Genomic DNA, 115,343 nt, shown 5'->3' on the forward strand with positions numbered 1-115,343 from the left:
TACATGGCATTGGCAATAAGACACGGCCTGATTCCAACGGGCGGCTCCGACTACCACGGGATCCGGCAGGGCGAGGTGTTTCACGGAGAGCTGGGCAGCAAATATGTAACGGCTGATATTGTCCAAAACATACAGAAAAAAGCCGCTTCCCGTTCTTAAGGGGGAGGCGGCTGGAACTGCACGGCGACTAAGGAGACTATTTTATTTCTTAACAGTGCTTGGTAAGCTCTTGATCAACTGTTCATCCGGAGTGATGAACAAAGTACGCTGATGATCGTAAATAACAAATCCCGGCTTTGCGCCGCTTGGCTTGCGGACATAGCGGATCAGCGTGCAGTCGACAGGTACGCTGCTGGACGACTTGGCTTGGCTGAAATAAGCGGCCAGTTGGGCGGCCTCATTGAGCGTAGCGTCGCCAAAGGTCTGGCTGCGGATCAGCACATGAGAGCCCGGGATATCCTTGGTATGCAGCCAGGTATCGTTCGGACTGCCGAGCCGGTTCGTTACATACTCATTTTGCAGGTTGTTTTTGCCGACATAGATTTCAATTCCCTCAGACGAGGTGTATACATGCAGGGTAGGCTTATCCTGCTTCTTTTTCTTCTTTCCCTTCTTGCTCCGGTCCCGCAAGTATCCTTGCTGGATCAACTCCTCGCGAATCTCATCCACATCATTCATCGTCGCATAGGATAGCTGCTGCAGCAGCTCGTCCAGATATTGAATTTCCGAGCGGGTCTTGTTCATCTGCTCGCCGATCACGGCGAGGCTGTTTTTGAATTTATTGTACTTCTTGAAATAACGTTGGGCATTTTCCGATGGAGTCAGCAGCGGGTCCAGAGGAATGGTCTCCACCGCCTGGTTCTCATCATAATAGTTCACGAGCTCAACGGATGGATCGCCCTTCTGAATGCTATGCAGCGAGGATAGAAGCAGCTCGCCCCGAATCCGGTACTGCTCGGCATCCTCCGCTTCGGCCAGATCCTTTTCCAGATTGGAAATTTTCTTCACGTTTTTATTGCGTTCATTTTGCAGGAAGCGCAGCAGATCGCTGGTCTTCTGCTTAACGGTATCCCGGAGCGCTTTTTCCCCGAAATATTCCTCCATACAAGCGCTGATCGAGTCGAATTCCTTGCGGTTTTCCTGAATCAGACCAAGCCGGACAGCAGAAAATACACTTTTGCCCTTGGCATTCTCCCCGATCATTGGTGCATATTGATGCTCTCTTGCTTCTCCCGTCAATTCCGAAAAGGCGTTCCAGAGCTTATCTGCGTCCTCAGTCTGATTCGCTCCATCAGTTCCCTGCTTGTTGATGCCAAAGGCGCGCCAATAGATTTCCTCCGCGATGAGAGGACTGAATCCGCTGTAAGCAGCGACAAGCCATCCGGAATGGTCGGCATTTCCTTCTTCCGATGCATTTTTGTATGCATTAAGAAACTGTTCTTTGCTGCAATCCAGCGGATGGATCTTATCCTGCGCAGGGGGCTCTGTGTAGGTAAATCCCGGCATGACCACACGATAGCTGCTAATGGCCGGGGTGACATGATGGATACCGTCCAACTGAACCTGTGTTGCCGGGTCGAGCAAAATAATGTTGCTGTGCCGACCCATCAATTCAATGACAAGACGCTTCAGCGATACATCTCCCATCTCATCGCGTTGGCGAACTTCAATGTGAATAATCCGCTCTAATCCCGCTTGGGTTACCGACTCGATGGTGCCGCCCTCACAGTACTTCCGTAACAGCATACAGAACATCGGCGCCTCCTGCGGATTCGGAAAGCTCTCTTCGGTGAACTGGACCCGCGGATAGGTGGGATTGGCCGATAACAGCAAGCGGCGTCCGCTGCCGGCTCCCCGCAGCTGGATGACAATATCGCTCTGGGAAGGCTGATGTATTTTGTTGATGCGCCCGCCGACGATGCTTTGCAGCTCCCGGACGATAGCGCGGGTTACGATTCCGTCTAATGCCATGACATGAGTTCTCCTGTCTATCAATCTGTCTTACCCAATTATGATGCCATACTTCCTCCGGATATTCAAAAGGTACCTTCAACTTTTGACGCGGTGTCGTGCGAGAGCCAGCAATAAAAAGCTGGCTAGTGATGCTGCGTATGGGGGCAACGTGTGAAGTGTGCTTACGATCGCTGTTGCTCGCGGATTCCTTTGATTAAATAAAATCTGAAATTGTAGCAATCCACTCGCAAAGGCGAACACTCCGTTTCTTCAGCACACTTCACACGTTGCCTCTCTGACGCGCCTTCTTTTGTTTAGCTACACTCCCCTGCTTACACGCCGCTGACTGACAATCTGCCCCAAACTTAAGTGTACGGGCTGTGATATTTTTGGACTGGCTGGAATACAGTTTACCAGTAGGTGGAAAAGCCTTAGCACTGTTTACCGCAAAATACGGGAGGGGAATCGGGAGGATGGAGCAAAAAAACTGGCACCAGTGGAGTGGAGAAGAAGTGTTGGCCCAGCTCGGGGTTGAGCGTAATCTAGGTCTGACTCCGAGCGAAGCCGAGAAGCGGAGAGAGCAGTACGGCTGGAATGAACTGTCGGAGGGAGAGCGTATCTCCCCGCTTCTGTTGTTCTTGAACCAGTTCAAGGATTTTATGATGCTGGTACTGATGGGAGCCACATTGATCTCGGGTATTCTGGGTGAATATCTCGACGCCATTACGATAATAGCGATCGTTGTTTTGAACAGTGTGCTCGGGTTTGTACAAGAATTTCGTGCAGAGCGCTCCCTCCGCGCTCTGAAGCAATTGTCTGCGCCCCATGCCAATGTTCTCCGGGAGGGAGTAGTCCGGAACATTCCGGCCAAAGAGCTGGTTCCTGGCGATATTATCGCTGTAGAGAGCGGAGACCGTATTCCGGCTGATATCCGCTGGTTGTCTGCGCATAGTCTGGATGTAGAGGAGTCGGCACTTACTGGTGAGTCCCATCCGGTAGCCAAGCATGCAGGCAGATTGCTCGAGGCGGAGGTGCCGCTTGGAGACCAGAAGAACCTTGGTTTTATGGGGACGATGGTCACCCGCGGCAGTGGAAGAGGGGTTGTCATCCGCAGCGGCATGGATACCGAAATGGGTAAGATTGCTGATCTGATCCAAAGCACAGATACGCAAGAGACCCCGCTTCAACGGCGGCTTGAGCAGCTTGGCAAAATTCTGATTTATCTGGCCCTGGGGCTCACCGTGCTTGTGGTCCTTGTCGGTATTCTGCATGGACAGCCTGCCGGAGCCATGTTCTTTGCGGGCGTAAGTTTGGCGGTAGCTGCGATTCCGGAGGGCTTGCCCGCCATTGTTACGATTGCCCTGGCGCTTGGCGTACAGCGAATGATCAAGCGCAAGGCGATTGTGCGCAAGCTGCCTTCTGTAGAGACGCTGGGCTGTGCCTCTGTCATCTGCTCCGACAAGACGGGGACATTAACGCAGAATAAGATGACGGTTACTCGTTTGTGGCTGGAAGGACGTACCCTGGAAGTGACGGGGGAAGGATATGAGCCGGTCGGCCATATTTTGGAGAACGGCAAGCCGGTTGACCTCAAGAAGGATCAGAGCCTGCGCAGGCTGCTTCAGGCAAGCGCGCTTTGCTCCAATGCGGAGATCTATGAGGGAGAATCGAGCCTGCGAGGAAAAAAGAAAACGAGGGAAGAGTCGGCCGAGCTGCAATGGAAGCTGAAGGGTGATCCAACCGAAGGAGCATTAGTAGTCTTATCCGCTAAGCTGGGATTGACTTCACATGCGCTGAGCACTGTCTATAAGCGGGAGCAGGAGTTTCCGTTTGATTCCCAACGGAAGATGATGTCCGTGGTCGTGGCCCATCAAGGTGGACATATGGCGCTTGTCAAGGGGGCGCCGGATATGCTGCTCGATAAGTGCTCCTATATATTGTGGGATGGGAAGGTCGTTCCTTTTACCGGGACGCTTCGCCACCGGGTGCAATGCGAGAATGAAGAGCTTGCCCGGGGGGCGCTTCGTGTGCTTGGCCTGGCCTATCGTGATGTTAAGCCGAATGAAAATATGGAGAATCAGGATATTGTGGAATCTCATCTGGTCTTTGTAGGCCTGGCCGGTATGATCGATCCTCCGCGTAAGGAAGCTAAGGAGGCAATCTCGGTGTGCCGGCGTGCCGGGATCAAGACGATTATGATCACCGGCGATCACAAGCTGACGGCGGAGGCCATTGCAGCGGAGCTGGGGATTTTGCAGCGGGGGGGTTCCTCCTTGACCGGGCATCAATTGGCTGGGATGAGCGATGAGGAGCTGGAACGCCAAGTGGATCTGGTCTGTGTGTATTCCCGGGTGGCGCCGGAACACAAGCTTCGCATCGTCAAGGCGCTGCAGCGGAAGGGTCATGTCGTAGCCATGACAGGGGACGGGGTAAATGATGCTCCGGCCATCAAGGCAGCGGACATTGGGATTGCCATGGGAATAACCGGCACGGACGTATCGAAGGAAGCTTCCTCTCTTATCCTTAGTGATGATAATTTCACCTCGATCGTAGCAGCGATTGAAGAAGGGCGGAATATTTACGAGAATATCCGCAAGTTTATCCGTTATTTGCTGGCATCCAATGTCGGTGAAATTCTGACCATGTTCTTCGCAATGCTTGCGGGTTTGCCGCTGCCGCTTCTCCCGATCCAGATCCTCTGGGTTAACCTGGTGACGGATGGTCTGCCGGCAATGGCGCTTGGCGTCGATCAGCCGGAGAAGGACCTGATGGAGCATAAGCCGCGGGGAGCGAACGAGAATATATTTGCCAGAAGGCTCGGCTGGAAGATTCTCAGCCGGGGATTGCTGATCGGCTTATGTACACTGGCAGCATTCTGGATTACGTACAGTGTGGACCCTAGCAGTGCACAGCAGCTTGCTACCGCGCAGTCTGTGGCATTCGCAACGCTGGTCATGGCTCAGCTCATTCACGTGTTTGACTGCCGCAGTTCCAGATCCATTTTCCATCGCAACATTCTGCAGAATAAATACTTGGTGGTTGCTGTCTTATCCTCCATCCTGTTGCTGCTCGGTGTTATGTATATTGAAGCGCTTCAGCCGATCTTCAAGACGGTGCCGCTCGGAACCCGGGAATGGGCAATCACGCTGGTGGCAGCAGGCATTCCGACCTTCTTGCTCGGTGCTGGCAGTGTATGGTCCGGCCGGCGCCGCCGGAAGTATACCGGTCCAGGGCCGATGATGACCGCGAAAAGTACAAACATTCGTGCATAGAATCAATACCAATCTACCCCTGCAAATTATAGACTTACCCCATAAAGAGGAAGTTCAGAAAGTCATCTTTTGATCACGAAGTAATTCAGGAGGATCATCCGGCATCGAATCTTGCGTTCACCCTAGAAGTCTAGCCGATGCTTACGAGGTATGCTTCCTTTATAAGCATTTCGCTAATGTAGGGTCTGCCTGCATTTCGATCCTCCTTCTTCGCGTTCTCGCAACCTTTTCGGTGCTGAAAAGCGGACTTTTTGAACTCGCACTTAAAGGGGGGACATCCGATGGAATTTACGAAAATGCACGGACTTGGCAACGACTTTCTTGTATTTTATGGCTTGAATGAGCTCCCGGCCAATGTGTCAGAGTTGGCTATCCAGTGGTGCAACCGGTTCTTTGGCGTTGGAGGGGACGGCCTGGTGTTTATTTTGCCCTCCGAACGGGCTGATTTTAAGATGAGAATAATTAATTCGGACGGATCCGAGGCAGAGCAGTGCGGGAACGCCATTCGCTGCGTATCGAAATACGTTTACGATAATGGATATACCGATCAGTCACAGATTACGATAGAAACATTGGGTGCGGGCGTGCAGCGGGTTACGCTTCACGTCGTGGAGGGTAAGGTCAGTACGGTTACGGTTGACATGGGTGAGCCGATCCTGGATGGCCATGCCGTGCCGACAACCTTGTCCGGCAGACCTGTGCTGGACCAACCGATCGAAGCGGCTGGACGCGAATTCAGGTTTACTGCGGTATCTATGGGAAATCCGCACTGTGTAATTTATGTGGATGATGCTCCGGGCTTTGAGCTGCTTGAATGGGGGCCACGCCTGGAGAATCATCCTTATTTCCCGCGTAAAGTCAATGTGGAATTTGCTAGTGTAACTGCACGCGACCGGGTAGAAATGCGGGTATGGGAACGCGGGGCAGGACCGACTCTAGCTTGCGGCACGGGTGCATGCGCCACACTTGTATCCTCGGTGCTGAACGGGCACACGGATCGTGCCGCCTGGATCGGACTTAAGGGCGGAGACCTGTATATTGAATGGAATGAACAGGATAATCATGTTTATATGACCGGGCCGGCAGAGGTTGTGTTCCAGGGACGCATCGGTTAAGTAAGCAGACAAAAAGGTTTGCCTGAAGGCGGCAATGTATATTAGTTGAACATAAGAAACTGCGTAGAAATGGCATAAGTGTGAAGTGTTTTGAAGTAAAAGCTTTCTGAAAGAAAGCTACTTCGGGAGCATACGCTTGTTAGCGCTCGCCTTTGTGAGCGGATTTCCTCATTAAAAGATGGCTAGTTCAGTCAGAGAAATCCGGGAACAACAGCGACCGTAAGAACACTTCACACGTTGCCTCCGCGTACAATCATGGGTTCAACTCATATAACATCTATGTTCAGGCAACCTTTTTTTTGTGCCGATAATTCTTATCATTCAGGTAGTTTTATGTTACATTAGAATGAAATTATCGACGGAGGTACTGCTATGAGACCGGACTTGCGCACAGCATGGGAGACAGGCGTGGTAATAGGTGATGGTGCAATGGGCACCTATTTATATAAATTCGGATTTCCCGTCGGGATATCCTTCGAGGAGCTTAATCTCCTGCAGCCTGAGGTGATCGGCAGTGTTCACCGCGAATATATTGCGGCTGGGGCAGGGCTTATCGAGACGAACAGCTTCTCTGCCAATTACTACAAGCTGTCCAAGCTCGGCCTGGAGTCCCAGGTGGAAGAGATTAACCGTGCGGCGGTTCGCATTGCGCGTGAAGCGGCGGGGGAGCAGGTATACGTGGCCGGAGCTGTCGGTTCGATCTTGGGCGGAAAGCGGTTGAATGTGACCGATGAGGAACTGGCAAGGTATTATGAGCAGCAGATGTCGGCTCTACTCACCGAGGGAACGGATGCTTTGCTGCTGGAGACCTTCTATGAGCTGGAGGAAATGCGGCTTGCTCTGCGGCTTGCCCGCAAGCTTACGGAGCGTCCTGTCATTTGCCAGTTTGGTGTAGATCAGCTTGGACGCACATTGGACGGATATACCATTGAGGAAGCGTTCCATATTCTGAATCAAGAGGGCGCGGATGTACTGGGATTCAATTGCCATTCCGGGCCTAACGGCATTATGTCGGTTATGTCACGGCTGGACGGCCCGCTGACGATCCCGCTCTCGGTGTTTCCGAATGCGGGTTTGGCTGACTATGTCGATGGAGAGTATATATATGGGGCATCTCCCGATTATTTCGGGGATTGCGCAGTTTCCTTTGCGGACTTGGGCGCCAGACTGATTGGCGGATGCTGCGGTACAACGCCGGAGCACATCGCGGCAACGGCTCGATCCCTGCGGGGCTATCAGGCAACGCCGCTGACAGAGGGTAAGCCTCTTCCAAAGGTGAAGGAGCGCCTGGAAATAAGAGAACGCGCGGTTTCCAGCCGTGTTCAAAGCGCAAATGCTGCCCCTGCATGCGGCTGCGGCGAAGAGCATGTGGAACGCGGCATTATCGAGCTGGTCCGCGAGCGGCATACCGTGATTGTAGAGCTGGACCCGCCTCGGGACCTGGACATCAGCAAGTTCATGGAGGGAGCAGCCGCCCTTAAAGAAGCGGGGGTAGACGCACTTACCTTGGCGGATAATTCACTTGCGGTAACCCGGATGAGCAATATGGCGCTTGGACATTTGATCAAAACCCAGATCGGACTGCGGCCGTTGATTCATATTGCCTGCCGCGACCGGAACCTGATCGGCACGCAATCCCATATGATGGGCTTCGACGCACTCGGCATCGACCATGTCCTGGCCGTTACGGGAGATCCGGCAAGATTCGGCGATTTGCCTGGCGCAAGCTCGGTTTACGATATTACCTCCTTTGAGATTATACGTATGATCAAGCAATTAAATGAAGGGATTGCCTTCTCCGGCAAGCCGCTGAAGCAGAAGGCCCGCTTCGTGGTCGGCGCGGCGTTCAATCCGAATGTGAAGCATCTTCATAAGGCCGTCGAGCGGCTGGAGAAGAAGATTGCCTCCGGTGCGGATTATATTATGACCCAGCCGGTCTATGACCGCGAATTGATCGTTCGGATCAAGGAGGCGACGGCTCATCTGGATATCCCGATCTTTATCGGTATTATGCCGCTCGCCAGTGGCAAGAATGCCGAGTATTTACACAATGAAGTGCCAGGCATTCAATTGTCCGAGGAAGTGCTGGACCGGATGAGCGGGCTTCAAGGCGAAGAAGGCCGGGGGATGGGAGTGGAGATTGCCAAGGAGCTGCTAGATACGGCCATGGACCATTTTAATGGTATCTATCTGATGACGCCGTTCATGTTCTATGAGATGAATGTAGCATTAACGAAATATGTGCACGAGCGCTCGAAAGAGACGCCTTCCCACTTGTCTCGTCTGTAATTATCAATTACAATAGGGTAACGGATGTGATGCCTATGTCGCACAGTATGACAGGATACGGCAATTCCGCCAGACGCTGCGGGGGGTATCTGATTCAGATCGAAGCCAAATCCGTGAACCACCGCTATTGCGAAGTGGTAGTGCGCATGCCCAGAGAATGGACATGCTACGAGGATGGTCTGAAACGCCTGGTGCAGCGTTATATTAAGCGAGGGCGGATAGATGTATATATTAACAAGGAGCAGGAGCAAGCCGGCACCCTGCCCTTTGTTCTGAATACCGGACTGGTAGAGTCGTACTTGCGGGCTGCTGAGGAGCTTCGGGAACGGTATGGTCTGGAGGGATCTCTAAGCGCGGGCGAGTTGTTGTCTTTGCCGGACATGTTGATCGCTCCGGACTGGTCAAGCCAGGAGGCAAGGAACGAAGAGCCTTGGGAGGCGACGCTTCTGGATGGCCTGGAAGAGGCCATGATCAATCTGGTTACGATGCGCAAGCAGGAAGGGGAACACCTGCGGAAGGATTTGGAGGAACGGTTTAACCGTCTGGAGGAATTGCAGGCGGAGTTGACGGTTCTGGCTCCGGAGGTTGTCTTGGAATATCGCGCCAAGCTTCGCGGACGGTTGAACGAGCTGTTGGATGGCGCGGTGGATGAGCATCGCTTCGCCATGGAGGTCGCAGTCTTTGCGGACCGGTCCAACATTGATGAGGAACTGATCCGGCTCGCCAGCCATTTTTCCCAGTGCCGTGAATTATTGGGCTCCACAGAGCCTATCGGAAGAAAGCTGGATTTCTTGATTCAGGAAATGAACCGGGAGACGAATACGATTGGATCGAAAGCCAACCATCTGGCTCTGGTCAACCGTGTCGTAGAAATGAAAGCGGAACTGGAGAAAATCCGCGAGCAAGCGGCAAATCTCGAATAACGTTACATTGGACACAGTAGAGTCAATAAAATAGGGGGAACACCTTCATATGGCGATTAAACTTATTAACATTGGCTTTGGAAATATCGTTTCCGCCAATCGGATCATTTCGATTGTGAGCCCGGAGTCTGCACCGATCAAGCGAATCATCCAGGAGGCGAGAGATCGCCACATGCTGATTGATGCTACATACGGACGCCGTACCCGTGCAGTAATTATTACGGATAGCGACCATGTCATCTTGTCGGCCGTGCAGCCGGAGACGGTTGCTCACCGCCTGTCAGCCAAAGATGATGACAACGACGAATAAAATGGAGAGAAATATGGGTAAAGGATTACTTATCGTACTATCAGGTCCTTCGGGAGTCGGAAAAGGAACGGTCTGCAACGAGCTTCGCAGACGTCTGCCCGATCTTGTCTACTCCGTTTCGGCCACTACGCGGAATCCCCGCCTTGGTGAAGAAAATGGAGTCAACTATTTTTTTAAGAGCCGGGAGCAATTTGAAGAGATGATCGCCAACGATCAGCTTCTGGAATATGCCGAATATGTCGGCAACTATTACGGAACCCCCCGCGATTTCGTGGAAGCAACGCTCCAGAGCGGCAAGGATATTATTCTGGAGATTGAGGTTCAGGGGGCGCTGAAGGTTAAGAGTAAATTTCCGGAGGGTATCTTTGTATTCCTGCTGCCGCCGTCGCTCGATGAGTTGAAGGGCCGGATTGTAGGACGGGGAACGGAGAATCAGGCGACGATTGATCACCGGATGTCCGTTGCTGCTGATGAGATTGGACTGATGGAAAATTACGATTATGCAGTCGTTAACGACGAGATCGATCATGCTTGTCATAGAATCCAGTCGATTATCGTAGCCGAACACTGCAAAATCAGGCCTAAGTGCGAAGAGGTTGCTGCCCGGTAATTATAGAGTCTAAAAGAAGAGGTGCTAAGTTCATGCTGTATCCATCGATTGATAAGATGCTGGAGAAGGTTGGAAGTAAATATTCGCTGGTGGTGGCTGCTTCCCGTAGAGCCAGACAACTGCGCGAAGGCGAGAAGACCGAGCTGCAAACGCCTAAGTCCCACAAACAGGTCGGCGTTGCGCTTGAAGAAATCTATGGTGATCTCGTGGTGCTGAAGCAAGGCTCCCAGGTTGAGCCTGACGAAAATAAATAATTACAATTCGGACCTCGTGGTCGCAAGATATCTTCAACAACCTCTCTATGACAGCCGCGAGGTTGTTATTTTTTTCTGTAGCGAGTATTCAGGCTTGTTCTGATAGAAAGCGGGGGATTCATGTTGCTTAACGGGAAGAAAATTGTGCTGGGCGTAACGGGCGGTATCGCCGCCTTCAAAGCGGCTGCGTTATGCAGCAAGCTGGTTCAACAGGGAGCGGAGGTACGGGTCATCATGACCGAATCGGCTACCAAATTGATCACCGAGCTGACGATGCAGGCACTGTCCAAAAACCCGGTATATACCGATACCTTTGATGAGAAGCATCCGGCCGAGATATCTCATATCCAGTTGGCCGACTGGGCCGACTTGGTGTTAATTGCTCCTGCAACGGCGAATATTATCGGCAAAATGGCCGCGGGGATCGCAGATGACATGTTGTCGACGACGCTCCTTGCTACGCAGGCGCCGATTATGGTTGCTCCGGCCATGAATGTCCATATGTATTCTCATCCGGCGGTGCAGCGGAATATGAATGAACTGGCTTCCCGGGGTGTTTTGTTCGTGGAGCCAGGTGAAGGGCTGCTTGCATGCGGCTATGTCGGAAAAGGAAGGCTGGAGGAGCCGGAACAAATCGTGCGCGTGATACAGGATTTCTTTGACCGCCACAGTGCTCAGGCACAAGCTCCTTTGTGCGGACGCAAGGTAGTGATTACTGCCGGAGGTACGCTGGAGCGGATTGATCCGGTACGTTATATTTCCAATGATTCTACCGGGAAAATGGGCTTTGCCCTCGCAAAAGCCGCTCAGCAATTGGGAGCAGAGGTAGTGCTGATCGCAGCCAATACGGTCTTGCCTTCCCCGGCCGGGATCCAGATGATCCGGCTGGAATCGGCACAGGAAATGTACGAGGCGGTTCAGGCGCACTGGAGCGATACCAGCATTCTGATTATGGCTGCAGCCGTGGCGGATTATCGGCCGAAGACGGCCGCTGATCGGAAGATTAAGAAATCCGGGGATACGCTGACATTGGAGCTGGTTAAGAATATCGACATTCTGGAGACGATGGGGCAACAGAAATCGTCCCAGTTTATGATCGGCTTTGCGGCTGAGACGAACGATCTGGAGCAGTATGCGATGGATAAGTTGAAGCGCAAAAATTGCGATCTTCTTATCGCCAACGATGTAACCCGTGAGGGTGCCGGCTTCGGCACAGACACGAATATCGTGCATATTTATGACCAGAGCGGGCTTGTTGAGGCAATGCCGATGATGTCCAAGGATCAGCTTGGATTGTACATTCTTGAGCTGGCCGCCAAGCGCCTGGAGGAGTATAAGCCATGATCTATACCGTGGCTAAAGTAATTGTTGACGTGCCGAGCCGGGAGACCGATCGGCCTTTTGATTATTTGATTCCGGAAAGCATGAGCCACTGGATCGAGGTAGGAAGCAGAGTTGGCGTTCCATTTGGGCGGAGGACGGTGCAAGGGTTTGTCGTCTCCCTTCACACGGAATCGGAAATGGATCTGAAGCGGATGAAAGCGATTCAGGAACTGCTGGATCTGACGCCTCCTCTGCCGCAGGATCTGGTGGAGCTTGCCCACTGGATGAGCGGAAAATATGCGTGCAGCAAGATCGCGGTGCTTCAAGCGATGATCCCTACAGCATTAAAGGGCCGGGCAGAACGAATGGTATCGGTAGCAGAATCCGTTGCTTCCGAAGCGGAGACTGTTGTTGAAGCGGAGTCCGGCGGAAACGCCAGACAGGCGCTGCTATCTCTGTTAAGCGGCGAAGAGCGGGAGATCATGGATTACATTGCTGCGGCAGGACAGACAACGCTGGAGCACCTTAGCAAACGCTATCCTGAGCGGGCTGCCGAGATCAAAGGCTTGATCGGACGCGGTCTGCTTACCGAAAGCCAGATGATTAAAGACAAGGTCCGGAAGAAGACCGTGAAGACCGTAACAGCAGCTGTGACCAGGGACGCGGCAACTGCTGCCTTGGCTTCCTTTAGCGCACAGGCCCGCAGGCAAAAGGAAGTGCTGCAGTTCCTGGTGGAAGCAGGGGTTACCTTATCCTTGCAGGAGGTCCTGGCCGAGCTGCGCGTTACCGCGGGAACTGTAAACAAGCTTGCTGAGAAAGGCTATGTCGTTATTGAGGAGAGGGAGGTATTCCGCGACCCTTATGCAGGCCGTAGATTCAAGGGGACGGAAGCGCTGGAACGAACGCCCGAGCAAGAACAGGTGTACCATAAGGTGAGCGGGGCGCTGGATGCCAGGGAGCATGGTGTATTCCTGTTGCACGGGGTAACCGGAAGCGGCAAGACCGAGGTGTACCTGCAGACGATTGAACGATGTATTGCTCAAGATAGGCAAGCCATCGTGCTTGTTCCGGAAATATCGCTCACACCGCAAATGGTAGAGCGCTTTAAGGGACGCTTTGGCGGCAAGGTGGCTGTAATGCACAGCCGCTTGTCCACAGGTGAACGCTATGACGAATGGCGCAAAATCAGGGAAGGGAGAGTACAGGTTGCGATCGGAGCACGGTCCGCGATCTTTGCTCCTTTTTCCGAGCTCGGATTGATTGTCATTGATGAGGAGCATGAGACCTCCTATAAACAGGAGGAGACGCCGAAGTATCACGCCCGTGATGTGGCGGTTCGCCGTGCCAGACAGCATGGAGCAGTCGTTATTCTTGGCTCCGCAACGCCGTCGCTTGAGAGCTATTATGCGGCGCGTTCGCAATCCGACGATCAGTTCGCCCCATTGCTGCTAGAGATGAAGCAGCGGCCATCCGGAAGCAGATTGCCGGAGGTTCGGGTTGTCGATATGCGTGAGGAATTGAAGGATGGCAATCGCTCCATGTTCAGCCGGGCACTGCATGCAGGGATTGCTTCCAGGCTTGAACGGGGCGAGCAGACCGTACTGTTTCTGAACCGGAGAGGGCATTCTACCTTTGTGATGTGCCGTACCTGCGGCTATGTCGCCGGGTGTCCGGAATGCGATATTTCGCTGACCTATCATCAGAAGTCGAACAATTTACGTTGTCATTATTGCGGTTACGCGGCACCTGCACCAGCTGTATGTCCGGAGTGCGGAAGCGAGCATATCCGGTATTTCGGAACGGGAACCCAACGGGTAGAGGCGGAGCTAGCCAAGCTCTTCCCCGGGATACGGGTGATCCGAATGGATGTGGATACGACAACCGAGAAGGGCTCGCATGAACGTCTGCTTCAGACGTTTCGCGAGAAAAAGGGAGATGTGCTGCTCGGCACGCAAATGGTTGCAAAAGGGCTTGATTTTCCCGATGTGACTCTCGTAGGTGTAATCGCAGCGGATACGGCCCTTAATTTTCCCGATTTCCGCTCGGCGGAAAAGACTTTCCAGCTGCTGACCCAAGTAGCCGGCCGTGCCGGCCGCCACCAGCTTCCAGGCGAAGTATTCATCCAGACCTATATGCCGGAGCATTATTCGATTGTCCATGCAAGCGGGCATGATTATGCTTCTTATGTGCGCGAGGAGCTGAAGCACCGCAGAACTCTGCATTATCCGCCGTACAGCCGGCTTATACTGGTGACGATGTCTCATGAGAAGCTGCCGCTGCTGCTGCGAATGGCGGAGAATTTCGCCGGGGATTTGCGTTTGAAGGCGCAGAGGCTCGGCTGGTTCGGCAGCCTGGACCGTCTCTCTGCGGAGGCGCTGGATATTCTGGGCCCGGTTGCTTCACCGATTCCGCGCATCAAGAACCGCTACCGTTTCCAGTGCATGGTGAAATACCGCGGTGACCTGGATGCAGTCGCACTGGTGAAGGAGATGGCTGAGACGATGCTGGGCCAGCTGAAGGATGCTTCACTGCAAATCAGTATCGATGTAGATCCGCAAATGCTGATGTAATCATAAATATATATAACATGAGCGATTTATATAAGTTGAACTAATTAAAACGTATTAGGGCATAAGTGTGAAGTGTACTGAAAGAAGCAGAGCGTTCGCCTTTGTGAGTGGAATTCTACCCTGAAATGGTTTGATTCATTCAAGAAATCCGCGAACAACAGCGATCGTAAGTACACTTCACACGTTGCCCCAGCACGTATAACCATTATTCAACTTATAACTTATCGAGAAAGATGGTGACCTTAATGGCAGTCAGAAAAATAGTGCTGGAGCCGAATGAAGTGCTGCACCAGGTGGCGGAAAAGGTAGACCGGATTACACCGAGAGTGAAGAAGCTGCTTACCGATATGGCAGATACCATGTATGAGGCGGAAGGAGTGGGGCTGGCCGCTCCGCAAATCGGCGTATTGAAACGGATGATTGTGGTTGATGTGGGAGATGATCACGGCCTGATCGAATTGATTAATCCGGAAGTAGTCTCTGCAGAGGGCGAACAATTCGGACCGGAGGGCTGTCTCAGTATCCCGGGTTTTCGCGGCGATGTCCGTCGTGCACAGACGGTAACCGTCAAGGGCCTGGACCGCAATGGCAAAAGAGTGACCTATACGGGTACGGATCTGCTTGCCAGAGCATTTTTACACGAGATTGACCATTTGAACGGGGTATTATATACATCGCTGGCTGAACGTGTCTATGAAATTACGGATCAGGAAGACGAGAATGAAGAGGAGGCGGAAGCGTGAGCCAAACATCTTCTTCGATAAATGTTTTATTTATGGGAACTCCTGCCTTCGCAGTGCCATCCCTGGAGGCGCTCATCTCCGCCGGTTACAACATCGTTGGAGTAGTCACCCAGCCTGACCGTCCGCAAGGGCGGAAGAAGGTCCTCACACCGACTCCGGTCAAGGAAGCGGCTCTACGCCATGGTCTTCCGGTATTGCAGCCGCAGCGGCTCCGCGCTCCTGAGACCGTAGCGGAGGTGGCTGCTCTGGCGCCCGATTTGATCGTGACGGCCGCTTATGGTCAAATTTTGCCCAAGTCGGTGCTGGATCTGCCGCGATTCGGCTGTCTGAACGTACACGGCTCGCTGCTGCCGAAATATCGCGGAGGCGCGCCGATTCAGCGTGCCATTATCAACGGAGAGAAGGAGACCGGAATCACGCTGATGTATATGGCAGAGGGCTTGGATACGGGCGATATGATTGCCAGAGCCGTTGTCCCGATCGAAGACGAGGATACCTCGGGCACGCTGTTTGAGAAGCTGAGCGAAGCCGGGGCCAAGCTGCTGATGGAGCAGTTGCCATTTATTTTGGCAGGAACGTCGGACCGTATTCCGCAAAATGACGAGGAATCCACCTATGCGTCCAACTTGACGCGCGAGGATGAGCGAATTGACTGGTCAGCCGGTTCGCGCGCCATTTACGATCGCGTACGGGGGCTGGTTCCCTTTGCCGGTGGATTTACGACCTGGAACGGCGAGGTGTTCAAGATCTGGGCGGTTGCCAAGCCTGATGCAGAACGCAGGAACGCGGAAGGGGCGGCTGCCGTTAATGGCGGCGGGCAAGCCCCGGGCACCGTGCTAAGCCTCTCAGCGCAAGGAATTGAAGTGAAAACCGGGGACGGCTCGGTATGGCTGACACGGGTTCAGCCTGCCGGCAAGAAGGCGATGGAAGCGGAAGAGTTCATCCGCGGCGGCATTATGAAGCCAGGGACGGTACTATCATGAGCAGCGGCGGGCGCAGTCCGGCCAAATCCACGTCCCGAAGTGTAGCGCTGCAAGTGCTGACCGCCGTGGAACAGGAGAGCGCGTACAGCAACTTGCTGCTCAATGGGGCGCTGCAGAAATCCGGTCTTTCCGGGCCCGATGCGGGGCTGGCTACCGAACTGGTATATGGAACGATCCAGCGGCTTAACACGATTGATTTCTTGCTGGAGCCGTTTGTGACCAAGGGGATGGGGAAGTTGGCCCCATGGGTCCGCAATTTGCTGCGGATGAGCTTCTATCAGCTTTATTATCTTGATCGGATTCCCCCGCACGCCGTAGTCAATGAGGCGGTGAATCTGGCGAAGAAGCGAGGCCATCAAGGTATCTCGGGAATGGTTAACGGGGTGCTCCGCAATGTACTCCGTCGTAAGGAGGAGTTGAAGCTGCCGGAGGGGCTTAGCCCTGTTCAGCGCATCGCCCTGGAGCATTCTCACCCGGAATGGCTGGTAGCACGCTTACTGGAGCAGTATGGCGAACAAACGGCGGAGTCGATTTGCCGTGCCAATAACGAGCCGCCTTCGATCAGTATTCGCGTGAACCGGGCCAAGACAAGCCGGGAAGACATGCTGAAATTGCTAAAGGAACAAGGGTTGTCGGCCGCTCCATCCAAGCTTTCCCGAGACGGAATCGTAGTGGAGGGCGGGGGCAACATGGCCCTTACTCCCTGGTATCGGGAGGGGTTGATTTCTGTGCAGGATGAGAGCTCGATGCTGGTAGCGGAAGCGCTAGATCCGGAACCAGGCATGTCCGTGCTGGATTGCTGCGCAGCTCCTGGAGGGAAAACCTGTCATATCGCGGAAATGATGCAGGGCAGCGGCCTGGTGCTGGCTAACGACATTCATCCGCATAAGGCAAAGTTAGTCGAGGATCAAGCGAATCGTCTGGGTCTGACCAATATCGATATTTCAACCGGAGACGCTTCGAAGCTGGGCGAGCGCTTGGAGCGGAATTCCTTTGACCGCATCTTATTGGATGCCCCTTGCTCCGGGCTGGGTGTGATTCGCCGCAAGCCGGACTTGAAATGGGCCAAGACGGCTGGCGATATTGCGGAAATTGCCGGCATTCAACGTACGTTGCTCGATACGGCCGGAGCTTTGCTTAAGCCGGGTGGCCTGCTGGTCTACAGCACCTGTACGATTGAGCCTCGTGAAAATGTGGAGATGGTAAGCAGCTTTTTGAGCCGCCATCCAGAGTTCGAGTTGGCTGAAGACAAGCCGTCAGCCTGGGAGACTGAGCCGCTGGCTGAGGCATCGGCGCGTGGGAGCCTTGGCTTGCAAATACTGCCTCAGGATGCCCATTCCGACGGTTTCTATATCGCACGGTTACGCAAGAAGTATGAGCAAGCGTGATGGTAACAGTGCAGCGAAATAAGCTGCCACAATTCTAAAGCAAGGAAAACAGGGCCAGGTCTCTGCCGTTTTCGGGGGGCCTGGCTTTTTCTTGTGCGGCCGGTATTCGATGAAAATAGTGAGGCTGCGCTACCCTGAATTTCCCGTCACTAACTTGCATTGCAAAGTAGTGTATGATACACTTCACTTATCGTCTAACTTGTAATGCAATATAGTGTGTTTTTGCGCCAAGGTATCTTGCATTGCAATATAGAGAAGGGGGAATCGGAAGTTGGATAGTCAGAGCCAGATGCTGAAAGGGCTGCTTGAGGGCTGCATGCTTGCGATTATTTCAGAAAAGGAAGTATACGGGTATGAATTAAGTGAGAAGCTGCATGAAGCAGGCTTGACCATGGTCAAGGAAGGCAGTATTTATCCGTTGCTGCTGCGTATGCAGAAAAATGGGCTGATCGAGGGAACCATGAAGCCTTCGGCAAGTGGACCAGACCGCAAGTACTATCATCTTACTAAGCAAGGAGAACAGGCCTTGCAACTGTTTGACGACAGCTGGGCCCAGTTGTCCCAGGCCATCACTTATTTAAGGAGGAGACGCGATGAACACAACTGAAATGATTAAACGCAACAATGAACGACGTGAACTTCTGAATAAAGAAAACCTGAAGGTGTATGAAGACGCCATGATATACATTCGATTAAATGCCCGCTCTGAGTATGCAACGGAAAGCCTCTTGCTGGAGCTACTGGAGCATCTGATCGAAGCTCAGCAGCACGGAAAATCAGCACAGGATGTTTTCGGCGACGATCTGCATGGCTATTGCGATGCCTTAATTGCCGATATTCCCCGGCAAAGCAAGCAGTCCTGGCTACTGGATATATTGAGATACACAACCCTTTTGTTATCAACCCTTTTTGCGGTCTATACCGTTGTTCAACTGCTCTCTTATTTCATCCCTTCTCTCAAAACGGAAAGCATTAGCTTGTTGCCCTTTGTGGTCATTATTGGCCTATCAGGGATTACCATTCTTGTTGTTCTATACGCCCTTAAAGCCTCCATATTTGGCACCAAAACCTGGTTTATTCTTGGCATAGGGGTCTATCTCATAGCAATTGGCGGGTATGTCTATTCAACCATTTTGTTTAAGGGCATCTGGGCTGTTCCAATTAATTTCTGGTCCTGTCTTGCCGTAACGATTGTTATGGTCCTTCTGCACCAGTGGTTCAAGAGCCTCTCCAAAAAAGCCGATTTGAAGCTCTCCCGTAATTGACATCTGTTGATTGTGGATAGGGATAATATAATTATGCTGCTTTGTAAAATAGGGCGAGCCAGAAAGTCGGTTCTTACAGACTTCTAGCTCGCTCTATTTTCATTAGTGCCCACCCGGCATATCCAGCCTTCTACTCCATGACAATTCCCCTTAATTGAACCCGCCGTTGACTCTCAAGGTTTGCCCCGTGATCCAGCGGGCCTTGTCGCTGACAAGCAGTTCGATGACGCCGGCGATATCTTCGGGTTCACCCAGTCGGCCAAAGGCATTCATGTGCGTAAAAGCTTCGATTTGCTCCGGAGATTTTCCGGTCAGGAACAGCTCCGTAGCTACTTGACCAGGAGCGATACAGTTTATTGTGATATTCCGTGGTCCAAATTCCTTCGCCAATTGCCGCGTCATTTGCTCGACGGCTCCTTTGGTGGCGGCGTAGACGCTGAAGGTTGGCATCATCGCTCCGGATACAGAGGTGGAGAAGTTCACGATCGCTCCGCCCGTTGCCATAAACTTCATGGCTTGCTGGCAAGCAAAATAGGTTCCTTTCACATTAATGGAGAAATGACGGTCAAAAATCTCTTCCGTCACCGCCTCAAGCGGGTAGTTGTTCATGATCCCGCCATTATTAACCAGAATATCCACGCGGCCGAATCGGCTTATCGTCTCTGCAAATAACGCCTCCACCTGATTAACTTGGCTGAGGTCGGCCTGAACGGCCAGGGCTTCGCCGCCACTCTGTTCAATTCGGGTTACCACTTCTTCCGCATTCTCGCGACTAGATGAATAATTAACCACGACCTTTGCTCCTGTCTGAGCCAGTTGAATTGCCGTTTGTCTCCCGATGCCGCGTGAAGCTCCGGTGACAATAGCTACTTTTCCATGCATACTTATCCTCCTCCACTTTGATAACTGGGGCCAAGCGGTATGCCTTCCCGGCCCTTGTGAGACTATTATAAACAGGGAGGGGGGCTTTCCTGTTAGCCTGTTCCTCTTCTGTTCTTGCCTAATCCTCTTTTGCGCTTCTATAATAAAAAAACAAATAAATTCAGTAGAAAAGGAGCCGGCAGATGAATCGGATCACGGATGAATCACAAGCCAGAAAGGAAGCCTTACAGCAGTTAACACATCTGTTGTACCGTCATGCCCCGGCTGCGGGAACCTATCAGACGGCGATTCCTTCCCTATCGCTGATGCATGCAGTCCAGCCGTCGGCTCCCTTCGAGTCGGTTTACAAGCCCTCGGTTTGTATTGTGGCCCAAGGGGCCAAGCTATCCGTGCTCGCGGGTGAATCCTACCGGTATGACCCCTCGGCTTACTTCATTACCTCCGTACAGCTGCCCGTTGCAAGCAGTATTGTCGAAGCTTCACCCTCTGTTCCATATTTGGGGTTGAAGCTGTGCTTTGAAGCCGAGATGATTGTGGAGATTGTAGAGCAAGCCGCTTCATTGCGTGCCGTTCGTGAGAATGCTTCCCGTGCGGAGAGCCATCGCGGTCTCTCGCTGCAACAAACCTCGTCGGTATTGCTGGATGCTGTTGTCCGGCTGGTAAAACTGCTGGACACACCTGATGATATCCCCATGCTGGAGCCGCTGCTTGTACGCGAGATTCTGTATCGCCTCGTCCAGGATCAGCCCTCAGGCAGCCTTGAACAGTTTGGCATTAGCGGCAGTCATGCTTATCATATCGCACAAGCGATCCGAGTCATAAATCGTCAGTATGACCGCATGCTGACCGTGAAGCAGTTAGCGAAGTCGGTAAATATGAGCGTATCTGCGTTTCATAAGCATTTTAAGGAGGTCACCACATTTAGTCCGCTGCAGTACCAAAAATCGGTTCGTTTGCATGAAGCCAGGCGCCTGATGCTGGCGGAGGGAGCTCAGGTTACGGATGCCGCCTTCCGGGTGGGCTATGAGAGTCCGTCGCAATTCAGCCGTGAGTACGCTCGCATGTTCGGGAAGCCGCCTATGCTGGACGTCCAGCAATTGAGAGAGTCGCTGCAGGCTGCGAACGGATCAGCTTCAACATCCGCAAGCAGGGGGAAACGGGTGTTAGAGCTGCCTTGACCCAGACATGCTTTAGTAGTATAGCTATTTATGTTAAAATAGAAAGAATGAGTGGCTATTTGTAGTAGTAGAACTCAATTTTTATGAAATGGTGCGTGAATAAATGAAACCTTTTATATATGACTACAGCCTGGAGGAACTTCAGGAATGGGCCGTAGAGCAAGGGGAGCCGGCCTTCCGCGGAGGGCAGATTTTTGACTGGCTGTATGTGAAGCGGGTGAACTCGTTCGAAGAGATGACGAACCTGTCCAAGCAGCTGCGCGAGAAGCTGGACGAGCAATTCGCCTTCGTCACGCTGAATGAGATCACAAAATATGAATCAAAGGACGGTACGGTCAAATTCTTGTTCGGCCTGCATGATGATCATGCGATCGAGACCGTTATTATGAAGCATAATTACGGCAATAGCATCTGTGTGACGACCCAGGTCGGCTGCAAAGTCGGCTGTACGTTCTGTGCCTCGACACTTGGAGGACTCAAACGGAATTTGACTGCGGGAGAGATTGTTGCCCAAGTGGTTCAGGCACAGAAAATATTGGATCCCCGTGGAGAGCGGGTCAGCAGTATCGTAATCATGGGAACCGGCGAGCCGTTTGAAAATTACGAAGAGACTATGAAATTTTTGCGGATAATGATCCATGAAAAGGGCTTGAATATCGGACAACGGCATATTACTGTATCAACGAGCGGGATTGTCCCGAACATTTACAAATTTGCCGACGAGGACACTCAGATCAATCTCGCCATTTCGATTCATGCGCCTAACGATACGCTGCGTTCCAAGCTGATGCCGGTCAACCGGAGATTTCCCTTTGACGATGTAATGGAATCTCTCCGCTACTATATTGCCAAGACCGGACGCAGAGTGTCCTTCGAGTATGCTTTGATTGGCGGTGTTAACGATCGTCCTGAGCATGCGGAGGAACTGGCGCAGGTTCTGAAGAACATGCTCTGCCATGTCAATCTGATTCCGGTTAACCATGTTCCTGAACGCAAGTACGTCAGAACATCCAGAAATGACATATTTCAGTTCCAGCGGATATTGGCGGAGAAAGGAATTAATGTTACGATCCGCCGTGAGCAAGGCCATGATATTGCGGCAGCCTGCGGTCAATTGCGGGCGAAGCACATGGAGTCTGGTGCGAGGTGATCAAGTGTGATTAGAACTGTGTATGTAAGCGATGTGGGACATGTCCGTTCGGTCAACGAGGACAGTTCCTGGGTATCCTCTCTGGAGCAGGGTTACACTCTGGCCATCGTTGCAGATGGAATGGGAGGACATCAGGCTGGCGATCTGGCCAGCAAGCTGACGGTGGAGACCATTGTGAATCAATTGCAGCCGCTCCCTCCAGGGCTGGAGGTCGAGGAGCTGGCCGAACAGTTGAAGCAAGCCATTCTGCATGCGAATGATGTGGTGTATCAGAAGGCATCGGAGAGCGACGAGTATCATAACATGGGAACGACGGTTGTGGCGGTGCTGCTGAACGAGAAGGACGGCATCATCGGACATATCGGGGACAGCCGGGTATACAAGTACCGCAGCGGCAAAATGGTACAGCTGACCGAGGATCATTCGTTGGTCAATGAGCTGCTCAAGACGAAGCAGATCAGCGAGGAGCAGGCCAGCGTCCATCCGCACCGCAATGTGGTGACCCGGGCGGTCGGAACAGATCCCAAGGTGGAGGCCGATCTGCATTTTGTTTCCCTGGAGCAAGGGGAAATGCTGCTGCTCTGCAGTGACGGGCTCAGCAATTATGTAACGCTTGACCAGATGATTCTTACGCTGCAGGCTGACGATCTCAGCCTGGATGAGCGGGCAGGCAGACTATTGCAGTTTGCTTTGGATGCCGGGGGAGATGACAACATTACCGTTGCGCTTCTGGAGCAATGTGCCGAGGAATTGTCAAGCGGAGAGGAGTGGAATTCATGATCGGACACGAGTTGGGCGGTCGCTACCAAATTATCGAACGCATCGGCGGAGGCGGAATGGCACTGGTCTATAGGGCACAGGACATTCTGCTGAACCGCTACGTTGCTATAAAAGTATTGCGTCAGCAATTTGTGAATGACGAAGAGTTCATCCGCCGCTTCCGCCGCGAAGCGCAGTCAGCTGCATCATTGTCTCATCCGAACATTGTCAGTGTCTACGATGTAGGCCAGGAGGAAGATGTCCACTACATCGTGATGGAATATGTAGAAGGCCAGAATCTTAATGAAATTATAAAAGAACGTGCGCCGCTGCAGGTAGAAGAGTCCGTACGGATTGCTTCCCAAATTGCCGATGCGCTGGATCATGCCCATCATAACCAGATTATTCACCGCGACATTAAGCCGCATAATATTCTGATCGGCCGCAATGGCCGGGTGAAGGTGACCGACTTCGGCATTGCCAGAGCGGTGACCTCTGCCACGATTACACAGACAGGCTCTGTGGTCGGATCAGTCCATTATTTCTCCCCGGAGCATGCCAAGGGCGTAGCTACCGGTGAAAAGTCCGACCTGTATTCGCTTGGCATTGTGCTCTATCAAATGCTGACCGGACAGCTGCCTTTTCTTGGGGAAAGCCCGATTAGTGTAGCCTTGAAGCACCTGCAGGAGCAGTTCGAGGATCCGAGGCTCATCAATCCGATGATCCCGCAGAGCGTGGAGAATATCATTTTGAAATCCATGCGAAAAAATCCGGCCGAGCGGTACCAATCCGCCAAGGAAATGCTTCGTGACCTGGAGACCAGTCTCTTGCCGGAGCGCCGGACGGAATCCAAGCTGCTCTTCTCCGATGAAGAGGATGCCGACAGCACCCGGATTATTCCCGCTATCAAGCCTACTAGCAAGGCTATGGGCGGAGCCTCCAAGCTGTCGAGGGATTCCCAGTCGGCGGATGAGTACAGATCTCTCAAGAAATCCTCGAGCAAAGGCAAGGCTGCGCTGTGGATCAGCTTGACAGTCGTTGTGCTCCTCGCCATGCTCGGCGTGGCGTTCTATGTCAATAAAATGGTGACCGTACCCGAGGTGCCGGTACCTAACGTGGTCAACCTCAGTGAACAGGAAGCTACGTTGAAGCTGTCGGAGGCCGGCATTGAGATCGGCACGATTGACAGAGTGTATAAAGAGGGTGTCGAGGAAGGTATCGTATTCGAGCAGAGCAAGCCGGAGGGCATCAAGGTGAAAAAGGGCTCATTGATCGACCTGAAGGTGAGCACGGCCAAGCCCCTGGAGCAAATGGAGTCTGTTCTCGGACTGACTTACGATGATGCAGTGGAGATGCTCGCCCTCAAGGGGATTGACGAATCCCGGATTAAAAAGAAGGAGGACTTCTCCGATACCGCAGAGGCAGGAAAGGTATTTATACAATTCCCTGAGGTTGGCGAGGACTACGATCTGACGACCGTAGAGGTAGAGCTTACCGTCAGCAAGGGGAAAGAGAGCACGAAAATGCCTGACCTGGTGGGTAAGACGCTTAAGGAAGCTGAGGCTCTTCTGAAGGAGCTTGGCATACCGATTGCGAAGGATGGCATCAAGGAGAAGCCTAGCTTTGAGATGGATGCCGGAAAGATTGTAGAGCAATGGCCGTATGAGCCAAATGATGATGTGCCTGCCGACTATGAAGGGGTTACATTGTTCGTGAGCACCGGTTATCCTCCCGAAGCGGTGGAATATACCTTTGAAGTGCCGGTAGCGCCAGCCGCAGAAGGCCAAATGAGTAAAATCCGTATCGTATACACGGATGCACGCGGAGAAAACCAGGAATGGGGCACCCAGACGGTAGGCAAGCCGCAGTATTTGACCGTTAATTTGGTTCTGGCTCCGAACAAGGATGCTGCCGTATCCGTTCATCGTGACGGATCGTTCCTGGAGACGTATCCGATATCTTATATCGATGCGAAGCAAGGAACCGTACCGACCCTGCCGCTTCCTGGAGAACAGGCGGACGATACGATGGGGGACGGAGAGGAAGAGATTCCGGATACGGGAATGGTTGTGAACCCTTAAAGTGCGTGTTCAAAAAGTCAGGTTTTTAGCACCGAGAAGGTTGCAAGAACCCGAAGAGGGAGGAACGGAGTGTAGGCAGAACCTACATGAGTACCGGACTTCTAGAGTGAATGCAAGATTCGATGTCGAATCAACTCCTTGGGATACTTCGTGATCAAAAGATGACTTTTTGAACAACCTCTAAAATTGAGTGAAAGCGAGGCCGATTATGCCTGAGGGCTTGATTGTAAAAGCACTAAGCGGATATTACTATGTTAAGCCGGAAGGTTCCGCTCCCGGGGAAGTCATTCAATGCCGGGGGCGGGGCATTTTCAAGAAGAGGGGACTGACTCCGCTCGTTGGCGACCAGGTTATCTATATGCCTACGGAGAATGGGGAAGGCACAGTAGATGAAATTCTGCCGCGCACGACGGAGCTGGTCCGTCCTCCCATTGCCAATGCCCGGCTTGCAGTGCTGCTCTTCTCTTTGAAGGAGCCGGATTTGAACTTGTCGCTGCTGGACAAGTTCCTGGTACATATTGAACACGCCGGGCTGAGAGCGCTCATCTGCTTGACCAAAGAGGACTTGCTTGAGGAAGCGGATGAGACGGAGGAAGCCGATACAACCGAACAGGTGAAGAAGCTCTATGAAGAGATTGGCTACGAAGTGATCATTACCAGCTCGGTAAGCGGGCTCGGCACCGATGAGGTCCGATCCCGATTGGCCGGTGAGATCAGTGTATTCTCCGGGCAGTCCGGAGTAGGCAAATCCACGCTGCTGAATGCCATGCTGCCGGGCTTATCGCTCGAAACCAGCGAGATTAGCCTGAAGCTGGGCCGGGGAAGGCACACCACCCGTCATGTGGAGCTGATTGAATTGGATAACGGGGGATATGTGGCCGATACGCCGGGATTCAGCCAACTGGACTTTCTGGAGCTTGGGGTAGAGGAGCTCTCCTCATGCTTCCGGGAGTTCCGGGAGCTTGCGGACGAATGCAAATTCCGGGGCTGCAGCCATTTGCACGAACCGGGCTGCCGGGTCAGAGAAGCGCTGGAGAGCGGTGAGGTGGCTTCAAGCCGTTATGAGCATTACGTGCAATTTCAGCAAGAGATGAAAGACAAGAAGAGGAGGTACTAGCTGATGTCGCAAGTGTTTATTGCACCTTCTATTTTATCTGCCGATTTTTCGAAGCTGGGACAAGAAGTGGCCGATGTGGAGTCCAGTGGTGCGGACTGGCTGCATGTGGACGTCATGGACGGACATTTCGTGCCGAACCTGACCTTCGGGCCGCTGGTGATGGGAGCTATCGCGCCATTGACCCGGCTGCCGCTGGATGTTCACCTGATGATCGAACGGCCGGAGCAATATATTCCGGCGTTTGTAGCGGCAGGCGCACACGTGATTACGGTCCATGCCGAGGCTTGCGTGCATTTGCACCGGGTCTTGCATTTGATCAAGGAACAGGGTGCAAAGGCGGGAGTAGCCATTAACCCGGCAACGCCTGTATCCGCGATCCGCGAGGTGCTGGAAAATGTAGATCTGGTGCTTGTCATGACGGTGAATCCAGGATTCGGGGGACAAGCCTTTATTCCGGCAACCCTGCGGAAAATCCGCGAGCTGGATGAACTGAGAGTGCAGCATGGGTATAACTACCGGATCGAGGTTGATGGGGGAATTGCCGCTCCTACCGCTCCGCTGGTCGTAGAGGCCGGTGCGGATGTGCTCGTAGCAGGCAATGCGGTATTCGGCCGCAGTGACCGCCGTGCAGCGATGGAGGAGATCAGAGCCAGTCTTGGCCGGGCGTAGTAGTCCCGATTCAAATACATTCAGCTGAATCCATGGCATAGGCCAAAGAAGCGGTGCATACAATGGGTTACATGAGCAGGGTTCTCATGTAGCCTTTTTTTTGCGGTGAGAATACACTGGATGAAGGGTCGAATCATACAATAAGGTAAGGGCATGAGAATGATGGGGAGGGTGAACGATGAGATTTTACACATTCAAGCTGCCTAAATTTCTTGGAGGCTTCGTTAAGGCCGTATTGAACACATTCCACAAAAATTAATACTCGCTATACTTCTGCGGCAGGCCTTCATAGAACACGAAAAAAGCACCTCTAATCAGAAAAGGTGCTTTTTGTCTATATGCTTATTCGAACCCTTACACGCGGGTCACTTTACCGGATTTCAAAGCCCGGGTACTAACGTATACGCGCTTAGGCTTACCGTCAACCAGGATGCGAACTTTTTGCACGTTTACGCCCCAGCTGCGACGATTGCGGTTGTTAGCATGGGATACATGGTTACCGCTGCTTGGTTTCTTGCCAGTTACATAACATTTGCGAGACATTCCTTACACCTCCTGTTCCAATACACCATTCTTGAAAATAACGGCTCTAAAGCGTACTCACGGTTATTGTTCAAGCCGGCCTGAAAGTGCCGGTCGATTCCTGATGATTCTTGCCCTGAGCGGGATGAAGCCATAAGAAACCGCATAAAACAATACTTTTATATAATATCACAGTGAAAAAAGCGGCGTCAACAGATCAAGGAACTTTATTTCATAGTCCGACTGTATCTTTTATTTATTTCTCTGTATTCTTATAGTACAATATTGTTTAGTCCATAATAATTTCAAGGGAGGAGTGAGTGCAGGCGTGGCTATACAATTGGATACCGAATATGGACACATCGATATCTCGGATGAAACGATAGCGGTTATCGCCGGATCGGCCGCCATGGAGTGTTATGGACTGGTAGGAATGGCAAGCCGAAAGCAATTTAAGGACGGCATCGCCGAGTTGATTGGTCGTGAGAATCTGACCAGGGGTGTGGAAGTGAGCCTTGAGAATAACCGATTGGCAATTCATCTTTATATTATAGTCAGTTATGGGACAAAAATTTCCGAGGTCGCACACAACATACAGCAAAAAGTAAAGTACGTATTGAATGAAATCGTTGGACTCGATGTAGCTGAGGTCGGCATCGTAGTACAAGGCGTACGTGTATCAAGCTAGGAAGGGGAATTCTCTTGAGTAAGCGTTCTTTAAATGGAACAGATTTTACCGCCATGGTACTTGCCGGGGCGCAGCGTCTCTCACAGTACGCCGAGCATGTCAATTCACTTAATGTCTTTCCGGTTCCCGACGGGGATACGGGGACGAATATGAACCTGACGATGACAGCCGGTGTAAATGAATTGAAAAGTAACGGAACAGGCGGCCTTGGTAGCCGTGCAGGAGTTCTGTCCAAGGGATTGCTGATGGGCGCCCGCGGCAACTCCGGCGTGATCCTCTCGCAATTGTTCCGTGGCTTCGGACGGTACGCAGCTTCCTATGAAGAGCTGAATACGGTTCAATTCGCGGCGGCTCTGCAGAGCGGGGTAGATACCGCTTACAAAGCCGTGGTCAAACCGGTAGAGGGCACAATCCTTACGGTTGCCAAAGAAGCGGCAAAGCATGCCGTGTTTTATGCCAGACGGACAACGGACGTCACCGAGCTTATGACAGAGGTGCTCGCCAAGGCGAAGGAAGCGCTCGCCAACACGCCTGAGCTGCTGCCCGTATTGAAGCAGGTAGGGGTAGTTGATTCTGGCGGTCAAGGTCTTGTCTATATTTATGAAGGATTCCTGGCGCAGCTTACAGGACAGGTACAGCCTGATCCAGTCGTACAGGGACAAGCCGTGCAATCTGCACCGGCCAGGCCGGTTAAATTGGCAGCGGATCATGTGCACGCTTCCTCCGCGCAGGCCAAGCTGGAAACAGAAGACATCGAATTTTTGTATGACATGGAATTTTTTATCAATCGTAAATTAGGCGCCGATCCCGGATCCCTGTTCGACGAGGATCAATTCCGGAAAGCGCTGTCACAAAATGGAGATTCCATCATTGTGATTGCGGACGATGAAATCATTAAGGTACATGTTCATTCTAAAGCTCCTGGCGAAGTGCTCAATCTTGCTTTGCTCTACGGAGAAATTACGCAGATTCATATCCTGAATATGCGTGAGCAGCATCGAGATTTGCTTACAGCAGGAATGGATGCGGCTCCGATGCCGGAGCTGTTCGCCGATATTCCTGCGGAGCCGGTACGTTCGGCCGACCCGGCCAAGCTGCCTGCTGACGAGCTCGCTCCTTACGGATTTATTGCTGTGGCTTCGGGCCAGGGCATTACCGATATTTTCACAAGTCTGGGCGTAGACGTGGTTCTGTCCGGAGGACAGACGATGAATCCGAGCACGGAGGATTTCGTGAAGGCGATCCACTCGATTTCTGCCCAGCATGTATTTGTGCTTCCGAACAACTCGAATATTGTTCTGGCAGCCCAGCAAGCGCGCGATTTGCTTGAAGGAGAGCGCAGCGTAACCGTGATCACAAGCAAGAGCATTCCTCAAGGAATTGCGGCCGCTTTCGCCTTCCAGGAAGATGACAGCGTAGAGAACAACACGGAGAACATGATGAACGCGGTTGCCCATGTGAAGACAGGGCAAGTGACTTATGCGGTCCGTGATACTGTTTTTGACGAGCTTGAGATTACAGCAGGGCACTATATCGGCATCGCCGACTCCAAGATTGTCAGTACGGAAGCAGGGCTGCTTGAGACTAGCCAAGCGCTGCTTGCCAAGATGATTGTGAGCGGGGATGAAATTGTGACCATGCTTGTCGGCGAAGAGGCGGATGAGGCCATTACGGAACAGCTTCAAGCCTGGATTGAGAGCACGTATCCTGACGCCGAAGTGGAGATTCACAGCGGCGGCCAGCCGATCTACTATTATTTGTTCTCGGTTGAATCCTGAGCTGAGCCATGAAAGGGTGGGGATATCTTTGAAGCAGGTTATTATCGTTGCAGACAGTACCGCAGACGTGCCAAAGGCGATGGTCGAGGAGTATGGGATTCATATCGTGCCTATGCGCCTTGCCTTTGGAGATGAGACCTTTGTAGAAGGAATTGACATCACTGTAGAAGAATTTTATGACAGGCTGTCAAAATCGCGGGACCTGCCAACAACTTCACAAACCTCTCCATCCCAGTACGTTGAAGTGTACCGGAATTTGATGCAGCAGTACCCTGGCTCACCGATTGTATCGATTCATATCTCTTCCGGCATGAGCGGGACATTCCAGTCCGCGCTGCTTGCCAAGAGTATGATTGAGGAAGAGCATGAAGAGAACGCCGATATTACGGTTATCGATTCTTTGTGTGCGACTTACGGCTTTGGCCTGCAGGTCGTTCTTGCTGCAAGAATGGCTAAGGCGGGGGCTTCTGTTGAGGAGATCAAGGCTGAAGTAGATCGTGTCGGCAAGGCACGCCAGCTTTATTTTCTGGTTGATGTGCTGGAATATCTGCAAAAGGGCGGCCGGATCGGTAAAGCTGCTGCCATTTTGGGAACATTGCTCAATATCAAGCCGATTCTGTCCGTCGATGATGAAGGAGTCATCTATGCGGTGGATAAGGTGCGGGGACATAAGAAAGCTGTATCCCGGGTAATTGAGTTGTTCAAGAACGATTACAAGGACCAGAAGGACATTAATATTGCAGTCTGCGATTGTGTGAATCCGGAGGGCGCTGAGGAAATCCTCAGACTGATGGGCGAGCACTTCACGATCCATGAGGTCGTGCGGACCAGCATCGGCGCAGTTGTCGGCACTCATGTCGGGCCGGGAACGGTGGCTACGTTTATCTGGCCAGCAGAATAAGATAGGAGAGTCTTATGGAATTGCAAGAGATTCCGGTAAGGCAGGTCAGCGGCGTGAGCGCTCTTAAGGAAGGAGAGCTTCACGCCTTTGGCGTCTTTACGGTAAATGATCTAATTGAATATTATCCGTACCGGTATGAGGATTATCGTCTCCGCTCGCTGACCGAGGCGAAGGATGGCAATAAAATAACGGTTCAGGCTAAAATTATCGGGGTTCCGGTTCTGCAGCGGTACGGCAAAAAGTCGAGATTGACCTGCAAGATGGTGGCGGAGGATTGGATGTTTACGGCGACCTGGTTTAACCGTCACTTTTTACGGGAAGAGCTTACGGCGGGACGGGATATTATATTAACCGGGAAATGGGATCTGCGCCGCAGTCAGCTTACGGTGTCCGAATCGGAGTTCCCGGATAAAGGAACGGTGAGGAGCGGAAGCCTGCAGCCGGTGTATTCGGTTGGCGGAAAGATTACGCAGGCCTGGATCCGCAAGACGATCGGACAGGCACTCCGCCAGTATGGGGAGATGATTCCGGAGAATTTGCCGGGCGAGCTGCTGAAGAAATATGATCTGATGCCGCGCCGCCGGGCCATTCAGTGCATCCATCAACCTACGGACAGCGAGGAGGGCGGGCGGGCCCGGCGCCGGATGGTGTATGAAGAGCTGTTCCTGTTTCAGCTTAAGCTGCAGGCTTACCGTGCCATGAATCACGAGCGGCAGGACGGCGTAAGCCATGGAGCGACCAACTCGGAGATTCGGGAATTTGTGCGCAGCCTTCCCTTTGAGCTGACCGATGCCCAGAAGCGGGTGGAGCTGGAAATCCTCAAGGATATGCGCTCTCCTTACTGTATGAACCGGCTGTTGCAAGGCGATGTCGGCTCAGGCAAGACGGTTATTGCAGCTATCGCCTTGTTCGCGGCGGTCAAGTCCGGACATCAAGGAGCCTTCATGGTGCCGACTGAAATTCTGGCAGAGCAGCATGTCCGTTCGCTGACTCGGATGTTCGAGCCATTCGGTATTCAGGTCGGCCTGTTGACGGGAAGTGTAACCGGGCGCAAGCGCAAGGACCTGCTGGCTTCGCTTCAGATGGGACTGATTGATATTGTCGTCGGAACCCATGCGCTTATCCAGGAGGATGTGTTCTTCCGCTCGCTTAGCCTGGTGGTAACGGATGAGCAGCACCGCTTTGGCGTGAATCAGCGCAGCATTCTGCGCCGCAAGGGCTTTAGCCCGGATGTGCTGACGATGACAGCGACGCCGATCCCGCGCACGCTGGCGATTACGGCCTTCGGGGATATGGATGTATCGACCTTGTCGGAGCGGCCTAAGGGGCGGAAGCCGATTACGACATATTGGGTCAAGCATTCGATGATGGATCGGGTGCTCGGCTTTATCTCCGGCGAGATTTCGCAGGGGCGGCAAGCCTATCTGATCTGTCCGCTGATTGAAGAGTCGGACAAGCTGGACGTGCAGAATGCGATTGACCTGTATGTGGCGATGCAGCAGGCATTTCCTGATTATAAGATCGGCCTGCTGCACGGAAGGATGACCTCGGCGGAGAAGGACGAGGTCATGCGGGCATTTTACGATGGCGAGGTACAACTGCTCGTCTCGACCACGGTGGTGGAAGTCGGGGTCGATGTGCCGAACGCGACGTTGATGATTGTAATGGATGCCGACCGGTTCGGTCTTTCGCAGCTGCACCAGCTGCGGGGCCGGGTCGGCCGGGGCGAGCACGCCTCGTATTGCGTGCTCATCGCGGATCCGAAGTCGGAGGTCGGTCAGGAGCGGATGAAGGTCATGACCGATACGGACGACGGCTTCGAGGTGGCAAGGCGGGACCTGGAGCTGCGCGGTCCCGGGGATTTCTTCGGCACCAAGCAGAGCGGGGTGCCGGAGTTCCGAATCGCGGACATGGTCAGCGATTTCGCGGTGCTGGAGGCGGCGCGGGACGACGCTGCCCGGCTGGTCGGCGAGCGAGTCTTCTGGACGACGCCGGAGTATGGACCGCTGCGGAGCTATTTGCAGCGGGAGCAGATTTTGCAGGGCGAGATCATCGACTAAGTCAGACGGTTGTTGTCACATTGTACAGCCCTCCCTTCATACACTAGAGAGAAGGCCCATTGAACGGGAGGTGTCGCTGCCTTTGAGTTATCAGCAATTCGGAATCAGTCCCCAGCTTGTTGAACGGATTAAGCTCAAAATGAAGAATCCGACGACCAAGGAGCGGGTGAAGAAGCTTGTCGAAGGTTTGACCAAGGCCGATCTTCAAGACAGAGTGAAGGTAAGACGGCTGGTGAAGCAGTCTGCCGCACTGATGGGAGAGAAGCTGACCAGCGTTCAGGAAGAGCAGATTGTCCAGTTCGTGTTGTATCAAAAGATCGATCCCCAGAGCACGCTTCATCTTATTCGTCTGTGGAGTATGTTCCGTTAGGATATAACGGAGCAGGCTAGGCGATGATGAGGTGCGGGACGGGAGAGCCGTCAGCCGGAAGTCCTCCGGCTGATTTTTTTACGGCCTAAGCCAGTTGAGTACGCGAAGCGTGCTCAACAAAAAACCACTCAGCAGCTTCTGATGCCGCACTGACCTTTGAGGATGAGGATGTCCCGCGAACGGCTTGGTATGCGCCTGAGCTTTCAGTAGCCGTACTAAACGGTGTTGCTAAACCATTATTTTTTTGAAAACGGTTTATTGACAAGTCGAATTTTGTCACTTATACTAGGCACATACCTGCAGGGATTTATTTTTTTGAGCATTACTGAAACGTTTCAGTTTGTTCAGAATATTTTTTTGGACTTTTACTGTAACGTTTCAGTAAACGGATTTTAGTACATGATAAAGTTACTGGGGTGACGCAAATGAGTAACAAAGAGACGGCAACAAGCATCATTAAATTTGTGGGAGGGAGCCAAAATATTTCGAGCCTGGTTCATTGCGCGACAAGATTGCGCTTTGAACTGCATGATAGTTCCAAGGCCGATCGCGAGGCACTTAAAACACTGCCGAAGGTGCTGGGGGTGATGGATGCCCAAGGGCAAACCATGGTCATCATCGGTCCTACAGTCAATGAGATGCACGCTGAAATCATGCAGCAATTGGAGAATGGCACGGCGGTGGAAGGAGCCTCGGTCAACTCGGCCAGCTCGGGTGCAGATACCAAGGGCAGTAAGAAGTCCTGGTTCGATAAGCTGTTGGCGACGATTTCCGCCATCTTTACGCCATATATTCCTATCCTGGCGACATCGGGAATTATCAAAGGGCTCATCGATATTCTGGCCCAGTCAGGTATCCTTCCGGCTACCAGCAATACCTATTTAATTTTGGCTGGTGCGGGTAATGCCCTCATCTATTTCTTCCCGATCTTGCTTGCCTTCACAGCGGCTCAGAAGTTCGGGGCTAACCCTTACATCGGGGCAGCGATTGGCGCAGCATTGATGGAACCGAACATTACGGGCATCACGACGACGGGGAATGTGATCGACTTCCTGGGTATTCAGTTTACGGCGATGAACTTTTCCAGTACGGTTATCCCGATTATTTTGGCTATCTGGGCCTATTCCCATCTGGATAAGCTGCTAAGAAGATTTCTGCCCAAGATGCTGCAATTCATCTTCGTACCGCTCTTGTCTATGCTGATTATGGTTCCCTTGACCTTGATGGTATTTGGCCCTGTCGGCGGATTGCTGGCGAATCTGGTGGCTGATGGGTACGAGTTCTTCCTGAACTCCAACGTTATTATTTTTAACGCCATATTTGGCGCTCTGTTCATTTACGTCATCATGCTGGGCATTCACTGGGTTGTGCTGCCTCTGCAACTGTCCTATCTGGCTGAACACGGCATGGAATACAGCCTGGGTTCAGGCGGGATGGGGAACTACGCGCTGCTTGGAGTGTGTCTCGCCGTGATGGTCATCTCCAAGAGCAAGGAGGAAAAGACGATTGCCAGTTCCTCCGCCTTCGTCAACTTCTTGTCGGGTGTGACTGAACCGGGATTGTACGGGGTTGTCATGAAGAACAAGAAATATTTCATCTCGCTTACACTGGGAGGTTTAGTCGGCGGTATCATCTGCGGTGTGACTAAGTCCTATATTACGAACTTTGCGTTCACAGGACTGTTCGGCCTGCCGGCCTTCCTGTCTTCGCCAACGGCAACGACTTATTTCATCGCGGTGGGTGCGACCTTGGCCGTCTCATTCTTTGCTACGATTCTATTAAGCAAGCAGAACATTCAATTCAAAAAGCAGAAGTCGTAGGCTCCCATTTGTTCACCGCGCTTTTAGCTAAGCAGAAGCCATAGAGCAACCGAAACTGCAAATCCCTTGAGCGTACTCTATAATATAAAGAAAAACGGAACAATAGCGTGAGGTGTGAGACAACATGGCAACGATTAAGGATATTGCAAAATTGCTCGGTATTTCAGTTTCGGCGGTCTCCATGGCTTTGAACGACAGTCCGGAAATTGGGGAGAAGACCAAGACCAAAGTAAGAGAAGCTGCCAAGCAGCTTAACTATATCAAGAACGGCTCGGCGATTGATTTGCAGCGGCAGAAGACCAATATCGTGCTGCTGATTACGGATAACCCGACCCGTTCCTATTTTACCGATTCTTTGCAGGTCATTCAGCAGGAGTTGATTGCAAGGCATATCGACTTGGTCATTATTACGGCCAATGACAAGCATAAAGGAACGGCTGAGCGGTTTATTTCCGAGAATCGGGCGGATGCAGTCATCTGTATGTCCAAATTTATCTCTGAGGAATTTATTAATCTTTATGCTAATAAGAATATGCCGGTCTTTGTGCTGGGCCGGGCAGCCCAACTGATTACAAACGAACATGTGATCAACGTCCCCCTCGATTATAAGCGTGTCGGGGAGGATATCACCGAGTATCTCATTGCTAAGGGACATCGCAAGATTGCTTTCGTGAGGGGAAGCAGGACATCCATTGGCTCGAATTATCGGTATAAAGGGTACTTGAGAACGTTGAAGAAATATCAATTGGAGCTGGATAAGGAGCTTGTATTTGAAGCGCGCGGCAGCGATTATGACCACGGCTACGGCATTACGGAGAGCATGGTGGAACACATTGCATCGGGTCGGGTTGACGGAATATTTTATGCTACGGATGATCTGGCTGTCGGAGGTTTGCAGAAGCTGCTGGAGAGAGGGATCTCTGTGCCGGATGACGTATCCATCGTAGGCTATAACAACTATCCGATCTCCAGAATGGTCACCCCGCCGATTACGACGGTGGATCTGCATCAGCAGCAAATTATGCGAAGAGTGGCTAAATCCCTAATCGCTATGATGGAGGGGAATAAAGCTAAAGCCGACCTGGTCCAGAAGCTGCAGCAGAGCGCTATTTTCCATTCGGAAATTATAGAAAGAAGCTCGGTGAAAAGTAGAGAGTAAGGAGAGGAACCGTATGTCAACTGAGAAGTTGCCTGATGATTTCTTATGGGGAGGGGCTGTATCGGCTAACCAATCCGAAGGAGCATGGAATGTAGGAGGCAAAGGGATTAGCACCGCAGATGTCGCTGCTGCCGGTAAGCACGGGCAGAAGAGAGTATATACGGACGGCATCCTGGAAGACGTATATTATCCAAATCACGAAGCTATTGATTTTTATCATCGTTATCCGGAGGATATTGCCTTGTTTGCCGAAATGGGCTTCAAGTGCTTCCGGACCAGCATTCATTGGACGAGAATCTTCCCGCAAGGGGACGAGACGGAGCCGAACGAGGAAGGACTGGCCTTCTATGACCGCCTGTTTGATGAATGCTTGAAATATGGTATTGAGCCGATCGTTACGATTTCTCATTATGAAACCCCGCTTTATTTGGTCGAGAAATACGGCTCCTGGACAGACCGCAGCATGATCGATTTTTATGTTCGCTTGTGCGAGGTGCTGTTCCGGAGATATCGTACGAAGGTGAAATACTGGATGACCTTTAACGAGATTAATGTAATTACCTTAAATCCCGTCATTGCTGCGGGGATTCACATCGAGCAGGCGGAGAATCCCGAGCAAATGATGTATCAAGCTGCACATTATCAGATGGTTGCCAGTGCAAGAGCTGTCCAGTTGGGGCGCCAGATTAATCCTGACTTCAAGATCGGCATGATGATGCTATATCCGTTATCCTATGCGGAGACTTGCTCCCCGGAAGACAACCTGGAAAACATGCATAATATGGACCTTCATTATTATTTCTCCGATATCCAAGTCCGGGGGTATTATACCCCGAAAGCCATCAAATTTCTGGAACGGCGTCAAATCTCGCTGGATATTACGCCAGAGGATAAGCAGGACTTATTGCAAGGGACCGTTGATTATATAGGCATCAGCTATTATATGTCCCTGGTTACCAGCGCCAACCCCGACCGGAAAATTCGGGTCAAGGGCAACATGCTGGACGGCATTGCCAATCCGTATCTGGAGAAGAGTGCTTGGGATTGGCAGATCGATGGCCTGGGGCTGCGAATCGCTTTGAATTATTTGTATGACCGTTATCAGTTGCCGATTTTTGTTGTTGAGAACGGCCTGGGGGCAGTCGATGAGAAGCGCGAAGGCGAAATGGTCCAGGATGATTATCGAATCGATTACTTGAGAAAGCATATTGCTCACATGATAGACGCGGTTGTGTTGGATGGAGTAGATGTCATGGGCTACACCGTCTGGGGCTGCATCGATTTGGTCAGCGCCTCGACCGGAGAAATGAAGAAACGCTACGGCTTGATTTACGTGGATCGTGACGATCAAGGACAGGGTACGCTGAACCGGGAGCGCAAGAAATCATTTTACTGGTACAAAAAAGTGATTGCATCAAACGGCGCGATGTTGGATGAACCTCAAGAAGAGCAGACAGAGGAGTGATAAGGATGAAATTTCCAAATCTATTCAAGCCGATCCGCATAAAAAATACAGTATTCAATAACCGGATTATTGCCACGCCTGCAGGACCTTATCATGATAAAGCTATTGGCGGAGCCGGGGTCATTATTACGGGCAGCGTTAACGTCAGCCGTAAGAGAGCAAGCTATTCCCGGCCGGACGAGCCCTATGCCTTCGATAAATATCAAATTGAAGCAACGAGAAATCGCGTAATTATCGCCCATCAGGCGGGAGCAAAGGCCTCGCTTGAACTGATTCATTCGGGCCAATATGCCCGTGTAGATGATTATGCCATTGGTCCTGTTGATCTTGTTCGGGCAGACGGCACCATCGTCAAAGCGATGGACGAGCAAATGATGGACGAGGTCGCGAACGACTGGGCTGAGACTGCAAAGCGGGCCAAGGAGACCGGATTTGATCTGGTTATGCTGCATTTCGCCCATGGCTGGCTACCTGCCGAATTCCTGTCACCGCTGTTTAACAAGCGGACGGACGAATACGGAGGTTCCTTTGAGAACCGGATTAAATTCCCGAAAATGATTATTGACCGGGTGCGCGAAGCGGTTGGTCATGATTTTATCGTGGACATGAGAATCAGCGCCTCCGAAATCGTGGACGGCTCGATTGAGTTTGAAGACGTGCTGGAGTTTATCAAAATCGTTGAGGACAAGCTGGATATGGTGCATATTTCGGCGGGGCTGGATATCAACTATGAGGGCAATGTGCATATGGCTCCAACGATCTTTAAAGAGCATATGCCTAACGTTGAGTGGGCTGCCGAGGTCAAGCGCAACGTTAAGATCCCCGTATCTGTGGTGGGCGCTATCATGAGTCCGGCGGAAGCCGAATCGATTATTGCAGAAGGCAAGGCGGATTTTGTTGCCCTGGGGCGCCCATTGATTGCCGACCCGTTCTGGCCGCAGAAGGCCAAGGAAGGCCGGGATGAGGATATCGTCCCTTGCCTGCGCTGCCAATACTGTTACCATATTTCCACGGAGCGCAAAAATGTCGGCTGTTCGGTCAATCCGCGTTATACCCGCTATGATATGGTTCCTTTGGAGTTGCCAAAGGCGAAGCAAAGCAAAAAGATTGTTATCGTCGGGGGCGGCCCGGCAGGGATGAAGGCTGCTTTAGTTGCCGATGAGCGGGGCCACGACGTTATTTTGCTGGAGAAGCACGAATCGCTCGGTGGGGCCTTGCGTTACTCGGCTTATGAAGAGCTAAAGATTGATTTGTACAATTATATGAACTACTTGATTACCCAGATCGGCAAATCAGGAGTTACGGTGAAGCTGGGCGTAGAAGCAACGCCGGAGCAGATGAAGCAGTTCTCCCCGGATGCCATTATTGTGGCTACGGGCGCAGTTCCGTTTACACCTCCGATTAAAGGCGTGGAGCAAAGCCATGTGCTGGGTGCGTTAGACGTCTACACCCGTATGGATGAAGTGGGGAACGAGGTTGTGCTGGTTGGCGGGGGCTCCACGGGATGCGAGCTTGGTATCGAACTGGCACGGCATGGGAAGCAGGTTACCATCATGGAAGCGGGGGATCTGCTAGCCAAGAACGGGAACATCCTGTATCGTGTTGGTTTAAGGCAGGCCATGGACAAGCAAGAAACGCTGCACACCAAGTTAAATGTAAAGATTGTAGAGATTAGCGCAGAAGGGGTTATTTATGAGGAAGCTGGCGAGCGGAAGCAAATTTCGGCAGATACTGTAATTCTCTCCACGGGGATGAGAACCACACCAGCGCTTATCGACTCGTTCTATGGCATCGTTCCGGACACCTTTGTCATCGGTGATGCTAACAAACCAAGAAATGTGATGGATGCCACACGAGAAGGTTACTTCATCGCCAAAAATCTGTAGAAATCAGTGTAGGGGGAAACAATTGTGTTTGGTTGGAAGAAGAAACAAGCCGTTCCCGTGGTGGTTGAGATTCCGTCTCCAGTACCCGGAACGTTGGTAGCCTTGGAGCAAGTGCCTGATGATGCTTTTGCCGCTAAAATGATGGGGGAAGGCATCGCCATTCAGCCAACGGAGGGCAAAGTCATCGCTCCGTTTGACGGCAAGGTCGTCCACTTGATGGAGAAGAGCAAGCATGCGGTCATGCTAGAGCATGAATCGGGTGCGCAAATCCTGATTCATGTCGGGATGAACACCGTATCTCTGAAGGGTGAGGGGTTTACGGCACATGTCAAAACGGGGGATGTTATAACCCGGGGACAACTGCTGCTGGAATTTGATATCGCCTTGATTGAGCAAGCGGGTTATCCTGTGATTACGCCTGTAATTGTACCGAATGGTCAGGTGTGTGTGAAGCAGGTGGAGGTAGCTGCAAGTCAGAGCGATCCTGCCCAAGCTGTCATAATCATTCAATGCTGAAAATCCGGTTTTGAATATGTACTATATGTAGTAAACATAAACGGCTGCTTTCCGAAGTTACTTTGGGAAGCAGCCGTTTTGTCACGGCTTAAGCCAGTTGAGTACGCGAAAGCGTAGGAAACAAAGGAGGGCCCCTTCAGGCCCGGCCTGAGCAATATTAGACTTGAACAATTATAGACATGACACATATAGATTCGAACACTTAATATTGAGGCACAAAGGGATTTGAGGGATTTGTACGATTCTTCATATAAAAGACCATTATTACCCTGAAAAGGACGTGCTTTGTATAAAAAGTCGTACAAAAAAGGACCTTTTCTCCTTGTGTATTCCAGCCGATATCCTCATGGTGCGAGCTCTGTTTTGGTTGGTGAGCCTTTTTTTTGAAGCCCTGGTATTGTTACTTCTTTACAGAATCTGTTATACTTTTTTATATCGACATGACAGTATGTCAAAAAAAGCTTGTGGGAAGAGTGAGGTGCCTGATCTATGACACCGCGAACGAAAGAACAAAATGAAGAGATTCGGCTGCGTCGTATCCGTGAGATTTTACGGGCTGCGGCGGAGGTGTATCTGGATAAGGGAATTGTGCTGGAGATCCGCGATGTGGCGGCTGCGGCAGGACTGGGGTATGGTACGGTATACCATTATTACAATAACAAAAACGATCTCGTATCGGATATGCTGTATCAGGGGCTGGAGAGAGCCGAGGCCTTGTGGGCTGGCGAGCTATCCCCGGCGGGGGGAGCAGGTTCTGGCAACGAGAAAACGGCTTCTGCTGGCGAGGATAGGAATTCATATAGCAAGGAAAGGGATTCTTTGCATGTTAGGGAGCGGCTGAGAGAGGCGTGTGCAGTGCTGCTCCGCGCTTGGGAAAGAGACCGGGCTCTTTTTTTGGCTTGTTATCTGGGGACGGATCAGTACCGGATGCTCCAGCCGGAGACAGCGGCGCTATTGTCTCCGGTTTACCGTTCCAACGTGCTGCTGCCGGTGGCTTCCCGGGTGAAGACCATTCTGGTGCAAGAAGCATCGCATAGCAGTAATGCACGGCAAGGAGCTGAGGCGGAGCGTCAGGCGGAATGGCTGCTTGCCGCGCTTGCCGCCTGTGCATTGCCTTCGGTCCGGCGGGGCACCTTGAAGGGTGAGATGGAAGGACTTATCCGCTTTGCGGCGGGAAGAGGATTTGTATGAAATAAGCGGATTGATTAAGAATGAAGCAGAATCAGAAGCAGAGTGGAGAGATGAAACAATATGATCACATTGAAATCCATGCGGGAGATTGAAGAAATGAAGCGGGCCGGCGAGGTCGTGGCGGCTTGCCACCGGGAGATTGCCAAGTGGGTCGTTCCGGGAAGAACTACACTGGAACTGAATGACATGATCGCCCGGCATATCGAGGAGCTTGGCGGGAAGCAATTTACGAAAGGATACAACGGCTTTCCGGCGGAAACCTGTATGTCTGTCAATGATGTGATTGCGCACGGTTTTCCTTCTTCCCGTCCGTTGGAGGACGGGGATTTGCTCAAAATCGATATTGTAGCCGAATATGAAGGCTGGTTCGGTGATTCATGCTGGTGTTATACGGTGGGCACACCTTCCCCGGCGGCGGAGAAGCTGCTGCAGGTAACCTATGAATGTCTGGAGCTGGGGATTGCCCAAGCTTTTCCCGGCAACCGGCTTGGCGATGTGACATCGGCTATTCAGCGGCATGCCGAATCCCACGGCTATGGGGTGGTAAGAGATCTGCTCGGGCATGGCATTGGCAGACAGCTGCATGAAGAGCCCGAATATGAGCATGTTGGAGCACCCGGCAAAGGCATTCGTTTGAAGGAGGGAATGGTGTTCACCATCGAACCGATGATTAATGAAGGTACCTTCCGGATCCGGATTGATGAGGATGGATGGACAGCCAGAACGGCTGACGGCAAGCTGTCGGCACAATTTGAGCATACGATTGCAATTACTAGCGAAGGGCCGTTGATTCTGACAGCTCAATAGAAAAGACGATCGAGGACCGTCCCGAGGCAGCGCAATGCTGCTGGCGTGGCGGCCTTTTTTTGTAAATCGGATGTATCCAGTATTAACCTGTTGACGGATGAGAATATTTGTTCGTATTATGAATATAATAAGAACAAGTGTTCCTTAATTTATATAAATCAAGGATGGGCTTCTATGGGAGATGAAGATCGTGGGAAAGCAAATTTTTTTGATCGATGGGCAGTCATTTTACGCCTCAATCGAGAAGGCGGCCCATCCGGAATATAGTGACAGGCCGATCGCCGTGGGAGATCCTTCGAGAATGAACGGAATTGTGCTTGCCGCATGTCCGCTTGCCAAATCTCAAGGGGTTACCACCGCTTCACGGGTCGGAGAAGCTTTAGCAATATGTCCGGAGCTGGTGGTGGTCCGTCCGCGTATGCACACCTACATTCAAATTTCACTGCTCATCTCTGAAATATTTGAATCGTATACAGATCTGGTAGAACCGTTCAGCATCGATGAACAATTTCTGGATGTAACCGCCTCGCAGTCTTACTATGGCCCACCGTTTGAAATTGCCCGCAGAATCCAGGAGCATGTGCTTATGTCCACCGGTGTGTGGACCCGGGTTGGCATAGGACCGACCAAGGTGCTGGCAAAAATGGCGATGGATAATTTCGCCAAAAAGACTGCGGAGGGCGTTTTTGAGCTCTCCTTCGACAGGCTGGATTCGACGCTCTGGCAGTTGCCGGTAAAAAGCATGTTTATGGTTGGCTCTGCCATGAACAGACACTTTGCCCGCATGGGGATTCGGCAAATTGGAGATATCGCAAGCATGGAGCTATCCGAATTCAAGCGAAGAATGCGGTGGGAAATGGGGAAACAAAGCGATATTCAGGCGGAGTATTACTGGCAAACAGCGCGCGGTATCGATCCTAGTCCGGTAATGCGCGAGATCAGGCAGCCGTTGAAATCGGTCGGTCATGGAAAGGCGCTCCGCTGGACGCTTTATGGTCGATTATGCGACATTGAGACCGTGTTGCTGGAATTGGTCATTGAAGTATGCCAGCGAACAAGACGTCATCGGTATATGGGCTCTGCGGTGTGCGTATCCGCATCCGAGACCGATGGCACGCGCACGCGCTCCTTCAGCCGCCAGATGAAGCTGCAGCATCCGACGGCGCTGACTCATGAGGTGGCTGCAGCTGCCCATCAGCTATTTATCAAATACTGGAACGGGCGACCGCTTAGTCATCTAAGTGTCACATTGTCCGATTTGACCGATGACGATGTTCTGCAGCTGACGTTGTTTGATAACCGTTCGCGCGCATATGACAGAGAACGGGCGATCGACTTGATTAAGGGAAGGTATGGGAGCACGGCCATTATGCGTGCTTCCTCCTTGCTGGAGGGCGCAATAGCACACGAAAGATCCGAGCAGATAGGGGGACATTATAAATGAGTAAGCTGGATGGAAATGAACGCTGGAAATCAAAGCTGCTGCTGACAGAGCATGCAGATCAATATGAGCAGCAAAATGGAACTCCCCGGAACAATCTGATTACCTCGGAGGAACGACTCATGCTTCGGGATTATATTTTGCTGCCCCACATGGAGACCATGGTTCAGAAAAGCCTCTCTGAGGTGGAATATTCGGTTAATATTCTCAAGCGCTCTTATCTGATGGCCGGACAATATATTATGGAGAAGGTGATTCAGGACCAGCATCGTTTGCGCCGGGAAATGAAACAGCGCAACATCAGGATTCTTCACGAGGAGCAGTCCGAATTGGTAGTATATTACCGTTATTACTGCCGGGGCTATGAAGAGCGTTTTGGAATAACCCGTGATGTCATGCGCTCTGAGATCAGTCTGCGGCTGACCCGATACATTGCAGAATTAGGTGTATTATTGAAAGAGCGTGTACGAGAATCAGCGGCGCCACACAAGTGAAAGAAGCTTTTAAGAACGATTTTAGCTCCAGTCTTTTTGCTGTAGTCTATATGGCTGCAGTTTCTTTGTAATCCTATGCCCTCAGGAAGTGATTTTTGTTATAATAGGGGTAGTTCAACAAGTCATCTTTTGATCACGAAGTGTTCCAAGGAGTTGATTCGGCGTCGAATCTTGCGTTCACCCTAGAAGTGTGGTACTCATGTAGGTTCTGCCTACACTCCGTTCCTCCTTCTTCGGGTTCTCGGAACCTTCTCGGTGTTGAAAAGCTGACTTTTTGAACTCGCACTAAAGGGTCAGAGTACGCAGAGAAATGGAGAGATAGCATGATATTACATAAAGGAGACATCTTGTTCCGGCAGGGAGATGAGGGGAATTATCTATATCACATCAAAAGCGGATTGTTCAAGGTGACCCGACTTCATGAGAACGGAAATATCGTGCTGTTTAATATCCTGTATCCCGGGGAGACGGTTCCCCATCATTCTCTGATCTCGCCGCAGGATGCGCATGGTACGGCTATCGCCTTAATCAAGAGCGAGGTAGAGATGATCCCGGCCCAGAAATGGTACAAGGAGCTAGAGGAGGATCCCGAGAAAACGATGGACGTTGCCCGTCTGCTCCAGGAAAAGGTCCGGTTCATGCAGGAACGGCTGGATCATTTGACGATCGGTACCCCTGCCGAGCGACTGGAGCTGTTATCGGACTGGCTTGGCCAGCATGCGAACGGAGCGCCGCTTACGGAATATTTGACACAGGAAGAAATCGGACAATTTATCGGCGTGCGGCGGGAGACCGTTAATCGGTTATTGCGCCATCATAATTGAAAAAAAGATGGAAGCCGCTAAGCTGTTTAGTCATTAATATTTTTGTGTTATAATAAGATAAGACAAAAACAGAAAGGATCAGGATACCATGTGTTCCCGAAGGACAAATTCCCCAAGGACGATTTGGAAACGTTATGATCTCTCTTACACTTAGCTTGTTTCGTGGAGCGTCGGTTTATGGCCAACAATCCTACGAAAGAAGCGTGTGATAATGCGAAGGATGAAGTCCTCAAGAGCCTTCTTACACGTAGGGTTTGACCATAAAGTCAACCAATCTGCGATAAGAGGGATATCGAATGAGGAACATAACAGAATGGAAAATTAACAGTAGACAGTTACTCATCATGTTGTTAGGCTCGTTTTTATTGGCATTTTCTTACTATCATATCAATTTTCAGAATGGGCTGTCGGAAGGCGGATTTGTTGGCCTTGCGCTACTCGGCAAATATTTGTTTGATTTGCCGCCTGCGCTGACAATGCTTGTGCTGGATATTCCGATCTTTATATTAGCTGTATGGCTGAAGGGCCGGAAATTTATTGCGCATACGCTTGTTGCTTCGATGTCGTTTTCGTTATTTTATGAATTGTGTGACAGCTTCTCGCCGCTGCGGATGGACTTTGGTTCCAATCTGCTCATGGCAGCGCTGCTCTCGGGATTGCTGACCGGCTTCGGTGCGGGTCTGGTTATCCGTGCAGGTGGTGCAACAGGCGGGGACGACATTTTATCGCTCATGATAAGTCAGTGGTCCGGCTTGAAGATCGGCACCGTGTTCATGACGATGGATGCCATCGTGCTGGTTGTCTCATTGTTATATCTGCCATTGAAAGAAACGATGTTTACGATATTGGCGGTCATGATCGCCGGACAGATGATTACATGGACCGTACAGTTTGGACACAGAGCGCCTGCTCCGCGGCGTCCAGTTACTTACGGCATGAAGAAGAAAACGGCTTAAGCCCATTGGGCTTGAGCCGTTTTTTTTGTGACTGCAGAGAGGATCATAGAACAGAACCTAGACCACGGCAACGATAAACAGCACCCATCCGGCGAGAAAGCAGAGCCCGCCAAGCGGCGTAACCGCACCCAGCTTCCGGATTCCTGTCAGACTAAGCACATACAGACTCCCGGAGAACAGCACGATTCCGGCAGTCAGCAGCCAGCCGGACACAGTGATCTGAGAAATATTTACCGTATCTCCCTGCACAGTACCGAGCAGAAGCAGGCCGAGTCCATGTGCGATCTGGTATTGGATTCCTGTCTGGTAATTTTTCATACGATCCGGAGTCAACTTGTCTTTCAGGGCATGGGCCCCGAAGGCTCCAAGCGCTACGGCAAGGAACATCATGATTCCGCCGAGCACGAGCAATGTTTGCATCGATCATCACCTCATTGCTATCTTACTTTCCCGGAGGGACGAGAGCAAGAAGGCTATTTCTTATCCTTTGGATGATTTTCGTCCCATTCCTCCGCCTTGGCTGTGGCGATAGCAATGGCGCGTCCTTCCTCATAGCCGTCTTCAAGCAGGGCGTTGGCGATTTCTATCGCCTTGTTTCGTACGCGGGAATCCAAATTTTTCATGGATGTCGGGTAATCTCCTTTACTCCAAGGCATTTCGCTTCATCCTTTCCTGGTGTAATAAGAACAGCTACCCGTCATTACCCGGTTAACGAAGAGGCCAAACGCTCAGGCCTCCGTATGCCATGATCCCTGCTGCCTGCGGATCAATACGATTTGTCCCGCATGGTAAGCGTCATGCAGCATCCAGCGGGCAAGTTCCTCGCCGAAGAGGACTTGAGCGTTAGCCGGTGAATACGGGGCTTCCAGATCGCTATCCGTCAGGCCGCCCAGAGCCTGTCCAAGCTCGGTGGCAATGCGTCCGGCCTCCTCAAGCAGAGCGTTCCAGCCAGCGCTATCCTTCGGATGCTCGCCTGAAGTGAAGGTGGCCTCATTCGTCGGAAGTCCGGACCCGGAAGGCGTATTTTTCAGGCGGTTCAAAAGTCGTTGGTTATAGTAGTTGAGGTGGGTAAGCGTCTCACGGATCGTATTCCCGCCGCCCGGCGGCTGCCAATCGGCCTGCTCGGCGTTTAACCCGCGCAGTGCGGCAGATAAGGGAATGATCCACTCCTGTGTATCCCAGGTGTTTTCCTTTTGCAGTTGAAGTACGTTTAGGGCGGTCAATTTCATGATAATCCTCTCCTTATTTTCAGTGTAACTGGCTAGAAGGATGTTAAAGGGTTACAATGAGAGCATAACATATGTTGATTATTTTTGTAACTACCTAAACTATAAATTAATAGTTACGTAGTAACTGATATACATGACATCGGAGGCATTGAATTGGAGACGTTATGGAGTGATTTTCTAAATAGCCGCGCTGGAGATTGGCGGGGGGGCAGCGGTCTGCAGGAACGGATGGGCAAGGAGAAGTGGCAGCGTTATTTCCTGGAGCGATGGAGTCTGTCCGCTCCTGCGCCAGCAAGCGGCGAGACGGTGAAGGAGCTTCAAGCATTCAGGGAGCAACTGAGGGCACTGGTTCAACATTATATTGCAGGAGGGCTGGTGTCGGAAAAAGATTTAGAGATGCTAAATCCGGTGCTTGCAAAAGGACCCGTAATTCGGTGTGCCATCATCCAAGGCGGAGTGATCTCTATGGAGGGAGTTCCTCTGCGGAACGACTGGGAGCAGATTATGGCGGAGGTTGCGGCATCCTTCTTGCATACGCTAACCGCAGGGGAGCCGTCAAGAATCCGCATTTGCGACAATCCGGACTGCGGCTGGATATTTTATGATGATACGAGAAACCGGACAAAGAAATATTGCGAGGACAAAACCTGCGGCAATCTGATGAAGGTGCGGCGCTTCCGGGCGAAGAAGAAGGAGCAGGAGCTGGGAAAAGACACGACCACTACCAGCGGGGAGTGACACGGAGATAAAAAAGTCCAGGGTTTAAGTTAAATTAATCGTCATAGCAGTCACAATTGACAGATTAACTACTATGTGCTACTTTATAGTGGTAGTAAGTAATACTGCATACCAGTCATACGGAATAGTGGGAGGGATTATGTTGGAAAACCTGACGGAAATGCTCAAAGGCGTGCTTGAAGGCTGTGTCCTAGAAATTATAAGCCGTAAAGAAACCTATGGATACGAGATCACACGGCGGCTGAACGCTCTTGGCTTCACAGATGTTGTGGAGGGAACGGTATATACAATCCTGATCCGGCTTGAAAAAAACAAGTTGGTGGAGACCGCCAAGAAGCCCTCCGACATGGGACCTCCGAGGAAGTTTTTCGCAATCAACGATGCGGGGCGTGAGGAGTTGCAGAGATTCTGGGAGAAATGGGCGTTCGTATCCTCAAAAATTAGGGAGTTAAAGGAGGGGGAATCATAATGAACTTTTGGGAAAAAATCACCGGCAGCGACATGACTAAAGAGATGAAAGCTTTTGAATCGCGGGTCAAAGAGCTGCCAGTTGATTATCAAGATGCATGGAATAAAATTAATGTTCATCTCTGGTCGTACTCGGATTTTACTGGCCGCAACCTCATGCCTATTCTCGATGGAGTACTTGGCTTGCTCGAAGAAACAGCGGAGGAAGGACAGCAGGTCCATGAGGTTCTGGGTGACGATATCAAGGGCTTTTGTTCCGCATTGGTCGGTGAAGAAGGGGCAAAGTCTTATCGCGATAAGTGGCGCGAGCAGCTCAATAATAATATCGCAAAAAAATTAGGCAAATAGGAGGGCGAAAATGAGAATACAGGATATAATGCAAGGCAAAAGAGAATGGCGGGCACATGTGGCACGTGTCAAGAGGCTCCCGCAAGACTATCAGATTGTATATAAAGAAATTCAGAAATATTACTATAAGGTCGGCCCTGTCGAGCTAAGCGATGGAATAGAGCTGCTAACGGGAATTATCGACCTCTTTGAAGAGGGGGCGGCCTCGGGGAAAGGCGTGCTCGAAGTGACAGGAAGGGATGTAGCGGCTTTTTGCGACGATCTGATCAAAGATTCCAAAACATATGCTGATCTCTATCAAGAATCCGTTGATAAAGGCGGAACAAGGGGATAGCGGGTGAGTCTTTTGCTGCAGCACCTTAAAAATCCGCGTCATGCCGCGGAAGATTTATTGGGTCTAATCAAACAGCGGCAGTCCGGGACTTTAATATCTCGTCCAAGGCTGCCGCTGTCTTTATCATTACGCAGTTAAACTAAGCTTGTTACTTGTTCTCGAATAAATACAGGTATTCGCCGTAGCCTTCCGCATTCATCTTCTCTTTCGGTACGAAGCGAAGAGCGGCGGAATTAATACAGTAGCGAAGTCCGGTTGGTTCGGGACCGTCCTCGAATACATGCCCCAGGTGGGAATCCCCTTCCCTGCTGCGCACTTCCGTACGGATCATGAAATGGCTGGTATCTGTCTTTTCCTTGATGCTGTACGAACGCAAGGGGCGGGTAAAGCTGGGCCATCCGCATCCGGCATCATATTTGTCGAGCGAGCTGAACAGCGGCTCCCCGGATACGATATCCACATAGATCCCTTCATCCGTGTTATTCCAGTACTCGCCGGTAAAGGGGCGCTCGGTAGCATTCTTCTGCGTAACCTCGTATTGGATGGGGGTCAGGCGAGTTCTCAGCTCCTCCGGATTGGCGGGACCCGCCCAATGACGGTCAATGAAGTCCTCCCGGCCGGAGCCTTTGCGATAGCGTTTATAGTGCCCGGGATTTTTTCGATGGTAGTCTTGATGATAGTCCTCAGCGGCATAGAATGGAGCAGCCGGCAAAATCTCCGTTACGATCGGCTTGTCAAAGCGGCCGCTGGCGGCCAGCTCTGCCTTGGAATGCTCCGCTTCCTCCCGTTGTTGCTCACTATGGTAGAAAATAGCTGTCCGGTACGATTCTCCCCGATCATGGAATTGCCCGCCTTCATCCGTCGGGTCAATCTGCTGCCAGAATAGCTCCAGGAGCTTTCTGTAAGGAAAGACGGCCGGATCGAATGTAATCTGTACGGCTTCATAGTGGCCCGTATCCCCGGCGCAAACTTCCTCATACGTCGGATTGGCGGTTCGGCCGCCGGTATAACCGGATACGATCCCGTGAATTCCGGGAAGCTCTTCAAAAGGCGAAACCATGCACCAGAAGCAGCCTCCTGCAAAGGTGGCCAGCTCACGGCCGGAAGATTGCGGTATATTCATGCTGATCCCTCCATTTTCATTTGGCATCATTAATAACAGGCTGGAACTTGATCCGGCTTCCAGTATAACGTTTTTTGTCCCAAAACTGAAAGCTGTCCAGGGTCTTTTTTTAATATATACCCAAAATACAGTTGCCAGCAGAAGTACCAGCATATATCCGAGAGCTGCCTTTAATGCCATTTTCGGTTCCTCCCATAAAGATGCGCCCAGAAAGGCGTAGAAGAACACGCTTGGCAGCTTGCCGACAACAGAGCCGGCCAGATAGGTGAAGAAGGGAATGTTATAAGCTCCCGAATAGATGTTGATTGCCGTTTGGGGGAATACCGGCGTTAATTTACATAAGACGATTGTGGCAAAAGGACGCTGTTCGATGACCTTGCTGATCCGCTCCAGCGGTTTGAGTCTTTCCGTCCAGCGTGAGGCCACATCCCGGAACCCGTAGGCCGCACCGGCGTATACGAGTGCTCCGGCTAGCGTAGAACTGATCAGGGTGATCATTCCCCCGAACAGTCCTCCCAGCATATATCCGGCAGCGGCGATAACGACGCGGTAGGGCAAGATTGGAACAAAGGCGAGCAAGGTCGATAAAGCCAACAGGCTCCAGAGCGGAGGATTGCCCGTGATCCATCCATTAAGCTCCTCCTTGAACAGATAAGCCAAGGCAAAAGCAAGGGCATACACTGTGAGTGCGATCCATTTTCTCATAACGGCTCCTTTCCGCCCATCCATGATACAAAGTCTTCCCTTAATTAAATCTAGCGTATTCTTCATGTCCATGCTATAATTACTAAGAATTTTATATGCATGGTTCCCAAAGGGGAGTAGCTTACTACAATAAAGTCGTCATGACGGGTTCACGCCCCGGCTTTATTGGCAACCTAACGTTGTTAGCGAGACCTTTGCCTGATGCGAGTATTGGGTGAAGGTCTTTTTATTTTGTATAAAATAAAAATGCACCTGTGCCCGGTTTAACGAGCAAAGGTGCATTTTTTCATACCAGAGGCTGGAACCGGATCGTAGGAGAGGAGAGAGAATATGGAGTTATTGACGTTGGAGTTCTGGACAGCCTTGCTATCCATCGTTCTGATCGATCTTGTGCTTGCAGGCGACAATGCGATTGTAATCGGGCTTGCCGCGCGCAATGTTCGAAAGGAGGACCAGAAGAAGGTTATTATCTGGGGAACTATAGGGGCAATCGTGGTTCGTGTCATCATGACCTTGCTTGTACTGGAGCTGCTGAAGCTACCGGGGTTGCGGCTGGCCGGCGGACTGGCTCTGATCTGGATTGCCTATAAGCTTTTGGTCGACGATAAGAGCCACGATATTAAAGGCGGAGACCGCATGTGGGCCGCTATCGGCACCATTATTATTGCCGATACCATGATGGGCCTGGATAATGTGCTTGCGGTGGCGGGCGCTGCGAATGAGGACTTTCTGCTCGTAGTATTTGGCCTGGCTATTTCCATACCGATTATGGTGCTGGGAAGTACGATGATTCTGAAGCTGACAGAGCGCTTCCCGGTCGTCATTACGATCGGAGCGGCTGTGCTGGCATGGACGGCATCCAAGATGCTGGTTGCTGAGCCGCTGATTCTTGACTGGTTCGCAAGCGGTTGGATCAAGTACGGGTTCGAAATGGTTATTATTGCTCTTGTTGTAGGCTTGGGACATTTAATGAAGAAAAAGCTTGAGCGCGAGCGTGAAATTCAGCAAATGCTGAATCAAGGCAACCTCCCGCTGTAGTTATAGGTGTACAGGGAAGAACCTTTCTCCATTCCGGGGAAAGGTTCTTCTTATTTTTTGAATATAGACTTCGCGGACAAAGTCAGGATTCGACCGGCGTGCGGGCATGCTGGCGGAATTGTTTGGGAGACATCCCGAACCGCTTCCTAAATACCCGGTGAAAATAATTGTAGTTTGGAAAGCCGGAGCTTTCGGCCACATGCTCCAGACTAAGCGGGCTGAAAATGATTCTTTCCCGCGCCATATTCAGGCGAACCTCAAGGGTGTATTGAATAATGCTGGTGTCGAATGTCTCTTTAAACAGATGCACCGCCCGCGAGACGCTAATGCCGGCATAGGCCGCCGCATCCTCCAGGCGAATCGGTCCAGCCGCATTCTCTTCAATATAATTCTTAATCCGGTGGGCAAGATAAGTGGGATAGGTCCGGGTTGGCTGCTGGAGCAAATTGCGGTCAATATCCGTACACAGAATCTTTAAGTAATACTCTGCGATTTCAGGAGAAGGATTGGAGATTCGTTGCCGCTCCAGCATAATTTGCCGGAAAGCCCCGACAACCCCCTCTGACAGCGGAAGCCGGATAATGCGGGGACGGGGCTGTTTCTGCCACCACTCCTCGATCCATTCCCCTGAAGGGAAGATATGATAGTCGCCGCTGTTAATCAACGGAGGTCCCTGTGCCTGAACGCCGATGGAAGGCTCGGCTTCAATCCGCAGCTCGTAGGGCTGTCCGGGGGCGACAAGCAGCAGGTCACCGGGCTCCAGCCGCTCCAGCTTCCCTTCAATACGGGTGCGGCAGCGGCCTGTAGTCTGCAGCCGTATTAGATGATTCTCCAGCCCTTCCGGTTGGAAAATATGAAACGGCTTGCTGTGAAGGGAATAGCCAGCGGTCAGAATTTGCAGGTTTTTATTGTTCAAAAATGCCACTCTCCCAAGTACCAAAAAAAATAATGACCAGATTGTTCATGTTTCAATCATATTATTCATTTTACTGTAAAGCAATTTGGAATACCATGTAGAAGAGTTGATCAATTCGTTTAATTAAAGGTTGAGGTGATTATTTTGACACAAGTAGGTCTCCAGCTTTATACAGTTCGCGATGCTATGGAACAGGATTTTGAAGGAACCCTGCACAAGGTTGCAGCACTGGGATATCAAGGGGTGGAATTTGCGGGATACTTCGGCCGGACAGCCGAGCAGGTCAAGGCCATTCTGGATGAAACCGGTTTGATTGCTTTGGGAGCGCATACACCTTATGTGAGATTGCGCGATGCGCTTGATGAGGAAATCGCGTTTAATAAAGCGATCGGCAACACTACATTGATCATGCCTTTCTTGGAAGAGGAAGATCGTCATCGCTGGCATGAAATTTTTGCAGATATGGACAAGATCGGTCAACGCTGTGCGGATGCGGGGGTTATTTTCTGCTATCATAATCATGAATTCGAGCTTACACAGCATCTGGATGGCCAGCCTGTATTGGACGTTATGTTCTCGAAGCTGCCTGCAGAACGTCTGCAAATGGAGCTTGATACCTGCTGGGTTCACTATGCAGGGCTTGATCCGGTTGCTTATATAAACAAGTATGCGGACCGTTTGCCGCTGGTTCACTGGAAGGATATGGCGAAGCGCGAGGATGGTTCGGCCGAGACGGTAGAGCTGGGGCATGGAGAAGTCGATATTAAGGCGATTGCAGATGCCGCAATTCAAGCAGGGGCAGCCTGGCTGGTGGTTGAGCAGGATTACTGTGCCGGCAATCCGCTCGATTGTATTGGAGAGAGTATGAAATGGATACGCAGTTATGCGAATAACGGGGGGAATATTCATGTCTAAGAAGCTGAAGGTAGCGATTGTAGGCTGCGGAGGGATTGCAAATAACAAGCATTTGCCGGCTTTGGTGAAGCTTGAGGAGGTAGAATTGGTTGCGTTCTGCGATATCGTTGAAGAACGTGCGGAGAAAGCCGCAAAGGAATTCGGGACAGCAGACGCTAAAGTATATACGGACTTCCGCAAATTGCTTAGTGAGACGGATGTCGAGGTTGTCCATGTCTGCACTCCGAATGATTCCCATGCGGAAATTACGGTAGCATCCCTGGAATCCGGCAGACATGTTATGTGTGAGAAGCCGATGGCCAAGACCGCCGAGCAGGCAAGACAAATGCTGGATGCGGCGAAGCGTACCGGCAAAAAGCTCAGCATCGCTTACCAGAACCGTTTCCGCAGCGACAGCTTGTATCTGAAGCAGTTGTGCGAGCAAGGAGAGCTCGGAGACATTTACTACGGAAAGGCGCTGGCGCTCAGACGTCGTGCAGTACCTACCTGGGGCGTATTCCTTGATGAAGAGAAGCAAGGCGGAGGCCCGTTGATTGATATTGGCACCCATGCCCTTGACCTGACACTTTGGCTCATGGACAATTATGAACCAAAGAGTGTTACCGGTTCAGTCTTCCACAAGCTGGGCAACCGTGAAAATGCAGCCAATGCTTTCGGTCCTTGGAATCCGGAGGAATTCAAGGTTGAGGATTCCGCTTTCGGCTTCATTACAATGAAGAATGGAGCGACTATTGCGCTCGAATCCAGCTGGGCGCTGAATGTAATTGATTTCGGAGAAGCAAGAACACTGCTGTGCGGAACCGAGGGCGGAGCGGACATGAATGACGGCCTTCGTCTGAATGGCGAAAGAATGAGCCGCCTGTATGAGACGAAGGTAGACCTTGGCAGCGGAGGCGTGGCCTTCTTCAGCGGCGAGCAGGAGACCGATTCCTTGCGGGAAGCCAGATCCTGGGTCCAAGCCATTCTGGAAGACAAAGAGCCGCTCGTGAAGCCGGAGCAAGCATTGGTCGTTACTGAAATTCTAGAAGCGATCTATGAATCGGCCAGAACGGGCAAGACCGTATATTTTGATTAATTCGGCGGACACGCAAATGACAGGAGGCTATTGAAATGAAATTAGGCGTATTTCTGGTTCTATTCGGAGGACGGCCGCTGGAAGAAGCGCTGGACCTGGTTGCATCCAAGGGAGTTAAGGCTGTTGAGATCGGAACCGGAGCATATCCAGGGGATGCACATTGCAAGCCGGATGAGCTGCTAGAGAGCAAGGCTGCGCGTGAAAACTTCAAGAAGGCCGTTGAATCCCGCGGTTTGACGATTAGTGCACTGAGCTGCCACGGGAACCCGCTCCATCCTCAGCAGCATATCGCCCAAGGCTTTCATGATACCTTTGTAAAGACAGTACAACTGGCCGAGCTGCTGGAGGTTCCGGTGGTGAACACGTTCTCGGGTTGCCCGGGAGATCATGAGGATGCTAAATATCCGAACTGGCCTGTGGCGCCATGGCCGAATGATTATCAAGAAATCCTGGACTGGCAATGGACGAACAAAGTGATCCCTTACTGGACAGAATGGGGGAAATATGCGGCTGACCACCACGTTAAGATTGGTCTGGAGCTGCATGGAGGCTTCTCGGTACATACGCCGGGAACACTGCTTCGCCTGCGCGAAGCGGCAGGTGAAGCCATCGGAGCGAACCTGGATCCAAGCCATATGTGGTGGCAAGGCATCGACCCGGTTCAGGCGATCTCTATCTTGGGCAGGGCAGGCGCGATTCACCATTTCCATGCCAAGGATACGACGATTGATCCGGTCAATGTACATCGTCACGGAATCACGGACATGCAGTCCTATACCTTGATGCAGGACCGCGCATGGCAGTTCCGCACGGTAGGCTATGGTCACGATCTGAAGACCTGGGCGGACATTATCAGTGCGCTTCGTCTTTATGGATATGACTATGTCGTGAGCATTGAGCATGAAGACGGACTGATGTCGATTGAGGAAGGCTTCTCGAAGGCTGTTAAGAATCTGCAGCAGATTATGATTGAAGACTCCGCTGCAGAAATGTGGTGGGTCTAAATCCTTCGTTCTATTTCTTCTCGTGAATCTTGGCGGCTGCCTTTCGCAGCCGCTTTTTCATGTGTAGATGAATCGGGTATAATAACAAATACTGGAGCGATTAAAAAGGGATTCACCTGTATCCATCCCGCATAAAGTGTGGTACTATGAAATATACTAACGATTCGTAAGTTATTAACCGGTTATGTAGAAAGTATGAGGTGAGATTAACATGGAAGAGCATCATACGGCGATGTGTCCCCGGTTTGAATCCGCTTTCGTAATTTTGGGTAAACGCTGGAATGGCCTGATTATCCGCACCTTGCTTAGCGGCCCGAAGCGGTTTAAGGACATCTCTAACGGAATTCCAGCGATGAGTGACAAGATGTTGTCCGAGCGTATGAAAGATTTGGAGACCGAAGGAATTGTTATTAGGCATGTTTATCCGGAAACTCCCGTAAGAATTGAGTATGAGCTGACAGAAAAGGGAAGAGCGCTGAATCCAGTCATGGAGCAAGTACAGTGCTGGGCAGAGCAGTGGATTGAGTAGGCTGTGACGTGCCGTTTTCGTGTGGCGGAGCGGCACGAAATATGATGAAAGTAGGTGTACTTGTGGCTGAGGTAATCGTAATCGGAGCGGGACCTGCAGGTTCAAGCGCGGCATTGTTTTTGGCCAAGGCGGGCAAAGAAACCTTGGTGCTCGACGGCAATGCCAGCATGACGAAGCGGGCCTGGATTGAGAACCACTATGGAGCCAAGGATATCAGCGGCCCGGATTTGCTGAAGATCGGCCGGGAGCAGGCTCAGAAGGCGGGGGCAAAGTTCATTGAAGAGAAAGTGACCGTTGTCGATACGAACGGAGGCTCCAAGGTGACCGTGAAGACGGAATCCGGAAGAAGCTATGAGGCCTCGCATGTCATCCTGGCTACGGGTGCATTGACAGAGTTGGCGGCATCGATCGGTCTGGAACTGAAAGAGGGCCGCGAGCCGCGCATTAAAGCGGTGGTAGAGACCGATGGTTACGGCAGAACGAGCAACCCTCGGATCTGGGTTGCAGGCACGCTTGCCGGCGTAAGCGTTCACACGATTATTACAGCCGGAGACGGAGCCAGGGTGGCGATCGAGCTGTTGAGTGAATTGAATGGCGAACGCTACGTAGATCACGATGTACTGAAATCATAAGAGTACCTTCAAGACTTTCCGTAAGCTTCAGCTTGCGGAGAGCCTTTTTTATTTTTTGACATATTTATTGTGACTCCACGCACAAACGTTATTTTTCCCATCCCGCAAACTAAGGATAGAGATTGTGAAATTATACACTTAAAAAAGTGAAAAATATCACAATTAATTCAAAATTTCAATTGTGTAATTTGTAGGTTGAAGGAGCGGAGCTCCAATAGAGAACAACGATGTTGAGGAGGTAGTTCTACGATGAACGCAGCAAAAGAGAAACTGGTGGTAATAGGCAACGGGATGGCCGGAATCAGCACCGTGGAGCAAATTTTAAAGTTGACTACGAAATTCGATATCACGGTCTTCGGGAGCGAGCCTCACCCGAACTATAACCGGATCATGCTGTCCTATGTGCTTGAAGGAAGCAAGACCATCGATGATATCGTCCTAAATGATCTGCATTGGTATGAAGATAACGGCATTAAGCTCCATATGGGTACGGCTGTATCCAGAATCGATGAGCAGAGTAAGGAAGTCGTGACCGAGCAGGGCATGAGAGTTCCTTATGACAAGGTGTTAATCGCGACAGGCTCGAATTCATTTATTCTGCCGATTCCAGGCAGTGACAAAGAGGGCGTTGTCGGCTTCCGGGATATCGCAGATTGCAATCAGATGCTGGAAGCGGCAAAATCCTACCGTAAGGCAGCCGTTATCGGCGGGGGCTTGCTTGGGCTGGAGGCAGCAAAGGGTCTTGTTCAATTGGGGATGGACGTCACAGTGGTTCACCTGATGGAAGACTTAATGGAGCGTCAGCTTGATCATCAGGCTGCATCCATGTTGAAGGCAGAGCTGGAGCGTCAAGGCATTAAGTTTAAGATGGGTGCGCAAACGTCCGAGCTTTTGGGTGATGCCCGGGTCAGCGGATTGCGATTTGCCGACGATACGGTACTGGAAGCGGAGTTCGTTGTGATGGCAGTCGGAATAAAGCCGAATGTAGCTGTAGCCCGTGAAAGCGGGATTACCGTCAATCGGGGAATCGTAGTGAACGACTATATGCAAACTTCTATGGAAGGTGTCTATTCCGTAGGTGAATGCACCGAGCACCGGGGAACCTGTTACGGCCTGGTGGCGCCTCTATTTGAACAAGGCTCTATTCTTGCTAAGCATATCTGTGGAGTGGATACCGCCCCTTATGAGGGATCCGTCATGTCCACGAAGTTGAAAATATCAGGTGTTGATGTGTTCTCGACCGGCGCATTTATCGATGGACCGGAGCATACGGTTATTTCCAATAAAGATGACTGGAAACGCACCTACAAGAAAATCTTGCTGCAGGACGGTATCATCGTAGGCGCAGTGTTATTCGGTGATATTGATGATGCAAATGAGCTTCAGAAGCTGGTGAAGAACAAAGCAGAGATGACCGACGAGCTGTATGCTTCTCTGATGGGTACAGGCTGCTGCGGCGGAGGAAAGAAGACAGCTGCTGTTGAGACCATGCCGGATGAAGAGATCGTCTGCGGCTGTAATGGGGTAACCAAAGGAACGATTGTAGATGTCATTACCAATCAAGGCTTGACTACTGTCGACGAAATTAAGGCTTGTACCGGGGCAACCCGTTCCTGCGGAGGCTGTAAGCCAGTCGTAGAGCAGATTTTACAATATGTGCTTGGCGACGGCTTTACTGCGGCTACCAAGCAGGGTATTTGCGGCTGTACGACCTTAAGCCGGGATGAAATCGTGGCAGAGATTCAGGAGAAGGGCCTGCAGACGACGAAGGAAGTCATGAATGTACTGGGCTGGAGCCAACCGGAGGGATGCTCGAAATGCCGTCCGGCACTGAACTACTACCTTGGAATGCTGTATCCTGACACCCATGAGGACGAGAAGCCATCCCGCTTCGTTAACGAGCGGATGGCGGCCAATATCCAGAAGGACGGGACATATACAGTCGTGCCGCGGATGTATGGCGGAGTTACAACGCCAGAAGAACTCAAGCGCATTGCAGATGTATCGTTGAAGTATGATGTGAAGGTTGTCAAGGTAACCGGAGGTCAGCGCCTTGACCTGATCGGCGTGAAGAAGGAAGACCTGCCTAAGGTATGGGAAGAGCTGGATATGCCTTCCGGTTATGCCTATGCCAAGTCGCTCCGTACCGTAAAAACCTGCGTAGGCTCACAGTTCTGCCGCTTTGGAACCCAGGATTCCATGGGGATGGGCGCGATTCTGGAGCGCAAGTTCGAACGGCTTGATTTCCCGGCCAAATTCAAGATGGCAGTTAACGGCTGTCCGCGGAACTGCGCGGAATCGTGCACGAAGGATATCGGAATCGTCGGAAATGATGGCGGATGGGAAATCTTTGTCGGCGGGAACGGGGGGATCAAGGCACGTCTTGCAGATCCGCTCTGCAAGGTGAAGACGGATGATGAGCTGATCGAAATCGTTGGCGCAATTATGCAGTATTATCGTGAGAGCGGCAATTATTTAGAGAGAACCTCGGAGTGGGTGGAACGAATCGGATTAGATGCGATTAAAGCGAATGTCGTTGATGATCACGAGAACCGGAAGGCATTGATGGAACGAATCGAGTTCGCGCTTCAGCAGGTAGAAGACCCTTGGAAGAAGATGCTGAATGATACGGAGCATCGGGAGAAGCTGTACAATCGCCTGGAAATGAGCAATCAGCTGTAAATTGTGAGATGGAGAGGAGAAATGAAATATGAACATGGAGAAAGAGAACAGTCTTCAATTCTATGCTGCGGGGTCAGTCGATGAGTTTCTATTGCAGATTGGACGGGTCGTGGAAATCAACGGACAGGAAATTGCCGTCTTTCCGCTTTCCGATGGACGGATCTTTGCCGCTTTGAACCAGAGCCCGCATCCGAAGGGCGGACCGCTTGCGGAAGGGATCTTGTCCGGACATTACTTATATGATCCGCTGTACGACTGGAAGATTGACTTGACTACCGGATTGGTGCAGGCTCCCGATACGGGCCAAGCTAGCATGTGCCGGGTGAAGGTGGAGAACGGTCAAGTATGGATCGCATTCGAACAGCAGCTCCAAATGACATAGACGGAGGGGATCTCCATGTTTACACAAAATGTTGAAGCCATCGTAGAAGCCGCGGTCAAAAAAAGAGATCTGATGAACGAGAGTCTGTCAAGATATATGGTGGCAGCCATGCTCGCCGGCGCTTATGTCGGACTCGGAATTATTCTGATCTTTTCGGTAGGCGCACCATTTGCAGCAGTCAAGTCACCGTTTCAGCCCATGGTGATGGGCATGTCCTTCGGGATTGCCCTGACCCTGGTTATCTTCGCAGGCTCCGAGTTGTTTACCGGCAATAACATGTTCTTTACGGCAAGCACCTTAGCGGGAAGAACGACAATCGGGGATACCGCGAAGAACTGGACGCTGGTATTCCTCGGAAATCTTGCAGGGGCTGTTGTTCTCAGCCTCTTGATCGTAGGAACCGGACTATTCAAGGCTGCGGGGCCGGAGCATCTGATCTTTGCCGCATCCGCGAAGAAGATGGGAGCCCCGGTCATGGAATTGTTCTTCCGCGGCATTTTGTGTAACTGGCTCGTCTGTCTCGCGATCTGGATGAGCAATCGGGCCAAGGATGATATCAGCAAGCTGATTCTGATCTGGTGGTGTCTCTATGCCTTTATCGCAAGCGGCTATGAGCACAGCGTAGCGAATATGACGCTGCTCAGCCTTTCCTTGCTGCTGCCTAATCACCCGGATACCGTTACGCTGGCCGGCTGGCTGCATAATATGATTCCGGTGACACTCGGCAATATCGTTGGGGGCGCTATCTTCGTCGGCATGGCTTACTGGTTCATCTCACCGGTTCGCAAGAAGGAGAAAGCACGTAAAGCGGCTTAAGTGATCTGTGCACTGGGAACGTGTGAAGTGTGCTTATGATCGCGAGAGCGCAGTGAATGTGAGGTAGGCTGACGTTTCTCCGTACTGGGGGTAACATGTGAAGGTCGCCTTCAATCGCTGTTGTTCGCGGATTCTTTGATTGAATACAATCAGAATTTGCAGGAATCCGCTTACAAAGGCGAACGCTTCGCTTCTGCAGCAACCTTCACACTTATACCCTTATTACGCAGACTCTTGAGCTCGGCTTTACATGTGCCGCGATGCAATATAGTACTGATATAGCCGCCATACGGCTGCTATATGGCAGAAGACACTCTATGCATCACTGCATCAGTCGCGCTGCTTCCTGCTTCACATGCCGAAATAGCTTGGAGTGTTGGTCAGGCGAAGTTCGGCGCAAGGCAGGAGCATCGTGGGATTGGAGCGCAATGTTAATTGCGGCGAGCTGTATCCTGCTTGCGTGATGCCCCAAGCAACAAGCTTATTGCAGTGCAGCGTAAGGCGCAGCTATATGCAAACTGCATTGTAGTTAAACTGCAAGGGCGAAGTAGCCGGGGCATAAGTGTGAAGGTAAAAGCTTTCTGTAAGAAAGCTGCTTCGGAAGCATAGAGCGTCATAATGAAAGAAATCCGCGAACAACAGCGATCGTAGCAACTCTTCACACGTTGCCCCCTTAACTCGCCCTCTAATGTTTAACCGCTCTCCGTGTATTGATTGCGCACTAACAGAAAAAAGGCCTCCCGCTGTTGGGAAGGCCCTTTTTAAAGTAGCACGTTAAGTTAAGTCCGGCAGCATTGAAGAGATTAGATCCGGCAGATTTCATTCGGACAGAGCTCGCAGTGGCAAATATCCTGCAGCATTACCAGATCCTTGATAACAATCATGCCGTTATCATACTCCAGCGCATCTTTTTTACGAAGATCACTCAGCATCCGGTTGACGCTTTCACGGGTTGCGCCAATCATATTGGACAAATCCGTATGGGTGATTTTCTTATTGATCAGAATGTTCTCACCATGCTGTTCACCGTAAGTATTGCTTAGACGAATCAGGGTAGAGCAAAGCGCGCCCGGCTTCCCGTACATCATCAGATCGCGGAATTTCGTCTGTGTCAATCGGTGATGGATGCCCATCCATTTCATGAAATCAATCGCAAAATCGCAGTGCTGGCAGATCATGATCTCCAGATCCTTCTGCTCGATAACGCCAACCTCACTGTCCTCAATGACTTCGGCAGTGAAGCTGTGCTTGGTGCTAAAGAAAGGATCCGCCTGACCCACCATATCTCCGCGGCCGTACATGTAGAGGATCAGTTCTTTGCCTTCATCGGTAGACTTGGTCAGCTTGACACGCCCGCGTTTAACATAAAATAGTTTATCGGAAAAGTCGCCTTCCCAGAAAAGATGCGTTCCCTCAGGGTACGCTTTTTCTTTCATCGTGACAAGGAGACGGTTGAAGTTTTGCTCGGTAAAACAGCTCGTATTGCCGCGGGGCAGAGTGACGCTCATCATTTCGCTCATTATGGATTTCCCCTTTGTGTTCCAAATTTTTCTGAAAATTTTAAATTAATTATATAACTTTTTTAGAGTTTTGAGACGCATAGAAGTCCTTAAAAAGTGTCGAAATTTCAACATTGTGACTAATTTCACTTTAATGGTGAAATGATATTTCTCACAATACAAGAAAAAGAATAAGGAGTCAAAGACAAAAATTGTAAATTACAACTGAAAATTCGAACATTCTATTGAAAGTTTTCATTTATTTTATAGTACGTGAAAAAATTCACTATACAAACTAAAAAAGCTGTGATATGCTTTAACCATAAAGAGAAGCGCAAAGCTTCATTAGGACACACTCCTAAGTGAAAAAAATCACTAACATAAGGAGTTGTCCATTCCACCTTAGGAGGATGAGAGAAATGGCCGTTAAAAACGAAGTGAAAGCAAACACGGAGCCTACCGCACAAGACTACATCCAGACATTGATCGACAAGGGGAAGAAAGCATCCGAAGCGTTCATGAGCATGACTCAGGAGCAAATCGACCAGATCGTACAGGCTATGGCACTGGCAGGACTCGACAAGCATATGTACCTTGCTAAGATGGCGGTTGAAGAAACCGGACGCGGCGTATACGAAGACAAAATTATCAAGAACATGTTTGCAACGGAGTATATCCACAACAGCATCAAATACAACAAGACCGTCGGCGTGATTGAAGATAATCCTTATGAAAGCTTCCAGAAGATCGCTGAGCCTGTCGGCATTATCATGGGGATTACGCCGGTAACCAACCCGACATCCACTACCATCTTTAAAGCGATGATCGCGATCAAGACACGCAACCCGATTATCTTTGGGTTCCATCCATCTGCACAACGCTGCAGTACGGAAGCTGCCAAGATTCTGCTCGAAGCCGCTGTGAAGCATGGCGCGCCTGCAGATTGTATTCAATGGATCGAGAATCCTTCCATGGACCGCACCAATGCGCTGATGAATCATCCTGACGTAGCCTGCATCCTGGCAACCGGCGGATCCGCGATGGTTAAAGCGGCTTACAGCTGCGGCAAACCGGCGCTCGGCGTAGGTCCTGGTAACGTGCCTTGCTTCATTGAGAAGACTGCCGACCTGGATCAAGCGGTAAACGATTTGATTCTCTCGAAGACGTTTGACAATGGCATGATCTGTGCCTCGGAGCAAGCGGTTATTATTGAAGAACCTATTTTCGACCAAGTGAAGAAGAAAATGATCGCAAACGGCTGCTACTTCGTTAATAAGGAAGAGGCTGCAAAATTGACTGCCGGAGCTATCATTGCTGATAAATGTGCAGTAAATCCAAGCATCGTAGGCCAACCTGCTGTGAAAATCGCTGAAATGTGCGGTATCGACGTACCTGCAGGAACGAAGATTCTTGTCGCTGAAATCGAAGGCGTAGGACCTAAATTCCCGCTGTCGGCTGAGAAGCTGAGCCCGGTATTGGCCTGCTACAAAGTGAAAACAGCTGAACAAGGCATCGCACGTGCGCTGGAAGTGGTTCAATTCGGAGGCATGGGGCATTCGTCGGTTATTCATTCTAATAATGAAGAGATTATTCAGAAGTTCTCGGACAGCATGCCTACCTGCCGGATTTTGGTGAACCAGCCTTCGTCGCAAGGCGGTATCGGTGATATCTACAATACGAACCTGCCGTCCCTGACGCTCGGCTGCGGATCTTATGGACGCAACTCGACATCGTCGAACGTAACGGCTATCAATCTGATCAACGTGAAAAGGGTGAATCGTCGTACCGTGAATATGCAATGGTTCAAAGTGCCGGATAAAATCTATTTCGAGAAAAATTCGACCCAATATCTTGCTAAAATGCCGGATATCAGCCGCGTATTGATTGTAACGGACCCAATGATGGTTAAACTGGGTTATGTAGAAAGAGTGGAGCACTATCTCCGTCAACGTCAAACGCCGGTAGCGATTGAAGTATTTTCGGATGTAGAGCCGGATCCGTCGACAACTACGGTTGAACGCGGTACTGAACTGATGGCTAAATTCCAACCGGATTGCATCATCGCTCTCGGCGGCGGATCGCCAATGGATGCGGCCAAGGGTATGTGGCTGTTCTATGAATACCCGGATACAGATTTCCACAACCTGAAGCAAAAATTCATGGATATCCGCAAACGGACTTACAAATACCCTCGTCTGGGCCAAAAAGCAAAATTCGTAGCCATTCCTACGACTTCGGGTACAGGCTCGGAAGTAACGCCGTTCGCAGTTATTACCGATAAGATCAATGGCAACACCAAATATCCATTGGCAGACTATGAGCTGACTCCGGACGTGGCGATCATCGATCCTGAATTTGTATATAGCTTGCCTAAAGTAGCGGTTGCTGATACAGGGATGGACGTATTGACACATGCGATTGAAGCGTATGTATCGGTAATGGCTAATGACTATACGGACGGACTTGCAATTAAGGCCATCCAACTGGTGTTCCAATACCTGGAGAAATCGGCGCTGACTGGCGACAAGCTGGCTCGCGAAAAAATGCATAACGCTTCGACGCTCGCAGGGATGGCATTCGCGAATGCATTCCTCGGCATCAACCATAGCCTTGCGCACAAATGGGGCGGGCAGTACCATACCGCTCATGGACGTACCAATGCCATCCTGATGCCGCATGTCATTCGCTACAATGCGAAAAAGCCTACCAAGTTCGCCGCATGGCCTAAATATACTAACTTTATAGCAGACGAACGTTATGCAGAAATCGCCCGGATTCTTGGATTGCCTGCCCGTACAACAGAAGAAGGCGTGAAGAGTCTGATCAACGCCATCCGTGATCTGAACAAGAAGCTTGGTATTCCTGCAAGCTTCCAGGAGCTTGGATTTGACCCAAGCGACTTCGAATCGCGGGTAGATTATCTGGCAGACCGCGCCTTTGAAGATCAATGTACAACAGCCAATCCTAAGCTGCCATTGGTTACGGAGCTGGCGGAAGTTTACCGTGATGCCTTCTACGGAAGATTTGAAGAATAAGTGAACAAATAAGATGAAAAAAGTGACAAATATCACCTCGAAAGTGATATTTGTCACAATCTTTATATGGGGATTATTATAATATAAAGCTATAAATGATCCCTAATAGAAAAGGTAAGTACGGTGGATATAAAATTTATTCGCTGAGGCTTACCAGTGTCAGAAATGTGAAAAGTATCACAAATTTTAGGGATCACAAGGCGCGGATATATAACCTTCAACCCGCGTACTTTAAACTATAAATGGAGGGAATAAAGATGTCGGTGATTGAAAAAGAAGTTCAAAAAACACAAGAAGTACAATCGGCGTGGAGAAGCTTCAAAAAAGGTAAATGGATGAGAGAAGTGAACACCCGCGATTTCATCGAGAACAACATCAGCGCATATGAAGGTAACGAATCCTTCTTGGAAGGCGCAACGGACAATACTAAATCACTGTGGGATATCATCTCCGATCTCACGAAGAAAGAAAGAGAAGCGGGCGGCGTGCTGGATGTAGATGTTCACAAGCCATCCATGATTACATCCCACAAGCCTGGATACCTTGACAAAGCTAAGGAACAAATCGTCGGTGTTCAAGGGGATGAGCCGTTCCAACGTACTATTCATCCTTTCGGCGGCATAAATATGGTTCTCAATTCCTGTAAGGCATACGGCTTTGATTTGCCGGAAGAAATTGTTGAACTGTTTACACATATCCGTAAAACCCACAACCAAGGCGTTTTTGATGCATATACCTCCGAGATGAGAGCCGTTCGTAAGGCCGGTATCATCACAGGTCTTCCGGATGCTTACGGCCGCGGCCGGATCATCGGCGACTATCGCCGTGTAGCTCTGTACGGTGTAGACTTCCTGATCAAACAAAAGAAAAACGAACTGAACAGCCTTGAGGTTGACGTTATTGATGAAGCTGTCATTCGTCTTCGCGAAGAGCTCTCCGAACAAATCCGCGCGCTGGACGAACTGAAGCAGCTTGGACAAATGTACGGTTTTGATATTTCCAGACCTGCTGAAAATGCGAAGGAAGCTTTCCAATGGGTATACTTCGGCTACCTGGCTGCAGTTAAAGAGCAAGACGGCGCTGCAATGTCCCTGGGCCGTGTATCTTCCTTCCTGGATGCTTACATCGAACGCGATCTGGCTGAAGGAACATTGTCTGAAGAAGCAGCTCAAGAACTGGTTGACCATTTCGTTATGAAGCTTCGTATCGTTAAGTTCCTGCGTACTCCTGAATATAATGATCTGTTCAGCGGCGACCCTACTTGGGTTACAGAATCGATCGGCGGTATGGCTGTAGACGGATCGACATTGGTAACGAAGAACAGCTTCCGCTTCCTGCATACCCTGTACAACCTGGGCCCTGCTCCAGAACCGAACCTGACTGTTCTCTGGTCCGAGCAATTGCCTGAAGCGTTCAAAAAATACTGTGCGAAGGTTTCGATCGAAACCAGCTCGATCCAATATGAAAATGACGACCTGATGCGTCCGATCTACGGTGACGACTACGGTATCGCTTGCTGCGTATCCGCAATGAAGATCGGTAAGCAAATGCAGTTCTTCGGAGCGCGGGCGAACCTGGCTAAAGCCTTGCTGTATGCGATCAACGGCGGTAAGGATGAAAAATCCGGCGCGCAAGTCGGTCCTGAATACCCTGCAATTACTTCCGAATACCTTGAGTATGATGAAGTGATGAAACGCTTCAAGCCGATGATGGAATGGCTGGCTAAGACCTATGTAAACACATTGAATGTCATTCACTATATGCATGATAAGTATTGCTACGAACGGATTGAAATGGCGCTGCATGACCGTGACATTCTCCGTACGATGGCTTGCGGTATTGCGGGTCTGTCGGTTGCAGCCGACTCCTTGAGCGCGATCAAACATGCCAAGGTTAAGGTTATCCGTAATGAACAGGGCATTGCTGTCGACTTCGAAACAGAAGGCGAATTCCCTTGCTACGGTAACAACGATGACCGTGTTGACCAAATTGCCGTTAGCCTGGTTGAATCCTTCATGGAAATGATCCGCAAGCATAAGACTTACCGTGATGCCCTGCCTACACAATCCGTATTGACCATTACTTCCAATGTAGTGTACGGTAAGAAGACAGGTACTACCCCGGATGGACGTAAAGCAGGCGAGCCGTTCGCTCCTGGTGCGAACCCAATGCACGGCCGCGATAAGAAGGGTGCATTGGCATCGCTTAGCTCGGTAGCGAAGCTGCCTTACGAGCACAGCCTTGACGGTATCTCGAATACCTTCTCGATCGTGCCTAAGGCGCTCGGTAAAGAAGAGGAAATCCGCAAATCCAACCTTGTATCGATGATGGATGGATATTTCGGCAGCAATGCGCATCACCTGAACGTCAACGTGTTTGACCGTGAGCAACTGATGGACGCTATGGAGCATCCTGAGAACTACCCTCAGTTGACCATCCGCGTATCCGGATATGCTGTTAACTTCATCAAATTGACTCGTGAGCAACAGCTCGACGTGATCAACCGTACCTTCCACGGTTCGATGTAAGGAACTTCGGGTAGAGTCGTAATAAATGCTGTTCAATAGTATGAATTGAGGCAGCCTAACTGGAAAGGGTGACGAAAGATGCTTAAAGGTCGCATACATTCATTGGAAACTTTCGGAACGGTAGATGGACCAGGTATTCGTTTCGTTCTCTTCATGCAGGGCTGCCTGCTGAAATGCCAATATTGCCATAACCCGGATACATGGAGCTTGACGGATGGCAAGGAGATGACCGTAGATGAGGTGTTGGCGGAAATTGAGCCATACCTCACCTACTACCGCTCCTCCGGCGGCGGCTTGACGGTATCGGGAGGAGAAGCAACCTTGCAGGCTCCTTTTGTTACCGAGCTGTTCCGTCAAGTCAAGAAGCGCTGGAACTTGCATACCACGCTGGATACGAATGGTTATAACGAAGGCGACAAGATCAAGGATCTTCTTGATGTAACGGATCTGGTTCTTCTTGATTTGAAGCACATCGATAATGAGAAGCACATCAAATTGACTAGTAAGCCCAATGACCGGATGCTGAGAATGGCTGAATGGCTGTCTAGTCATCATCGGAACATGTGGATCCGTTATGTGCTTGTACCCGGCATTAATGATGAGGAAGAGGATTTGGTCCGCTTAGGCCGATTCATCGGCGGTCTTCAAGGTGTAGAGAAGCTGGAGATTCTCCCTTATCATCAAATGGGTGTATACAAATGGCAGGAGCTTGGCTGGGCTTACCCGTTGGAAGGCGTGCCTTCCCCGACAGCGGAACAAGTGGATTGGGCATATGCCACGATCGAGAAGGGTCGTCAGCAGGCAGAAGTGATTATGAATTAGCCTTCATCAGCGTCAGTTATAATCACATATAATATTGAGAAGTGTAGCGATAGCGGTTAAGCTTGACTGTAGATGTCAGGTTTAACCGCTTTCTTGTTGTTGATAAGAAGAAATTATCCCTGATATAGAAAAATAACCTCCTGACGGATTTGAAATCGTTTTCTATAATAAGGGGTAGTAACTCTAAATTCAGGAGGGGTCATAGAAAGATGAAGAAAGGCATACTTCCGCTTCTCCTGCTGCTTATCGTCTCTTTTTCTACCTTGCTTGCGGGCTGCAATGATTCTCGTGACCCAGCATCGGAAAGCGAAGATCAAGGTCCGGTTGCCAATAACGAAGCTTTGAGTAGCGATGAGCCGTTCGAGATTACGATCCGCCACACCCAGGTCGGGGATTCCAAGAAGTTCCGGCTTGCACTGCTTGAGGAGGTCGTTGCCAAGACGGAGGCGGAGGTGCCCGGACTGACAATCAGATTGGATGCAGTCGACTCCGAGGTGAACCGTAAGGAGAAGCTGAGGGGAGAGATGGCTGCAGGCAAACCGCCGGATGTATTTGATGTGTTCGGCAGCCCGGAGGCTCAGCTCTATGCCCGAGAGGGCCTGATGCTTGATCTTTCAGAAATTTTGAATGAGCTGGGATTGAAGGACAAATTTACAACCCTGGCTTCATTTACACTGGATGGTAAAATATACGGTCTGCCGATCGGCGGATCCATTGAAGGTTATTTCTATAATAAAGGATACTTTGAGCAAAAAGGGCTATCGATCCCCCAAACGCTGGATGAGCTTGACAAGCTGGCCGAAGAGATCCAGGCTGATGGCAAAATTCCGTTTGCCCAGGCCTCCAAGGATGCCTGGATCCCTCTGATGACAACGAATAATCTATGGTCATACTATGCCGGCCCGGAAATTACCTATGGCTTTATGACCGGCGAGAGCCAGTGGAATGATGAAAAGATGGTGAAGGCGATTGCGAAGCATAAGGAATGGGTGGAGAAGGGCTACTTCAAAAAAGGGGAGCTGGGCCTTGAGTATGCGGATATGAGGAACCAGATCATTACGGGAGAAGCGATCATGATGATGGACGGCTCCTGGGCGAACTCGGTATTCAGAGATCCGACTCAGGCTGGAGCAATGGCGGGTAAAATCGGATTTTTCAATATGCCCCCATTGAAGAAAGGGGATCCCGTTGTGGTCATGCGGGATGCGAATAATGGCTATGGTTTCTCCAGTGCGGTTGCTGACGATCCCCGGAAGCTGGCTGCCGTAAAGAGCTTTATCAAGAATATGTGGACCGAGGAGATGCAGCTTCGCGGGCTGAAGGAAGACGGCGTGCTGCCGGCTATCAAGATGGATCTGGAGCAGATGAAGACAACATCTAACGATGCGCTGATGCAGGATATTTTCACGGCGGTAAGTGAAATTGAATTGTCCTTTCCGGCATATGATGCGCTTGTACAAGCCGAGGTGAATACGGCGCTGAGCATAGGCATACAGCAGATCATCGGCGGCGAGATTGAACCGGCTAAGATGCTGGAGCACATTCAAGCCGTTCAGAATACGGCTAATGCGCTCGAATAGAGCAAAGCAAGCGTACTACGAATTCGGGAGATAAACGCTATGAACCTGCGAATCAAACTGTTTACCGCCTTCCTTGGGCTTGTCATCATTCCGCTGTTCGTGCTCGGCATTATTACCTTTCTGGTTACATTCAATTCAATTGAGACCAAGTATAGCCAGCAGGCGGAGTATTCGCTCAAGGCCATTGGCTACAGCATCAAGAATATATTTCAGGAGATGGATAATGTCACGGACAACGGCATCGCCACAGGGGTCTTCCAGGAAGCGCTCAGCTCCCAGGATCCTGATTCCCAGGATTTAACGGCCGCAAGCCAGTTGGAACTGAATGCAAATCAGCGCAACTTCCGTTCTTTACTGTATAGCCACCCCGCAATTGACTATGCTTTTTTGTACAATGTGCATGGAACCGGGGATTCTAATGTCATTTCTATCTTTAATAAAGAAAACTTCGAGACCTTGCCCTATGAGCAATTCAAGGAACATCCCCTCTATCAGGAAGTGATGTCCCTAAATGGGGTTCCCAAATGGATAGCGCCTCACGAGTATCCCGAATTAACCGGATCGGAGGATGTGTTCACCCAGATTCGCCTGATTAAGGACCTGGGTACGTTTCGCAAGGTGGGCGTGTTAGTGGTTCAGATTAAAAATTGGGAGTTTGAAAGTATTTACCGTAACTTGACGATCGGGAGCAGGATGCAGGATACCCGTTTCTTTTTGGTCAATGACAATGGTCAGGTGCTTTACGACTTCCAGTCTGAGCTAAGCGGCGAGACGCTGGATTCCAATATTCAGTCCAGGCTCTCGGCAATCACAGAGTATTCCAGCTTTAAGGGGAAATTCGAGAATGAGGAAAGCGTCATTTCCATCTATCATTTGAAGGAATATAACTGGAAGCTGGTGTCTGTAACGTCATGGCACTATTTGTCCCAAGAGGTTACGACGTTTTCCAAGTGGTTTGTAGCTATTATTCTCATATGTGTTGTTACCGCTATGCTCTTTAATATTTTCTTTATGAACCGGATTACAGGGACCATTGGGGTTATAGTCCGCTTTATGAGAAAGGTTGAGAGCGGCGATCTGAATGCCAGGGTAGATGAGAAGGGCGATGATGAGCTTCTGCTACTGCAGAAAGGCTTTAACAGCCAAATGGAGAAGATTAATGAACTGTTCCATCAAGTCAAACAGGAGCAGCTCCAGAAGGCCAATGCAGAGCTAAGAGTGCTGCAGGCGCAGATCAAGCCTCACTTTCTGTTCAATACGCTAGAGTCGATTAATGTGCTGGCCGTGCAGAATGAGGGGCGAAAGGTCAGCGAGATGGTGGTGCGGCTGGCCAGCATTCTTCGGATCAGTATTCAGGACAAGGAAGAGATTCGCCTTGGGCTTGAAGTAGAGCATCTCCGGAGCTATCTTGAGATTCAAAAATTCCGTTTTGAAGAGCTGTTCGATTATGAGATTGATATTCCGGCAAGCATGATGAGCTGCAAGGTGATGAAGCTGACGCTTCAGCCATTGGTAGAGAATAGCATCCAGCATGGCTTTGAGGGCATCAATTACAGGGGACGGATTAAAGTGACAGGCATGCTGCGGAATAATAGCATGGTGCTCCAGGTCGAGGATAATGGGATCGGCATGACAGGCAAACAGCTGTCCTCCATTCAGTATGCCGACCCTGACTTAGATCTTCATTCCGTCTCTGTGTATCCCAATCATGAGCGGAGGGGGCTTGGGCTGAGAAGTGTGCATGACCGGTTAAGGCTGCAATATGGAAGCCGTTATGGTCTGTTTATCTGCTCGCAGCCCGGAGAAGGTACGATAATCCAGTGTGTGATTCCAATAACAGAATCGGGTGATCAGGGATGAATCTGAAGGCACTGTTGGTGGATGATGAAGTTCATATTTTAAACAATCTGTCGAAGGTATTGCCCTGGGAGGACATGGGCTTCGAGATTGTGGGATTGGCCAGAAACGGAGTGGAGGCGCTGGAAGCCGCCGTCTTGCATGCGCCGGACTTAATCCTATGCGATATCCGAATGCCGGTGATGGATGGGATGGAATTCATCGAGAAGGCCAGGGAGTGCAAGCTGAACAGTGAGATTATTTTGCTGACAGGCTATCAGGAGTTTGAGTATGCCCGGGTAGGCATCAAGTACGGGGTGAAAGACTATATCTGCAAGCCGATCAATTACTTTGAGCTGGAGGATGTGGTAAGGAGCATCGCTGCCCATATCCGTGAAGCCAGAAGGAAGCAGAACAAGGAGGAGTGGCTGGAACAGGCGGCAATGATGTTTAACGAAAATTATATGCTGCATGCCTTACTAGGCCAAATGACAGACGAGAGGATACAATGGCTGCCAGAGGATGAGCGAGGCGAACAGCCTTCGGTTGACGGAATGCTGCTGTTGGATCTGGAAGACTATGCTCGTTGCTCGCTGTCCTGGACTTCACATGAACGAAAAACCTGGAATGTACATATTAAGCGGGTGTTGACCGAGCTTTTCAGGGGGCTTGTACCCAATTGCATGGTGCTGCAAGTGAGAGAGGGCGAATGGTGTCTGGTATTGCATTCTGCAGAATGGCAGAGCGTGACCCGCGAACAGCTCGCAGAAATGCATACCATGCTGATGAACGAGGTCCGGGAGACGCAGCCCGAGCTAAGCCTGCGGATGTGTGTCAAGCAGGAGTCTGTTCCCCTGCGTGAGCTGCCTGCTCTTTATCAGAGGATGCAGAAGCTGTTTATCCTGCATTCCCCTGATGAATGGATTGTGGATGCGAATAGCTTGCTGTCTGAGCGGAATGAGATACAGGAAAATGATAGTGAAGACAACGGGATGCAAGGATGGCGATTCACGGAATTAATGACGAATGGCCTAAGAAACGGCAATTCGGATATGTTGCTTCGCGTATCCTCCGAGCTTAAGCATTATATCGCCCACTCCGTTGAAAGCTCGGGCGGTCACGCAGAGAAGCTCCTCCATTATCTGCTTATTCATCTGCTTCGAGAGATGCGTGAATTGCAAATGCTGGCTGCGGACCAAGAGAAGAAGGTTTGGGCGCTGCTTCAGGGATCGCTCAGCCTTAAGGAACTGCTCGCGGTTATTCTGGCAATGCTTGATCAGTCCAGAGATTCGCTGGCGGCCAAGAAGTCCTCGGAGACCCTCATGATGACAGCACAGAACTACATTTTGCAGCATCTCGGCAAAGACTTTGGGATCGAGGATATTTCCGATTATTTAGGAATTAGCTGCAGTTACTTCTGTCTGTTGTTCAAAAATCACTTCGGAGAGACGTTTGTTGAATATTTGACACGGCAGCGAATCGAAACAGCCAAGACCTTGCTCCAAAGCAGCAGTAAATCAATTACCAGCATCGGAGCTATTGTCGGGTATCAGGAACGAAGATACTTTACGAAGGTTTTTCAGAAATATACCGGAATGACGCCCTCGGAATACCGTTCCAGGGAATCATCCGTATCCTAAATTATAAGAGGTGAGAGGCTTGAAATTGAATGAATCGGCCTGGTCGTTAGAGGAAAAAATAGGTCAATTGTTTATTTGTGGTTTCCATAGTCTTGAGACGGATGAACAAATTTTGACCTTGGTCAAGGATTACCATGTCGGGGGGACGGTGTATTTCCGGCGCAATATTGAGTCTGTACCGCAACTCGCCGCGCTTTCCTCCGCTCTGCAGCGTCTTCCGCGGAACCATGCGGATGTTCCTTTGTTCATTGCCATTGACCAGGAGGGCGGGATGGTTGCTCGTCTGGATCATGAGGGCATGAGCCGGATTCCGGGAAACATGTCTCTTGGCGCAGCCGATGATCTGTCGTTAACCGAAGCTACAGCACGGCTTGCAGCCAAGGAAATGCTGGATCTCGGCATTAATTTCAACTTCGCGCCGTGCATCGATGTGAATAATAACCCGGCGAACCCCGTCATCGGAGTACGCTCGTTCGGGGAGAACCCGCTAAAGGTAGCTGAGCATGGTGTGGCCGCAATTACAGGTTATCAGCAGCAGGGAGTGATTGCTACGGCCAAGCATTTTCCCGGACATGGGGATACGGCAGTCGACTCACATCGAGGCCTTGCCTCGGTGCCTCACGATAAGGAGCGTCTGAATGCCGTTGAATTATTGCCTTTCCGTCACGCAATCACGGCCGGGGTTGATGCGATAATGACTGCACATGTTATCTTCCCGGCATTCGAGCCGGATGGTATTCCGGCTACGTTATCCCGGAAGGTACTGACGGACTTGCTAAGAACCGAGCTGGGCTATCAGGGGGTTATCGTCACGGACTGTCTGGAGATGCATGCGATTTCCAAGGAGAGCGGAATTGCCGAAGGGGCTGTCCAATCGATTGAAGCCGGAGCGGACCTCGTGCTCGTGAGCCATACGCTGAGGGATCAGATTGCAGCTATTGAGGCCGTAAAGACAGCAGTTAAAGAGGGCAGAATTACCGAGGAGCGGATTAATCAATCGGTAGAACGAGTTCTTCGGCTGAAGGAGCAAAGACTAGGGACGCCGACCTTTGACTCAGGGAAGGAAGTCCTTGCAGATCCTGTTCAGATGCCCTTGACTCCGGAAGGGGAACGAGTTCCCCTCCTCACGCAAATTGCCGAGAAAAGCGTGACTCTGGTGAAGAAGGGCTTGAACTTCCCGCTGGATGCAGCAAAGCCGGTGCTTGTTGTCTGGCCGGAGCTTCGGCATCGGACCGAGGTCGATGAACCGGCAGTTCATCGCTACACCCTTGCTGATGCATTGGAAAAATGCGGAGTTCAAGTGGAACTGGCGGTCATCGGCACGTATCCGGAGGATGAAGAGCTGGAACAGGTGTTGAAGGCAAGCCTGGCCTTTGATCAGATTGCAGTTGTAACCTATACCGCAGAAGGAGCACTGCCCGAAGGTCAAAAGCAGCTAGTTCAAGAGCTGTGCCGGATTCATGACGACCGGGTTGTTGCAGTATCGACACGGAATCCTTATGACATTAATGAATTCCCTGAGGCAGAAACCTATCTGTGTCTCTATGAAAATCGTTCCTACGCTCTGGATGCATTGGCTAAAATGATTACAGGTCGTTTGAAGCCGACCGGCGTTCTGCCTGTTGGTCTGAACAGCAGCTACCCTGCAGGCTATAGTCACCCTCTTAATTAATAATTTCAGGCAATACTTGCAAAGCCAAAACCGGCAGAATCGCGCGCTATAACGCGGTTTGTGCCGGCTTTTGCGTGAATACGGAACTTATTGTCCGATGCTTGTGCTTACATGCTATGATATTTGTAGAAACTTTTTCCGGGAATATGCGTTTAAAGTATATGAGTCTACAGAAGAAGGTTCCAAAATGGGGGAGAGAGGGAGTATTGCCAGCATGAATTTCAAAAAAATGCTTATAACTACGATTTTGGCTGCTTCGCAGGTAGCTGCTTTGGCTTTGCCTGCAAGTGCAGAGGAGAATGTACCGGTCTCCAATTCGGCAAATGAGACGACGATTACCGAAGCGACATATGAGCAGCAGTCTCAGGTCGATTCCGGTGAGGAGGCTTCCTCAACAGATCCAGTGACTGATCCGGATACTGAGGGTGCCGGGACAGTTGAAGGTGAAGCGGGAGAGCCCGCAACAGGGGGAGCGTCCAATGAAGGAGCCGTCATTTCCGGGGTTACTTCTTCAAGCGGCGGTGAATTGATCCTTTTGATGAACAGCAAGAAAATGTATCTTAATGGTGTAGAATACCTCGCTAATTATCCCATGGAAGTAAAGGATGGAGTATCCTACGTCTCGATCCGGGCGATTGTCGAGCGGGCCGGATTTCAAATCTCCTACGATAGCAAGACCAAGGAAACCATTATTGTCCGCGGCAGCGATGAGCTACGCTTCAAGCTGAATACGACAAGCTATAAAGTAAACGGCGTTACCTCCACCATGCGCGGCAAATCCTATTCGGTTCAGAATAATTTCATGGTGCCATTGACTGCGATTACTCAAGCCCTGGACATTCCGTATACTTGGGACCAAAAGGGTAAACGCGTTATTATGAATCTATCTACTAAACCGGTAGCTAGCTTTACAATTGGGAATAAAGAGGTTATTTCCGGAGAGACGGTAGTTCAATACTTGCCTCAGTCATCTTCTCCTACAGGCCAGCAGATTGTCAGCGAAGAGTGGCAGGGCCGCCAGGAAATGTTCATGACGCCGGGCAACTACGTGGTAACCTACCGGGTCCAGGATGCAAGCGGACAATGGAGTGATCCGTTCTCCCTGACGATTACCGTTGTGAAGCCGCATACTCCTCCAGTAGCTAATTTTACAACGGATAAAGATACTTACAAGATGGGTGAACTGATCACTTATATCGATAATAGTACGGATGAGGTAGGGATCAAGGACCGCAATTGGACGAACAAGCAGCTTGCCTTCTTCAATCCGGGTCAGGTGACGATTCAACTGACCGTAGTGAACGTATTTGGTCTTACATCGACGATCGAGAAGACAATTACGATTACGAATGAAACCCTCTATACGCGGGATGAATTCAACCAAATCTATACTCCGGTCGGAGAAAAATATGTATTCGACGGAAAAGCGGTTCCGAGCTGGGACAAGGTTATTTATTCGTATACTTCCAATGTAACTACGCTCATCCGGAGCAATAGCCCGGAGACGGTTTATTCCGAGGGTGTACTGTATCGGGAGACAGCTTTTGGCACTACCCGGTTTATGATTCACCATGCGAATGCTACCGGCAAAAATGTGAAGATGTACGTAATTGCTACTAACCATAACGATGTTAGCGCCCGTCTGACCCAGAATAACCTGGGCTTTGCCGGACCGAATCAATATGCAACCGGAGTGGGCAAGGCATCCGTTCAGCGCTATTATGATTCCATGCAGACCGGAAACCAGTACAAGGATATCTGGATTGCTCCGGGAGAGAGCAAGATCATCCTGAACGAGCTGAGCGCATCTACCATGAAAAATGGGGATGTCATCTCGTTGCTTGCAGATTTGTACAGCGACTCTACGCTTCAATATGATGTAATTATGGTTGGCGCTGATAAGGATCCGATGGTATCGCTGCCTTACCTGAGCTTGCTGCCGCGTGATGTTCATAACCGCGGAACATTTATGGATGCTACCAGAACGATTGAATATTCCGAAGAGATTGGTCTTACGCCTGTAAGATTGCTGCTCGGGGACAACTCAAGCGATCCGTTCCTTCCAGGGCAAGATACGATGTCTGGGGCTGAGCCTGTTCTGAATGCCGGAAACTTCGGTGTCGTGTACAATATTACATTGAAGCGGGTTGCACCGAACACGTTGGTTACCTTCAATCCACGCGGTGGATTCTATACCGGCTGGATTCTGGTGAACGGGGTTCAGGTTCCGCTGTCTTCCACAACCGGATTGAATGCACCGAACGAAACTGCGGTTCTGTTCCGCACAGGTAATTATGAGCAGAGCTTGAATCTGGTATTCACCGCTGCTCCGGGAAGCAACCTGTCGGTCAATCTGTTGTTTCAGCAAATGCCTGCGAAGAAATAGATGATATAAGTTGAACTAATGATTGTACGTATTGAACACATATTTATTAACGAAGCCGGCCCCCATTTCAGGGGGCCGGCTTCGTTGACGCTGCGCGAAAAGTGCGGCATTATTAGGAAGAAGGCTGAGAAGCTGGACAGTCTTGAACGGAGGATGCACAAAATGAAGCTTGTCAGACGGAGCTTTCAGGCTCCAATTCGCTTTTACCGCAAATTCATCTCTCCACTAAAGCCGCCGACCTGCCGTTTTTATCCTACTTGCTCGGCTTATGCATTAGAGGCAATAGAAGTGCATGGGCCATTGAAGGGAAGCTACCTGGCCGCAAGACGAATTGCTAAATGCCATCCCTTTCATCCGGGCGGGCTGGATCCGGTTCCGCCGAAGCGGCAAAAGGACGCAGCCCCTTGACATGTTGTGGGGAGTTTCTTAATATTAGATCATATTCGATACAGATTCGATGAACGGATAAGTACAGAGAAAGTGCGCCAGCTAAAGAGAGCCGGGGAAGCTGAAAACCGGTCTGGAGCCGCTTTGGAAGATGGTCCTGGAGAACTGCTGTTGAGCCATCCTGGAGTTCTGTGGAGGTGAGGCAGCGGCGCTTAATCCGGCGTTACTGGAGCGGTCAATCATTGACCTGCCGAGCCCGCAGCCGTAAGGTGACGGGGAATTTGGGTGGTAACACGTGAGCAATCTCGTCCCATAGAGGGGCGGGTTTTTTTATTTTCTGAAATCAAGGAGATGAAGACATGTCAACAAAAAAGACGTATTACATTACGACTCCGATCTATTATCCGAGCGACAAGCTTCACATTGGCCATGCCTATACGACTGTGGCCGGGGATGCCATCGCCCGATACAAACGGCTGCGAGGATATGATGTGCGCTACCTGACCGGAACGGATGAGCATGGACAAAAGATTGAACGCAATGCGCTTAAGGCTGGCAAGACACCGCAGCAATTCGTGGATGATATTGTGGCCGGTATTAAGGACTTGTGGAAGAAGCTCGATATTTCAAACGATGACTTCATCCGTACTACGGAAGAGCGCCATAAAACGGCGGTAGCTGACATTTTTGACCGTTTGGTGCAGCAGGGAGATATTTATAAAGGCGAATATGAAGGCTGGTATTGTACCCCGTGTGAATCGTTCTTCACGGAGCGTCAGCTTGTGGACGGCAATTGTCCGGATTGCGGACGCCCGGTAGAGCTGGTGAAGGAAGAGAGCTACTTCTTCCGGATGAGCAAGTATGTGGACCGTTTGCTTCAGTACTACGAAGATAATCCCGGATTTATTCAGCCGGAATCCCGCAAAAATGAGATGATCAACAACTTCATCAAGCCAGGGCTTGAAGACCTTGCCGTATCCCGGGCAACATTTGATTGGGGCGTTAAGGTGAAGGGAGATCCGAAGCATGTCGTCTATGTATGGATTGATGCTCTATCAAATTATATAACGGCACTCGGCTACGGCAGCGAAAATGAAGAGATGTTTAACCGTTATTGGCCGGCAGATGTGCATCTGGTCGGCAAGGAAATTGTCCGGTTCCATACGATTTACTGGCCGATTATGCTGATGGCTCTGGACCTGCCGCTGCCCAAGAAGGTCTTTGGACATGGCTGGCTGCTAATGAAAGGCGGCAAGATGTCCAAGTCGAAGGGAAATGTTATGGACCCGGTTGTGTTGATCGACCGTTATGGACTGGATGCAACTCGCTATTACCTGCTTCGTGAGGTTCCTTTCGGTGCTGACGGCTCCTTCACGCCGGAAAGCTTCGTGCAGCGTGTGAACTCCGATCTGGCCAATGATCTGGGAAATCTGCTCAACCGGACGGTTGCAATGATCGGAAAGTATTTCGATGGGACTATTCCTGCGTTTAAAGCAGGTGTTACTGCTTTTGACGCGGAGCTGGAGAAGCTGGCGCTTGAGACCGTCAGCAAGGTAGAAGAGGTTATGGAAAACCTGGAGTTCTCCGTGGCTCTATCTGCAATCGGTGCATTTATTAGCCGCACCAATAAGTATATTGATGAGACCCAGCCATGGGTACTGGCGAAGGATGAATCCAAGCAGGAGGAACTGGCTTCTGTTATGGCGCATCTGGTTGAATCGCTGCGGATCGCATCGATTCTGCTGCAGCCGTTCCTGACGGAGGCTCCGGCCAAGATCTGGAGCCAGCTTGGCATTTCTGCAGGCGAATGGACGGAATGGGATAGCGCAAAGCGGCTTGGCGTCATATCCGGCGGAACCAAGGTCGGCAAGGCGGAGCCGATCTTCCCAAGGCTTGAAGTGGAGCAGGAAATCGAGTTTATTTCCAGCTCCATGGCCGGCGGAGCGGTAGCTGCAGAGACAGCCAAGCCAGAAGCTGAGGCGCCGCAAGAGGCTGAGGAGAAGCCGGAGTTGAAGGAAGAAATCGGTATTGACGAATTTGCCAAGGTCGAGCTTCGAGTGGCTCAGGTTGTTGCTTGCGAGCCGGTGCCGAAGGCAGACAAGCTGCTAAAGCTGCAGCTTGATCTCGGATTTGAGCAGCGCCAGGTTGTCTCAGGCATTGCTAAGCATTATAAGCCGGAGGAATTGGTTGGACGCAAGGTGATTTGCGTGACCAACCTGAAGCCGGTAAAGCTGCGCGGAGAATTGTCGCAGGGCATGATTCTGGCTGCCTCTCAAGGAGATCAATTGACACTCGCAACGGTACCGGACAGTATGCCGAACGGAGCGATTGTGAAATAAAGAAGCTATAAGCTGCCCGGGGCAAGGGTGCGGTCCGCATCCCTTGTCTCCGGGTTTATTTTTGTTATCTACATCTTCCGGGTCACCGTGGCGTAAGGTTTGTGATCTTGTTCGTAATGGAATACTATATCAGTTGGATTAAAGAAGCTACATAGAAAAGGCATAAGTGCGGAGTGGATTTCTACCCCTAGGCTGGCTTAGTTCAGTTAGAGAAATCCGCGAACAACAGCGATCGTAAGAACACTTCACATGTTGCCTCCAATGTAGAGTCATTAGTTCGACTTGCATAGAATTAAGGTTGACAGGGCAGAAGGTGATCTCTATAATCGTATTAGTAATCATTACGATTAAATAGGTTGAGAGATAAAAAGGAGAGAACCAATATGCATAAAAGGCATTATATACAAGGACGCACAAGCACGCTGATACTAGGATTCGCGATGCTGCTTTTGCTGGCAGGATGCGGGAAGGGTCAGGATAATGGAATCGTGGAAGGTAAGGTGAATGTTGTCACAAGCTTCTATCCGATCTACGAATTTGCCAAGGCGATTGGAGGAGAGGATGCTAACGTCATCAATCTGCTGCCGACCGGCGTTGAACCGCACGACTGGACTCCACGAAGCCAGGATATTTTAAATACGTCGAAAGCGCAGCTGTTCTTTTATAATGGTGCCGGTCTTGAAGGCTGGGTACCGAATTTTCTCAAGGGTCTGGGCAATGACAGTGAAGTGAAGACGGTCGAGGTGTCTCAGGGGATCGAGCTGATCTATACCGATGAGGATGATGGCCATGGACACGGAGAGGCTGCTGAGGAGGAACATGATGAGGATCACGGGCACGAAGCGGGTAATGAAGGGCATGACCATGATGCTACCCATATTGATCCGCATACCTGGGTCAGTCCGAAATCGGCAAAGATTATGGCTGAGAATATGAAGAACAGCTTTATTGAAGCGGACCCTGAACATCAAGCGAACTATGAGGCCAGATATAACAAACTGGCTGAGCAGTTGGATGCGCTGGATGTCAAATTCACTTCGGAGCTTGAAGGCATGGCCAAGAAGGAAATCGTTGTATCCCATCAGGCATTCGGCTACCTATGCCGAGATTATGGCTTGACACAGCATGCGATTATGGGATTGTCTCCGGATGCCGAGCCGCGCGGCCAGGATTTGGTCAAGCTGTCGAAGCTGGTGAAGGAAGAGGGCATCAAATATATCTTCTTTGAAGAACTGGTATCCGACCGTCTCGCAAAGACACTGGCGTCTGAAGCCGGGGTAGAGACCATGGTGCTGAATCCGGTGGAAGGATTGACGAAGGATCAGGAGAAGGCCGGGGACAACTATTTCACATTAATGGAAAAGAACTTGCAAAATCTCAAGCTCGCTCTACAATAAAGGATGGGATTTTCAGCAGGAAGGATGGGATCTTTATGACATCCCTTACCAGAGTTACAGGAGAAGCATGTCATCAACATATTATTGAATTGAATCAGGTTTCGTTCGCTTATCAGGACCAGCAGGTCATTTCAGGACTGAACCTGGTCGTCAAGGAACGGGACTTCGTCGGGATTATCGGCTCCAATGGAGCAGGGAAGACTACGCTTCTGAAGATGATTGTAGGCCTGCTTCGTCCGACGAACGGGGAGATCATGCTGTTCGGGCAGCCGGTACGGAGCTTTCGGGATTGGGAGCGGATCGGCTATGTGCCGCAGAAGAACGCCTTTAATCCGCTCTTTCCGGCTACGGTACAGGAGGTAGTACTGTCTGGACTGTACAGCAACAAGAAGATTTTTAAGAGAGTTCATCAGGAGGACCGGCGCAAGCTGGCTGAGGCGATGGAAGTCATGCATATTAGTGATCTGGCGAATAAACGGATCGGACAATTGTCCGGCGGACAACAGCAACGGGTATTTCTGGCCCGTGCGTTGATCAATCAGCCGGATTTGCTTATTCTGGATGAGCCTACGGTTGGTATTGATGCGCAGACCCAGGCGGATTTCTTTGAATTGATTTTCCATATGCATGCTCATCATCAGATGACCTTCCTGATGGTCTCGCATGATATCGAGATGATCGAGGGCAAGCTGGGTAAGGAGCCCCGGGACACTTACGGGGGCATTAAATTTTATGCCCGTCATTCGCATGAGCAGGACTGCGAGATTCCCGGGCTGCAGCATTCGATTCTCTAAGTTCGAGTTCAAAAAGTCGAATTTTCAGCACCGAGAAGGTTGCGAGAAGCCGAAGATAGAGGAACGGATGTAGGCAGAACCGGTATTAGGAGATGTGACAATTGGAGATTATTACTGCGGATTTCTTTCAACGCGCACTGGCAGGAGGTCTGCTGATCGGGTTAACGGCACCCCTGATCGGCATTTTTCTTGTATTGCGCCGCCTGTCTATGATTGGCGATACTTTGGCTCATGTTACGATAGCGGGGGTTGCTCTGGGATTTTTGACCGGTGTATATCCGATCGGGATGGGCATTATATTTGCCGTGCTCGCCTCCTTTGCCATTGAGAAGCTCCGCAAGGCATATAAAGGCTATGCGGAGCTGTCGATTGCAGTGATCATGGCGGGCGGAGTAGCGTTAGCTTCATTGTTCTTTACGCTCGGGATGGGTTACAATAATGATGTAGTCGGCTATTTGTTCGGGAGTATTTATACTCTGGATATGACGGATCTGTATGTTGTTGGAGCGGTCACGGTTCTGGTTGCCGTCACTGTCTTCATATTCTTTAAAGAGCTGTTCCTGTTGTCCTTCGAGGAAGACGCTGCAGCGGTCAGCGGGCTTCCGGTCAAGCTGTTGAATATGATCATCACTGTCATGACCGCTCTGGTGATCAGTACGGCGATCAAGATTGTCGGTGCGCTGCTGGTGTCCGCACTTCTGACGATTCCGGCGGCATGCAGTCTCATTATTGCCAGAAGCTTCAGGCAGTCGGTGGTATTCTCTGTCATTATTGCTGAGATTGCGGTCGTTGCCGGGCTTGTTATTGCGGGAGTCTGGAACCTTGCTCCTGGCGCTACGATTGTATTGCTGCTGATCGCCATGCTGATTCTTACCTTGGTCGGCAAGCGGGGATTCACTACCTGATGCAAAAATAGAATCGCGGAGGTTCGTATGGCTGACATCAATATTATGGTTGCCTTTGGAGCCGGGGTAGCGTCCTTTATCTCCCCCTGCTGCTTGCCATTATATCCTTCTTATCTGTCCTATATTACCGGAATGTCCGTCCAGACGCTGAAGACCGAGCAGCACAAAAGGGAAGTGCGCTTTCGCACGATGACCCATACGCTGGCCTTTATCCTTGGTTTCTCAGTGGTGTTCTACACGCTTGGCTTTGGAGCAGGACTCTTTGGAGAGTTATTCAATAACTACCGGACCTTGATCCGCCAATTATCGGCTATTCTGATTATATTAATGGGTCTATTTTTACTCGGAATCTTTCAACCGGGATTCTTACTTAAGGAGCGCAAACTGAATCTGAAGTTCAAGCCTTCAGGATACATAAGCTCTTTTGTGTTCGGTATTGGATTTTCGGCAGGCTGGTCTCCGTGCGTAGGACCGATCCTTGCTGCCATTATAGCGCTTGCCGCAAGTGAACCAGGGGCTTGGTTAGGATTGATTACCGCTTATTCTGCGGGCTTCGCGCTCCCTTTTTTTGTGCTGGCGTTTTTTATCGGCTCCACCAAGTGGATTTTGAAGTATTCCGGCTTGATCATGAAAATTGGCGGGGCTCTCATGCTGCTGATGGGTGTTCTTCTCTTTACGAATAAGATGGCCCAAATCACGATCTGGTTGCAGCAGATTACGCCGGAGTGGCTGAAATTCTAACTTCGTGAGCAGGTAACTTGCCAACAGACGAGCCTAACATGTATCATTAACTAGTAAGACTTGGTACAGAATGCGGTTCATTTTGAATACGAGTTCCGCGAAAGCTCAGAGAAAAGAGGTTTTCAGCATATGCCAACGCCCAGTATGGAAGATTATTTGGAGCGTATTTACAAATTGATTGATGAGAAGGGCTATGCCCGGGTTTCCGATATCGCTGAAGGGCTGGAGGTTCATCCCTCATCGGTCACCAAGATGATCCAGAAGCTGGACAAGGATGAATATCTCATCTATGAAAAATACAGAGGCCTTGTTCTTACTAATAAAGGGAAGAAGATCGGAAAACGCCTTGTAGACCGCCATGACTTATTGGAAGAATTCCTTGAACTGATCGGTGTCGATCAGGACAATATCTATAAGGACGTGGAAGGAATCGAGCACCATCTGAGCTGGGACTCCATTACCTGCATTGCTTCGCTGGTAGAGTACTTCAAGCGCGATGAAGCCCGGGTTACGGAATTAAGAAGTGTCAGCCAGGAACTGCTTGGTGATGCCTGAGGTAAATGAAATAAAGAGCATTTCCCCGCGATGCGGGGTTTTATTTTGCCCATTTTCCGCAACTCTTTACCTGTGAGTGTCGTTTACATTGACATAGGGCAGTTTGTCTAATCTACTAGTGGATGTTCAAAAAGTCATCTTTTGATTACGAAGAGTTTCGAGAAGATACTTCGACGTCGAATCTTGCGTTCACCCTCGAAGTTCAAGCATATGCTTACGAGGTATGCTTCCTTTGGAAGCATTTCGCTCTTGTAGGTCTGCCTACGTTCCGTTCCTCGTTTTTCGGATTCTCGCAACCTTCTCGGTGCTGAAAAGTTAACTTTTTGAACTCGAACTACACAATGGAGGTAACTGATGAAATTTTTACGAGCATGGATGATTCCTCTGCTGATTCTGATGCTGATCTGGCCAGGCGGCAGCGCCAAGGCCGAGAGCGGGAACCAGATCACTATCTTCCTGGATGGCAGCGTTTTAAAGAGTGATACTCCTCCTTACATCAAAGCTAAAGAGAATGTCACGATGGTCCCGCTCCGCATTATCAGCGAAAATCTGGGGGCTCATGTCACCTGGTCTTCTACGGCGAAGAGCGCAACAATTCAAAAGGAAGAACATGAATTAATTCTTGTCATGGGAAGCAAAACTGCCAGGGTGGATGGCAATGACATTGCTCTGGACGTATCTGTGGAGAACGTTAACGGCCGGACCATGGTTCCGCTCCGGTTTGTGAGTGAGCAACTCGGACTAAGTGTCGTATGGAGCTCCGCCGCGAAGACGATTACCCTTACCGCACAGTCTTCGAATGGAGGCGCGGTTGTCGTACCGCCGCAGCCGGAAAGCGGTGCAGGCACGGTTACGTCACCTTCGGCGGATCAGGAAATGAGGGGAGTATGGATATCCTCTGTTTCGAATCTGGATTGGCCAAGCAAGGCTTCTTACGGACAGATCGAAAAGCAGAAGCAGGAATACATTCAACTGCTGGACGAGGTAGAAGCAATGGGCATCAACGCGGTATTCGTTCAGGTAAGGCCGGCTGCAGACAGTCTGTATCCATCCAAGCTGGTACCATGGAGTTCTTATCTGACAGGAACCGCGGGAAAGGATCCGGGGTATGATCCGCTAGCATTCATGATTGAAGAGACCCACCGCCGCGGAATACAGTTCCACGCGTGGTTTAATCCATTTCGGGCGAGCACCGGAAGTGATGCCAGCAAGCTGCCGGCAAATCACGTAGCGAATGCCCATAAAGACTGGATCGTTACGTTCGGCGGAAAAATGTATATTAATCCCGGCATTCCGGCGGCTCGTTCCCATATCATCGAAGCCATTATGGAGGTTGTCAACGGTTATGACATCGATGGTGTGCATCTGGATGACTATTTCTACCCGACCGGAGAGACGACGAAATCCAAGTTTAACGATGATGGGACCTTTAAGCTGTACAATCCGAATAAGTTAAGTGATAAAGGGGATTGGCGGAGAAGCAACATCAATTCATTTGTTCAGGAGCTGGGGGAAGCTATCGATCAAGTCAAACCCAATGTGGCTTACGGCATCAGCCCGTTTGGCGTCTGGAGGAATAAGAGCAGTGATCTGACGGGATCGGATACGAAGGCAAGCATTACGGCTTATGACAGCACTTATGCCGATGTCCGTGCTTGGATCAAGCATGAGTGGATTGATTATGTTGTACCGCAGATTTACTGGAGCATGTCCAGACAAGAGGTCCGCTATGACATCTTGGCTAGCTGGTGGGCGAATGAAGTGAGAGGTACGCAGGTGAAGCTGTATATCGGTCATGCCCCTTACAAGCTGGCTACACCGGAGATCGGATGGGGCAGTGCGGGAGAGATCATTTCTCAGCTCGAATATAACCGCAGCACCTCCGGGATTTCAGGCAGCATTTTCTTCAGTGCGAAAGACTTGAGAAGAAACCCTCTTGGAATTATTCAACTCCTTACAGACTATTACCGCACTCATTAGTTTTCAGCATATATACAACCTCCGTCAACATACATAAGCATTAGACTTGTGTATGGGGATGGGGGTTTTTTATGCAGATCAACGGAGTATTCCAAGGCGGAGGGGTAAAGGGAATCTCGCTGGCCGGTGCGGTTCGTGCGGCTGAAAAATATGGTGCGGAGTTTCATCAGGTCGCGGGCACTTCATCGGGTTCCATTATTGCTTCCATGATCGCTGCGGGCTATAAGGCGGAGGAGATGAAGGAGCTAATCATTGCCACTTCTTTTGCTAGTTTTTTGAAAAGATCACCAATCTTTAATTTGGCACTGATCGGGCCAGCCATTCGGGTGATGCTAAAAAAGGGGCTCTATTCCGGAGAAGCGCTGGAGCACTGGGTTAGACAAATTCTTCAGCAGAAAGGGGTTCGCACATTCGCAGATTTACCTAAGGGCAAGCTCAAGGTCATTGCTTCGGATATTACGAGCGGCAAAATTCTCGTATTGCCTGATGATCTGGCCAAATTGGGGATTCGGCCGGAGTCGTTTGAAGTGGCTAGAGCTATCCGTATGAGCTGCAGCATCCCTTACTTTTTCGATCCGGTCCTGCTTCGGCTGCCCCCGAGCATGAATAAACGAAAGAGGTTCTCGGATCAGTTCCTGCATATTGTTGACGGCGGATTGCTGAGCAACTTGCCATTGTGGATATTTGACCGCTCCGCTTCCGGTTCGCGAAAAAAAATGATTCCTACGGTCGGCTTTCAAATGGTCGGGAAGAACACCGATAAACCGCATATCATTCATGGACCGTTCTCTATGCTGCAGGCCTTAGTAGAGACCATGCTCTCTGCACACGATGAGCGGTATATCGAACAGTCCAATCGATATCGTACCATCAAAATTCCCACGCTTGGCGTATCCACCACACAGTTCGATCTCAGTGAAGAAGAAAGCCTGCTGCTTTATGAATCCGGCGAAAGATCCGGAGACCGCTTCTTCGGAGACTGGAGCGTCCAGTACTACGAGGAACAGTTCATAAAGTATCAGCAGGCTCTTAAGATTTAGTATGAAGAAGCTGGTCTAACTTGATCTATTAATGATATTTTGGCACATCATCATCTGATTTCTTGCCTTTATTCCCTTCGATGACTTGAAAAGGATACGTCTTCCGCTTCTTGGCAGCAGAGGTATTGCTCCGCTTGGCCTGAGCAACCTTGGCCATAGTTCTGGCCGATGGCTTGATCTTGGGGCCTCGCTTCCGCGCTTTGCCGGGCGGGAACTTGTAGAGCAGGAAGATGACCGCTATCAGAATGATCGGAACAAGAAAATCCATAAGTCGGATCCGGCCGCCGTATCCAAACAGTCCAGCTAAAATGCCAATCACGGACAGGATGCCTAAAATCCATAATAGAATGGACTGCTTTTTCATGTCATTATCATCCTTTCACAGGATCAAGTGAAGAAGGAGCAGTTACGTTATCAACCAGTGTTCCCTGTTTCTCGACGATGGCATCCAGTTCACGCATCCGATTGAACGAAGCGATGGAGACCTCTACTTGATCATCATGGGGCTCCTTGGTTGTAAGCAATTGAAGCCAGAGTCCAGGATAACCGAGAATACGCAGAACCGGAATATCTCTGACCGCATTTGTTAACCGCAACAACTCAAAGGAAATTCCGATGACAAGCGGGAGCAGCAGCAAGCGGATGTATACCCGCTCCCACAATGAATCCCAACTGAAAATCGGCAGCGAGTAGAGGATAATGCCGACGATGACGGTCAAAATGATAAAGCTGCTGCCGCAACGGTAGTGAAGGCGACTATATTTTTGCACATTGGCAGGGGTCAGTTCTTCTCCGGCTTCATATGCGCTGATGACTTTGTGCTCTGCACCATGGTACTGAAACAGGCGCTTAATAATCGGCGTCTGGGACATAATCCACAGGTAGACAAGCAAGAAGACGACCTTGATTAGTCCTTCAACAAGACTATGCAGCGATTGGCTGCCAAATGCATTCTGGAACAGGAACTGCTCAACAATGGCAGGAACCAGCGTGAAGATCAGCTTGCCAAAAATAAAGGACAAGACACCAACGGCCGCGACCCCGATAATCATGGACAACGACCATCCGGATTGCTCCTTCTCCTTCTGTTTGGCACGTTCCTCCGGTTCAAGCTCGTCATCGGCCATCGCCTCGGCAGAGTAGTTCAGATGCTTGGATCCCTTCGCACTGGAATCAATAATGCTGACGATCCCCCGCAAAAAAGGAATCTTACGCAAATTTTTCACCCATTGCTTATCCTGTTTAGGTACTTCAAGAAATGTAATCTCACCGGTTTTGCGGCGCACTGCCGTAACATTGACGTGCTTGCCGCCGAACATAACGCCCTCCATGACGGCTTGACCGCCATATATATTAGGTACAGATTGCTCTGACAATAAATTCACCTTCCTAGGAGTGTTGGTTTTGATAGAATAATTACATTGTAACGAACTTTACGGTCAAATTCTAGTTTGATTAGTCTTTTTCGATTTGCGCATACTAGCAATGAATGATACGACTAGCAGGAAAGGGCGATCGAGCTATGAAGCACCAGGAAGAACAAGAGAAGAAAAGGACGAATCTATTGGGCTTTTCGATCATGATCGGTTTTTTCGCCGGCTTGATCTGGGGAGCGGTCAAAGGACTGTTTTATTACATGAGCTTTACCACCGTGATACCGGGCTTTCTGGTGGAGCCGTTCTTTAAGCACAGCTTCCTGAATACCCAGCCGGGATATTATGTGGGGTGGCTGTCGTTCATCCTGTTTTCGATTGCGGCAACCCTTATTTATACGCTGGCTTTCCGGAAGCTGAGAGGACCCTTTCCCGGGATTGTCTACGGGATTGTGTGGTGGATGCTAATCTTCGTTGTGATCGGTCCGCTGGCACGGATGACGGCGCCAGAGACACAACTGTCCTTTGATACGCTGTTCAGCGAATTCTGTCTCTATTTATTGTGGGGACTATTTATTGGATATTCTACCGCAGAGGAATTTACCGATGAGAGGAATCGCGAGCCGGAGCGGGCCTTGGAGTAGACAAAGTGCTTCTCAATTCTCTTGTTTCTATGGTAAAATAACTTTTGGTTATTTTTACTGTTGATGTTCAATCAGCCGGTTCCCAGCCCATTGAACAACTTCTTAAAATGGAAGGGTGAGCAGTATGATCCGCATCCTGGTGTTAAATGGTCCAAATTTGAATATGCTTGGGGTGCGAGAGCCTGTAATATACGGCTCAGTGGGACTCGGAGCGATTGAGGACAGGCTGCAAAAGTTGGCCGAAGCTGAGGGCATTGAGCTTCAGCTATTCCAATCCAATCATGAGGGTTATTTAATTGATAAGATCCATGAGGCGTATGGAGTCTGTGACGGCATTCTGATCAACCCTGGCGCATTGACTCATTACAGCTATGCGTTAAGAGATGCACTCACAACGGTAGCAATACCGACAGTCGAGGTGCATCTGTCTAATATCCATGCCCGTGAGAGCTTCCGCCACCATTCGGTCATCGCACCGATCGCGGTTGGGCAGATTGCGGGATTCGGAGCTTATGGATATGAGATGGGGATAATGGCTTTGCTTCAACATCTAAAAGCTAATAGATAAGGGAGAGTTCTGAAATGGCGAATACACGGGTTGCCGGGCTTCGCGAAGCAATGAAGCAGCAGCAAATTGAAGCCGTCTGGATTACTGATGACGTGAACCGCCGCTATTTGACGGGTTTTACCGGATCATCGGGTTATGTATTAATCACAGTTGATCATGCATACCTTCTTACCGATTTCCGTTATATGACGCAGGCATCTGAGCAGGCAAAGGATTTTGTGATTGTGGAGCATGGACCTTCTGTAAATGAAAATTTGAAGCAGTTGCTTCAAGAAGCAGGAATCGGCCGTCTGGGCTTTGAAGAAGATCATACAGTATTCTCTACCTACCGCAAGTATGAAAGTGACCTGAAGCCTTGCGAGCTTGTGCCTGTTAAGGGAATGGTTGAAGGCTTGCGGATGTTCAAGGACAACGGGGAACTCGAAGTCATGAAGGAAGCTGCCGATTTAGCGGACAAGACGTTCCTGCATATGCTGGAACTGCTTAAGCCGGGAGTATCCGAATGGGATATGGCCTTGGAGCTGGAGACGTTCATGCGCAAGCATGGAGCATCCGGCACTGCCTTCGAGACCATAATGGCATCCGGCGAGCGTTCTGCGATGCCTCATGGAGTTGCCAGCGGCAGAATTATGCAGAACAACGAATTTGTCACCATGGATTTCGGGGCATTATTGAATGGGTATTGCTCGGATATTACGCGTACCGTATTTCTTGGAGAACCAACAGCCAAGCATCGGGAAATTTATGATATCGTGCTGGAAGCGCAAATGCATACACTGGAGCACCTGAAGCCTGGGATGACCGGACGCGAGGGGGATGCTTTGGCCCGCGATATTATTGCCCGGTACGGTTATGGAGAACTGTTCGGACATTCCACAGGGCATGGCTTGGGGATGTATGTGCATGAAGAACCAAGATTGTCCAAGCTGAGCGATACGGTCCTTCAGCCTGGAATGGTAGTAACCGTAGAGCCAGGTATCTATATTCCTGGATTCGGCGGTGTGCGGATCGAGGATGATGTCGTAATTACGGATACAGGCGTACGCCGCCTGACCGAATCAACCAAGGATTTTATTACTCTGTAATTCGGTTTTTGCGCATGCAGGGCTTAAGATTTGGGTAATTCTAAAATTAATATAACAATTTTTTATGTAAGGTGAATTGAATGCGGTGTACGTCATTAGTTCACCTTATAACCCCTGAGGAGGTTCTTTTGTGATTTCAGTAAACGATTTTAAAACAGGATTAACCGTTGAAGTGGAAGGCGATATTTATACCGTTCTTGATTTTCAACACGTAAAACCGGGTAAAGGCGCGGCATTTGTCCGTTCCAAATTGAAAAACCTCCGCAATGGCAACACGGTGGAGAAAACGTTCCGTGCAGGCGAGACTATCGGCCGTGCATTGATTGAAAACCGCGATGTGCAATATTTGTACGCCAGCGGTCAAGAGCACGCATTCATGGACAACGAAACCTATGACCAGTTCACTTTGACGGAAGAACAACTGAAATGGGAGCTTAACTTCCTGAAAGAGAATATGAACGTTAAGATTGTCAGCTATCAAGGCGAGATCCTGGGTATTAACCTGCCTAACAGCGTCGAGCTGCGTGTAGTTGAGACTGAGCCGGGGATCAAAGGAAATACGGCTACTGGTGCTACGAAGAACGCCAAGGTAGAGACCGGTTTGAATGTTCAGGTTCCGCTCTTCATTAATGAAGATGATGTACTGCTGATCGATACCCGCGAAGGTAAATATATTTCCCGCGCATAGGCTTATGCCTGGCAGCAATATAGTAGCAGGAGGGGCGTCCCGACAGACTTGTTCTGGCGGGATGCCCTGTTTGTATTAGGGGCTGCGGCAACAAGCATTCAGACTGCGGCATTTAAGCGGCAAAATGTGCAGCAGCAAGAAAACAGTTGAACATTAGATGGCGAGTTGGATGGGGCAACGTATGAGGTATGCTTACGATCGCTGTTGTTCGCGGATTTCTTTAATTGGACTAAGTTCTTACAAGGGAGAAATCCGCTCACAAAGGCGAACGCTGACGCTTCTACAGCACACCTCATACTTATGTCCTGATTACTTCGCCTTTGCAATTCAACTTCGAGGCGCAGTTTGCACATGGCTGCGTTGCAGACTCCAGAATGCAATGCAATTGCCTGCATTGGCCCTAGACTGCAATGCAATAAGCTTGCCGCCGTGTCATGCAAGCAGAGTGCTCCGTGCGCCAATAGCCTTCTCCCAATTTCCCCTTGCTGCCAGGCTCGCCTCAGGCTAGGCATCACCAATGGAAGCCTGTACGATTCAGTTTACGCACAGCCCAATGGCACACTGGCACCTGGAGTTGTGCCCAATCGTCCTTTGCTTCGGCCTTGTGTGGAACTCGTAACTTCGTTATCCGACTAAGTTTTCCAGTCTTGTCCCGAGCTTTACTCATTCAACTTGCTTAGTCTCATTCCGGTTATGCTCCAGTGAAATTTCTTACCTTAAATTCTTCATTCGGCGCTCAAACCCAATTTTAGTGAAAAATTTTACCTTAGATCTCCAGTATCTAGTTAAACACACGGTATAGCCAACTTTAAGCGAAAAAATTTCACTATATCCGCATTTCTATCATTTCCACTGAATTTAAGGTAACTTTTTTCACTGGATGCGTTCGATCCATCTTTTCATGCGATCCACTAATCACCGTCATACTGCGAGACACCGCGCGCTGGAAGCTGCGCTTGGTGCGAGGTTACTCATGCGTACTTGGTCGGTATTATGCAGAATCTACTGGATTAGCCCTTGTCTGTCGGCTTGTTGAAATTGGGGCATCTGTTGAAGAAACGGAGTGTTCGCCTTTGTGAGCGGATTCCTACAATTTTAGCTTTGATTCAATCAAAGGAATTCGCGAACAACAGCGATCGTAAGCACACTTCACACGTTGCCCCGGGCACGAGGTACAATCATTGGTTGGTTTTATATATTGGCTGTTGCTGCGCTCTTGCAGTCAACCGCAACGAATGAACGCTTACATTAATATCCAAACGGCTTCTTTTTATGTATATGCACTGAAAAAGCATTGACGAATCGCAGGGCATTCGTATTATACTGGTTTAAAGCGTTACCGATAGAAAATTATTATTGGATTAGGATTGAGTACATGAGGAGGGTCCAACTTGGCTTTATATGTCATGAAATTCGGGGGGAGCTCCGTCGGTGATACGGAGCGGATGCAGCGTGTAGCCCGTCGTGTAGCGGAGAAGCAGGATGAAGGCCACCAGGTCATTGTGGTTGTGTCGGCTATGGGCGATACGACGGATGATCTGATCGATCAGGCCAAGCTATTGAGTCCGGAACCGCCAACCCGGGAAATGGATATGCTGATGACCACCGGGGAGCAGATTTCAATTGCGCTGTTATCGATCGCGATTCATCAGCTAGGCAAGAAGGCAATTTCCTTTACCGGCTGGCAGGCAGGATTTAGAACAGAGGCGGTACACGGAAAGGCGAGAATTATCGACATTCGGCCGTCGAGAGTGCTTGAGGCGATCAAGGAAGGGAATATCGTAGTCGTCGCTGGCTTCCAGGGAATGACAGAGGACGGAGAGATTACTACCTTTGGCCGTGGAGGTTCTGACACGACAGCTGTAGCACTTGCGGCTGCTACTTCAGCAGATGTATGCGAGATTTATACGGATGTGGATGGTATCTATTCGACGGATCCGAGAATCGTCAAGAATGCGCGCAAGCTGAATGAGATTTCGTATGACGAGATGTTGGAGCTGGCGAATCTGGGAGCTGCTGTACTGCACCCTCGTGCCGTTGAATATGCGAAGCACAATCAGGTGCGGCTCGTTGTCCGGTCCAGCTTTAATCATAATGAGGGAACAGTCGTGAAGGAGGATGCTCATATGGAGCAAGGAGTAGTAGTCAGCGGGATCGCTTATGATAAAAATGTGGCACGGATCAGCATTGTAGGCGTCGAGCACGTTCCAGGCGTTCTGGCCAAGGTATTCGGCTCGTTGGCTGAGTCCAAGATCGATGTGGACATTATCGTGCAAAGCGGCGACCAGGAAGACAAGGCGGATTTCAGCTTTACGGTGGCGTTGTCTGATCGGGAGAAGGCGTTGAAGGTTATCGAAGGTCTTTCGGAAGAGGTTCCGTTCCGCGAGGTGACCTCGGAAGACGGTCTGGTGAAGGTGTCAATCGTCGGTGCCGGTATGGTCAGTCACCCTGGGGTCGCAGCTCAAATGTTCGATGTGATCTCGAAGCAAGGCGTAAATATTGAAATGGTCAGCACTTCCGAGATTAAAGTCTCCTGCGTGATTGCGGGCGGCAAGCTGAATGAAGTCGTGCAGGCGCTGCATACAGCTTATGGGCTGGATACTGACAACCAAGCGTTTGTCGGAGGTCCGAAGGATCGCCGTTAATCATTTCATTGAATAGAATTGCAATTTTAATAGGGGCTGTCTCAATAGATCAGAGATCTAAAGAGACAGCCCCTATTTCTTTTTTCTAAAATAAGATGTTTCGGCATATGAATCAGAGAGAATGAATGGACAAGGGAGGGCAATATGCTTGATAAATTTGTAACTGGAATGGCCTCGCTGCGAATCGTATCGGGAAGCATTGAGATTGTTGCGGCGATTCTGATGCTGAAGCTGGGACGGGTAGATAAGGCGCTTGCCGTCAACTCAGCATTGGCATTTGTCGGACCAAGCGTTCTCCTGATTACCACTGCGATCGGGCTGGCCGGAATGGCAGATAGACTATCCTGGGGCAAAATGCTCTGGATCGGTCTGGGAGTGAGTTGTCTCTTAATCGGCATTTTAAAGAAATGATAGATTTGGCGTCATAAAGACGAAGTACAGGCATAGATATGATGTATAAGACACCGAAATGATAAAGCTGAATAGGATTTGCAAGTAAGAAGTTTTGGGGGGACGCCTATGGACCAAAGCTGGCTGTCTGTATTTCCCGATACCCTCCGTCAATTATTGGCCAAGCTGCCGGAAGCGCTGTTCACTGAACTAGAGGAGATACGTGTCAGAGAAGGCAGACCGTTCGAAGTGAATGCCGGGGGCCTTCACCAATTCTTAACGCCAGATGGAGAGATGACCAGCGTTCCGTCGCGAGCCTATCATCCTGACAAGCAGGATACCGGCAGGCTTCTGGATCTGTTGACCAACCACTCCTTATACACCATGGAGGAGGAACTGCGGAAGGGCTTTATTACGCTTCCGGGAGGTCATCGGGTTGGACTATCGGGAAGGACGGTTCTGGCAGGCGGGCGTGTGGAGCATTTACGGGACATAAGCGGATTCAACATCCGGCTGGCGAGAGAATTGAAAGGAATTGGTGATCCGCTGCTCCCCTACCTGCTTGATTTCCGTCATCGAACGGTACTGCACACTTTGATTCTTTCTCCCCCGCAACAGGGCAAGACCACCTTGGTTCGTGATCTTGTCCGTCTGATTAGCGGAGGCTCCTGGAGACATCCCGAGGCGAGATGGCCCGGGAAGAAGGTGGCTGTCATTGATGAACGGTCCGAAATTGCCGGGAGCAAGTTTGGAGTGCCCAGCTTTGATCTGGGACCGCGCACCGATGTCATGGACGGGTGCCCTAAATCGGAAGGCATGATGATGATGATCCGATCCATGTCACCCGAGGTACTCGTAGTGGACGAGATTGGCCGCCCGGAGGATGCGGAGGCACTAACAGAAGCCCTGCATGCCGGTGTCCGTGTCATTGCAACAGCACATGGGACGGATGTAGAGGATTTGGAGTCGCGTCCGGTGCTGTCGAAACTGATAGGCGCCTCTTTTTTTCAAAGGTACATTGTCCTGCATCGAAAAGAGAACCAGCTTCTATTCTCCATCCGTGATGAACAAAGAAGAAGGATTCTGGGGGTAGAGGAGAAGGAGGGAAGGCAGCGTGCTTAAGTTGCTCGGAGCGGCATTGATCATATCCGCTGCCACGGCAGCAGGTTGGTTCCAGGCGAAGCAATATGCCAACCGCCCTGTTCAGATTCGGAAGCTGATCCTTGCCCTGAGAAGATTGCAAACCGAGATTCAATATGGCTATACACCGCTTCCCGAAGCGCTGTTACGGGTTGGAGAGCAGAGCGGGGACCCGATTCGGCCGATCTTTGCCAGTGCTGCCTCCCAAATGAACGCTCCATTGAACTATACAGCCAAAGACAGTCTGCAACGGGCGCTTGATCAGGAATGGAAGGGGACAGCGATGAAGGCGGCGGAGAAGGACATCATGAGCCAACTCAGTCATACGCTGGGAACAAGCGACAGACAGGATCAGTTCGGACATCTCGCGACAGCCGTCCGTCAACTGGAGAACGAGGAAATCGTCGCCCGCGAGGAGCAAGGGAGCTATGAAAAATTGTTCAAAAGCCTTGGGCTGTTATTTGGAGCATTCATCGTCATTATTCTGTATTGAAGCTAATTCATACACTCCTGTCATCGCCTGTGAAAATGATCGTGAGGTGCCAAGTCAATGAACTTAGAAGTGAATGCAATATTTCAAATCGCAGGCATTGGAATTATCATCGCTATGATCCATACGGTACTGAAGCAGATGGGCAAAGAGGACATGGCCCACTGGGTGACCCTGATCGGCTTTGTTGTCGTACTCTTCATGGTCATCCGCTTGCTGGACAGCCTCTTTCAGGAAATCAAATCGATCTTTCTTTTCCAGTAGGTGAGCGCAGGTGGAAATGATTCAGATAGTCGGGCTGGGGCTTGTCGCCACGGTGTTGATCCTGGTCGTCAAGGAGCAGAAGCCGTTATTCGCCTTTTTGATCGGGGCGAGCACCGGGATTTACATCTTCCTGTTCCTCATTGGGAAAATAGGCGGTGTCATTGAGGTTCTGGAGCAGCTGGCAGAGTCCTCGGGAGTTCAGATGATCTACTTGAAGACAATTCTGAAAATCATTGGGATTGCCTATATTGCAGAGTTTGGCGCACAGATCGTGAGGGACGCCGGACAAGAAAGCATTGCCTCCAAGATTGAACTGGCAGGCAAGGTCATGATCATGGTACTGGCCATTCCGATCATCAGTGTGATTATTGAGACGGTAATCAAGCTGCTGCCGACATAAGTGAGGAAAGAGGATATGAGACCAATAGAAACCGGCTGGCTCCTTAGAACATGGCTGATTATCTGCCTGGGAATAATGCTCTTCAGCCTTCCGCTTCCGGTATCCGCCGAGGATCCGGCCAACAATTGGATACAGCGTCAGACAGAGGAACTGCCGACAGATCAGGTTGAAACCTACTGGCAGAACCTGATGAAGGAATATGGCGGATTTTTTCCGGATGGAGAGATGCCTTCCTTCATGGATCTGCTCTTATCGAATGATCAGGGACTTTCGTTTCATGTGGTGTTGTCCGGTCTCGTAAAATACATGTGGCAGGAAGTTTTGTACAACGGGCAAATTCTGGTCACGATTGTCCTTTTATCCGTGTTCAGCATGATTCTGGAAACCTTGCAGACTGCATTTGAAAGAAAGCAAGTCAGCAAGATTGCCTACTCCATCTGTTATATGGTCATTCTGGTGCTGGCGATTAACAGCTTCCATGTCGCTATATCCTACGCTACACAGGCCATCACCGGCATGATTGATTTTATGATGGCGATGGTGCCGCTGCTCTTTACCTTGCTTGCATCGATGGGGAATATCGCAACCGTCTCTGTCGCCCATCCGCTGGTAGTGTTCATGGTACACACGGTGGGAAATGTTGTCCACATGGTGGTGTTCCCGCTCCTGTTCTTCTCGGCTGTTCTGCACATTGTCAGTTCTCTGTCGGAGACCTATAAGCTGACCCAACTGGCCAATTTGCTAAGAACAACGGCGATGGCGCTGCTGGGAATTCTGCTGACCGTATTCCTTGGCGTCATTTCGGTAAGAGGGATCGCCGGATCTGTGGCGGATGGAGTCACCCTTAGGACAGCGAAATACTTAACCGGGAACTTCATTCCAGTAGTAGGCAAGGTATTCGCAGATGCAACGGACACGGTAATCTCGGCTTCCTTACTGGTTAAAAATTCAATCGGTCTCGTAGGAGTCATTATCCTGTTATTCCTTTGTGCTTTTCCCGCGATAAAAATCTTGACGCTCGCACTCATCTATAACTTGTCAGCAGCCGTTATGCAGCCGCTCGGCAGTTCGCCTATCATTACGACACTGGATACGATCGGAAAGAGCATGATCTATGTATTTGCAGCATTAGCAGCAGTCGGAATGATGTTCTTCCTGGCGATCACCATCATGCTGACGGCAGGAAATGTAACGGTCATGATGCGGTGACATCGAATAGAAGTTGTAGGCGGTGATCAGAGACATGAGCATGCTAGGTGAATGGCTGAAGGAAATTATTATTATCGTGCTATTTGCAGTCTTCATAGATTTACTCCTGCCTAATCGAGCGATGGAACGCTATGTCAAGTTTGTCGTCAGCCTGCTCATTCTGCTGACCCTTCTCTCGCCGGTTATGCGCATCCTGTCCGGCAGCGAGCCTGAGAAGATGATCGCTGCAGCCTTTGAACAGGTTAGCGGAAGTGTTGGAGGAGGGTCGGCTGCGGAGACAGAGACCATATTAAAGCAGGGAGAACTCCTTCGCAAGAAGCAGGAAGCAGAAGCCCTCCAGTTGGCCGGAGATCAGGCGGCGGCACAGATGAAGCAGCAGATCGAGCTTGAAACAGGACAGCCCGTGGAAAGGGTAACGGTGATTTTGGCCCGCGAGGATAAGAATGCGGGAGCTAAAGGTCAGAGTTCTACGCAGCAAGCGGCTGAAGGCACTTTATATATAGAAGAGGTTGAGGTGGTCATGAAAGCCCCAGAGCAGGCCGCATCCGAGTCCTCTGCCAAGTCCATCAAGGTTCAGAAGGTGGATGTATCGCTGCCGGAGATCGGCAGGAAGAACGAGGATACCCTGGCGGCATCTGGTGTGTCTTATGGTGATGCTGGTGATGCGGAGTCACCCGCAAATTCAGTTGGAGCAGCAAAGCTCACCGATTCGATTCAGAGCCTGATGGTGAGGGAATGGGGAGTTTCAGCTGATGCGGTAACAGTTATAGCAGGGGTTCAAGAAGAAAGCTAGGGAGGTGAAGCACATGCTGAAATGGCTGAAGAAGCTGGAGCAATGGCTGGGCAAGGGAACAGAGGGTAAGAAAAAAATGCAAACCTACCGCCTGCTGCTGATTATCGGCCTGCTCGGACTCGCACTCATGCTGATCAATTCATTCATTAATGTAAAGCATGTGGAGCCCGATGGGGCAGGGAGAGAGCCGCCGGTCATGCAAGAGTTAACCTCGGGCAACCTGCTTCAGGAGGATGGTGAGGGAGGAGGACCATTTGCCAAGATTGAGGCGTCGCTGGAGAGCAAGGCCAAAGAGATTCTGGAGAAGATTGTGGGTGTCGGCGATGTGGATGTGCTGGTCACCGTGGAATCCACCGAGGAAGTTATCGTCCAGCGCAACATGAGAGATACACAGGAGATGACCGAAGAAGTTGACGCTGACGGAGGGACCCGCAATATTACGCAGTATTCCAGAGACGGTGAGATCGTCACTTATGATGCTTCCGGAAATGAACAGCCGATCGTAACAAAGAAGATCAAGCCGAAGGTGCGCGGGGTGCTGATCGTTGCCAGGGGAGCGGAGAACAACGTTGTCAAGGGCCTCATTGTAGATGCCGTTGAAAAGGGATTGAATGTTCCGGCCTATCGAATCTCGGTAGTCCCGCGCAAGCAGTCCCAATAGAGAAGTATAAATCCCAAATTAAAATTCAGGAGGAATTGTACATGAAATCAAAAAGACAAACAGTTTGGCTCGTATCCATGCTTAGCCTGATGGTTGTATTGTCTGCTTACTATTTATTCACGGAGGACGGTCCTAAGACGAAGCAGGTAACTGAAGGGCAGCAGGTAACGTCGATGGACCAAGGCAAAGTTCAGGATACCGCCATGGGTGACGACCTGCTGGACGGCAGTGACGTAATCCTGAATGAGGTTACGGCACAGGACGGGCAGACTGCGGTTGTAGCGGACGAGGAGGCATCAGGAGATAGCGCTGTGCTGCCGGATCCAAATACGAGCGAGGTTAACCAACCTACAGGTGCGGCGGATTCGGATAAGGACCCTGCAAATACGGCTTCAGGAAATACCGAGTCCAATAAAGGCGTGAGCGACGAAGATGTACTGAAGCAGCTGGAGGCTCAGGGAGTATCGGCATCCGACACCCTAACGGCATATCAGTTCCAGCGTTCAGAGGAAAACTCCCGCAAGACGGATGAATTGATGAAGAAGATTAACGAAGACCCTTCGCTGGACCAAGCCGTAATGGCACAAGCTGAACTGAATGCGCTGGAGGAAAAGGAAGAGAAGATTTTCAACATAGAGGAGCAACTGCTACAGAAATATGCCAATGCGGTTGTGACTGAAAATGACGACGACAGCTACAAAATTGTCGTAGTCAGTGAAAAGCTTGAAGCAAAAGAAGCAGTCAGCATCATGGATCTGGTGATCAAGGAGCTGGGCGTAACCCAGGATAAAGTGCAGGTTCAATACGTAACTCAATAATCAAATGCCCTGATAGAAAGGCGAGAGAGTCCGAGGAAATCTTGGGCTCTTTCCATTTCAATCTATTGTGATATAATACATAAAGTTACGACGAAGGATACAATTTTAGATTTTTCGATACGTCCTATAATGAGCGTTCAAAAAGTCAACTTTTTTGGATTGCCTCTATAAAGTTCGAAGAAGCTGAAGGAGTGAAAGTGATTTATGTTCAAATTAAACGAAATTAAAGAACTGATTGAATTAGTGGATAAGACCTCGATACATGAACTCGAGCTTGAAAATGAAGGCTACAAGCTGTCGATTCGCAAGCCAGGCAAACCGGAAGTCATCCAAGCGCAGCTCCCTGTTGTGCAGGCTGCCCCGATCAGTATGGCTCCCGCTCCGGGATTGTCCGCTCCGGCTGGAGTGGAATCTCACGTTGCTGCTGCCCCGGTCGCGGAACCAGATGCAGGGTTACATAAGATTCTCTCCCCGATGGTAGGCACCTTCTATCGTGCATCCTCTCCGGATGCAAATGCATTCGTCAATATCGGAGACAAGGTTGGACCGAAGACGACGGTATGTATTATTGAAGCCATGAAGCTGATGAACGAGCTTGAAGCAGAAGTCAAAGGCGAGATTAAAGAGATTCTAGTCGAAAACGGACAATTGGTTGAATTCGGACAGCCTCTCTTTCTGGTGAAGCCGGAGTAATAGGCAGGGCCGCGTTACGAGTATAGGCGGCAAGCTTTCAAGGAGGATGGAATGAAGTGAAATTTCAAAAAATATTGATTGCCAACCGTGGCGAGATTGCGGTTCGTATTATCCGCGCTTGCCGGGAGCTGGGTATTTCCACAGTAGCGGTATATTCGGAAGCGGACAAGGATTCGCTGCATGTCCGGCTTGCAGACGAGGCCTATTGCATCGGCCCAACCTTGGCACGCGACAGTTATCTTAATTTTACAAATCTGATGAGTGTAGCAACCTTGACGGATTGCGATGCCATTCATCCGGGCTACGGCTTTCTTGCTGAGAATGCGGATTTCGCCGAGATTTGCGGATCCTGCAATATTACCTTTATCGGTCCGTCACCGGAAGCGATTACGAAGATGGGAGATAAGGCGGTCGCCAAGCAGACGATGAAGGCGGCAGAGGTTCCTGTCATTCCAGGCTCGGACGGATTGATCGATGATCTGGACCAGGCGGTGGCCATTGCCCGTGAAATCGGTTATCCGGTTATCATTAAGGCAACTGCCGGCGGCGGCGGAAAAGGCATCCGTATTGCAGAGGATGAAGAGTCGCTGATTAAGCAGATCACTACAGCTCAACAGGAAGCCCAAAAGGCGTTCGGCAATGCCGGCGTCTATCTGGAGAAATTCCTGACGGGCATGAAGCATGTTGAAATTCAGATTATCGCCGATAAGCACGGAAATGCAGCCTATCTGGGTGAGCGGGATTGCTCGGTGCAGCGCCGCCGTCAGAAGTTGGTGGAGGAAGCGCCTTGTCCCGTTCTCTCGCCGGAGAAGCGTAAGGAGATGGGGGAAGCAGCCGTTCGTGCCGCTCTGGCCGTTCAGTATTCTGGAGCCGGTACGCTGGAATTCTTGCTTGGTCCGGACGGGCAGTTCTATTTCATGGAGATGAATACCCGGATTCAAGTGGAGCATCCCGTTACTGAAATGGTTACCGGGATTGATCTGATTCAAGAAATGATATCTGTAGCAGAGGGCAACCTGCTCTCCTTTACTCAGGATGAGGTTGTGCTCAATGGTTGGTCTATCGAATGCCGCATTAATGCGGAGGACCCTTCGCGCAATTTCATGCCTTCTCCCGGGAAAATCGGATTCTATCTGCCTCCGGGAGGTCCTGGCGTTCGTGTAGACAGCGGTGCATACCCTGGCTATATGATCTCTCCGCACTATGACTCCATGATTGCGAAGCTGATTGTCTGGGGGAAAACCCGTGAAGAGGCGATCTCCAAGATGAAGCGCGCCTTGGCCGAATTTGCGATTGAAGGCATCCATACGACAATTCCTTTCCATCAGAAGCTGCTGGAGCATCCTGTATTCCTCAAGGGGGATTTCGATATTAAATTTCTGGAAGAATATGAGGTTTAACAGTGGATGCATGGTTTGTCATAATGCACCTGAAATGATATAGTAATTATAATAAGTGCGCTTTCTCGGGATCCGGGAGGCGTCATGCTTATTGAGAGGTGGATGATAGAATGAGCTCTTTACCAACCGAATTTGAACGGACTGAAATTGGAGAAATTCAGATCGCACCCGAGGTCATCGAAGTGATCGCCGGGCTTGCTACCGTAGAGGTAAGAGGCGTTGCCGGCATGAGCGGCGGCTTTGCGGGAGGGATCGTGGAACTGCTTGGCAGAAAGAATCTTTCCAAGGGCGTTAAAGTGGAGGTTGGACAGCGTGAAGCCGCTGTCGACGTTTCTGTCATTGTGGAATACGGGAATCGTCTTCCGGAGGTAGCTACGGAGATTCAACGAAATGTAAAGCGTTCGATTGAGACGATGACCGGTCTGCATGTCGTGGAGGTTAATGTACATATCCATGACGTTATTTTTAAGACTGCGGAAAAGAATGAAGAAATCGAACTAAGTAACCGGGTGAAGTAATCCGGACTAAACCCCCGACCGATGCGTCAGGGGTTTGCTATAGTTTGAGCATACTCGTAGATGTTAGGAGGCTATACCCGTCGTGGCTAAAATTTTGGACAGACTCTTGCTGTTTGTATACAGCATAAGCGTCGGATTACTATCCATTCTTGCCATTCTTCTGCTTACGGAAGCCGTTGACCTGAACCTGAGCAGACAACAGGAGCGAGGCCTGATCATAAGCTTGATCATCATATCTGCAGCCTTGTTTTTGTTAAGCATCCGTTTCTTCTATATTTCGATCCGCCGTGATCGTCATGCGCTTACGTCGATTGACCAAAGAACGGAGTATGGCGACATTCAGATTTCCACAGATACGATTGAGAATTTGTCTTACAAAGCAGCCAGCCGTGTTCGTGGAATTCGAGAAGTGAAGACCCGCATTCGCATCACGGATGCCGGACTTGAAATTATGATTCGTGCTGTTGTTGACGGCGATTCATCCATACCGGCTTTGACCGAGGAGGTCCAGAAGCAGGTTCATGACCATGTGCATGAGATTACGGGGATACCTGTCTCCTATGTATCGGTGTATATTGCCAACCTTGTTCAATCGCCAGTGATGAAAAACCGGGTTGAATAGGGGGCGTTGCGGGTGTTTTGGAAGCAGTTATGGGAGACTCACCGAGGACGCGTCCTCGGACTGGCGGCCGCCGTATTTTTATGCCCGATTTACTTGTTTTTCGGATTTTGGAATATGTTATTCTGCGCGCTCTTGCTGTTCATCGGCTATACCTTCGGTAAGTATAAGGATCTGGATCAGGGTCCGATTGTACCCTGGAGCGAATTGAAGAACTGGCTCGTATCGCGCTGGCGTCCTTTTAAATGATTCCTGTGATATGCTTTCTCCGAAAAGAGCAGCCTTTTATTTTGCCATTTTGTGGAGTTAGCGTATTACAGGTTTTTTTTGTCCGATGGAGCAGGGTAAAATAATAGTAGTGCGTGATCAAAAAGCTAGCTTTTCAGCACCGAGAAGGTTGTGAGAACCTGAAGATAGTAATAATAAACGCAGGACCAATGTCAAGGAGGAACCCATGAAACGTAGATTGGGAAGAGAAATTGCAGTACAAAGCTTGTATCATATGGAGATGAATGAAGTCGAGGCTGAACAGGCGGTTACCATGCTGCTCAGCGAGGCTGTTGGAGAGAATGAAGGCGAGGTCAAGCCCGCTGACCTGGAGGGAGACAAGAGCTTCGTACTGGAGCTTGTGAACGGAACCTGGGGTCACAAGGAGACGATTGATGTTCTGCTTGCAGATTATTTGAAGGGCTGGCAAATCAGCCGTCTGTCCAAGGTCGATCGTCAGGTGCTCAGAGTGGCGGCATACGAGATGATTTTTCGTGATGATGTTCCTGGCAAGGTCGTCGTTAATGAAGCGATTGAGCTGGCGAAGCATTTTGGTACCGTGGAATCCGGCAAATTCGTCAATGGAGTGCTGGGAAAGATGATCCAGGATGTTGAGCAGTTGAAGGCGCGTATTTAAAAGTGGAAGCTTAACTATATAAGTTGAACTAAAGAAGCTACGTAGAAAGTCCTAAGCGTATAGTCATTAGTTCAACTTATATAACTTAAAATATGGAGAATGTTGAGGGAGAGGATTAGTGTGTCAGCACCGGTAATTAACGGCAAGCAAGTATCGGAGGAAATCCGCGGAGGACTCCGTGGAGAAGTGGAACGTTTGGCGAAACAGGGAATCACGCCGGGGCTGGCGGTTGTGCTGGTAGGCGAAGACCCGGCATCCCAGGTTTATGTACGCAATAAGGAGAAAGCATGTCAGGATCTCGGCTACTATTCAGAGGTGCATCGACTTCCGGCAAGCACAACGGAAAAGGAATTGCTGGCATTGGTGGACAAGCTGAACGGTCAAACTAACATTCACGGCATCCTTGTGCAATTACCGCTTCCGAAGCAGATCAACGAGAAGGCGATTATCGATGCAATTTCGGTGGAAAAGGATGTGGATGGATTCCATCCGGTCAATGTCGGAAATCTCGTAATAGGAGACGACAGCTTGCTTCCTTGTACTCCTGCAGGCGTTATTGAGTTGATAAAGCGTACAGGAATTGAAATGGCGGGCAAACATGCTGTGGTCATCGGCCGCAGCAATATCGTTGGCAAGCCGGTATCTCTGTTGCTTCAACGTGAGCATGCCACCGTAACAATGTGTCATTCCCGTACCGCCAACATGAAGGAGCTGACCGCCCAAGCAGATATTCTTGTAGTGGCGATCGGAAAGGCCAACTTCGTTGATGCTTCTTACGTGAAGCCGGGTGCGGTTGTAATTGATGTCGGCATGAATCGGCTTGACAACGGCAAGCTAGCCGGGGATGTGGATTACGAGAGTGTCAAGGAAGTTTCGGGACCTATTACCCCGGTACCTGGCGGTGTGGGTCCGATGACCATTACAATGCTGATGCAGAATACATTAATTGCGGCAAAGAGACTGAACGGATTGGCTTAGGCAGCCAAGGAAGGCTAACAGGCCATTGTTAATCCTACTTTTAATCCTACTTGGCTATAATGTCAGCAGAGGGAGCCGTTCGGAAAGGAGTGCCCATGATGGAACAACAGCGCGTCTTATCCATTAAGGAATTGAATCGGTATATCCGGATGAAGATGGAGTCCGACCGGCTTCTGTCCGAAGTATGGATTCGCGGTGAAATATCCAACTTTACGCATCATTCCAGCGGTCATATGTATTTTACGCTGAAGGATGAAGGAAGCCGGATCAAATGCATCATGTTCGCTTCCCATAATCAGCGGTTGCCCTTTGTTCCGAAGGAAGGCGCAAGAGTGATCGCCAGAGGCAATGTAACGGTCTATGAACGTGACGGCCAGTATCAGTTCTATGCCGTTCATATGCAGCCTGACGGGATCGGCAGCCTCTATCTGGCTTATGAGCAGCTTAAGAGCAAGCTGGAGGGAGAAGGGCTGTTTGCGCAGGAGCGTAAACGCCAGTTGCCGAAGTATCCGCGCGTTATCGGTGTGATTACTTCTCCGACCGGAGCAGCGGTGAGAGACATTCTGACTACGCTGCAGCGCCGTTATCCGCTCGCTGCAGTGGTACTCTATCCTGTGCTTGTGCAAGGCAAAGGAGCCGCTCCGTCCATCGTACGGGCTATCCAGACGATGAATGAACAGGGCGAGGCCGACGTCCTGATCGTCGGGCGCGGCGGCGGCTCGCTGGAGGAACTGTGGGCGTTCAATGAAGAGCAGGTCGCGCGTGCGATCTACCAGTCGGCTATTCCTGTCATCTCGGCCGTGGGGCACGAGACGGACTTTACGATTGCCGACTTTGTCGCCGACCTGCGTGCTGCTACGCCCACCGCTGCCGCCGAGCTCGCCGTGCCGCACATGGCCGAGCTGTCGGCCGAGCTGCGCCGGCGCGAGCGCCTGCTGCAGCAGAGCCTGCAGCACCGCGTGACACGGGCGCGCGAGCGGCTGAGCCGGCTGCAAGCCTCGCCGGCGCTAAAGCAGCCGCAGCGGACGCTGCTCCAGCACGCAGAGCGGCTGGATGTGCTGCGCATGCGGCTCGAGGCCGCTTCGCGGGCGCGGCGGCAGCTCATTGCAGCCCGGCACGACCGGCTGCATCAGCGCCTGCTGCGCTATCATCCGCAGGAAGCGCTGCTGTATGCAAGACGCCGGCAAAGTGAGGCCGAGCGTCTGATGAAGCAGGCGATGTCCGCTGTCCTGCGGGACAAGACCAAGCAGCTGGCGTCCGGCATTCGCCAGCTTGATGCGCTGAGCCCGCTCAAAGTGATGGCGCGGGGCTACAGCCTGGTCTATGACGAGACAGGGGAACGTCTGATCAAGTCACTGGGAGATGTCGAACCCGGCGACCGGATTACAGTCAAGGTAACAGACGGTGAATTGGATTGTCAGGTATGGGGAATGCGAAACGGAAAGGAGAACGATCATGGCGAAGAAGAATCAGCCGGAGCAGGCTCAGCTTGAAGCGGAGCTGAATTTTGAAGAGGCAATGAATCAGCTTGAGGAGATTGTTAGTCATCTGGAACGTGGAGAGGTTCCGTTGGAGCAAGCGATTGAACTGTTTCAGCAAGGAATGCAGCTGTCGCAGCTATGCGGACGGAAGCTGAGCCAGGTGGAGCGCAAGATCGAAATGATCGTTGAAGAGGATGGGGAGGCGGTAAAACGGCCGTTTCATTCGCCTGAAGGAGAGGGGGATTTACTTGGATAAATCTCCTTTCGACTCCTATCTTCGCGAAATTTCCGATTTGATCAGCTCCAGGCTATCCCGGCTCATCCCCGAAGGGTGGGACGTTCCGGACAATCTGGTACAATCGATGAATTATTCGTTGATGGCTGGAGGCAAGCGGCTCCGGCCATTACTCGTCATTGCCGCAGCAGAATCACTGGGCGCAAGCCGTGAAGCGGCTGTCCCGGTTGCCTGTGCTGTGGAAATGGTACATACGTATTCCTTAATCCACGATGATTTGCCTGCCATGGATAATGATGACTTTCGCAGAGGGAAACCGACGAACCACAAGGTGTTTGGAGAAGCTATGGCGATTCTGGCAGGTGACGGCTTGCTGACGCACGCCTTTCACTTTGCTGTGGAAGCCGCGCGTTACGGCGTGCCTCCGGAATCCGTGCTGGCGATCGTGGAAGAACTGTCCCGCTACGGAGGCCCGGCTGGTATGGTGGGCGGACAGGCAGCGGATATGGAAGGCGAGCAGGGACTTACGGATGCGGCGCATCTTCAATATATTCATGAGCATAAGACAGGAGATTTGATTGTATTTTCTGTCAAGGCGGGAGGCAGAGTCGGGGCGGGAGATGCGGCCCAGCTTCAAGCGCTCGAGACCTATGGGCGTGCGATCGGTCTTGCATTCCAGATTCAGGATGACATCCTTGATCTTACCGGGGATGAAACGAAGCTTGGGAAGAAGACGCAAAGTGATGTGAAGCAGGGGAAGGTGACTTACCCGTACTTCCATGGTTTGGAGCAGTCTCGTGAAGAGGTCGCCCGATTGACTCGAATTGCGAAGGAAGCTGTTACCGGCGGGAGTATTCCTGATCCGTCACGTTTGGTGCAGATCGCCGATTACCTGTTGCAAAGGGATCATTGAACAACCAATGACGGGCTCAAACCCGGCTATATCCTGGCGTAATGGGCTATTTCACCAAACCAAGCTCATTGTGATATAATAAGGACTATTATTTACTGACGAAATTTACGGAAGAAAGCGGGGAATTCCTGTGCTGCTTTCAGAAATTAGAGGGCCTGAAGATATTAAAGAGCGCTCAATCGAAGAATTGGAGCCGCTTGCGGCAGAGGTACGTCAATTTTTGATTGAGAAGTTATCGGTGACCGGCGGCCATCTGGCATCCAATCTGGGTGTGGTTGAGCTGACCATCGCTTTGCACTACTGCTACAACAGTCCGCAGGATAAAATCATCTTCGACGTTGGCCACCAGGCTTATGTGCATAAAATTTTGACGGGTCGAATGGATCAGTTCGATACCTTGCGCAAACAGAATGGGTTATGCGGCTTTGTTAAGCGATGCGAGAGCGAACACGACGTGTGGGAAGCTGGACACAGCAGCACCTCTTTATCTGCGGCGATGGGGATGGCCCTTGCTCGTGATCTAAAGGGAGAGCAAAATAAGGTCATCGCCGTGATCGGTGACGGAGCGCTGACCGGAGGGATGGCGTTTGAAGCCCTGAACCATATCGGTCATGAGAAGAAAGACCTGATGGTTATCCTTAATGATAATGAAATGTCGATTGCACCGAATGTCGGTGCCATGCATAATTATTTGACCAAGCTTCGTTCTGACCGTAATTACTTGCGAGCCAAGGATGAAGTGGAACAGCTGTTGAAGAAAATTCCAGCGATCGGCGGCAAGCTGGCCAAAACGGCTGAGAGGCTGAAGGACAGCTTGAAGTACATGATGGTCTCGGGCGTATTGTTCGAGGAGCTCGGATTCAAATATTTGGGTCCGATTGATGGTCATGACCTCCCGGGGCTGATCGAAGCATTCCATCAAGCGAACAATGTCAGCGGGCCTGTAATGGTGCATGTGCTGACAACGAAGGGCAAAGGCTATTCGCCAGCGGAAGCGGATTCCTTCAAATGGCATGGAATCACGCCTTACAAAATTGAATCCGGCCAAGTGCTTAAGGCTGTTGGAAATCCGATGTATACGGATGTATTCGGCAAAACACTGATTGAGCTGGCTGAGCAGGATTCCCGAATTGTTGCTGTGACTCCGGCAATGCCGGGAGGATCGGGGCTGTTGAAATTTGCTGAACGGTTTCCGGACCGCATGATCGATGTGGGGATAGCTGAACAGCATGCCGCGACCATGTGCGCCGCTCTTGCAATGGAAGGGATGAAGCCGGTGTATGCTGTCTACTCCACTTTCATGCAGCGGGCCTATGACCAGATCGTTCATGACATTTGCCGCCACAATGCCAATGTGATGTTTGCGATTGATCGAGCCGGCTTTGTGGGGGCGGATGGAGAGACGCATCAGGGCGTATTCGATATCGCATTTATGCGTCATATCCCAAATATCGTTCTGATGATGCCTAAAGATGAAAATGAGCTGCGCCATATGATGAAGACGGCGCTTGATTATAATGACGGTCCGATTGCTTACCGCTACCCGCGGATTAATGTTCCTGGCGTCGAGCTGGACACTGAGCTCCGTTCGTTGCCGATTGGCAGCTGGGAGCTGTTGCATGATGCCGAGGGCCCGGTGCTGATCGCTACAGGACCCATGGTGCAGGTTGCAGAAGAGGCCGCTGAGCTGTTGAAGCGGGATGGTATTCAGGCTGCGGTTGTCAATGCGAGGTTCCTTAAACCGGTTGATGAGAACATGCTGCTGGAGCTTGCTCATCGAGGACAGCATCTGCTAATTATTGAGGAGGTCTCCATCGCGGGAAGTCTCGGGAGTGCGGTGCTGGAGTTTTATGCGGCGCAGGGGTTATCAGGATTGGATATCTCATTGATGGGGGTCCCGGATCGATTTATCGAGCATGGCAGTATCAAGGAGCAGCTCAAGGAAGTGGACCTGACCTCAGAGGCGATTGTTAGAGAAGTCAAACACCATCGCTCCGCCACCCATTCGTTTGGGCTGGCAAACAAGCTGTAAGATTTATAATTATGAACAATTCTTTATGAGTTGAACTATAAAAGCTACGTAGAAAGGGCATAAGTGTGAAGTGTACTGAAGAAGCGTAAGCGTTCGCCTTTGTGAGTGGATTTCTACTTTATGTTGGGCTTAATTCAATCAAAGAAATCCGCGAACAACAGCGATTGTAAGCACACTTCACACGTTGCCCCTGAACGTAAAACTCAGTAGTTCAACTTATATAGAAAGTCAGGAGAATTGCATTGTCGATACCTAAAGAACGAATCGACGTCTTGCTAGTGGAGCAGGGTTTTTTCGAGAGCAGGGAGAAGGCGAAGGCTGCGATTATGGCCGGGCTCGTCCTCAGCGGCTCGGAACGTATTGAGAAGCCTGGCATGAAGGTACCGCGCGATGTTCCGATTACGGTGAAAGGAGCCGTTCATCCCTATGTCAGCCGCGGCGGCCTGAAATTGGAAAAGGCTCTGAACCAGTTTGACATTGATCTGACCGGACGCGTGATGCTCGATATTGGCGCATCTACAGGCGGTTTCACGGACTGTGCGCTGCAGCACGGCGCCAGTTACGTCTATGCGATTGATGTTGGCTACAATCAGCTGGACTGGTCGCTTCGCAATGATCCGCGCGTGAATGTCAAGGAAAGAATGAATTTCCGTTATGTGACGACAGCGGAATTGGACGGACCTGCACCGGATTTTGCCAGTATTGACGTGTCCTTTATTTCATTAAAAATTATTCTTCCGCCACTGCTTGAGCTGCTGCAGCGGCCGGCAGATATTGCCGCATTGATCAAGCCGCAGTTTGAAGCAGGACGGGAGAAGGTAGGAAAGTCCGGTGTCGTCCGCGATCCTAAGGTGCACCAGGAGGTGCTGGAGACGGTTCTGAATGAAACGGTCTCGCTCGGCTTCACCTTGGAAGGACTAACCTTTTCGCCGATTACCGGCGGAGAGGGAAATATCGAATTTTTGGCCCATTTGCGACTGAACCCGGATACCGATTCTCCTGAGATCAGGCAGGATTATTCCGGATGGATTGCAGAAATGTCACGGAAAGCAGTCGAGGAAGCGAATCAGAAATTTCAATCGAACCCGTCGAAATGACGGGTTTTTACATATTGAAATAAGAACGAATGTTCCCTATAATAAGTTTATATCTTTCGTTCATTGTTGTTCAGACAGGAATTAATATCAATTCGTCGAATAATGAACGTGAGGTGATTGAATTGGGGAGCAGCTTTGACGGCTTTTTAATGGTTCTGATTGCCGCGATCTTAGTGTATATCGGGTACCGCACCTTCCGTACATGGGTACGCCGACCGTTCGGGCTAAAGTCAGGAATCGGGTTTGAGCTGAATGATCAGATTCTGGAACATCCGGCAGTCGATTTGCTGGAACAGGCCGGCTTTGAAGTGCTCAGCGACAAGCTGAAGATTCCGCTTGCTTTCCAGGTGGATGACCGGAAGCTGCACAGCAGATTATTTATTGACTATATCGCAGCTAAAGACGGGGAATTCTATTTGGTGAGAACCGCAAGGGAGCGAATGCCGGTAGAATGGACAGGAAGCGGGATTCGCAGAGATTTTTTGCCGTTTCTGCTGATGTATCCCGAGTGTGCGGGCGTTCTGTATGTCGATGCGGAACAGAACCTTTTGAAGGAAATCACCTTAACGACTGACGAAGACGAAGATGTATCCGAACAACAACTAGCCGAAGAAGGCTTATGGAGGACGAAATGAAGGGTCAAAGACATATTAAGATTCGCGAGATTATTACGAACCAGGAAATTGAAACACAGGATGAATTGGTCGAGGCGCTTCGCCGTGCCGGCTTTCATGTTACCCAGGCTACGGTATCGCGGGACATTAAGGAACTGATGCTGATCAAGGTGCCGACGGACAGCGGAACGTACAAGTATTCCCTGCCGACAGCCCAACGCTACAACCCTGTCCAGAAGCTGCAGCGCGCTCTGGTGGACAGCTTTGTCGGGATTGATCATACGGGCAACCTGGTTGTGATAAAATGTCTCCCGGGTACGGCTAATTCCGTAGCAGTATTGCTTGACAACATGGAATGGCCGGATTTGCTAGGCACGATTTGCGGCGATGATACGATCCTGATGATTTGCCGCAGCGAGGACTATAGCAACTACATTATAGATCAGATCATGGGCTTCATCTCTTAGGATGCGGCTTTGATTTTATTTTCTATTCATTTTCTCTGCTGTTGAAGGGAGCTGTCGTGTTCTATGCTAGTCCATTTATCTATCCGGAATTTAGCGGTAGTGGAAGCTGTGGATATTACATTTCATGCCGGATTTCATGTGCTGACCGGTGAGACCGGTGCAGGTAAATCCATTATTATTGATGCGCTTGGGCTTATTGCGGGCGGGAGGGGTTCTGCCGACTTGATCCGTTATGGATGTGAACGGGCCGAGATTGAAGCTGCCTTTGATCTGCCATCCGAGCATCGATCCTGGCAGGCGCTTGCGGAATTCGGGATTTCTGCTGACCCGGAGGAATCCTTGATTATTCGGCGGGAAATCGGTATTCATGGCAAAAGCACGGCAAGGATTAATGGGCAGCTAGTCAATCTGTCGATGCTTCGTGAGGTCGGCGAAGCTCTGATCAATATTCATGGTCAGCATGAACATCAGACACTGCTTCGCCCGGAGAGACATCTGGACTTGCTGGATGCTTATGGCGCCGAGCTGATCGGGCTGCGTAAAGCCGAATATCAGGCGGCTTATGCTGCCTTTATTAAGATTAATAAAGAATGGAACGAGCTTCGGGGGACGAATCAGCAGGCTTTGCAAATGCTCGATTTGTATCGGTTCCAGCTGGAAGAGATCGCATCCGCAAAATTAAATGCGGGAGAAGATGAATGGTTATCCCAGGAAAAGCTCAAACTATCTCATAGCGAGAAAATGATGGACTCCGTCTCTCAAGCCTATGATCTATTGTATGGATCGCAAGGACTCGAAGCAGTAGCCAAAGCGATCTCCCGGTTGAATGAGGTGTCATCCTTCGATCGGCCGTCCATGGAACCGCTTTTAGAGCAGTTGCAAAGCGCTTATTATCAATTGGAGGATGCCGCGTTCGGTCTTCGTTCATACCGCGAGCAGATCGAATTCAATCCTGAGCGGCTGGAAGAAGTGGAGGACAGACTGGATCTGATTTCTACCATGCGGAGAAAATATGGGGATTCCATTGAAGGGATCCTTGAATATTACGATAAAATTCGCCGAGAAACGGATACACTGGAAAATAAGGATGAGCTGTTGGAGAAGCTCCAAGCACAGCGCGAGCAGCTCTTGAAGCAATTATTGAAGGAAGCTGCGGAGCTCAGTAAGGTACGGCAGCTTAAGGCACAAGAGCTTGCTGAACAGGTCGAATATGAATTGAAGGAACTGCAAATGGGGCGTACCTCCATTCAGGTCAGGCTTGGACTCCATGAGGACCCTCATGGAGTGGAGTGGGAAGGGCATAAAGTGCGCCCGGGCAAGCAGGGAATCGATACGGCTGAATTTTTGATCTCTCCGAACCCGGGAGAGCCGCTCAGGCCGCTCAGCAAGATTGCTTCTGGAGGCGAGCTGTCGCGGATTATGCTTGCGCTGAAGAGCATTTTTGCAAGGCATGACGATGTGCCCGTGCTTATTTTTGATGAGGTTGATACAGGGGTCAGCGGTCGGGCTGCTCAATCCATCGCAGATAAGCTGTATCGGTTGTCCCGCTCTTGTCAGGTATTCTCAATTACCCATTTGCCGCAGGTTGCTTGCATGGCGGATGGTCAATACTTGATCGAGAAGGTCGTTGACGGAGAGCGAACGATGACGCGGGTGGAGGAATTGAATGAGGATGGCAGGGTGCATGAGCTTGCGCGGATGCTTGGAGGAGTCGAGATTACCGAGAAGACGACTCATCATGCCCATGAAATGCTGAACCTCGCCAAGGCTCAAAAAGAGCTGCTGTAATGGAAGAGGCTTCCTTTTTGAAAATGTTTATTTGACTGCGGGAACAATGATTGACAGTAATAAATGACCTGACCCGGGGTATCTTATAGGTACGCAATTGGCGACCACTTTTCGTCAAGCGAAAGAAGCCAAGGGAGTGTGACAGCCATTGAACCCGAACCTCAGGATCAGATTGCTTGGCCTTTTAACTGCATTCATTATCAGTCTTATTGGTACCTCGGTTGCCGAAGGCCGACTATCGCCTTTCCCGGATGAGCTTAATTTGCTGCAGGGGCATGACAGGCAACTCAATGTCGCCCTGCCTGTGCAGGCAAGTGTCAGTGTGGATCGGCCGGATGTAGTAAGATTGAACGGTAGTGCAGAGACGACGAGCGTCTCGATCAGAAGCCCGTTAGAGCTGTCCCCGCTTCAGAGCGGTGTAGCCAAGTTGAATATGAAATTATTCGGTCAAATTCCCCTGAAGACGGTAAAAGTCAATGTGATTCCGGATTTGAAGGTAATCCCCGGTGGACAGACGATCGGTGTGAAGGTGAAGTCAGCAGGCATTCTGGTCGTTGGTCATCATCAAGTCATCAGTGACAACAATCAAAAATCCTCCCCAGGAGAAGAAGCTGGAATTCAAGTCGGAGATCTGATAACACATTTGAATGGAGT

Annotated in this window: 109 protein-coding genes and 1 pseudogene (2 of these 110 cut by a window edge); 98 read left to right on the forward strand and 12 right to left on the reverse strand. The window is 50.5% G+C overall.

Annotated elements, in window-relative coordinates:
• Positions 1-159 carry the 3' portion of a PHP domain-containing protein gene (locus tag KQJ23_RS13695; protein ID WP_216479445.1) on the forward strand. 705 nt of this gene lie to the left of the window's left edge, so 159 of the gene's 864 nt are visible here — the last part of the coding sequence; the start codon falls outside the window, past its left edge; it ends in the stop codon at positions 157-159.
• Between the two features lie 42 nt (positions 160-201).
• Here KQJ23_RS13695 and KQJ23_RS13700 read toward each other — a convergent pair whose 3' ends face one another.
• Positions 202-1,971 carry an Rqc2 family fibronectin-binding protein gene (locus KQJ23_RS13700; RefSeq protein WP_216479446.1) on the reverse strand — a complete coding sequence of 590 codons (1,770 nt, stop codon included), beginning with the start codon at positions 1,969-1,971 and terminating at the stop codon, positions 202-204.
• Between the two features lie 455 nt (positions 1,972-2,426).
• On the opposite strand from KQJ23_RS13700, the gene KQJ23_RS13705 reads away from it, so the two are divergent.
• The 14 genes from KQJ23_RS13705 to KQJ23_RS13770 all read left to right on the forward strand — a co-directional run bounded on the left by KQJ23_RS13705 (position 2,427) and on the right by KQJ23_RS13770 (position 18,998).
• On the forward strand, positions 2,427-5,225 hold the full coding sequence (locus tag KQJ23_RS13705; protein ID WP_216479447.1) for a calcium-translocating P-type ATPase, SERCA-type: 2,799 nt from the start codon (positions 2,427-2,429) through the stop codon (positions 5,223-5,225).
• 281 nt (positions 5,226-5,506) lie between these two features.
• Positions 5,507-6,340, forward strand: a complete 834-nt coding sequence (gene dapF, locus KQJ23_RS13710; RefSeq protein WP_216479448.1) for a diaminopimelate epimerase — start codon at positions 5,507-5,509, stop codon at positions 6,338-6,340.
• A 372-nt stretch (positions 6,341-6,712) separates the two neighbouring features.
• Positions 6,713-8,629, forward strand: a complete 1,917-nt coding sequence (locus KQJ23_RS13715; RefSeq protein ID WP_216479449.1) for a bifunctional homocysteine S-methyltransferase/methylenetetrahydrofolate reductase — start codon at positions 6,713-6,715, stop codon at positions 8,627-8,629.
• 35 nt (positions 8,630-8,664) lie between these two features.
• Positions 8,665-9,552: a YicC/YloC family endoribonuclease gene (locus KQJ23_RS13720; RefSeq protein ID WP_216479450.1), complete on the forward strand. Its 888-nt coding sequence runs from the start codon at positions 8,665-8,667 to the stop codon at positions 9,550-9,552.
• Positions 9,553-9,601: 49 nt separating this feature from the next.
• Positions 9,602-9,862 (forward strand): extracellular matrix/biofilm regulator RemA, encoded by a 261-nt coding sequence (remA, locus tag KQJ23_RS13725; protein ID WP_044479181.1) that lies wholly within the window; start codon positions 9,602-9,604, stop codon positions 9,860-9,862.
• 13 nt (positions 9,863-9,875) lie between these two features.
• Positions 9,876-10,472, forward strand: a complete 597-nt coding sequence (gmk, locus tag KQJ23_RS13730; RefSeq protein ID WP_216479536.1) for a guanylate kinase — start codon at positions 9,876-9,878, stop codon at positions 10,470-10,472.
• A gap of 32 nt (positions 10,473-10,504) precedes the next feature.
• Positions 10,505-10,726, forward strand: a complete 222-nt coding sequence (rpoZ, locus tag KQJ23_RS13735; RefSeq protein WP_044479179.1) for a DNA-directed RNA polymerase subunit omega — start codon at positions 10,505-10,507, stop codon at positions 10,724-10,726.
• A 123-nt stretch (positions 10,727-10,849) separates the two neighbouring features.
• A complete protein-coding gene (gene coaBC, locus KQJ23_RS13740; RefSeq protein ID WP_216479537.1) occupies positions 10,850-12,070 on the forward strand; it encodes a bifunctional phosphopantothenoylcysteine decarboxylase/phosphopantothenate--cysteine ligase CoaBC in 1,221 nt (406 codons plus the stop codon).
• Positions 12,067-14,619 carry a primosomal protein N' gene (priA, locus tag KQJ23_RS13745; protein ID WP_216479451.1) on the forward strand — a complete coding sequence of 851 codons (2,553 nt, stop codon included), beginning with the start codon at positions 12,067-12,069 and terminating at the stop codon, positions 14,617-14,619. The genes coaBC and priA overlap by 4 nt, the downstream gene beginning before the upstream one ends.
• Positions 14,620-14,864: 245 nt before the next feature.
• Complete coding sequence (def, locus tag KQJ23_RS13750; protein ID WP_216479452.1) at positions 14,865-15,362, forward strand: peptide deformylase; 498 nt, start codon at positions 14,865-14,867, stop codon at positions 15,360-15,362.
• Positions 15,363-15,394: 32 nt separating this feature from the next.
• The gene (gene fmt / locus KQJ23_RS13755) at positions 15,395-16,345 is read left to right on the forward strand and encodes a methionyl-tRNA formyltransferase (RefSeq protein WP_216479538.1); all 951 of its coding nucleotides are present in this window, start codon (positions 15,395-15,397) and stop codon (positions 16,343-16,345) included.
• Positions 16,342-17,733, forward strand: a complete 1,392-nt coding sequence (rsmB, locus tag KQJ23_RS13760; RefSeq protein ID WP_216479539.1) for a 16S rRNA (cytosine(967)-C(5))-methyltransferase RsmB — start codon at positions 16,342-16,344, stop codon at positions 17,731-17,733. The genes fmt and rsmB overlap by 4 nt, the downstream gene beginning before the upstream one ends.
• A 289-nt stretch (positions 17,734-18,022) precedes the next feature.
• The gene (locus tag KQJ23_RS13765) at positions 18,023-18,340 is read left to right on the forward strand and encodes a PadR family transcriptional regulator (protein WP_216479540.1); all 318 of its coding nucleotides are present in this window, start codon (positions 18,023-18,025) and stop codon (positions 18,338-18,340) included.
• Positions 18,327-18,998 (forward strand): DUF1129 domain-containing protein, encoded by a 672-nt coding sequence (locus tag KQJ23_RS13770; protein WP_216479453.1) that lies wholly within the window; start codon positions 18,327-18,329, stop codon positions 18,996-18,998. Before KQJ23_RS13765 ends, KQJ23_RS13770 begins: the two co-directional genes overlap by 14 nt.
• A 150-nt stretch (positions 18,999-19,148) precedes the next feature.
• Here KQJ23_RS13770 and KQJ23_RS13775 read toward each other — a convergent pair whose 3' ends face one another.
• A complete protein-coding gene (locus KQJ23_RS13775) occupies positions 19,149-19,880 on the reverse strand; it encodes an SDR family oxidoreductase (protein ID WP_216479454.1) in 732 nt (243 codons plus the stop codon).
• A 182-nt stretch (positions 19,881-20,062) separates the two neighbouring features.
• Here KQJ23_RS13775 and KQJ23_RS13780 point away from each other — a divergent pair, with 182 nt between their 5' ends.
• From KQJ23_RS13780 to spoVM, 7 genes are all read left to right on the forward strand, one after another.
• Positions 20,063-21,058, forward strand: a complete 996-nt coding sequence (locus KQJ23_RS13780; protein ID WP_216479455.1) for an AraC family transcriptional regulator — start codon at positions 20,063-20,065, stop codon at positions 21,056-21,058.
• Positions 21,059-21,161: 103 nt separating this feature from the next.
• Complete coding sequence (gene rlmN / locus KQJ23_RS13785) at positions 21,162-22,208, forward strand: dual-specificity RNA methyltransferase RlmN (protein WP_216479456.1); 1,047 nt, start codon at positions 21,162-21,164, stop codon at positions 22,206-22,208.
• Positions 22,209-22,214: 6 nt separating this feature from the next.
• On the forward strand, positions 22,215-22,988 hold the full coding sequence (locus KQJ23_RS13790; protein ID WP_216479457.1) for a Stp1/IreP family PP2C-type Ser/Thr phosphatase: 774 nt from the start codon (positions 22,215-22,217) through the stop codon (positions 22,986-22,988).
• Positions 22,985-25,048 (forward strand): Stk1 family PASTA domain-containing Ser/Thr kinase, encoded by a 2,064-nt coding sequence (gene pknB / locus KQJ23_RS13795; protein WP_216479458.1) that lies wholly within the window; start codon positions 22,985-22,987, stop codon positions 25,046-25,048. The genes KQJ23_RS13790 and pknB overlap by 4 nt, the downstream gene beginning before the upstream one ends.
• Before the next feature lie 208 nt (positions 25,049-25,256).
• On the forward strand, positions 25,257-26,165 hold the full coding sequence (gene rsgA / locus KQJ23_RS13800; protein WP_216479541.1) for a ribosome small subunit-dependent GTPase A: 909 nt from the start codon (positions 25,257-25,259) through the stop codon (positions 26,163-26,165).
• Between the two features lie 3 nt (positions 26,166-26,168).
• The gene (gene rpe, locus KQJ23_RS13805) at positions 26,169-26,834 is read left to right on the forward strand and encodes a ribulose-phosphate 3-epimerase (protein ID WP_216479459.1); all 666 of its coding nucleotides are present in this window, start codon (positions 26,169-26,171) and stop codon (positions 26,832-26,834) included.
• A gap of 178 nt (positions 26,835-27,012) precedes the next feature.
• Complete coding sequence (gene spoVM, locus KQJ23_RS13810) at positions 27,013-27,093, forward strand: stage V sporulation protein SpoVM (RefSeq protein ID WP_044479171.1); 81 nt, start codon at positions 27,013-27,015, stop codon at positions 27,091-27,093.
• 95 nt (positions 27,094-27,188) lie between these two features.
• On the opposite strand, the gene rpmB is transcribed toward spoVM, so the two are convergent.
• Positions 27,189-27,377 carry a 50S ribosomal protein L28 gene (gene rpmB, locus KQJ23_RS13815; protein WP_044479170.1) on the reverse strand — a complete coding sequence of 63 codons (189 nt, stop codon included), beginning with the start codon at positions 27,375-27,377 and terminating at the stop codon, positions 27,189-27,191.
• A 307-nt stretch (positions 27,378-27,684) separates the two neighbouring features.
• On the opposite strand from rpmB, the gene KQJ23_RS13820 reads away from it, so the two are divergent.
• The 16 genes from KQJ23_RS13820 (at position 27,685) to KQJ23_RS13895 (ending at position 45,712) form a co-directional block, all read left to right on the forward strand.
• Positions 27,685-28,044, forward strand: a complete 360-nt coding sequence (locus KQJ23_RS13820) for an Asp23/Gls24 family envelope stress response protein (RefSeq protein WP_216479460.1) — start codon at positions 27,685-27,687, stop codon at positions 28,042-28,044.
• Positions 28,045-28,058: 14 nt separating this feature from the next.
• On the forward strand, positions 28,059-29,822 hold the full coding sequence (locus tag KQJ23_RS13825) for a DAK2 domain-containing protein (RefSeq protein ID WP_216479461.1): 1,764 nt from the start codon (positions 28,059-28,061) through the stop codon (positions 29,820-29,822).
• A gap of 28 nt (positions 29,823-29,850) precedes the next feature.
• Positions 29,851-30,723 (forward strand): DegV family protein, encoded by an 873-nt coding sequence (locus tag KQJ23_RS13830; RefSeq protein WP_216479462.1) that lies wholly within the window; start codon positions 29,851-29,853, stop codon positions 30,721-30,723.
• A 14-nt stretch (positions 30,724-30,737) separates the two neighbouring features.
• Positions 30,738-32,783 carry an ATP-dependent DNA helicase RecG gene (gene recG, locus KQJ23_RS13835; protein ID WP_216479463.1) on the forward strand — a complete coding sequence of 682 codons (2,046 nt, stop codon included), beginning with the start codon at positions 30,738-30,740 and terminating at the stop codon, positions 32,781-32,783.
• A gap of 82 nt (positions 32,784-32,865) precedes the next feature.
• Entirely contained in the window at positions 32,866-33,153 is a 288-nt protein-coding gene (locus tag KQJ23_RS13840) for a stage VI sporulation protein F (RefSeq protein ID WP_216479464.1), read from the forward strand.
• Positions 33,154-33,578: 425 nt separating this feature from the next.
• Complete coding sequence (locus tag KQJ23_RS13845; RefSeq protein ID WP_216479465.1) at positions 33,579-34,973, forward strand: PTS transporter subunit EIIC; 1,395 nt, start codon at positions 33,579-33,581, stop codon at positions 34,971-34,973.
• A 124-nt stretch (positions 34,974-35,097) separates the two neighbouring features.
• Positions 35,098-36,132 carry a LacI family DNA-binding transcriptional regulator gene (locus KQJ23_RS13850; RefSeq protein ID WP_216479466.1) on the forward strand — a complete coding sequence of 345 codons (1,035 nt, stop codon included), beginning with the start codon at positions 35,098-35,100 and terminating at the stop codon, positions 36,130-36,132.
• A 13-nt stretch (positions 36,133-36,145) separates the two neighbouring features.
• On the forward strand, positions 36,146-37,597 hold the full coding sequence (locus KQJ23_RS13855; protein WP_216479467.1) for a 6-phospho-beta-glucosidase: 1,452 nt from the start codon (positions 36,146-36,148) through the stop codon (positions 37,595-37,597).
• Positions 37,598-37,602: 5 nt separating this feature from the next.
• Complete coding sequence (locus KQJ23_RS13860; protein ID WP_216479468.1) at positions 37,603-39,483, forward strand: oxidoreductase; 1,881 nt, start codon at positions 37,603-37,605, stop codon at positions 39,481-39,483.
• 24 nt (positions 39,484-39,507) lie between these two features.
• Positions 39,508-39,999: a PTS sugar transporter subunit IIA gene (locus KQJ23_RS13865; protein WP_216479469.1), complete on the forward strand. Its 492-nt coding sequence runs from the start codon at positions 39,508-39,510 to the stop codon at positions 39,997-39,999.
• A 489-nt stretch (positions 40,000-40,488) separates the two neighbouring features.
• Entirely contained in the window at positions 40,489-41,190 is a 702-nt protein-coding gene (locus KQJ23_RS13870) for a TetR/AcrR family transcriptional regulator (RefSeq protein WP_216479470.1), read from the forward strand.
• A 60-nt stretch (positions 41,191-41,250) separates the two neighbouring features.
• On the forward strand, positions 41,251-41,997 hold the full coding sequence (gene map / locus KQJ23_RS13875) for a type I methionyl aminopeptidase (RefSeq protein ID WP_216479471.1): 747 nt from the start codon (positions 41,251-41,253) through the stop codon (positions 41,995-41,997).
• Between the two features lie 181 nt (positions 41,998-42,178).
• Positions 42,179-43,441, forward strand: coding sequence for a DNA polymerase IV (locus tag KQJ23_RS13880; RefSeq protein ID WP_216479472.1), 1,263 nt, complete (start codon positions 42,179-42,181; stop codon positions 43,439-43,441).
• Positions 43,438-43,932 (forward strand): YhjD family protein, encoded by a 495-nt coding sequence (locus KQJ23_RS13885; RefSeq protein ID WP_216479473.1) that lies wholly within the window; start codon positions 43,438-43,440, stop codon positions 43,930-43,932. Before KQJ23_RS13880 ends, KQJ23_RS13885 begins: the two co-directional genes overlap by 4 nt.
• 323 nt (positions 43,933-44,255) lie before the next feature.
• Positions 44,256-44,756 carry a Crp/Fnr family transcriptional regulator gene (locus KQJ23_RS13890; protein ID WP_216479474.1) on the forward strand — a complete coding sequence of 167 codons (501 nt, stop codon included), beginning with the start codon at positions 44,256-44,258 and terminating at the stop codon, positions 44,754-44,756.
• A gap of 296 nt (positions 44,757-45,052) precedes the next feature.
• Complete coding sequence (locus KQJ23_RS13895; protein ID WP_216479475.1) at positions 45,053-45,712, forward strand: YitT family protein; 660 nt, start codon at positions 45,053-45,055, stop codon at positions 45,710-45,712.
• 57 nt (positions 45,713-45,769) lie between these two features.
• Here KQJ23_RS13895 and KQJ23_RS13900 read toward each other — a convergent pair whose 3' ends face one another.
• The 3 genes from KQJ23_RS13900 to KQJ23_RS13910 form a co-directional block, all read right to left on the reverse strand.
• Complete coding sequence (locus KQJ23_RS13900; protein WP_216479476.1) at positions 45,770-46,132, reverse strand: DUF423 domain-containing protein; 363 nt, start codon at positions 46,130-46,132, stop codon at positions 45,770-45,772.
• A gap of 53 nt (positions 46,133-46,185) precedes the next feature.
• The gene (locus KQJ23_RS13905; RefSeq protein ID WP_216479477.1) at positions 46,186-46,368 is read right to left on the reverse strand and encodes a DUF2188 domain-containing protein; all 183 of its coding nucleotides are present in this window, start codon (positions 46,366-46,368) and stop codon (positions 46,186-46,188) included.
• A gap of 72 nt (positions 46,369-46,440) precedes the next feature.
• Positions 46,441-46,941 (reverse strand): DinB family protein, encoded by a 501-nt coding sequence (locus tag KQJ23_RS13910; RefSeq protein ID WP_216479478.1) that lies wholly within the window; start codon positions 46,939-46,941, stop codon positions 46,441-46,443.
• A 153-nt stretch (positions 46,942-47,094) separates the two neighbouring features.
• Between KQJ23_RS13910 and KQJ23_RS13915 the strand changes: the two genes are divergently transcribed.
• From KQJ23_RS13915 to KQJ23_RS13930, 4 genes are all read left to right on the forward strand, one after another.
• Positions 47,095-47,679: a CGNR zinc finger domain-containing protein gene (locus KQJ23_RS13915; RefSeq protein ID WP_216479479.1), complete on the forward strand. Its 585-nt coding sequence runs from the start codon at positions 47,095-47,097 to the stop codon at positions 47,677-47,679.
• A 139-nt stretch (positions 47,680-47,818) separates the two neighbouring features.
• Positions 47,819-48,148, forward strand: a complete 330-nt coding sequence (locus tag KQJ23_RS13920; protein ID WP_283571187.1) for a PadR family transcriptional regulator — start codon at positions 47,819-47,821, stop codon at positions 48,146-48,148.
• The gene (locus tag KQJ23_RS13925) at positions 48,148-48,495 is read left to right on the forward strand and encodes a DUF1048 domain-containing protein (protein WP_216479481.1); all 348 of its coding nucleotides are present in this window, start codon (positions 48,148-48,150) and stop codon (positions 48,493-48,495) included. Before KQJ23_RS13920 ends, KQJ23_RS13925 begins: the two co-directional genes overlap by 1 nt.
• A 10-nt stretch (positions 48,496-48,505) precedes the next feature.
• The gene (locus tag KQJ23_RS13930) at positions 48,506-48,829 is read left to right on the forward strand and encodes a DUF1048 domain-containing protein (protein WP_216479482.1); all 324 of its coding nucleotides are present in this window, start codon (positions 48,506-48,508) and stop codon (positions 48,827-48,829) included.
• Between the two features lie 148 nt (positions 48,830-48,977).
• On the opposite strand, the gene msrA is transcribed toward KQJ23_RS13930, so the two are convergent.
• On the reverse strand, positions 48,978-49,952 hold the full coding sequence (gene msrA, locus KQJ23_RS23780; protein ID WP_249529775.1) for a peptide-methionine (S)-S-oxide reductase MsrA: 975 nt from the start codon (positions 49,950-49,952) through the stop codon (positions 48,978-48,980).
• A gap of 213 nt (positions 49,953-50,165) precedes the next feature.
• Positions 50,166-50,729 (reverse strand): annotated as a pseudogene (locus KQJ23_RS23960) (TVP38/TMEM64 family protein); the annotation flags it as partial.
• Positions 50,730-50,987: 258 nt separating this feature from the next.
• Here KQJ23_RS23960 and KQJ23_RS13940 point away from each other — a divergent pair.
• Positions 50,988-51,695 (forward strand): TerC family protein, encoded by a 708-nt coding sequence (locus KQJ23_RS13940; protein WP_216479484.1) that lies wholly within the window; start codon positions 50,988-50,990, stop codon positions 51,693-51,695.
• 82 nt (positions 51,696-51,777) lie between these two features.
• Here KQJ23_RS13940 and KQJ23_RS13945 read toward each other — a convergent pair whose 3' ends face one another.
• Entirely contained in the window at positions 51,778-52,611 is an 834-nt protein-coding gene (locus KQJ23_RS13945) for an AraC family transcriptional regulator (RefSeq protein ID WP_216479485.1), read from the reverse strand.
• 144 nt (positions 52,612-52,755) lie between these two features.
• Here KQJ23_RS13945 and KQJ23_RS13950 point away from each other — a divergent pair, with 144 nt between their 5' ends.
• From KQJ23_RS13950 to KQJ23_RS13985, 8 genes are all read left to right on the forward strand, one after another.
• The gene (locus KQJ23_RS13950) at positions 52,756-53,526 is read left to right on the forward strand and encodes a sugar phosphate isomerase/epimerase family protein (RefSeq protein ID WP_216479542.1); all 771 of its coding nucleotides are present in this window, start codon (positions 52,756-52,758) and stop codon (positions 53,524-53,526) included.
• Positions 53,519-54,601 carry a Gfo/Idh/MocA family protein gene (locus tag KQJ23_RS13955; protein WP_216479486.1) on the forward strand — a complete coding sequence of 361 codons (1,083 nt, stop codon included), beginning with the start codon at positions 53,519-53,521 and terminating at the stop codon, positions 54,599-54,601. The genes KQJ23_RS13950 and KQJ23_RS13955 overlap by 8 nt, the downstream gene beginning before the upstream one ends.
• Positions 54,602-54,636: 35 nt before the next feature.
• On the forward strand, positions 54,637-55,605 hold the full coding sequence (locus tag KQJ23_RS13960) for a sugar phosphate isomerase/epimerase family protein (protein WP_216479487.1): 969 nt from the start codon (positions 54,637-54,639) through the stop codon (positions 55,603-55,605).
• Between the two features lie 211 nt (positions 55,606-55,816).
• On the forward strand, positions 55,817-56,134 hold the full coding sequence (locus KQJ23_RS13965; protein ID WP_044479153.1) for a winged helix-turn-helix transcriptional regulator: 318 nt from the start codon (positions 55,817-55,819) through the stop codon (positions 56,132-56,134).
• 62 nt (positions 56,135-56,196) lie between these two features.
• Positions 56,197-56,766 carry an FAD-dependent oxidoreductase gene (locus tag KQJ23_RS13970; RefSeq protein WP_216479543.1) on the forward strand — a complete coding sequence of 190 codons (570 nt, stop codon included), beginning with the start codon at positions 56,197-56,199 and terminating at the stop codon, positions 56,764-56,766.
• 249 nt (positions 56,767-57,015) lie between these two features.
• A complete protein-coding gene (gene nirB / locus KQJ23_RS13975) occupies positions 57,016-59,448 on the forward strand; it encodes a nitrite reductase large subunit NirB (protein WP_216479488.1) in 2,433 nt (810 codons plus the stop codon).
• A gap of 34 nt (positions 59,449-59,482) precedes the next feature.
• The gene (locus KQJ23_RS13980) at positions 59,483-59,830 is read left to right on the forward strand and encodes a nitrite reductase (NAD(P)H) small subunit (protein ID WP_430522303.1); all 348 of its coding nucleotides are present in this window, start codon (positions 59,483-59,485) and stop codon (positions 59,828-59,830) included.
• A gap of 15 nt (positions 59,831-59,845) precedes the next feature.
• Positions 59,846-60,646, forward strand: coding sequence for a formate/nitrite transporter family protein (locus KQJ23_RS13985; RefSeq protein ID WP_216479490.1), 801 nt, complete (start codon positions 59,846-59,848; stop codon positions 60,644-60,646).
• Positions 60,647-61,449: 803 nt separating this feature from the next.
• On the opposite strand, the gene KQJ23_RS13990 is transcribed toward KQJ23_RS13985, so the two are convergent.
• Positions 61,450-62,166, reverse strand: a complete 717-nt coding sequence (locus KQJ23_RS13990; protein ID WP_044479150.1) for a Crp/Fnr family transcriptional regulator — start codon at positions 62,164-62,166, stop codon at positions 61,450-61,452.
• Positions 62,167-62,564: 398 nt separating this feature from the next.
• On the opposite strand from KQJ23_RS13990, the gene adhE reads away from it, so the two are divergent.
• The 17 genes from adhE (at position 62,565) to KQJ23_RS14075 (ending at position 87,782) form a co-directional block, all read left to right on the forward strand.
• A complete protein-coding gene (gene adhE, locus KQJ23_RS13995; RefSeq protein WP_216479491.1) occupies positions 62,565-65,180 on the forward strand; it encodes a bifunctional acetaldehyde-CoA/alcohol dehydrogenase in 2,616 nt (871 codons plus the stop codon).
• Between the two features lie 257 nt (positions 65,181-65,437).
• Positions 65,438-67,708 carry a formate C-acetyltransferase gene (pflB, locus tag KQJ23_RS14000; RefSeq protein WP_216479492.1) on the forward strand — a complete coding sequence of 757 codons (2,271 nt, stop codon included), beginning with the start codon at positions 65,438-65,440 and terminating at the stop codon, positions 67,706-67,708.
• A 78-nt stretch (positions 67,709-67,786) separates the two neighbouring features.
• Complete coding sequence (pflA, locus tag KQJ23_RS14005; protein WP_216479493.1) at positions 67,787-68,530, forward strand: pyruvate formate-lyase-activating protein; 744 nt, start codon at positions 67,787-67,789, stop codon at positions 68,528-68,530.
• A 209-nt stretch (positions 68,531-68,739) separates the two neighbouring features.
• The gene (locus KQJ23_RS14010) at positions 68,740-70,110 is read left to right on the forward strand and encodes an ABC transporter substrate-binding protein (RefSeq protein WP_216479494.1); all 1,371 of its coding nucleotides are present in this window, start codon (positions 68,740-68,742) and stop codon (positions 70,108-70,110) included.
• A gap of 39 nt (positions 70,111-70,149) precedes the next feature.
• Complete coding sequence (locus tag KQJ23_RS14015; RefSeq protein WP_216479495.1) at positions 70,150-71,970, forward strand: cache domain-containing sensor histidine kinase; 1,821 nt, start codon at positions 70,150-70,152, stop codon at positions 71,968-71,970.
• Complete coding sequence (locus tag KQJ23_RS14020) at positions 71,967-73,586, forward strand: response regulator transcription factor (protein ID WP_216479496.1); 1,620 nt, start codon at positions 71,967-71,969, stop codon at positions 73,584-73,586. The genes KQJ23_RS14015 and KQJ23_RS14020 overlap by 4 nt, the downstream gene beginning before the upstream one ends.
• A gap of 25 nt (positions 73,587-73,611) precedes the next feature.
• Positions 73,612-75,258, forward strand: coding sequence for a beta-N-acetylhexosaminidase (nagZ, locus tag KQJ23_RS14025; RefSeq protein WP_216479544.1), 1,647 nt, complete (start codon positions 73,612-73,614; stop codon positions 75,256-75,258).
• Positions 75,259-75,472: 214 nt separating this feature from the next.
• Positions 75,473-77,644, forward strand: a complete 2,172-nt coding sequence (locus KQJ23_RS14030; protein ID WP_216479497.1) for a stalk domain-containing protein — start codon at positions 75,473-75,475, stop codon at positions 77,642-77,644.
• 162 nt (positions 77,645-77,806) lie between these two features.
• Positions 77,807-78,052: a membrane protein insertion efficiency factor YidD gene (gene yidD / locus KQJ23_RS14035; RefSeq protein WP_044479143.1), complete on the forward strand. Its 246-nt coding sequence runs from the start codon at positions 77,807-77,809 to the stop codon at positions 78,050-78,052.
• Positions 78,053-78,390: 338 nt separating this feature from the next.
• Entirely contained in the window at positions 78,391-80,370 is a 1,980-nt protein-coding gene (gene metG / locus KQJ23_RS14040) for a methionine--tRNA ligase (protein ID WP_216479498.1), read from the forward strand.
• Between the two features lie 383 nt (positions 80,371-80,753).
• Entirely contained in the window at positions 80,754-81,767 is a 1,014-nt protein-coding gene (locus KQJ23_RS14045) for a metal ABC transporter substrate-binding protein (RefSeq protein ID WP_216479499.1), read from the forward strand.
• 35 nt (positions 81,768-81,802) lie between these two features.
• On the forward strand, positions 81,803-82,561 hold the full coding sequence (locus KQJ23_RS14050; RefSeq protein ID WP_216479500.1) for a metal ABC transporter ATP-binding protein: 759 nt from the start codon (positions 81,803-81,805) through the stop codon (positions 82,559-82,561).
• 101 nt (positions 82,562-82,662) lie between these two features.
• A complete protein-coding gene (locus KQJ23_RS14055) occupies positions 82,663-83,466 on the forward strand; it encodes a metal ABC transporter permease (RefSeq protein WP_216479501.1) in 804 nt (267 codons plus the stop codon).
• 27 nt (positions 83,467-83,493) lie between these two features.
• Positions 83,494-84,207 carry a cytochrome c biogenesis CcdA family protein gene (locus KQJ23_RS14060; protein ID WP_216479502.1) on the forward strand — a complete coding sequence of 238 codons (714 nt, stop codon included), beginning with the start codon at positions 83,494-83,496 and terminating at the stop codon, positions 84,205-84,207.
• Between the two features lie 129 nt (positions 84,208-84,336).
• Positions 84,337-84,762, forward strand: a complete 426-nt coding sequence (gene mntR / locus KQJ23_RS14065) for a transcriptional regulator MntR (protein ID WP_044479137.1) — start codon at positions 84,337-84,339, stop codon at positions 84,760-84,762.
• A gap of 354 nt (positions 84,763-85,116) precedes the next feature.
• Positions 85,117-86,742 (forward strand): family 10 glycosylhydrolase, encoded by a 1,626-nt coding sequence (locus KQJ23_RS14070; protein ID WP_216479503.1) that lies wholly within the window; start codon positions 85,117-85,119, stop codon positions 86,740-86,742.
• A gap of 71 nt (positions 86,743-86,813) precedes the next feature.
• On the forward strand, positions 86,814-87,782 hold the full coding sequence (locus KQJ23_RS14075; protein WP_216479504.1) for a patatin-like phospholipase family protein: 969 nt from the start codon (positions 86,814-86,816) through the stop codon (positions 87,780-87,782).
• 28 nt (positions 87,783-87,810) lie between these two features.
• Here KQJ23_RS14075 and KQJ23_RS14080 read toward each other — a convergent pair whose 3' ends face one another.
• Both KQJ23_RS14080 and KQJ23_RS14085 read right to left on the reverse strand, forming a co-directional pair.
• On the reverse strand, positions 87,811-88,146 hold the full coding sequence (locus KQJ23_RS14080; protein WP_216479505.1) for a hypothetical protein: 336 nt from the start codon (positions 88,144-88,146) through the stop codon (positions 87,811-87,813).
• 7 nt (positions 88,147-88,153) lie between these two features.
• Entirely contained in the window at positions 88,154-89,158 is a 1,005-nt protein-coding gene (locus KQJ23_RS14085; protein WP_216479506.1) for a DUF1385 domain-containing protein, read from the reverse strand.
• A 146-nt stretch (positions 89,159-89,304) separates the two neighbouring features.
• Between KQJ23_RS14085 and KQJ23_RS14090 the strand changes: the two genes are divergently transcribed.
• From KQJ23_RS14090 to spoIVB, 30 genes are all read left to right on the forward strand, one after another.
• The gene (locus tag KQJ23_RS14090; protein WP_216479507.1) at positions 89,305-89,799 is read left to right on the forward strand and encodes a YqhR family membrane protein; all 495 of its coding nucleotides are present in this window, start codon (positions 89,305-89,307) and stop codon (positions 89,797-89,799) included.
• 124 nt (positions 89,800-89,923) lie between these two features.
• Positions 89,924-90,367: a type II 3-dehydroquinate dehydratase gene (aroQ, locus tag KQJ23_RS14095; protein WP_216479508.1), complete on the forward strand. Its 444-nt coding sequence runs from the start codon at positions 89,924-89,926 to the stop codon at positions 90,365-90,367.
• A 14-nt stretch (positions 90,368-90,381) separates the two neighbouring features.
• Positions 90,382-91,452 carry a M24 family metallopeptidase gene (locus tag KQJ23_RS14100; RefSeq protein ID WP_216479509.1) on the forward strand — a complete coding sequence of 357 codons (1,071 nt, stop codon included), beginning with the start codon at positions 90,382-90,384 and terminating at the stop codon, positions 91,450-91,452.
• A gap of 130 nt (positions 91,453-91,582) precedes the next feature.
• On the forward strand, positions 91,583-92,140 hold the full coding sequence (efp, locus tag KQJ23_RS14105; protein ID WP_044479130.1) for an elongation factor P: 558 nt from the start codon (positions 91,583-91,585) through the stop codon (positions 92,138-92,140).
• Between the two features lie 1,391 nt (positions 92,141-93,531).
• Positions 93,532-94,785 (forward strand): aspartate kinase, encoded by a 1,254-nt coding sequence (locus tag KQJ23_RS14110; protein WP_216479510.1) that lies wholly within the window; start codon positions 93,532-93,534, stop codon positions 94,783-94,785.
• A 144-nt stretch (positions 94,786-94,929) separates the two neighbouring features.
• Complete coding sequence (locus tag KQJ23_RS14115; protein ID WP_216479511.1) at positions 94,930-95,196, forward strand: YqhV family protein; 267 nt, start codon at positions 94,930-94,932, stop codon at positions 95,194-95,196.
• A gap of 108 nt (positions 95,197-95,304) precedes the next feature.
• A complete protein-coding gene (spoIIIAA, locus tag KQJ23_RS14120; protein ID WP_216479512.1) occupies positions 95,305-96,297 on the forward strand; it encodes a stage III sporulation protein AA in 993 nt (330 codons plus the stop codon).
• Entirely contained in the window at positions 96,290-96,808 is a 519-nt protein-coding gene (gene spoIIIAB / locus KQJ23_RS14125; RefSeq protein WP_216479513.1) for a stage III sporulation protein SpoIIIAB, read from the forward strand. The genes spoIIIAA and spoIIIAB overlap by 8 nt, the downstream gene beginning before the upstream one ends.
• Before the next feature lie 57 nt (positions 96,809-96,865).
• Entirely contained in the window at positions 96,866-97,069 is a 204-nt protein-coding gene (gene spoIIIAC / locus KQJ23_RS14130; protein WP_044479125.1) for a stage III sporulation protein AC, read from the forward strand.
• 10 nt (positions 97,070-97,079) lie between these two features.
• Positions 97,080-97,469, forward strand: a complete 390-nt coding sequence (gene spoIIIAD, locus KQJ23_RS14135) for a stage III sporulation protein AD (RefSeq protein ID WP_216479514.1) — start codon at positions 97,080-97,082, stop codon at positions 97,467-97,469.
• A 15-nt stretch (positions 97,470-97,484) separates the two neighbouring features.
• A complete protein-coding gene (gene spoIIIAE, locus KQJ23_RS14140) occupies positions 97,485-98,678 on the forward strand; it encodes a stage III sporulation protein AE (protein ID WP_216479515.1) in 1,194 nt (397 codons plus the stop codon).
• A 34-nt stretch (positions 98,679-98,712) separates the two neighbouring features.
• The gene (gene spoIIIAF / locus KQJ23_RS14145) at positions 98,713-99,471 is read left to right on the forward strand and encodes a stage III sporulation protein AF (RefSeq protein ID WP_216479516.1); all 759 of its coding nucleotides are present in this window, start codon (positions 98,713-98,715) and stop codon (positions 99,469-99,471) included.
• A gap of 13 nt (positions 99,472-99,484) precedes the next feature.
• Complete coding sequence (spoIIIAG, locus tag KQJ23_RS14150) at positions 99,485-100,132, forward strand: stage III sporulation protein AG (RefSeq protein ID WP_216479517.1); 648 nt, start codon at positions 99,485-99,487, stop codon at positions 100,130-100,132.
• Positions 100,133-100,173: 41 nt separating this feature from the next.
• Positions 100,174-100,950, forward strand: coding sequence for a SpoIIIAH-like family protein (locus tag KQJ23_RS14155; protein WP_216479518.1), 777 nt, complete (start codon positions 100,174-100,176; stop codon positions 100,948-100,950).
• Between the two features lie 204 nt (positions 100,951-101,154).
• Positions 101,155-101,643 (forward strand): acetyl-CoA carboxylase biotin carboxyl carrier protein, encoded by a 489-nt coding sequence (gene accB, locus KQJ23_RS14160; protein WP_216479519.1) that lies wholly within the window; start codon positions 101,155-101,157, stop codon positions 101,641-101,643.
• A gap of 56 nt (positions 101,644-101,699) precedes the next feature.
• Complete coding sequence (gene accC / locus KQJ23_RS14165) at positions 101,700-103,043, forward strand: acetyl-CoA carboxylase biotin carboxylase subunit (RefSeq protein WP_216479520.1); 1,344 nt, start codon at positions 101,700-101,702, stop codon at positions 103,041-103,043.
• Between the two features lie 110 nt (positions 103,044-103,153).
• Positions 103,154-103,561, forward strand: a complete 408-nt coding sequence (locus KQJ23_RS14170; protein WP_216479521.1) for an Asp23/Gls24 family envelope stress response protein — start codon at positions 103,154-103,156, stop codon at positions 103,559-103,561.
• Between the two features lie 82 nt (positions 103,562-103,643).
• Complete coding sequence (amaP, locus tag KQJ23_RS14175) at positions 103,644-104,183, forward strand: alkaline shock response membrane anchor protein AmaP (protein WP_216479522.1); 540 nt, start codon at positions 103,644-103,646, stop codon at positions 104,181-104,183.
• Positions 104,184-104,195: 12 nt separating this feature from the next.
• Positions 104,196-104,429, forward strand: coding sequence for a DUF2273 domain-containing protein (locus tag KQJ23_RS14180; protein WP_044479115.1), 234 nt, complete (start codon positions 104,196-104,198; stop codon positions 104,427-104,429).
• Between the two features lie 205 nt (positions 104,430-104,634).
• The gene (gene nusB, locus KQJ23_RS14185) at positions 104,635-105,084 is read left to right on the forward strand and encodes a transcription antitermination factor NusB (RefSeq protein ID WP_216479523.1); all 450 of its coding nucleotides are present in this window, start codon (positions 104,635-104,637) and stop codon (positions 105,082-105,084) included.
• A 120-nt stretch (positions 105,085-105,204) separates the two neighbouring features.
• Positions 105,205-106,062: a bifunctional methylenetetrahydrofolate dehydrogenase/methenyltetrahydrofolate cyclohydrolase FolD gene (gene folD / locus KQJ23_RS14190; RefSeq protein ID WP_216479524.1), complete on the forward strand. Its 858-nt coding sequence runs from the start codon at positions 105,205-105,207 to the stop codon at positions 106,060-106,062.
• Between the two features lie 98 nt (positions 106,063-106,160).
• A complete protein-coding gene (gene xseA, locus KQJ23_RS14195) occupies positions 106,161-107,555 on the forward strand; it encodes an exodeoxyribonuclease VII large subunit (RefSeq protein ID WP_216479525.1) in 1,395 nt (464 codons plus the stop codon).
• A complete protein-coding gene (xseB, locus tag KQJ23_RS14200) occupies positions 107,518-107,799 on the forward strand; it encodes an exodeoxyribonuclease VII small subunit (protein ID WP_212941881.1) in 282 nt (93 codons plus the stop codon). The genes xseA and xseB overlap by 38 nt, the downstream gene beginning before the upstream one ends.
• On the forward strand, positions 107,792-108,691 hold the full coding sequence (locus KQJ23_RS14205; RefSeq protein ID WP_249529764.1) for a polyprenyl synthetase family protein: 900 nt from the start codon (positions 107,792-107,794) through the stop codon (positions 108,689-108,691). The genes xseB and KQJ23_RS14205 overlap by 8 nt, the downstream gene beginning before the upstream one ends.
• 130 nt (positions 108,692-108,821) lie before the next feature.
• Positions 108,822-110,723 (forward strand): 1-deoxy-D-xylulose-5-phosphate synthase, encoded by a 1,902-nt coding sequence (gene dxs, locus KQJ23_RS14210; RefSeq protein ID WP_216479526.1) that lies wholly within the window; start codon positions 108,822-108,824, stop codon positions 110,721-110,723.
• Between the two features lie 242 nt (positions 110,724-110,965).
• Positions 110,966-111,820, forward strand: coding sequence for a TlyA family RNA methyltransferase (locus tag KQJ23_RS14215; protein ID WP_216479527.1), 855 nt, complete (start codon positions 110,966-110,968; stop codon positions 111,818-111,820).
• A 29-nt stretch (positions 111,821-111,849) separates the two neighbouring features.
• Positions 111,850-112,455 carry a hypothetical protein gene (locus tag KQJ23_RS14220; protein WP_249529765.1) on the forward strand — a complete coding sequence of 202 codons (606 nt, stop codon included), beginning with the start codon at positions 111,850-111,852 and terminating at the stop codon, positions 112,453-112,455.
• Positions 112,452-112,901 (forward strand): transcriptional regulator AhrC/ArgR, encoded by a 450-nt coding sequence (gene ahrC / locus KQJ23_RS14225; protein WP_216479528.1) that lies wholly within the window; start codon positions 112,452-112,454, stop codon positions 112,899-112,901. Before KQJ23_RS14220 ends, ahrC begins: the two co-directional genes overlap by 4 nt.
• Positions 112,902-112,964: 63 nt before the next feature.
• Positions 112,965-114,689, forward strand: a complete 1,725-nt coding sequence (gene recN, locus KQJ23_RS14230) for a DNA repair protein RecN (RefSeq protein ID WP_216479529.1) — start codon at positions 112,965-112,967, stop codon at positions 114,687-114,689.
• A gap of 148 nt (positions 114,690-114,837) precedes the next feature.
• On the forward strand, positions 114,838-115,343 hold the start of the coding sequence (gene spoIVB, locus KQJ23_RS14235; RefSeq protein ID WP_216479530.1) for a SpoIVB peptidase. 829 nt of this gene lie beyond the right edge of the window; the window shows 506 of its 1,335 coding nt (coding positions 1-506); it begins with the start codon at positions 114,838-114,840; its stop codon lies beyond the right edge, outside the window.

The sequence above is a fragment of the Paenibacillus brevis genome (assembly GCF_018919145.1).
GTDB classification, from domain to species: domain Bacteria; phylum Bacillota; class Bacilli; order Paenibacillales; family Paenibacillaceae; genus Fontibacillus; species Fontibacillus brevis.

Excerpts from the sequence above, each read along its gene's own strand:
- KQJ23_RS13780 (WP_216479455.1), top strand. The coding sequence starts at position 20,063 with ATGAATCGGATCACGGATGAATCACAAGCCAGAAAGGAAGCCTTACAG.
- gmk (WP_216479536.1), top strand. The coding sequence starts at position 9,876 with ATGGGTAAAGGATTACTTATCGTACTATCAGGTCCTTCGGGAGTCGGA.
- fmt (WP_216479538.1), top strand. The coding sequence starts at position 15,395 with ATGGGAACTCCTGCCTTCGCAGTGCCATCCCTGGAGGCGCTCATCTCC.
- KQJ23_RS14170 (WP_216479521.1), top strand. The coding sequence starts at position 103,154 with ATGAGCTCTTTACCAACCGAATTTGAACGGACTGAAATTGGAGAAATT.
- rpmB (WP_044479170.1), bottom strand. The coding sequence starts at position 27,377 with ATGTCTCGCAAATGTTATGTAACTGGCAAGAAACCAAGCAGCGGTAAC.
- KQJ23_RS13960 (WP_216479487.1), top strand. The coding sequence starts at position 54,637 with ATGAAATTAGGCGTATTTCTGGTTCTATTCGGAGGACGGCCGCTGGAA.
- KQJ23_RS13850 (WP_216479466.1), top strand. The coding sequence starts at position 35,098 with ATGGCAACGATTAAGGATATTGCAAAATTGCTCGGTATTTCAGTTTCG.
- KQJ23_RS13700 (WP_216479446.1), bottom strand. The coding sequence starts at position 1,971 with ATGGCATTAGACGGAATCGTAACCCGCGCTATCGTCCGGGAGCTGCAA.
- pknB (WP_216479458.1), top strand. The coding sequence starts at position 22,985 with ATGATCGGACACGAGTTGGGCGGTCGCTACCAAATTATCGAACGCATC.
- xseB (WP_212941881.1), top strand. The coding sequence starts at position 107,518 with ATGGCGAAGAAGAATCAGCCGGAGCAGGCTCAGCTTGAAGCGGAGCTG.
- nusB (WP_216479523.1), top strand. The coding sequence starts at position 104,635 with ATGAAACGTAGATTGGGAAGAGAAATTGCAGTACAAAGCTTGTATCAT.
- spoIIIAE (WP_216479515.1), top strand. The coding sequence starts at position 97,485 with ATGAGACCAATAGAAACCGGCTGGCTCCTTAGAACATGGCTGATTATC.
- KQJ23_RS13855 (WP_216479467.1), top strand. The coding sequence starts at position 36,146 with ATGTCAACTGAGAAGTTGCCTGATGATTTCTTATGGGGAGGGGCTGTA.
- msrA (WP_249529775.1), bottom strand. The coding sequence starts at position 49,952 with ATGAATATACCGCAATCTTCCGGCCGTGAGCTGGCCACCTTTGCAGGA.
- KQJ23_RS13880 (WP_216479472.1), top strand. The coding sequence starts at position 42,179 with ATGAAGATCGTGGGAAAGCAAATTTTTTTGATCGATGGGCAGTCATTT.
- KQJ23_RS13775 (WP_216479454.1), bottom strand. The coding sequence starts at position 19,880 with ATGCATGGAAAAGTAGCTATTGTCACCGGAGCTTCACGCGGCATCGGG.
- mntR (WP_044479137.1), top strand. The coding sequence starts at position 84,337 with ATGCCAACGCCCAGTATGGAAGATTATTTGGAGCGTATTTACAAATTG.
- KQJ23_RS14100 (WP_216479509.1), top strand. The coding sequence starts at position 90,382 with ATGGCGAATACACGGGTTGCCGGGCTTCGCGAAGCAATGAAGCAGCAG.
- pflA (WP_216479493.1), top strand. The coding sequence starts at position 67,787 with ATGCTTAAAGGTCGCATACATTCATTGGAAACTTTCGGAACGGTAGAT.
- KQJ23_RS13885 (WP_216479473.1), top strand. The coding sequence starts at position 43,438 with ATGAGTAAGCTGGATGGAAATGAACGCTGGAAATCAAAGCTGCTGCTG.
- accB (WP_216479519.1), top strand. The coding sequence starts at position 101,155 with ATGTTCAAATTAAACGAAATTAAAGAACTGATTGAATTAGTGGATAAG.
- KQJ23_RS14045 (WP_216479499.1), top strand. The coding sequence starts at position 80,754 with ATGCATAAAAGGCATTATATACAAGGACGCACAAGCACGCTGATACTA.
- xseA (WP_216479525.1), top strand. The coding sequence starts at position 106,161 with ATGGAACAACAGCGCGTCTTATCCATTAAGGAATTGAATCGGTATATC.
- rpe (WP_216479459.1), top strand. The coding sequence starts at position 26,169 with ATGTCGCAAGTGTTTATTGCACCTTCTATTTTATCTGCCGATTTTTCG.
- KQJ23_RS14020 (WP_216479496.1), top strand. The coding sequence starts at position 71,967 with ATGAATCTGAAGGCACTGTTGGTGGATGATGAAGTTCATATTTTAAAC.
- KQJ23_RS13985 (WP_216479490.1), top strand. The coding sequence starts at position 59,846 with ATGTTTACACAAAATGTTGAAGCCATCGTAGAAGCCGCGGTCAAAAAA.
- KQJ23_RS14090 (WP_216479507.1), top strand. The coding sequence starts at position 89,305 with ATGAAGCACCAGGAAGAACAAGAGAAGAAAAGGACGAATCTATTGGGC.
- KQJ23_RS13965 (WP_044479153.1), top strand. The coding sequence starts at position 55,817 with ATGGAAGAGCATCATACGGCGATGTGTCCCCGGTTTGAATCCGCTTTC.
- recG (WP_216479463.1), top strand. The coding sequence starts at position 30,738 with ATGGAATTGCAAGAGATTCCGGTAAGGCAGGTCAGCGGCGTGAGCGCT.
- KQJ23_RS13860 (WP_216479468.1), top strand. The coding sequence starts at position 37,603 with ATGAAATTTCCAAATCTATTCAAGCCGATCCGCATAAAAAATACAGTA.
- KQJ23_RS14070 (WP_216479503.1), top strand. The coding sequence starts at position 85,117 with ATGAAATTTTTACGAGCATGGATGATTCCTCTGCTGATTCTGATGCTG.
- nirB (WP_216479488.1), top strand. The coding sequence starts at position 57,016 with ATGAACGCAGCAAAAGAGAAACTGGTGGTAATAGGCAACGGGATGGCC.
- rlmN (WP_216479456.1), top strand. The coding sequence starts at position 21,162 with ATGAAACCTTTTATATATGACTACAGCCTGGAGGAACTTCAGGAATGG.
- rpoZ (WP_044479179.1), top strand. The coding sequence starts at position 10,505 with ATGCTGTATCCATCGATTGATAAGATGCTGGAGAAGGTTGGAAGTAAA.
- spoIIIAF (WP_216479516.1), top strand. The coding sequence starts at position 98,713 with ATGAGCATGCTAGGTGAATGGCTGAAGGAAATTATTATTATCGTGCTA.
- KQJ23_RS14015 (WP_216479495.1), top strand. The coding sequence starts at position 70,150 with ATGAACCTGCGAATCAAACTGTTTACCGCCTTCCTTGGGCTTGTCATC.
- KQJ23_RS14075 (WP_216479504.1), top strand. The coding sequence starts at position 86,814 with ATGCAGATCAACGGAGTATTCCAAGGCGGAGGGGTAAAGGGAATCTCG.
- KQJ23_RS13770 (WP_216479453.1), top strand. The coding sequence starts at position 18,327 with ATGAACACAACTGAAATGATTAAACGCAACAATGAACGACGTGAACTT.
- remA (WP_044479181.1), top strand. The coding sequence starts at position 9,602 with ATGGCGATTAAACTTATTAACATTGGCTTTGGAAATATCGTTTCCGCC.
- pflB (WP_216479492.1), top strand. The coding sequence starts at position 65,438 with ATGTCGGTGATTGAAAAAGAAGTTCAAAAAACACAAGAAGTACAATCG.
- KQJ23_RS13765 (WP_216479540.1), top strand. The coding sequence starts at position 18,023 with ATGCTGAAAGGGCTGCTTGAGGGCTGCATGCTTGCGATTATTTCAGAA.
- spoIIIAG (WP_216479517.1), top strand. The coding sequence starts at position 99,485 with ATGCTGAAATGGCTGAAGAAGCTGGAGCAATGGCTGGGCAAGGGAACA.
- KQJ23_RS14030 (WP_216479497.1), top strand. The coding sequence starts at position 75,473 with ATGAATTTCAAAAAAATGCTTATAACTACGATTTTGGCTGCTTCGCAG.
- KQJ23_RS13920 (WP_283571187.1), top strand. The coding sequence starts at position 47,819 with ATGTTGGAAAACCTGACGGAAATGCTCAAAGGCGTGCTTGAAGGCTGT.
- map (WP_216479471.1), top strand. The coding sequence starts at position 41,251 with ATGATCACATTGAAATCCATGCGGGAGATTGAAGAAATGAAGCGGGCC.
- recN (WP_216479529.1), top strand. The coding sequence starts at position 112,965 with ATGCTAGTCCATTTATCTATCCGGAATTTAGCGGTAGTGGAAGCTGTG.
- KQJ23_RS13845 (WP_216479465.1), top strand. The coding sequence starts at position 33,579 with ATGAGTAACAAAGAGACGGCAACAAGCATCATTAAATTTGTGGGAGGG.
- KQJ23_RS13930 (WP_216479482.1), top strand. The coding sequence starts at position 48,506 with ATGAGAATACAGGATATAATGCAAGGCAAAAGAGAATGGCGGGCACAT.
- KQJ23_RS13980 (WP_430522303.1), top strand. The coding sequence starts at position 59,483 with ATGGAGAAAGAGAACAGTCTTCAATTCTATGCTGCGGGGTCAGTCGAT.
- KQJ23_RS13910 (WP_216479478.1), bottom strand. The coding sequence starts at position 46,941 with ATGAAATTGACCGCCCTAAACGTACTTCAACTGCAAAAGGAAAACACC.
- KQJ23_RS13870 (WP_216479470.1), top strand. The coding sequence starts at position 40,489 with ATGACACCGCGAACGAAAGAACAAAATGAAGAGATTCGGCTGCGTCGT.
- aroQ (WP_216479508.1), top strand. The coding sequence starts at position 89,924 with ATGATCCGCATCCTGGTGTTAAATGGTCCAAATTTGAATATGCTTGGG.
- dapF (WP_216479448.1), top strand. The coding sequence starts at position 5,507 with ATGGAATTTACGAAAATGCACGGACTTGGCAACGACTTTCTTGTATTT.
- KQJ23_RS13990 (WP_044479150.1), bottom strand. The coding sequence starts at position 62,166 with ATGAGCGAAATGATGAGCGTCACTCTGCCCCGCGGCAATACGAGCTGT.
- priA (WP_216479451.1), top strand. The coding sequence starts at position 12,067 with ATGATCTATACCGTGGCTAAAGTAATTGTTGACGTGCCGAGCCGGGAG.
- spoVM (WP_044479171.1), top strand. The coding sequence starts at position 27,013 with ATGAGATTTTACACATTCAAGCTGCCTAAATTTCTTGGAGGCTTCGTT.
- ahrC (WP_216479528.1), top strand. The coding sequence starts at position 112,452 with ATGAAGGGTCAAAGACATATTAAGATTCGCGAGATTATTACGAACCAG.
- KQJ23_RS13940 (WP_216479484.1), top strand. The coding sequence starts at position 50,988 with ATGGAGTTATTGACGTTGGAGTTCTGGACAGCCTTGCTATCCATCGTT.
- KQJ23_RS13955 (WP_216479486.1), top strand. The coding sequence starts at position 53,519 with ATGTCTAAGAAGCTGAAGGTAGCGATTGTAGGCTGCGGAGGGATTGCA.
- spoIIIAC (WP_044479125.1), top strand. The coding sequence starts at position 96,866 with ATGAACTTAGAAGTGAATGCAATATTTCAAATCGCAGGCATTGGAATT.
- KQJ23_RS14010 (WP_216479494.1), top strand. The coding sequence starts at position 68,740 with ATGAAGAAAGGCATACTTCCGCTTCTCCTGCTGCTTATCGTCTCTTTT.
- KQJ23_RS14080 (WP_216479505.1), bottom strand. The coding sequence starts at position 88,146 with ATGAAAAAGCAGTCCATTCTATTATGGATTTTAGGCATCCTGTCCGTG.
- KQJ23_RS13890 (WP_216479474.1), top strand. The coding sequence starts at position 44,256 with ATGATATTACATAAAGGAGACATCTTGTTCCGGCAGGGAGATGAGGGG.
- def (WP_216479452.1), top strand. The coding sequence starts at position 14,865 with ATGGCAGTCAGAAAAATAGTGCTGGAGCCGAATGAAGTGCTGCACCAG.
- spoIIIAA (WP_216479512.1), top strand. The coding sequence starts at position 95,305 with ATGGACCAAAGCTGGCTGTCTGTATTTCCCGATACCCTCCGTCAATTA.
- KQJ23_RS14155 (WP_216479518.1), top strand. The coding sequence starts at position 100,174 with ATGAAATCAAAAAGACAAACAGTTTGGCTCGTATCCATGCTTAGCCTG.
- rsgA (WP_216479541.1), top strand. The coding sequence starts at position 25,257 with ATGCCTGAGGGCTTGATTGTAAAAGCACTAAGCGGATATTACTATGTT.
- rsmB (WP_216479539.1), top strand. The coding sequence starts at position 16,342 with ATGAGCAGCGGCGGGCGCAGTCCGGCCAAATCCACGTCCCGAAGTGTA.
- KQJ23_RS13900 (WP_216479476.1), bottom strand. The coding sequence starts at position 46,132 with ATGCAAACATTGCTCGTGCTCGGCGGAATCATGATGTTCCTTGCCGTA.
- KQJ23_RS14060 (WP_216479502.1), top strand. The coding sequence starts at position 83,494 with ATGGCTGACATCAATATTATGGTTGCCTTTGGAGCCGGGGTAGCGTCC.
- KQJ23_RS14050 (WP_216479500.1), top strand. The coding sequence starts at position 81,803 with ATGACATCCCTTACCAGAGTTACAGGAGAAGCATGTCATCAACATATT.
- adhE (WP_216479491.1), top strand. The coding sequence starts at position 62,565 with ATGGCCGTTAAAAACGAAGTGAAAGCAAACACGGAGCCTACCGCACAA.
- KQJ23_RS13925 (WP_216479481.1), top strand. The coding sequence starts at position 48,148 with ATGAACTTTTGGGAAAAAATCACCGGCAGCGACATGACTAAAGAGATG.
- KQJ23_RS13715 (WP_216479449.1), top strand. The coding sequence starts at position 6,713 with ATGAGACCGGACTTGCGCACAGCATGGGAGACAGGCGTGGTAATAGGT.
- yidD (WP_044479143.1), top strand. The coding sequence starts at position 77,807 with ATGAAGCTTGTCAGACGGAGCTTTCAGGCTCCAATTCGCTTTTACCGC.
- KQJ23_RS13895 (WP_216479475.1), top strand. The coding sequence starts at position 45,053 with ATGAGGAACATAACAGAATGGAAAATTAACAGTAGACAGTTACTCATC.
- KQJ23_RS14220 (WP_249529765.1), top strand. The coding sequence starts at position 111,850 with ATGTTCCCTATAATAAGTTTATATCTTTCGTTCATTGTTGTTCAGACA.
- KQJ23_RS14115 (WP_216479511.1), top strand. The coding sequence starts at position 94,930 with ATGCTTGATAAATTTGTAACTGGAATGGCCTCGCTGCGAATCGTATCG.
- KQJ23_RS13905 (WP_216479477.1), bottom strand. The coding sequence starts at position 46,368 with ATGCCTTGGAGTAAAGGAGATTACCCGACATCCATGAAAAATTTGGAT.
- KQJ23_RS13705 (WP_216479447.1), top strand. The coding sequence starts at position 2,427 with ATGGAGCAAAAAAACTGGCACCAGTGGAGTGGAGAAGAAGTGTTGGCC.
- metG (WP_216479498.1), top strand. The coding sequence starts at position 78,391 with ATGTCAACAAAAAAGACGTATTACATTACGACTCCGATCTATTATCCG.
- KQJ23_RS13720 (WP_216479450.1), top strand. The coding sequence starts at position 8,665 with ATGTCGCACAGTATGACAGGATACGGCAATTCCGCCAGACGCTGCGGG.